This window comes from Bacillus sp. 5w2 (assembly GCF_054353775.1).
Window position 1 is genome coordinate 599,692 of sequence record NZ_JBTIWT010000001.1, and the last position, 115,343, is coordinate 715,034.

Consider the following 115,343-nt stretch of genomic DNA (forward strand, 5'->3'; position numbering starts at 1 on the left):
AATATGATGGCTTCTTTCTTATTATCTTGTTTAAAATCCATTGACCAAATCATCTGTTTATCTTTATTAGACATTGGAGTAAGCAATCGATAATTAACAGGCAAATCTTTATCAATTTGCTCTTTTAGTTCATTAATCCATTTTTCATTGGCAGGAGCTTCCATTAAATTTGTTGGAGCTTCAGACATTTTACATCCAGTCAACATAAAAATGATTCCCATAATGCCTATCCATTTCTGCATATGATATCTTTCCTTATTACAGATTTTAATTATTTCTTTTTACTTTTTGCTTCTCCAATATTCTCATACATATGAGTATAATTTTTCTAAAATAAAAAATCGTTACAGAAAAGTTACAAATCCATTCCGGTCAACTATCCCCACTGAGATGAAACGTTTCAGTGGGGGCTTGAGTTAGAACGCTAGGTCTTTTCGTCTATCGCTAGACAGTTGACGCTCTAGCATTCATGCCACCTTACGGTAACACCCCAAGTATGTTTTTGGTTGGTACTGGCAACAAACTATTGTTTTCCCATTTGCACCACCCTTTCGAAAAAGAGCAATTCTTCCTTATGGAAGAAGCCACCACTCAGATGAATCCGGCGTGTGCTACAAGCCCCGACAAGTGGAGTACACATGGATGGTTGACGCACCCACTAAGCTATGCGCGAAGCAACAGCCTTACGTTTTTGCACTTCTAATAGAATCGGCGTTTTTACTTTAAGATTTTCATCCAATTGTACCACTCTTGATTTTTGCAATGTATTCAACGCACCATTAATATCAGCGTGGATACATGTTCCTGCTTTACTTTGGTACAGACCACGAGTGATTCGTTTGCCACTAAAGCGATAATGCGCCCTATCTTCCTTAGACCAAACTGGAACCGGATCTTTGTCTAGGAAACTGGCTTTTGAAGTATAGCTTTCTTCTTGTTTCAAAAATCGGATGCCTTCTTTTACACATTTATTCTCAATTGCTGCAAGCAGTTTATGAAATGGGATTTGAACAAATGTTTGATTATTCTTTTTTCCCATATCAGATTTTTGTTTCCAACGAGCGTTATATCCTACGACAACCGTATCTATACCCAATGCTTTCACTTTTTTGAACAACAGACCTACAGTTTGTGAAATGTAACCGTTTATTTGCCTTTCCCGTTTATGCCAAAGTGCAGCCATTTTATTCGTTACAATACGTTTTGAAATTCCATTGTCCACATTTTTCTGTTGTAGATTACGTATCATTTTGTTGAAGTAATGGTTAATGGATTTTAATTTTTTTCCATCAATTAAGAATGTATCACCTGTATTTGTCACGCAACTTACTAATCTGTCTACACCTAAATCGCAACTCAAAGCGTTACTCGTAGTCGTGGATTGTTTCTTCATTTGAGAAACGTGCATTTCATATGTGTAATGCACCTCAAAGAACCGACCTTTTTGCTTCGGTACAATCTCAATGTAGGAGATTTTTTTATTTCTTACATTTTTAGGCATACGTATTTTAATGGAACCGAATTTTTTTCTGAATGCAACATTCATCGGAATTATCCAATACCCGTTATTATCCACTTTTGGAACTTGATAGATTTCAATAATTCGTTTGTCAGTTGAACGAGAATAATTCGGAAACTTAGGACGTCCTGTGAACTTCTCAGGATTTCCCTTCCACTTTTCCAACGCTTTAAAAAAGCTCTTTACTTCTGCATATAAGGCTCTACGAATTGCTTGAACAGAGTTTGATTGCATGCCCCAGTAATTCATATCGGCTTGCATAGCAGTGTCCACTTCTTTTACAGTAGCCGTTTTATTATTATTCAAATAACTTTGTTTAATCGTGTACAACCCAACATTTCGCAATGCTTTTGAACTATGTGACATGCGTTGCAGTAAGCGGAATTCTTTTGCAGTCAGGCAAGCTCGTCCGATATTTTGTTTCTGCGTGAAACGTTGCATAGTTTCTCTTTTCTTTTGTTTACGTAATACTTTCACTGCTTTCTTTCTAGCCATTGTTTTCACCACCTTTCTTAGAGAGTTCATTAAAATTATTTTTCACTCAAGTAACCAAATGATGATTATTATCCAATTTCGTTGTCTTACAATATATACCCTCCTTATATACGACAGATTATATCGTAAGACAAAAGAAACAAACATTCGCCCTGAAAAATTGTTATGAACGAAACAAAAGAGTTCAACCTACCTTTTGACGGCAATTCATCTCCACCTGAATTGTTGGGTTTCACCCGTAACACAAATCAGATGGAGTCTTCTTTCCAAAAGGGATAAAAAAAGATTGGCAAAGGCCAATCTTTTTTTTATTATTCATTTCGAACTGGTTTTGGTGTTACACCTAAATGCTCATTTAATTTTTTTGAAATATCTTTTACATTTTTTTCGTTTGGAATGTAATAATAAATACCTCCGATACGTTTATCCGTACCTTCTATTTGCATTTTTTCCATTTCTAAATTAGATCCTGCCATATTTTTTGTAATCGCAAGCATATCATCGAAAGTTAAGTTCGTTTTCATATTTTTATCAACCGCATCAAGTAAAGAACCCATTTTGCTAATTGATTGGACAGACATCGCTTTTTTTGCAATTGCTTCTATTACAAGTTGTTGTCTTTGTCCACGCATTGCGTCACTATCAATTTTACGCGTTCTTGCAAGTGCAAGTGCTTGTTCTCCATTTAAATGTTGGAAGCCTTTTTCTAAATGGATCATACCAGCTTGGTCTTTACTATCTTGTTCTGTGAAAGTAACTGGTACATCAATATCAATACCACCAAGTGAATCGACAATTTGTACGAATGATTCAAAGTTAAACTTCACATAATAATCAACAGGAACATTTAAGAACCTTTCCACCGTATCTCGTGTACTTTCAACACCACCAAATACGTGTGCATGTGTAATTTTATCTAATTTCTTTCTAGATGGAATATAAACACGTGAATCACGCGGAATACTTACTAATTTAACTGATTTATCATCTTTATTAATTGTTGCTAATAAAAGTGCATCTGTTCGAACTGCTTCACCATATTGACTTTTTCGCATTTCACTACCGTCTACACCCATAATTAAAATAGAGATGTTATCTTTTAAAGGTTCAACTTCTTTATCACGCTTCGATGACTTATCAATTTGTGCATATGCATCACTTACCACTGCTTTTGCTTTATTATATATTAACGACCCATATCCTACTCCTCCAAAAACAAGTAAGAAAAATGGAATTATAATGAACCATTTTATTGATTTTCTTTTAGAACGTTTTTTACTACTTCTCGTATTTTGTTCTAATTCAGAGCTCATATCCATTCGCCTCTCTTTCACTTTCCCTAGTATAATGTATGTCTAGTAATCTTCATATTGAATTTCCTTTCAATTACCTTACAATTTTGTAAGGTTACTTCATAAATCCAACATATATCCCATTTCACATTATACTCTCGTGCTTATTTTTGGCAAGTCACTATTTTCCAACTTCAAATATTTAACACTTCGCAATATCTGAAATTAAAGATTTATAAATTCATTCATTTCGAATCGTTCGATTTCCACCTAAAAAAATCAGCAAGAATAAAGAGCAAAATTAGTAATGCAATAATAAATTTCATATTATTATTTCTCAAGCGGTGTATACATTGTTTTCTTCCCATCATTATAAATGAAAGCGGATTTTGCTTTTAGTTTCGTCTTATCTATTTCTATCTCTTCATTTGAGAAATTCACAATAATTTTAATATCTTTTCCATATGAAGCAGATTGGACTAATTTATCTTCTGACAAATATGCAAAGTTCGTCATTTCTTCTTTTACTGCCTTTGCATGAACTTCATTCCAAACTTTCAGATGCTGTGTAATTTCTTGTTTATGCTTATTCCATTCTACTTCATCTAAATGGTACAACGGAGGAACGTTATACAACAATTCGTATAACATACGGTTTCCAACCTCATCTTTTACTTTCAAACTTCCCCATTCCCAGTGGTGCGTTGTAATTACAGCATCATTGTATACTAATTTATATAATGGTACTGAATATACAGGATTTAAATATACTTGTTTATACTCTTCTTTTAACGGTACTTGTTTCGCATATTTTTCTGGAACATTTTGATTCGGCGACCAATATCCACCCACATAATACGGACTGGTTTTGTTTTTCCTCATATCTTCATCGTCCCATTTAATAACTGGCGTTTCAATGCCGTGAGCAAATGCAATCGTGCTACTTGCAAAATCATTTCCTCCTTCAGAACCAACTACCATACCTTTTTCTTGCGCAATATAATCCATTCGTTGTAACCTTGCTTTTAAATCTTGTTCTTGTGTCGTTATATGTTTGGCCGAATAGTCATCATAAATTTCACCTGTTGCATCACAATCAATAAACCATGAATTGTATTTAGGTCCATTTTGTAATATATCGTTCATTCGTTCTTTTACACTAGGAAGAGATAAAATTGGATTTAATTTTCGCCCTCTACCTAAAAACCCTTGCACCTTTTCTCCATTTTTCTTCGTCACAGTTGCCTCTTCATATAACGATGGATCAGTAAAAGAAGCTGTATTCCAATTTTTATCAGCTTTTTCGTGAATAGAATGGTAAGAATCATACGGACCAACTAAATATCCCATTTTCTTAGCTTCTGTCACGAAATCAGGCTGCATATACCCTTGCTCCCAGTTCGGCAATCCAATCCATGCATTGTCTATTCCTGCCGCTTTCATTTCCTTTATAATATCCGTTCCATCTGCCTTACCCCATTTACTTACTTCTTCAACCGCATCACCGAGCACTGACTTTAATACATGCTTATTTAAGTTATATAACTCCATCTTTGATAAATGATCTACACCTTTGTTTAATAACTCACTAGCCTTCTGATCAACTTTCGGGAAAATATCTTCTTTATACAACTCCTTCATTGATAATACTTCATTTACATAACGCAAAATAACATTTTTTTGGTACTTATCAATGAAATCTTGTTTACTTACTTGATCAAATACAATCAGTTCTCCAGACTCCGAACTATTCTTTTGAATAAGCTCTTTTATATGACTAAACACAGGACTATTTATTTGCTCTCTTATCTTCGGCCAATTTACATTACTTTCTGATAAGCCATTTTGATTCCAAAAATAAAAATGAGCTGCGCCGTAAAGCTTTTCTATCTCTTTATTTTTTCTAGCCTTTTCTTGTAATGTTTTAAATTCACCTTTTCGAGCGATATTGTCTTTATATAGTTTAGCAATACTTACTACATCATTATTTGTCACATATACTTGAAATCCATATGTTTTATTTTTATTTATACGCGGGAATTCATGTATAAACTCAAATCCTATTTTCGGATCCGAATGAAATTTCAATTCATTATTAAATATATTGTTCGCAATATATACAATCGAATATTTCGAACCATTTAACGCGAAAAATTTCATAGAAAATGATTCAGCAAATGAATATGCATCATCCTTTAAAAACTTCTTCCAATTTTCATCATTACTCGGAATTTGCTTCCCTTCCCATAACGGAAGTGTATAATTTTCAGCTTGTACTTTCGGCCACGTAAAGCTTTCTGCACCAGTCGATTCCACTTCAATATTTAAGTGATCTTTTTTCTTCTCTAGATTCACTTTTACTTTTTGATCTGGATATTCCCAAGATGTACGATCCTTATCTTTTTTTACATTCGACACCTTCATTTTCGGCAAGGGCTGTGACGCCAGTTCCTTTACGCCATCATGTTCTACAGTTAACGTGAAAGTCTCTGGATTTACATCGTAAGTGAACTCTTTATACGTCGCTTTCTTTATTTTAGACTCTTGTACAGCATTGCTACCTTTTACATCACACCCGACTAAAGTCGAAAATGACATCGTTGTAAGAAGACATATTGCTATCATTTTTTTCATCTTCTGCACCTCCACCACTGAATATACAGGGGCTTTGTTACAGGAATGTGGCAAAAAAATAAAGCCAGCATAACGCTAGCTCTATTTTGAGTCTTAAAAATAAGTGTATATGGACTACTATAACCTGCTTAAAATATATGTAGTACAATATCGTGTTTTTTCATCCTCACTACTTATAAAAGCAAATAATTCAAAACTTTTACATGCATTTCTTAACTAAAAAAATAAGTGTATATAATATATCCTAAAACTAGCACTAAAATTACTAGCGCTGTACCTCTCCAATTCATACCACCCGCCATATCAACTGGACTACCTGTTTCAGCTCTGTTGAGTCCATCTTTTAAAGAACCGGTAGGATTATTTTTCAATTCACTTTGCCTTATGCGTTCTCTTTTTTCTTCTGGTGACTCTTTCTTCATACAATCACCTCCAAAATTAATACACGCTTTACTAAATTATACATTATTACTCTTCTTTTATATGCCAACTGAAAAGATATTTACAACGTAAAGAAAGCTAGCGATGCTAGCTTTCTTTATAATCCAATATGTTCTTTCTTATTTACAGTAATCCCTCTATGATCAATTTCTAGCTCACACACTTTCATAGACGTAAATACTCTCGCTAATTGCTTAGCAATTTCTTGACGTTTATCATATGGCGTTAGTATAAAAATAGATGGGCCTGCACCGCTAAGCGCTGTACCGTATGCTCCAAACTCTTTTGCACATTTACGAATAGATGGTAATAACGGTACAAGTTCTAAACGATACGGCTCGTGAAAATGATCTCTTTCCATCATTTCACCTACAACTTTCCACTTCTTTTGACAAAATGCAGCTACTAATACATTACTTATCGCACTAGCCTTAACTGCTTCATGAAACGGAAACATATCTGGTAATACAGATCGGCTTTCATCTGTATTTAGCTCTTCATTTGGGATAAGAGAAATTACCCCTAATTCCTTACTTTCAATTCTTACAACCGAAACATTCTTTCCATCAAGTGCCCCGATTACAGTTCCCCCTAGAATGGAAGCAGCAACATTGTCTGGATGTCCTTCAAAATTTGTAGCAATTTGAACCTTTTGATCAGCTGTTAAGTTCAAATTACCAAGTTGATTCGCAAGCTCTATCCCTGCTACAATTGCTGAAGCACTACTTCCTAGCCCTCTTGTTAGTGGGATATTACTAGTAACTTCTATTATATAAGGTGATAAAGAAGGACTTACTTTACATGCCGTGCTAACGATTAAATTTTTATCGTCTGTCGGAATCGACTCTTCAAAGGAATGGATTACTTGCCATTTATCAGCTTTCTCTTTTACTACTACATTTAAATACAATGACAAAGCTATTCCTACTGAATCAAATCCAGGTCCAACATTCGCTGTACTAGCAGGAACACGAATACTTAATGGTATCACGACATAATCACCCCTTTAATATGCTCTTTAATTTGTTCTATATTATTTGAAACACTTGCAATGTCTAATGTATTAGAAGAGATTGCGATATCAGGATCTTTCAAGCCGTTTCCAGTTAAAACTGCAACAACTGTTTCTCCTTTTTTGATTTTTCCAGATTGAACATGTTTAATTACGCCTGCTAATGAAGCATTTGATCCTGGCTCAGCGAAAACCCCTTCAGTTTTTGCTAATAATCTATACGCATGTAATATTTCTTCATCTGATACCATATCTATTTCACCGTGAGACTGTTCGGCAGCCTCTACCGCATACGACCAACTTGCTGGGTTACCGATGCGAATCGCTGTTGCAATTGTTTCAGGTTCTTCAATGATATGTCCTTTTACGATTGCTGCTGCTCCTTCCGCTTCAAATCCGTGAATTCTTGGCTTCTTATAGCCTTTTTCTTTCTCATATTCACAGAAACCTTTCCAGTATGCTGTAATATTTCCAGCATTCCCAACAGGAATCGCTAAAACATCTGGTGCACTTTGTAACTGGTCACAAATTTCAAACGCTGCTGTTTTTTGCCCTTCAATTCGGTAAGGATTTACTGAATTAACTAATGTAATTGGCTCTTCCGCAGCAATATTTCTTACAGCCTTAAGTGCATCATCAAAATTCCCTTCTATTGAAATGATTTCAGCACCATAGGCGACTGCTTGAGCTAATTTTCCATGTGCAATTTTCCCTTCTGGGATTACGATAATACATTTCATTCCGAGGCGTGCCGCATATGCTGCGGCCGATGCTGATGTATTACCTGTAGATGCACAAATAATTGCCTCCGAACCTTCTTCTTTCGCCTTTGCAACTGCCATTACCATACCACGGTCTTTAAAAGAACCTGTTGGATTCGCTCCTTCGTACTTACCGTATAACTGAATCCCTAATTGTTTTGATATATTTAATAACGGAATAAGAGGTGTGTTTCCTTCCATTAAGCTCACATCAGGTGTGTTTTCATTTACCGGTAAATAAGAAGCATATTGTTTTAATAGTCCTTTATACATATTGTTTTTCCTCCTCAATAATGTAATAACTGTTTATTTCACTCGCGACATCTTCTATCGCTCCTAATACTCGTTCAAATTGATATTTTGAAGTTTGATGTGTCACAACAACGACTTCTGCAAGTTCACGATTTAAAGGTAATTGAATAACTTCTTTTAAACTTACAGAATAATTAACGAAACATTCTGTTATTTTTTGCAACATCCCAGGTTCATCTCGTAATGAAATACGTAAGAAATACTTCGAAACGACTTCTTCATCCCCTTGTAACTCGTATGGCTCTGGTTCTTTTAACACACTTTTATTTTTCTGAACTTGATTCATATTTTTAACGATTGAAATAATATCACTTACTACAGCAGAACCAGTCGGCAATTTCCCAGCTCCAGGTCCGTAAAACATTACTTCTCCTACTGCTTGACCATGAACATATACTGCATTAAATTCATTATTGACATTCGATAATGGATGATGATTTGGTAAAAGAGTCGGTTCTACACTTAAATGAATGGCTGATCCTTGTTTCTCTGCTTTCCCAATTAATTTCATAGTAAACCCTAACTTTTCAGCCATTTGTAAATCTTCTTTTTCGACCTTTCGAATCCCTCTTACTTGCACATCATCTAAAGAAACATTCATTGAAAAACCTAAGTTTGCAAGAATAGCTACCTTTCTCGCTGCATCTAGTCCATCTACATCCGCTGTTGGATCCGATTCTGCAAAACCTAATTTTTGCGCTTCCTGTAAAGCCTCTTCATACGACCAGCCATTTTGACTCATCTTTGTTAACATATAATTTGTTGTACCATTTACAATTCCCATTATTTTTTCAATTTGATCTGAAGCTAATCCGTCTGTTAATCCTCTTAACACCGGAATACCGCCCGCTACACTTGCTTCATAACATAAATCACAATCATTATCGTTCGCCAGTTGAAGAAGCTCTGCACCGTATACAGCCATTAAATCTTTATTTGCTGTTACGACATGTTTCTTATTTCGTAAAGCCTTAACAATATGCTGTTTTGCCTCTTCAATTCCGCCCATTACCTCTACTACAATATCAATATTTGAATCATTTAGAACTTCATCGACATGACTTGTTACTACGATTCCATCAATGCAAACATCACGTTCTTTTTCTAAGTCACGTACAACGACTGTCTTTACCTTCACTTCATACCCTGTATCAAGTGCAATTTTTTTATAATGCTCTTTCAAAATATGGACAACACCACTTCCGACCGTACCTAAACCTAACACTCCAACATTAATAACATTATTCATTTTCTAATCTCCTCCTAAAAGTTTAATTGTTACACCTATAAATCACCTTACTCTGCTTTTGGGTCATGCAGGTGGTGGTTATTTCCGTACGTACGAATCGTTTCATGTTACAGCACCTCCTTTCAAAGTAATAAAAAAACACACTCATCCCTAGGAAAGGGACGAATGTGTTTTCGTGGTTCCACCCTTGTTCCAATCTAGACGTATTCCCTCCTAGATTGCTCAAGTTCAGATAACGGCTGATACCGTCAATAATTACTAGATTACTCGTTCACTATTGAAGTTCAAAGGTGGTAAAATCATTTCTCGTGTTAGGAAGCTCACACCCTTGGCTTCCCTCTCTGTAAACCGTAAAAATGATTTCTTGTCCTTATCGTTACTTTTTCGTTCATGTTTATTTGTTAACTCATTATACTCGCATAAAAAACAAAATCAATACTATTTTTAAATTATTTTAAATTTTCAATCCTTAATTCCATAAAAAAACACACTCATCCCTAGGAAAGGGACGAATGTGTTTTCGTGGTTCCACCCTTGTTCCAATCTAGACTGATTTCCCACTAGATTGCTCAAGTTCAGATAACGGCTGATACCGTCAATAATTACTAGATTGCTCGTTCACTATTGAAGTTCAAAGGTGGTAAAATCATTTCTCGTGTTAGGAAGCTCACACCCTTGGCTTCCCTCTCTGTAAACCGTAAAAATGATTCCGTGTCCTTATCGTTACTTTTTCGTTCATGTCTATTTGTTAACTTATTATAGTTACCAACTTTTTAAAAAGCAAGCCTATTTTTACTAACTATTTTCAAAATCATTTTTTATTATATTTCACAATAACATTTTGCAATTGCCACTCGATTTACCTATTTTGTTATTTTTCTAGTTTATAAATCAACGGTTCATATATAAATATACCATTCTAAAACGCGTAGATATTCATCTCCCAAAACTATATTAACAAAGTTTTTTAATACAATCTTTTCGTATAACTTTCTTCTAAAGAACGTGCAACATCTTCTTCTGAAGCATTCACTTTTGCATGCTCCAGCAACATTTTTGCTGCTGAAGGTAACTCCTTTTTATTTAGCCATGACTCTGAATCCCACATTTTTGAACGAATAAAAGCTTTCGCGCAATGAATATAGCATTCCTCTATTTCAACAACAATTCCAAGTAACGGATTGCGTCCATTTGCCTGCATTTCTTGCAAAATTTCTTCCTCGTTTGTAATGAATGCTCGGCCGTTTATTCGGAGTGTCTCCCCAAGACCAGGGATCAAAAAGAGTAACCCTACGTGCGGATTTGAAATAATATTCAAAATGGAATCTATACGACGGTTGCCTGGTCTTTCTGGAATGATAATTTTATTATTATTTAATACGTATACAAATCCAGGTGCGTCTCCTCTCGGCGAAGCATCACACTCTCCTAATTTATTTGCAGTAGATAATACTAGAAAAGGAGATTTAGACAAAAAATCTACGCAATGGTGGTCTAGTGATGAAATAACTTTCTTTAACGCTCGCTCACTTGGTTGCCCCAATATTTCCCGTAATTCTTCCTCTGTTGAAATAATCGACTTTATTTCCTTACTCTCTATCCCCACGTATAATCACTCCTTTTTCTTTATTTTCCCAAAATTCAATACAAATATTGTATAATAAAATTTGCAGAAAGGGGAATTAAAATGACAGAGTGGTTAACAATATTTGATACTGAAAAAAATATACTTGGGAAGAAATTACGTGATGAAGTACATCGTGACGGTGATTGGCACGAAACATTTCATTGCTGGTTTGTAGAAAAAGATGCTGAAGATATGTTTTTATATTTCCAATTACGCTCTAAAAATAAAAAAGAAGCTCCGAATATATGGGATATTACCTCAGCTGGACATATTATGCATGATGAAGAAGTAGACATGGGCGGTCTTCGTGAAATTGAAGAAGAATTAGGGCTTTCCTTTCAAACTACTGATTTAGCATACAAAGGAATATTTAAAATAGATTATGAAATTTCAAACCTTACTGATCGTGAATTTTGTCATATGTATTTTCATAAAGTAATACAACCACTACCATTTGCACCAGGTGAAGAAGTAGACGATGTGATGAAAATACATGCAACTTCTTTTTTACAACTATTAAAAAGAGAGATTTCATCTTTAACGGCTATTTCTGTTTTAAACAATAAACCGATAATGATAACTTTTGAAGATATTTACCCTTATGACCTTCAATATTACGAATTTGTTGTTGAACAAGGAAAAGAATTGCTAAAAGATAATAGTTTATAAAAAACGGACACCCGGCTTAAATAAGATGGGTGTCCTATTCTTTATCCTGCTATTTGCTTGGCGATGGCTAATAATCAGTGGATGATTGACAAAACCCGACTGATTTACATTTCACTTTATTTTCTCTCTTTCGATGTTTGGAACATACTTGGTAGCGTTACAAAGCGTGCCCCTTTCGTTTTTAACTGCGGAATAATTTTGTCTAGCGCCTCTACAGATCCTTGCAAATGCCCGCCTGGAGTGGAATGCTGCAGTATGACACTACCTGGAAATGAATTCCCTAACACATTATTTGTAATCGTTTCAGCGCTTACTCCTTTCCAATCAACAGTATCAACACTCCACTGTACAATCATAAAATTTTGCTCTGTCGCCCACTTCAATTGATTTTCAAGTATTTCACCGTACGGCGGACGTATAAACTTCGGTGCATAACCAGCTAAACGATTTAATATTTCTTCTGTTTTTATAATTTGATTACGATACTCAGCATCATTTACTTTCGCTAAATTTGGATGGCTGTACGTATGATTACCAATTACATGCCCTTCATTCGCAATACGCTTTACTACATTCGGAAACTTTTCTGCATTTTCACCAAGCAAGAAGAATGTAGCTTTCACATTATGTTGTTTTAACTTATCTAAAATTTTTGGAGTAAATACTAAATCTGGTCCATCATCAAATGTAAGAGCTACTTCTGCTTTATTGTATGGTCCTGAAAATGCATACGCATATTTTTCGACCCATGAAAATGGTGTCCATGACCCTCGATCCTCTTCTTTCATTTGGGCTTCATAATTTTGAGGAACATGTAATGCGTATGGCATCGCATTTACATAGTCTCCATAATAAAATGAATGATATGGCATATAAGCATACGAAACATCTCGTTCTAGTCCCCATTGATATGGAGCAAACATTTCTGGCGAATAAAAATAATACATGATAAAAACCTCCCTAAAATTTCATATGTGATTCATCTGCACTTTGTTAGAGAAATTCTTATTCATAAACAAAAATAAGACTGTCCTTAATTAGGACAGTCTTATTACTCATTAAAACTAATAAATTACTTTACTATCTCTCAGTAATGTTCTCACATGTTTTAAATAACTTGTCACTCTGTCATCATCAACTTGCGGATATTGATATCCATAAGCGTTAGCAAATTCGTTCGCAACTTTCCTAAACATATCTCCCATTACAAAAAATGACTCCCATATGTTTTCATATTCAGCATTCGAATAGGTCCTTTTAAATTGCTCCCACATATCTTTTTCAATATATTGCTCAAAATGCTTTCCAAACTTCCCTGCATTAACTGTAAATTCTGTTTTCATACCAATATGCCATTCTAGCATTACGATAAACATATCTCGCACCGGACCATCAAGCATTCCTTTCGCATAAGAAAGTTCCTCTCTCCATAACCCTTTTGCTATATTCGTACTACACCACCAAAATTCATTACAGCAATCCAAAAACTCTTTTTCAGTAGGCTTTTTTATTAAGTAATCCCTATCGCTTGCTGGTGGAAATTCATCCATACAATCATCTTTATCAAGAAGACGTTTACTTAAACTATCTTGCCCAACGAATGTATCTATCAAATCAACTGGAACTAACGTTAAATCGATTCGGTTCCCATCCATAAACTGCATTAAATACGGAAATTTCCCGTCTTCGTCTGCTGGAAGTAACGACATTTCCTCCGGCATTTGTACAATCATTAATTCTCCAAATCTATGAATCCAATTATGATTAGACGTAAAAGATTGTATATCTCTTACCACATAAATAATATCATAATCTTGAAAACAATCTCTTTTCACATTTGGATTTACACGTGATCCATTCATGATAACTGCTCGGATTCTTTCATCCTCTTTTGCTGTATTTATAATTAAGTCTAGCATTTCTTTTTCAGTTCTCATCTATTCCTAACCTCCAATTTTTATACAAACTTATATTGTTATGTACGTTGGAGGTCCTCGAGCTAACTGCGTTGCACACAATACATGTTATAATTTTTGAAACTTCTTTTTCATCCCTTTTACCTCCTTACATCACTCTTTTACGACTGCCATTACAAATCCATCATACCCTTTACTTCCGACAGTTTGAAGCGCTGTAGCACTTACACGAGGCTCCGCAGCTATTAGCTCATAGAAACGGCGTATCCCTTGTACACGAGGGTCATTACTAGTATTGTCAATAACTTCTCCTTCACGTACTACGTTATCCCCAATAATTACAGTACCAGGGCGTGATAGTTTCAGTGCCCACTCAAAATAAGCAGGGTTATTTTGTTTATCAGCATCTATGAAAATAAAATCAAATGGTTCATACTTCTCATTTTCTATTTGTTTTAAAGAATCTAACGCTAATCCTACTCGTATTTCAATTCTATCATTCAAATTGGCATGCTCAATATTGCTACGTGCAATTTCTGCATGTTTTTCATTTGCTTCCAATGTAACAACTCGGCCCCCAGATAGCAACCCCCTCGCAAGCCATATCGTACTATATCCGCCTAGCGTACCAATTTCTAAAATGTTACGCGCTCCTTGAATTTGTACTAATAGTTTTAAAAACTTACCTTGCGTTGGCGATACATCATGTGCCGGCAAATTAGCTGCAGCATTTGCTTGAAGAGCTTCTTCTAATGTAGAATCTCTCGGTATTAATACATCACTCACATACTGATCAACAGCCGTCCATTTCTCAATCGTACTCATGTAAATACCATCCCCTTCAATTTCTCAATACTTTTTTACCATTCACTTTCGATTATACCGAAAATTTCGTCTCATATACAAAAATAAAGAAAGGACATCTCCTCCATTACAGAATAGATGTCCCTTCTTTTGTTTATACATTTATCCCTTACGGATTAGTAGACCAAAGTCCAGCTGATTTAATAAATGTACGTTTATTTAATTTCAGCTGCGCTACGATAAACTCTGCAATATCTTCTGCTTGCATTACTTTATCTGGATTTCCATCAGTTAATCCTAAATCTACAGCCATATCAGTTGCTACTGTACTTGGTGTTAAAGCTGTTACACGAATATTATGTTTACGAACTTCCATCGCTAACGATTCTGTTAAGCCAAGAACACCAAATTTAGAAGCACTATATGCACTTGTTACAGGTGCACCTTTTTGTCCTGCTGTAGATGAAATGTTAATGATATCACCAGATTGTTGTTCAATCATGCTTGGTAAAGCTGCACGAGTTGCATAGTATACACCCATTAAGTTTACTTGAATGATTTTTTCCCAATCAGCAACGTCTAATTCTAAAAACTTACCAAATTTAGAAATACCAGCGTTATTAATTAAAATATCGATAGAGCCTAAACCGTTTTTTAATGTCTCAATCGCAGTAGTCACTTCTTCATATGAAGAAACATCAGCAGTCGCAATAACAGCTTTTACGCCTTCTGCTTCTACTTCTTTCGCTACAGCTTTTAAGTTTTCTTCTGAACGAGCTAAAAGACCTACGTTTACGCCTTCTTTGGCTAATGCAATTGCTACAGCACGACCAATACCTCTACCTGCGCCTGTAATTAAAGCATTTTTACCTTGTAATAATTCTGCCAAGTATAACACTCCTTAATCGTCTCAGTTGTTTATTATTATATTAAAAGTGTAACTATATTTATGTAAAAAGGCAATGATGCACTTTCATGTGCGTAGGTTACTTGTAGGTAACTATGAACACTCCCCCACTTAGCAAAGCTTGAAGTGGGGGTTTCTAACGTTTTGACCTAACGGACGATTAACGTCAGGGGAGTTAACACATTAGCGAGCTGTTTCACGCCTAACCCCTCTATCCCATTTGTCCATGCATTTGGGATTACTTTTCGTAAAATGTTAGCCGCAGCATTTACATCTGCATGAATTAAAGTTTTATTTGCTGAACGATATATGCCGCGCTTTATTCGTTTTCCTGAAAAAGTTGTATTTTGGTCATTTTCTCCATACGTTGGAATGAAGTCGTTATCCAGAAAACTTGCTTTCGATGTATATGATTCTTCAGTTACAACAACTTGAATGCCTACAGCATTTGCTTTGTATGTAATCATTTGAATCAATAAACTATGTGGGATATGACAAAACGATTGGTTATTTCTTTTTCCCATATTCGTTTCTTGTTTCCAACTTTTGTTTTGACCAATAACGATTTTACAAACTTCTTCTTGAGCTAGTTTTACGATATGGTGACTAACTTTATGGAAGACGTCTTTTATTTTCAAGTAACGTTTTTGATGAAGTTTTTCTATCCTTTTAGAAGTAAAAGGTCCTTCATTAGTTTGTTTCCCATTTCTAAGAATGCTTGTAAAATGACTCTTCATTTTGTTGTAATATTGATTTATGCTTTTGACATGTTTGCCCTTAACAAGGACAGGTTTCATACCTGTGTTTGTTACGATGGTTGCAAGGTTATCAATCCCTAAATCAATACTCATATAACGTGCATTCTCTTCAATCATTTGTTGTTCAGAAGGAACATCAATTACCAATTCCACTACATATTCATTGTATTTTGGAATCACACGAACTTGTTTCAGTTTACCTTCAGTGAAACCTAGTTTCCCAATATTTAATTGCAATTTCGTCTTTGGAAACTTTAAAAATCTACCGTTTTTAATGATGCAATCTTGGTTTGTATACAGAATCTCTTTTTCAGAAGAACGAATATACTTTGGAATCCTAGGCGTTCCAGCATATTTGTTTGGATTCTTTTTATAGTCTTTTAAACTAGCAAAAAAAGATTTCCAATTTTGGAACAAACCTTTCATGATTGACTGGCTACATTGCGTAGGCAAAGTTCGATAATCATTTTGAATCATAGCCTTAAATAGTGCATCTAGAAAGTTGTAATCTACATAAGGTTTTTCAAAATTAGGTTCTGAAAACAAATTACATGTAATCTCTTTCTGTTCTTCTTTAGGCTTTAATTTCTCTTTTTCCAATTTCTTCTGATAGGCAAGAAGTTGTGTGTCATTCATCTTACCAATATTTTTATGAATATTAGCCAGAACTTCTTTTTGCAAAGGCTGCAACTCTTTTTCTTGTGTTAATCCAGTGTACACCTGGCGTATATAAAAGTTTGTGGTGTTGTACATGTTCTTAGCGTTATGACAACATTCTTGAAAATAAGAATACATACGATGCCCTTTTTTAATCCAGATTTGAAGAGTTTTATAGTTTGATGGATTTTCTTTTGCCATTTTATTCACCTCCTTGTTAAGGATATTATAGCAAAAATAGAACGTATGTTTCTGTTTTTCTTGAAAATAAAATATTTCTTTCGATTCACCTCACCACCTTCACTTACGTTTAGAGGTGGGAGTCCTCTCGAAAGGCATGATAGAAACTTTTTTATTTATAAGTCTCATATTTTTATCATTATTCATGTAAAATAAAAATAAATCCAGCATAGGGGAGTGTATGTGTATGAAGAGAAAAAAATGGTTCTTGTCACTAACTGCAGTCGGACTATGTATCATATTTTTTGCGATGTACTTTATATTTGGTAATCCACTAAATTATAAAGTAATAGAAAAAGATACTAGCAATTATCTCCATACTATAAAAAACTATAAGCAAGAAGAAATACAAAGCATAACTGGAAAATATACTCCCATTTATAATATCGGCTATTATGCAGAGGTAGTATATAAAGACGAACCCTATTTTACATACTCTTATACATACGATAATAATAATAAAATAATACAAGACAATGGCATTTTAGGAAGACATACTGAATCATTTGAGCATCTTAATTTAAATTGGTCACTGTTCGACCAATTAATAAAAGGTATTCATACAAACTTACAAGAAAGAGGTTTAAGTGAAAAAAAGGATTATTCTATACGAAGCGTTCAATTCATTGATATAGATGATGATAAAAACGGTGCAGAAGCATACGTTGACTTTAAGAAAGATAAAGAATCTGATTACTCATATCGTATGAATAGCGAAGGAAAAGCTTATCAATATAGCTGCAGCAATGGTAAATGTATGTATAAAGAGAAATAGTGTTAGAAGATATCCTCCTAACACTATTTCTCTTTATATTTAGGAATACACACAATAAATTCCGTCCCATTCCCTTCCTCACTCTCGACTTTTATTTCTCCTTGATGAAGATCGAGTACTTTTTTTACGATGGCCAACCCTAAGCCACTCCCTCCATACGTACGATTTCGTGAAGTGTCCGCTTTATAAAAACGTTCAAAAATATGCTGCTTCTGTTCTTTGGATATACCAATTCCCGAATCGCGAATAAACACTTCCACTACTTTCTCATATTCTTTTAACTGGATTGTAATTGTGCCACCACTTGGAGTAAATTTAATACTATTATGAATTAAATTAATCCAAACTTGACTCATACTTTCTTGATCAGCAGTAATGTGTACTTTCTCTAAATTAAGTTCTAACTCAATTTCTTTTTCAGCCCAGAGCGGTTCACTATTTAACACAATTTGCTTTAACTGTTGATCTAATCGATAAGTCATTCTTTCTGGCGTATACTCTTCCGACTCTAATAGGGTGAGTTTCAGTAAATTTTGACTTAGTTTAGATAATCTCGTTGTTTCCGTTTCAATAATAGTAAGGTAATGCTTTCTTTTTTCCTCGGAAAGATTGTTATCTTGTAATGCTCTAGCAAATCCTTTTATAGAAGTTAATGGTGACTGTATTTCATGAGAAACATTCGATACAAATTCCTGGCGCATTTTCTCCATCGCATTCAGTTCATCTGTCATATCATTTATACTTTTTACGAGCACACCAATTTCTCCATCATATTTCTCTTCATTCCTTATTTTTACGGAGAAGTCCCCTTTTGCAATTTTTTGTATCGGTTCAATAATAGTCCAAATCATTGCCTCTCGCTTTGGTCTCATTAATACCCCGATTAATACCCAAATAAGAACAATAAATATAAAGCCGACCATATCACTAATTAGAAAAGTAACAAAAGGCGATACTTGTATTTCAAGAGCATTCATTACACTTGATGATACATAAAAGGCTATAGACCAAATTATAGTGAGAAAAGAAAAAAGTGCTATTACCGCTCCCATTACTTTCAGCATCTTCAACTTACTCATTCGTTTTCTTTTTCTCATCTACTTACCTCTAAACGATACCCTAATCCTCTTATTGTTTTAATACTAAATTTCGACTTCTCTTCTTGGAACTTCTCTCGTAACCGATTAATATGAACATCTAATGTACGTTCATTCCCTTCAAAATCATATCCCCATACATCTTCAATTAATTGCTCTCTTGAACAAGTTCTCCCTGCTTTAGAACCTAAAGTAAAGAGCAATTCGAATTCTTTTAACGGTAACGTAACCGTTTGTTCTCCAGCTGTAACTTCAAATGTTTTACGATTTAACAGTACATTCCCAATTTGAATCGATTGCGAAACTGTAATTTGGTAACGTTTCAATAACGCCTTAACTCTCACTACTAGTTCTATAGGATCAAATGGTTTTACAAGATAATCATCCGTTCCAAGGTGAAATCCTTTTACTTTTTGAGACGTTTCCCCTTTAGCAGTTAGCATCAAAATCGGGATATCATAGTATTTTCTTAATTCAAAACATACATCAAATCCATCCATATTCGGCATCATGATATCAAGAATAACCATATCGACTTTCACTTCGTCTATTTTTCGAAGTGCATCTAGTCCATCAATCGCCTCTAATGTTTGAAAACCTTCCCGCTCTAAAAAAACAGAAACAAGTTCTCTAATATGCGGGTCGTCGTCTACGATTAAAATTTTAGGTATCAAAGGAACCATTTCCTTTCTACTTAGCATCCTTTATACAGTTTTTACAAATAAATAATCAGCGGAGTACACTCCCCACTGATTATTCATTTTATAATGCTCCCTCTTTAATTTTCAATTGTTGCGTTGCAAATTCACGATACATATCATGCGTCTGTAATAATTCATCATGTGTACCGCTTCCTGTAAGATTCCCTTTTTCAATAAAAATGATTTTATCTGCATCTACAACAGTAGAAAGTCTATGTGCAATAACTAACGTTGTTCTGCCTTTCATTAAGTTATTTAAAGCCTTTTGAACAACAGACTCTGATTTACTATCTAGACTGGAAGTTGCTTCATCTAACATAAGAATTTGTGGATTTCGAAGTAACGCCCGAGCAATCGCAATTCGCTGTCTTTGTCCTCCAGAAAGCTTCACACCACGTTCTCCAACTTCTGTTGCATATCCATTTGGTAAGTCATGAATAAATGCATCAACATATGCCATCGCTGCTACTTTTTCAATTTCTTCATCTGTCACTTCACCCTCTACACCGTAACAAATATTATCACGAATCGTTCCATCAATTAACGGACTATCTTGTGAAACGTAACCAATTTGACGTCGCCATGATTGCAATGAATAACTCGTAATTGAGTCTTTCCCTAATTTAATAGCACCGCTAGTTGGCTCGTAAAAACGTTCTAATAGTGAGAATAACGTCGTTTTCCCGCTACCACTTGGTCCTACGATTGCTGTTACTTTTCCTGATTCAATTGTGAAATCAATATTCTTTAAAACTTGCTCTTCTTCGTTATACTCGAAATGTATATTTTCAAGTACGATTGGCTGCTTAGCATTTGTAACCTTCACACCAGTTTCATGATCTTCTACTTCATATTCTAAAATTGTATTAATTCTTTCCGTTGCACCAATTGCCTTTTGGAATTGTGTAAAGAACATAGATAATTGACTCATTGGCATTATAATTTGAACTAAATATAAAATAAACGCTACTAGTTCCCCTGTTGTTAATGCACCGCTAGAAACACGCATTCCACCATACCCTACGATAATAACAAGCAATGCCATTAAAACAAACGACATAACTGGTGAAATTAACGCTTGCACTTTTCCTTCTTTCAAACCAAATTGTAATAACTTTTCGATACCTTTATTTCCAGTTTCATATTCTCTTTTTTCTGTATTTGAAGATTTCACCAAACGAATTTCTGATAACACTTGTGTTAATACACTAGTAAAAGAAGCCGTTTCATCTTGAAGTGCTTTTGAAATCTTATACATTTTTCGTCCAAGTGGAACTAAAATGAGTACTGATAATGGAATAACCGTTAAAAGTAAAAGTGTCATTTTCCAATCTAAAACAAATAATACAATTAATGAACCGACAATTGAAATACCGCCTGTTAATAAGTTTGACAAATGCTCAGAAATTAATGTTTTCACAACTCCTGTATCATTTGTCATACGGCTAATTGTATCCCCTGTTCTATTTTGATCATAATAAGTTACCGGTAAAATAAGCACCTTTTTCCACAAACGTTCTCTCAATCCAGCTACAATCTTCTGTCCTATATAATTTAATAAATATATAGACAATCCTGCCGCTATAGTTTGCATAATAAAGAAGGCAACTAGCCCAACAATTTGTCCTGTACTAATTGACGAAAGTGAAAAATTATCTACTAGCCCTTTCGTTAACATTGGAATAAATAAACTCGCTCCCGTAGAAAGCAAACTCATTAATAACGCAAAAGCAAGAATCCCTTTTGGAGGATTTGTATCTTGAATAAGGCGTAAAAACTGCCTCCAGCTCCCTTTTTTCTTCATCTCATCTCTAACTTCCATTTATGTTCATCTCCTCGTGTTAAACCAAACTGTTCTTTCTAAAAATAGAATACAATACAAATGTAAACTGAATGTAAACACACTTTTTCTGTTTTTACAAAATATACATGTCAACGCATCTTTACAACAGATATAAACATCTGATATTATTACCTGGTACTTAATATTATTCTATGTGGATTATAGATAACCAATTTACAATACTGTATAAATCTCCCGTTATTGAAAGGAGTATCCTTTTTGCAAACAAATATACATTCCGAAAAGGAAACAATCATTTTTATTCACGGCTTAGTTGGCAATCGTCGTGCCTTCAAAAAAGAGCATAAACGATTTTCCGCCGCTTACAACATTATTACTTATGACTTATTAGGTCACGGCGATGATAAAGGAGAAGCTATCGAATTTTCATTACAGCGCCTCGTAGATCAACTATTGAACTTATATGAAAAAGAAGGTATTCAAAAAGCTCATATTTGCGCTCTAAGTTATGGCTGTTATATTTCTACAATCTTTGCACAAATGCACCCAGAAAAAGTAGTAAGCATTTGTCATATTGGTGGACATTATAATAATCCATCCCTTTTATATAACGTATTTCAAAAATTTTGGGAGAAGCGCGGAGACGAATACTCTAAATGGCTCTCTCAATACGCAAATACCATTTTCCCAAGTGGCATACTGAAGGCTAATCCATTCGCTGTCATTTCTAGAAATATTTATTACCGTTTCGGATTACAATTACATTCATCAATTATTGCGCAATCATTACGACATCGTTTAGAATTCGATTTAAAATCGAAATTAAAATCACTTCCCCACCCTATATTATGGGTAATGGGTGAACATGATCATCTCTATAAATCTTGTCTTTTTGATTTAAAGTCCATTCTTCCTAACGTTTTATATAAAGAAATACCGTTAGCAGGACATGCAGCAAACCTATTTCGTCCCAACTACTTTCATGACCTATACGCCCGATTTTTGAATGGGAAATTACAGTAAAAACTACGACATTCCCAATCTATTCAACTATAAAAAGGCTTCCCAAGTTTCCCTGGAAAGCCTTTTCTCTATACGAAAAGTATATAAAACTACTTTTTCTTAGTATGCTTTTGTGTAACCTAACATGTGCTTGCTCCAGTAAGAGTTGTTTACAGAACTAATACGTACACCAGTTGCATCAGTTTCTGCACTAATGAACTGACCGTTTCCTAAGTAAACACCCATGTGAGAAGGACCTGATTTATAAGTATTTTGGAAGTATACTAAATCACCTGGTTGTGGATTGCTAGTTTTTGTTTTAGAGCTCCAGTATCCAGCAACTGTTTGACGAGCGCCTTTATGACCAGTTTGATTTAATACGTAGTGAATGAATCCACTGCAGTCAAAACCAGCAGGTGTTGTACCAGCAGTTCTGTATGGTGAACCATTTAAAGATCTAGCGAATCCAGCGATTGAAGATGTATCTCCACCTGTTGATGGTTTTTGTACGTCTTTACCTGGTTGTTGAACGTTATTTGTAACGTTATTGTTATTCGTAACGTTGTTTACTCCGCCTTTTACAAACTTAACGAAGTCTGCACTTACGTAACCTGTGCGGCCATTATGGTTAATTTTGTACCAACCATTTTCAGCGCCAGTAACGTTTAATACTTTACCTTGTGTTACGCCACCGATTACAGCGTTGTATGTAGCTGGGCCTGTACGTACTTTTAAAGCACCAGTGTTAACAACATAAGAACCACCAGTTTGAACTGTAGTAGTATTGTTGTTTGTAGTTGGTTGTTGTGTTTGGTTAGATACAGCAGAACCACCTTTTGTTACGAAGTCTTTGCTTACGTATCCAGTTCCACCATTGAAGTTGATTTTAAACCAATCTTGTACTTCACCTACAACTTGTACTGTTTTACCTTTATTTACAGAACCTAATACTGTATGAGATGTACTTGGGCCTGTACGTACGTTAAGTGAAGAAACGTTTACTGTGTAAGTACCTGTTCCTTGTTGAACAGTAGTTCCTGTTTTACCACCAGTCGTTACGAAGTCACCACTTACATAACCAGTTTGGCCGTTTACAGTTACTTTGAACCAACCGTTTTCTTGTCCAATTACTTGTAGTACTTGACCTGATTTCACTTTAGAAATCACGTTATGTCCTGTACCAGCACCTGAACGAACATTTAATACATCAGCGGTTACTGTGTATTTTAAGTCGGATTTTGTTTCTACAGTTTTTGTTTCAGTTACAGTCGTTTGAGTTTGAGTTTGTCCATTAATTTCTTTTAGCGCTTCGTTTGAAACTTGTGCATGAGCAGAATCCATACCTGGAACTGCAACACCTACTACAGAAGCTGCTGCTAAACCTGCAATTACTTTTTTCATAAGTTGTCTTTACTTCCTTTCCCTACTATCCTCTTAAAAAAAAATTATAAACTTAATACTTTACAATATTATCAAAGTAAAATATTCATCAAGTTCCATTTTTTAACAAGAGTTTTATTTTTCACACAGAGTTCATTTTAAACGAATGAAGTGAATTCCGTGTGAACTTCATGTGAACTTTACCATTAAACTTATTGTTTTTGCAATGCTTTTTTCAATTCTTTTATGTATTTCATTGAAAATTCGACATTTCATTCATTATCTTAATATATATTTTCTATCCACTTTTAAAAACTCTATTCATCTAATACAATGCAAAGAATGTATTTCCTAGTAAAGTTCCTGCCATGAAGCATACTCTTATCATGACAAAAAATACTTTTTTTATCAATAGTATAATATTTTTAAAAAACTATTTTTGATACTATCTATCACTTTTAAAAGATTTGACATTTTGTAAGATTTAACTTCAAAAATCGTGTTCTAATTTGACGAAAATACACATTCCACTACCTATTTTTCACTAACTATGGAATTTCTAGGATATTTATATTATCATATATTTAGTGGTATTTTAACCAATACATATTTTATTTACCCTACACTGAAACCTATCGAACTTTTACAGGTCGGTATTCTCCACGTAGCATTAAATTTTGAAATGGAAGTCTTATTGCCTACAAATATTGGGATTAAAGAAGGAGGTATATGTATGAAAAACATAATAGATGATCCTATAAATAAAAATATAGAACTGTACTATGCTTTTTTTCAATTCGTTTCAATTATTACCTTACAAAAAATATCAACTATTGAAACACGTAAAATCGAATTAAAAAATCAGATGAAAAATTCCTATCAAAAAAATCCTTATTACTTATAAAAGGTGAACAGGTTGTACCCCTGTTCACCTTTTATCATTCCTACATTATTTATAAATTTTCACACGATTTTCTAAAGGTTGGTATTCTTTTTCGCCTGCAGGTACCGCCGGTTTACCAAACGGCATTTGTGCAGTAAGTTTCCAAGTTTCTGGAACTTCCCATTCTTTTCTTACTTCTTCATCAATTAACGGATTGTAATGCTGCAATGTAGCACCAAATCCTTCGATTTCTAAAGCTGTCCAAATTGCAAATTGTAACATTCCTGAGGATTGCTGTGACCACGTTGGGAAATTCTCTTTGTATAATGCAAAGTTTTCTTGTAGTTTTTCCACTACTTGACTGTCTTCAAAGTATAAAACTGTTCCATAGCCACTTTTAAATGCATTCATTTTTTCTTCAGTAGATGCAAAGTTATTTTCAGGTACAATTTTTCGTAACGCTTCTTTCGTAATATCCCATAACTTATCATGCTGTTCTCCTAACAAGACGACAACGCGAGCGCTCTGAGAGTTAAAAGCTGAAGGTGTATGTTTTACAGCATGATAGATCACTTCTTGAATTCTTTCATCAGAAACTACTTGCTCTTTACTAATTGCATAAATAGATCTTCTGTCTTCAATTGCTGAGTAAAAATCTTTTGCCATCATAATTCCCTCCAATTTTCATTTGAGGCTTTTTCATATGTATACATCATGTTCCGCCTCTTAAAACTTATCATTAATAAGCTTCTAACTTTAGACTATCAACAAACAATAATAAACTCAAATAATAACACTCACATTTTTTACCTTTTTATTTCCTAATGCTAAAAATAAAAAGGCAATTTATTGTTACCGATAATAGGTAACAACAAACTGCCTTTCTGATATGATGATCTAACTCAGTATTTCACTTAATTAACTAAGCCAAATGCATAAGACATTAGCTTATTCGTCTCTGTAAAACGCTTCGTTTTACCTTTCGTTCCCATTACAACTGTAATAATACGAGTATCACCTTGTTTTGCTGTACCCGTAAAACAATACCCTGCGCTATCTGTAAATCCTGTTTTTAATCCGTCTATTCCTTCTATATATAAAGCTTTATTATTTTTATTTAACATATCATTTGTACTTATAACATTAATATTATTAAATGCTAACTGACTTTGACGTAAGTGAGTCACTTCTAATATTTCTGGATAATCTTTTATAAGATGATACGCCAAGTTTGCTACATCAGCAGCTGTCATCTTCGTCTCACTTCCATCAGGTTCCTGTAGTCCTGATGCATTTGCGAATTTAGCATAATCCGACATTTTTAACTGCTTCGCTTTTGCATTCATAATTTGAACGAAATCTTTCTCCGTTTTTGCCATATGTTCCGCTAGCGCCACAGCCGAATTATTTGCTGATTCAATCATTAATGCATGGAACAGATCTTTAACAGTCAATGTGTCATTCACTTGAACTGGGATTCTCGCACCTTCTGTTTGTGCCGCTTTCGCACTCATTTTCACTGGATCTTCCCAACGAACTTTCCCATTATGTACATTTTCTAATAAAAGGTACGCTGTCATCATCTTGGACATACTAGCTGGCGCAAAAGCTTCATTTTCATTATGTTGATAAATAATATCTCCATTACTCGCATCGATAATCATAGCTGCTTTTGCATCAATTTCGGGTGGGATGTACTTTGGTGGCACTACTTTTTCAGTTAATCCTGTTTCAGGTAATTCTGCCACTTGTAAAGGTGGTCCCTCTGCACTTGCTGTACTCTTTTGAGTTCCTTGGAATAAGAACCAACATACCCCTAAAATAAAAACTAATAGGATCGTTATCCTTCCCCATTTTAACCGCTTCATTTCAAAACTCCTTTAGCAAACCTTTTATACACTCACACTCAACCATAACAACTTTCCCTTTATATCGTCAAGGTAAAAAGCATATTTATTCATCTATAGCAATTATTATTTCAATGCATTTATGTTACAATGAAAACACTGAAATATAAGAATATTCACCGATAAATCCTCATAAATAAAATTTTTTAAATAGAAGGGATTCATGCAAATGATACTTCCAAAATCATTAAAATACGGAGACACAATTGGGATCTACTCACCTTCTTCACCAGTAACCTACACTTCTCCCAAAAGATTCGAACGTGCAAAATCTTACTTACTTCAAAAAGGATTTCATATATTAGAAGGTTCACTAACAGGTCGATATGATTATTATCGTTCTGGAAGCATACAAGAACGTGCAGAGGAACTAAATGACTTGATAAGAAACCCTGATGTTTCTTGTATCATGTCAACTATTGGCGGTATGAATTCTAATTCCTTATTACCTTATATTGATTATGACACTTTTCAAAATAACCCTAAAATAATGATTGGCTATTCAGACGCCACAGCTTTATTACTAGGGATCTATGCAAAAACAGGAATTCCTACCTTTTACGGTCCGGCGCTCGTTCCCTCCTTTGGAGAATTTGAGCCTTTTGTAGATTATACATACAAATATTTTGCAGAAACATTACTGCATGATCAAGTGCTTCCTTACAACATAGAACAACCTTTATTTTGGTCAGATGAATTTATTAATTGGGAAGAGAAAACAAAAGAAAAAGAACTTAGACAAAATAATTGGATTTCTGTAACAAACGGACAAGCTACTGGACGTGTTATTGGCGGCAACTTAAATACAATACAAGGAATTTTGGGCAGCCCTTATATGCCATGTATTCAAGAAGGCGATATTCTATTTATTGAGGATAGCTCAAAAGATGCAGCTACTATTGAAAGAAGCTTTTCATCACTTAAGGTTAGCGGTGTATTTGATAAAGTTTCAGGTATTATTCTTGGAAAACATGAGCAATTTGATGATTGTGGTACAAATCGCAAACCTTACGAAATATTATTAGAAGTACTGCAAAACCAAAGAATCCCTTTACTAGCTGACTTTGATTGTTGTCATACCCATCCAATGATTACTATGCCTATAGGTGTTCAAGTGAACATGAATGCAACTAATAAAACAATACATATTTTAGAAAAATGGAAGATATAAATTGAAACTTTAATCAGCCCTCACCAATTGGGCTGCCTGGCAAATTGGCGGATAAAAAAGCTTATATTATAGGAAGAAAACATAAAAAAGCTCCGTTATTACAACCGGAGCTTTTTATTATTGCCCTAAATTTTGAACCTTCTCTTTCAAATCACGAACTTGATCTATCGTCTGCATAAGCTCAGAGTTTTTAAATTGCTCTACATCCACTTTTCCTTCTTCTATCTTCGTCATTGCCGTATCAATTAATGTATTTAACTTTTCGTTATATCCGACGATTTGCTGATGAAGATCCTTTGCTACATCAGGTGGTGTTAATTCATTGAAAGCGGGTATATCTTGTTTAATTTCACTAAGCTTCGTTTCTAACTCTTTTCGAGCCTCACTATCATTAACAGCCTTTTCAGCTAATGCTGGTGCATCATTTGCAAATGCACTTATTTCATTTACATAGTCTGTAGCTTTTTGAGCATAATCTATGGAGTTCCTTCCTTGCTCTACTAGTGAACATCCCATTAAACCAATTGAAACTATACAAGCTAATAAAATTGATTTGATTTTCATTTTAGACTCCCTTCGTCTTTATAATTGTCTACAATTTTCTCTATCATAACTTCTAGCCAAATTGCCTATACCCTTTTTCAAATGACTATCTAGACTCTTACATGTCCTATAATCGTTACAACATCTACTTCTATGTGTACGCTAATAATATCTTCAATTATATCCATATATCCTTGTCCTATAGCTGCTCCATAGTGTAATGTAAGCCCCTTCTTTTCATACACTGACTTTGGCACTGAAAAAATAAATCTCCTCAAGTTTCTTTCATCAGCAGGCTCCATAATTAAAACAATTCCATCCTCTTCAAACATATACACTCGCCCTCCAACTTTACATTCACTATGGCTCAGTATTGCCTTTGTCAGCTAAATTTAAAACCTAAAAATAAGATGCACATCGCTCTATAATTAAAATTAAGAAGCATTAATTCTGTTTTTAAAGTTTAATGCTTCTTCAAAACTTTGATTTAACTGTCCATAATCCGTATTATGCGAATTATTTCAATTCCCCTCAATTCTTCATTTCCGGACAATATAGAGTACATCAGTTTCAGATAAACCAAATTTCCTCGCACTTCTCATTCCTTGTTTTTCAGCTATGTTATACAATTCAACCTTAAATCCTACATTCATTAATCGTTGTATAAATCCCGATTGATTATAAATCCTTACATGTTCTTCATGACCAAAAGCTAATTTTCTCAATTTTGGCGTTAAAATTAATTCATTCTCTATAATAATATCTACATTCATTACGATTGGAGCTTGAATAATTCCCCATCCATTTGTTTTTAAAACTCTATATAACTCTCTCATCGCTTTTTCATCATCTTGAACGTACTGTAATACATGACCACATAAAATCACATCAAATGTATCATTTTCATATGGAATTCTAGTAACATCAATTTCCTGCATTAATGGATCCTTTGGTTCAATATCTCCACACACATATATAATATTTTTATACTGAGCAAACCAACTTCTTAACTTCGCTTCTGGTGCAATATGAAGCATAGTATCATTTCCACTTAATAAATCCGTTTCCATTTCAATATATATACGATATAACCTTTCACGGTCCATCGAATCACATACCGGACAAATCCCCGTATCTTTATTCCACATCTCGAATTTGTATTTTGGAAAAGCGTAATGTTCTGGCCAAGGAGAAAATTTTTCAAATTGTTGATTGCAAAATTGACAATAGCAGACGTCTTTCTCAAATATACGATTAACTAACTTATTTAGTTCCTTCTCTATCTTTTCATTATCAATTTGATTTAATTGACTATTTTTTACCACATCCTTAATTATTAAAACGGCATTTTCCAAACAATGAGTTAAACACTCTTTATAATCTTGCTCACAATTTAAAAACCCACTATTATATGCATCTATTATTAATTCAATCCATTCTTCAATTGTCTTTAATGTAAATTGCATTTGTTTTTGATTTTCCCCACTATGTTGTCTAAAATAACTAAGAGGTTCCTCTATATAAACTACTTTCCCTTTCCTCATCATATCTAGCCATGTTGCAATGTCATTAATAGCAGAGTAACCCTTCCCCTTAAAACACCCAAAATCCCCTCCCAAAAATTTTCGATTAAACAGAACTGTTGTAGGCTCACCAACTACATTTTTTAAGTTTTTTAACATATAATCCCCTAATTCTTTCCCTTCAAAAAGTGTAGTTTCTTTGGCGATTTTCACATTCAATGTTGATGGTGATAATACTTTTCCATTCTCATCAATTAATTCACGATATGACGTCACAAACGAAATGTTTTCTAGACTAAAAAAACAGTACATCATTCTTTTAATCTTTTCAGGATGAAATAAGTCATCATCTAATAAAAAGTTTATATAATCTCCATTTGCAAGTTCTATACACTTATTAAAGTTCTCTGCTTCTAATCGAGGTTTATTTTTAACATATGTAATACATTCATATTCACTTAAATATGGTTGGATCATCGATTGAACTTCACCGTTTGTACTATCGTCAGAAATTATTATTTCGATATTTTCATATGTTTGATTCAAAGCACTTTTGAGAGCTAATTCCAAGTAATGTGGTTTATTATAGGCAGGAATTAGTATACTGACTTTCGGTAAATGAGAGTTGTTATTCCGATACTGTTTTTTCTTTTCTATATTTATTTCCTTTCGCTTAATTTTTCGGTAATAGTCTAATGTATATAATGTTGATGGTGGAACAAATTTTCTTGCATAATCTAGAAAATTAGTTATCGCTTTATATAACTCTTTTTCAGTAGATAAAAAACCATACTTTTCTCCAACTATAATACTATGTGAAAAATCCTCTACTCCATCCATAAGTTTATTAGATTCATTCAACTGTTGACCTGAATGTAATCGGAAGTAACTAAGTGTCTCCGCTATATATACTGCTTTTCCTTTACTTAATAAAGATAACCATGAGGCTATATCTACATTACATAGATACCTTCTCTTATCAAAAATCCCATACGGTTCTTGTAAATCATTTTTACGAAATAAAACTGTTGTCGGTTCTCCAATATAATTTTTTTGATCCACAATTACCCTATTTCCTAATTCTGTTCCCTCTATAATCGTATCCTCTTCAAATAAACGGACAGTTGAATAAATATGTCGTAGTTCTTTCCCTTTATCATCAATTACTTGACGATGAGATGTTACAAGCTTGATTTCATTATCTAAATCATTGAAAAAATACTTCATCATTTTTTCAATTTTATTCATATGAAATATATCATCATCCATTAAAAAATTTATATACTCACCGTTCGCTTCATTAAATAACATTAGCGCATTTTCAAATTGTCCGAGAGTTGACCTGTTTTTTATATAAATAATATTTGAATGATCACATAAGTATTTTTGTAACACATTTTCCGTTTCGTCATTCGTGCTATCATCTCCAACAATAATTTCTATATTAGAATATGTTTGTTGTAATACACTACACAATGCTTTTTCAAAGTAGCCAGGACGATTATAAGTAGGAATTAATACACTTACCAATGGAATTCGCTCTATCGACTCTTCACTTTTTTCAAAACGATTCCCCATCTTTTCCCTCCACCTTTTCGCATATTAGTTATATACGCGACATAATATCACATTACTTAAACCGTATGAAACCTTTATACTTTTATGCAAGCCCATAACAAAATATCCTACTTTTCACTCCTAAATATACATATTCAATAACATAAGCATTTGATTAGCTGCTTTTTATTCATTTGATTTCTATCGTAAAGTAATGTCAGGCAAATAAAACGAAACTTTAATTAGAGGGGGCTTCTCCATCCTTTCTAATTAGCCCCCTCACCAATCGTTTTTTTACGTACAGTTAATCTCCCACCTAACTTCCTCACATCAGCCGGATCTTAAGATAGGAGTCTTACTCCCTGCAAATAGCGGGATAAATCTATACCTTAAAAAGAATATATATTTCTTAACAAAAAAATAGCTGCACCATTAGGCGTAGCTATTTTACAACTATTACTTATTCAAACTATATTCCTTTATCTAACTCATACAGCTTACGATACTTCTCGTTTTCTTTCAGAAGTTGTTCATGACTACCTTGCATCACAATTTGACCACGATCAAGGAATATAACTTCATCTACATGTTCAATTCCTACAAGGTGGTGTGTAATCCAAATAACAGTCTTTTCTTCTGTTGCAGAAAACATTGTTTCTATTAAAGATAGTTCTGTCTTTGGATCTAAGCCGATCGTAGGTTCATCAAGTACAATAATTGGAGCCTCTTGCATTAGCGTTCTAGCAAAAGCAACCCGTTGTCTTTCTCCACCAGAAAACCTTTTTCCCATTTCATACATTTTTGTTTGCAATCCATCTGGAAGAGAAGCTATATGCGAAGCTAATTGTGCTTTCTCTAAAGCTGTCCATATCTCTTCATCCGCAGCCTCTGGTTTACCGATTCGCACATTATTTCCAATTGTCGTATCAAATAAATGCGGCTTTTGATTCAATACAGAAATATATTTTGATAAAAGATTCGTATGAGCCTGTTCACTATTCAATAAAACTTCACCATGTAACGGGCTTAGCGCACCTGCTAACAATTTTAACAAAGTAGATTTTCCTGTTCCACTTCTTCCTAAAATGGCGATTTTCTTTCCTGCCTTTATTTGCAGTGATACTTCTTTCAATACAAATTCATTACTATCTGGGTAACGATACGATACATTATTTAATTCAATGTCTATATGTTTTGATGCAACATAATCTTTATCTCCATGTAATTCCTTTTCATCCTGTAAAACATCATTAGCTTCTACTCTATTTAGACGATGAGCAGATTCTACATATGATGGAATTCGATCGATAGCATCTGAAAGAGGAATAAGCGCGTTTGTGACTGATAACGTCATTAAGACGAAAGCCGCAATAACGGTAGGTGCAATCTGTTCACTTGCCGCCTCATTTCCAGTCCATATGATCATTGAAATAACTACAATCCCCACTACTAATTGAATGATACTGTCCCTAATATGATTCCAGCGCTTCATTCTTTTTTCCGTTTTTAACAACTGAGCATTTTGCTCTACATACTTATCGATGAATTCATCTTTTCTACCACTTGCTTGCCAATCTGATAATCCAAAAACAGCGTCTGTTAATTGTTGATACAAACGGCTTCTTCCTTGTTTTAAAGTAACATGATGTTGCTTCATTAAAAGTAATGATACAAACGGAAGCAGAAAGACGATAATAGCCAACATACATGCTGCAATAAGTGCAAATACTACGTCAAATGCACCGATAACAAGTACGAATATGCTATATACAACTAATGCTAATAGACTAGGAAATATTGTACGTAAATATAGGTTTTGCAAATGCTCTATATCTTCGGATAATATACCTAACATATCGCCCGTTTGAAATCGTGAACGGAAAAATAACGCCTGCGGTTCTACTATTCTGTATAGTTTCGTTCTCATCTTTTCTAATATGCGTAGTACGACATCGTGTCCAACTAAACGCTCCAAATAATGAAATACCGCTTGTCCTATACTAAACGCACGTGTTGCAACGATAGGAACATATACAGCCATTACATTTTCTGGTCTAAGAGCAGATTTAGAGATTAAATAACCTGAAATGAAAAGTAACATCGCACCTGAACTAACTCCAAGAAGACCAAGGAAAATAGTTAAAGTCATTCTACCTTTATTTTGCTGTATATAAGGTTTAATCCAGTTACTCATCTCTATTCCCTCTCTTTCCTGTGAAAATGTAGTGCCGCATTCTTTAAAAGTTCTTCATATGTTCCACTTTCTATCATTTCCCCTTTATTTAAAATAAGAATATGATCCATCTGTTTCATCCAGTGAAGACGATGTGTTGCAAGAAATACTAACTTACCTTCAAACAGACGTAACATCGCTTGTTTTATTTCAAATTCAGTTTCAATATCAAGATGTGCCGTAGGCTCGTCTAATAAAATAATTGGCTTTTTACTTAGAAGTGCGCGTGCCATAGCGACACGTTGTTCTTGTCCACCACTAAGCATACGTCCACCTTCTCCAATTCTTTCGTACATTCCATTCGGAAGCGATGCAACAAGTGAACGAAGACCAACTTCATTAATAACTCTTTCCACTTCTTCATCAGTTGTATTTGTTTCATAGAAACAAATGTTATCTTTTAATGAAAGCGGGAAAATATAAGGTTGCTGCGGAATATAAGCAATATTCTTTTGCCAATCTTCACGAGTAGACCCGTCAATTTCAACACCATTTACAATCAACTTTCCACCAGAAGGAGTTAAAAATCCTGCTAATACGTCGATTAGTGTTGATTTCCCCGCTCCACTCTCACCAATAACACCAATAGCACCGTTACCTTTCCAAGTAAAATCAATTCTCTCTAATATCTCTTTTTCAGATTCATCATTCTTTACTTTTACATCTTGTAATTTCAAGTTACTAGATGAATTCCATATGATATCTACATTAGATTCTTTCTTTCCTATTTCTTTTTGTTGCTGTAAAATCTTTTCTATTTGCTCCATTGCAAGTTGTCCATCTAACGTAGCATGGTAATTTGCTCCAACTTGTTTAATCGGCAAGAAATATTCCGGAGCTAAAATTAAAATCGTAAGGGCTGGCAATAGTACAATTGTCCCGTCTATTAAACGTATCCCTAATCCGACCGCCACAAATGCGATTGATAAACTCGTAAAGAAATCTAATGCAAAAGAAGAAAGAAAAGCAACTCGCAAAGTACGCATCGTTGCTTTTCTATATCTTTTACTTACCTTTTCAATCTTTCCTTCGTGCTGTTTACTTTTACCTAAATACTTTAATGTTTCTAATCCTTTTAACGTATCTACAAAATGATTAGAAAGTACACGATATGTTTCATATTGGCTATCCGCCATTTTCTGTGCTGCTAATCCTAGTAGGATCATAAATATAATTACGATAGGAATCGTTACAACTAAAATGATTCCAGACTCAATATCTAACGTAAAAACATATAGTACAATTAGTCCCGGTATGATACTACTTCTAATCATTTTAGGAATTGTTAATTCAATATATGTTTTAAATTTCTCAATACCTTCTATCGATAAGGTAACCAGATGACCTGTTCCAGCAGTTTGAACATACCGTGGACCTAACGTGAAATACGCCTCTATTAATTGTTTTCTCAGTAGCGATCCTGTTTTTTCAGCAAAACGTTCCACTAATATTTGCGATATTCGAACCAACATGTGACGTACTGCAAACGTGATTCCAAAATAAACAGTTTCATTTAACACAGATTGTACTGTTTCTCCCTGAAATAAGAACGTAATAGCCCGTGCTAAAAACACTGTTTGTGCAATAATACTAAAAGCTTCTAAAATGCTAATGATTGTTAACACTACATATAAAACTCGGCTACCAGGATACGACGGAAGTCCTCTTTTTCTTTTCATTAGTACTCCAAATCTTTATCTGACTTAACAGGTTGTCTAAACACATAGAAACTCCATATTTGACTTCCCAAAACAAATGGCAATATAGCAATTGAAAAATACGTCATCAGTTTTAGTGCATAATCTCCTGATGCTGCATTATAAATTGTTAAATCGTATATTGACCCTAACGAGCTAATTAAGACACGTGGGAACATGCCGGCAAACACACTCGCACTTAGTAAAATGATTGTTAAACTCGTCATAACGAAAGCCCAACCATCTCTTCTTCGTTTATTTAATAATGTTGACGCACATAATGCTACAAAAGCTCCGATCGGAACCATAATCCACTCTGTACCATGACCAGTGAATATATCTGTTTTCCATAACCCTACACCGGCAAAAATAAGAAGTGCTATAATTGCAAGCGGTGCAATTTTCAACGCAGCAATACGTGCACGTTCTCTTAACTTACCAGTTGTACGTATAGTAAGGAATTGCAAGCCGTGAACAATACATAGCAGAAGGAACATAACTCCTCCAAGTAATGCAAATGGATGAAGTAATTGTAAGAATCCACCTACAGCATTTTTCGTCTCATCAATTGGAATACCTACCATAAAATTAGCAATGGCAACTCCCCAAAGGATAGGCGGTAGCAAACTTCCTAAAAACATACCCCAATCCCAAAAACCTTTCCATTTATGATTATCTATTTTCGCACGGAATTTAAAGGAAACACCTCTAATAATTAAAGCAAGAAGCATAAATACAAACGGAATGTAAAACCCGCTAAATAAAGTTGCATACCAGTGCGGGAATGCCGCGAACATAGCTCCACCAGCACAAACAAGCCATACTTCATTCGCGTGCCAAAATGGACCAATTGTATTTAAGTATATTCTTTTCTCTAAATCGTTTTCCCCTAAAAACCTTGAAACTATACCTACACCGAAATCGAAACCTTCAAGTACAAAGAAGCCTACGAATAAAACTGCAATAATGATAAACCACAACACATTAAGAGATAACATACTCTTCCTCCTTATCAAATGGATCATGGCTTTGAGAATCCTGTTTCGTTTTCTTATTCTCATGTCCTTTAATGATACGAACGAATAAGTAAATAGTAGTTCCACCTATAATTAAATATAGTGATGTGAATGAAACTAAAGAGAATAACACTTCTCCGAACGTAACATTTGGAGATACAGCATCTTCCGTTTTCATAACACCGAAAACTACCCAAGGCTGACGTCCCATTTCAGTCATAATCCATCCTACTGTATTACCGATAAACGGTAGTGAAATTGCATACACCATTAATTTTAAATACCAAGTTTTTTCAGCTAAACGATCTTTTCTTGATAAGAACCATCCGTATACTCCTAGAAGAAGCATAAATGTGCCACTCATTACCATCGCTCTAAAACTCCAGAACATTGTGTGTACTGGTGGAATATAATCTCCAGGCCCATATTTTTCTTCATATTGCTTTTGAATTTGATTCATCCCTTCTACTTGACCGCTAAATTTATCATATGATAATAGACTTAGCATATAAGGGATTTGAATTTCAAACGAATTTTCTTTCTTCTCTGCATCAATTTTCGCAAATACTGTAAATGGCGCTGGATCTTCACTCGTATTCCATAACGCTTCAGCTGCTGCCATTTTCATTGGATGTGTTTTAATTAATTGTTGTGCTTGCGCATGACCGAAGAATAATACAAGCGCTGTCGTAAGTGTTCCAACAATGATAGAAATGCGGAACGATTTTTTAAACACTTCAGTTTCTTGAGCTTTCGTTATTTTCCATGCACTCACACCTGCAATAAAGAAGGCACCAGTTGCAATTGCCGCTGTAATTGTATGCGGGAATTGTACCCATAATTGTGGGTTTTGGATAATTGCTAAGAAATCATTCATTTGTGCACGTCCATCTGCTGCCATTTCATATCCTACTGGCGATTGCATAAATGCACTTGCAGTTAAAATCCAAAATGCTGATAACATTGTTCCAATTGAAAGGAGCCAAATACATAAAAGGTGAATTCGCTTCGGTAATTTATCCTCACCGAATACCCATAAACCTAAGAATGTAGACTCAATGAAAAATGCTAATAAACCTTCAATCGCAAGTGATGGACCAAACACATCACCTACGAAACGTGAATAGGTTGACCAGTTCATACCAAACTGGAATTCTTGTAGAATACCAGTTACTACACCTACCGCAAAGTTTACAAGGAATATTTGCGTCCAAAACTTCGTCATCTTCTTATAAATTTCTTGTCCCTTTACCACATATAACGTTTGCATTAACGCAATGATAAAAGCTAAACCAATAGACAGCGGAACAAAAAAGTAATGGAAAATCGTTGTTGATGCGAATTGTATTCGTGCCAATTCGAGCGTTTCCATACTACAATCACTTCCTTCATAATTTTTTATATCGTATTTTCGATTGAGTTGTATGAATAAAACAACTCAAATCTTAGAAATATAGAAAGATAAATTTGTTTATGTACTTTTAGAAAATATAAATTTTCAGTTTTTAAGATAATTACAAAAGAACTTTCTCATAAAATTTACCTTTTCACTATTTCAGTAGTGTTTTATCCGTTAATCGAATTGTATAATATACCTGCATAGTAAATTCAGCTGATTTTTGACGTATTATTGACATCATTTTGTCTGAAATATGTCTTTTGTCATTTTTTTGAATTAGATTTTTCTCATTAATAAAATGTATTTTTTTAATATAAGACTTACTTTCATATCAATAAAATAATCGTTTTTCTCTTCATACACTTGACTTTTACGCAAAAAAATGTCCTCTGAACCAACAAGGAAATTAGTTAGTTTTTTGTCAAGAGAAAAATGTATTTTTAAAATTCAAACACAAAATAATGTTATTCAAAAATAGAAAACACCCGCGCTCTCTCTATACTAAAAATTCATTTTTTGTCATTTTTTCAAACTAAATTAATATATAAAAAATACCGAGAATCGATTAGACTCTCGGTATTTTTTAAATTATTTTGCTGTATGTTTTCTAATAGCCGGTAAAATTTCAGTAGCAATTAATTCGATGTTTTTCTCAATTTTATCAAATGGTACACCACCAAAATCAATTTGTGCCATAAAGCGTTGTTGCCCAAACAATTCATATTGGTAAAGCATTTTTTCAATAATTTGTTGCGGACTACCAACCATTAACGCGTCACGGTAATCTATTGCATTTGTAAATTGGTGTTTCGGATACCCACCACCGCGTAGTGTAAGCATACCAGCATTAATGTAAGGATAGTATTCACTAAGTGCATCTTGTGAATTTTTTGCTGTATAAAATAAACTCGTTGTTGCAACTGGCAAACTTGCTGGATCAAACCCACTTTTCTCAGCAGCCTCATGGTAAGCATCTACTGATCCTTTAAAGTTAATAGCTGGACCACCTAGTGTTGTTATCATCATTGGTACACCTGCACGTCCTGCTTTAATCGCACTAGCTGGTGGGCCACCAACTGCACGCCAAATTGGTAAGTTATTATTTTTAGCTCTTGGAATAACCGATGCATGTGCAAGTGGTGCTCTGAACTGTCCATTCCATGTTACATGTTCCTCATTATTAATTTTTAATAAAAGATCCATCTTCTCTTCAAATAACTCTTCATAATCATTCACGTCATAACCAAGTAAACTATATCCTCCAATACGCGATCCACGGCCAGCCACAATTTCTGCACGTCCATTAGAAATCAAATCAATTGTAGCAAAGTCCTCATATACTCGTACCGGATCAGATGTACTTACTATCGTTGCTGAACTTGCAATTTTTATATTTTTCGTAGCTTGTGCAATAGCTCCTAAAATAACTGTATGAGCTTGCGTCGTAAAATGCGTTTGATGACTTTCACCGACAGCAAATACATCCAGTCCAGCTTCATCCGCTAACTTAGCTGTTTCAATTAATTCATGAATTCTTTGTTCTGCACTAATTTTCTCTCCATTATGCGGATTTAAAACATGATCCCCAATCGAATATAATCCAAACTCCATTCCTTTACTTATATCCATACGGTATTTTTCCATCATTACTCTCTCCTTTAATGAAGTGGTATTAGTTTCTCTTCTAAAAACGTCGGTAATTCAAATGTATCTCTCTATTCCTTACAACATCACTTGATTAGTCAATTGATTTCGTAAAAAAAATTACTCTTGTGGTAATTCTTTTTTTTCACTATGCTTATGAACTTTCGTCATCAGCTCGTATAATATTTTTTGCTCTTCTTCATTTAATACATCATCAAAAAACGAAGATTGAAATGCAAGTTGCTCTGGCAATGCTCTCTCTAAAGCTGCTTCCCCTTGCTCTGTAAGACTAATTGTTTTCGTTTTCCAATCCTGTTTTCGTACAATATATCCTTCTTTTTCAAGACGAGTTAACATTCGAGAAATACCGCCTTGTGTAACAGTTACCTTTTCAGCTAACTCCATTTGTGTTAATGGCTGATACGTACGTATTTGCAAAAGAACATCAAATTGAGCTGTCGTTAAATCAAAACGTTTTAAAAACTCATTTGACATCTGATTACTTTGGTTCGTGAATCGTATTAAACGTAACCATATTAATGACCCTATCGTATTATCACGCATGTTTGATCACTTCCTATCGTGAATCTTACTATCACTTTACCACTCAAGTGATAGTAATGCAAGAGATAATTATATTTTTCATACACCTAACTTAAAACAATATGTTATACCCAAATGCATCACTTGTGTAATATCTGGTCTACCTTTCTATGTAAAAAGATTTAAGCTCAAATACCTAATCCTTATTATGCATTTTTTTGCTTTCTGACACAATTTGTTCGGGAATTCACATCATTAAATAGTTACATTTTATTATCTCCAAAATGAAATATACAACCTTATTAACGTACTCTTTCCCCCTCATAAGTATGAGTGTTTTTAATTTGCGAACAAAAAACTAAATATAATGATACAATTAAATAAAACAATCATAAAAAGGTGGGGATAACATGCAAATTTCTAAACGATTTATAAAACCATTTCCTGAATATGAGGACATATTTTATGATGATTTGGAACAGCATAAAAAACACTTTTTACCCATTTGCTCTATTAATTTACAATGTGTTGAACCAGAATCAGAAGAATGGTTACATATTGTGTCAGCAAAAGAAATCCATGATGGTTGCGTTGGTGATTTTACCAAACCATTTCACACAAATTTTACGAAAGCAGATACATTAGGGTTCGATGTCATTAATGGAAAATATAAATTTGAAGCGGATTGGAATTATTTCAAAATCGAACAAAATAATTCTGACATAATAGAACAAGCCTACGAGAGTAATGAAAGAAATTATCAAATCCGTAAAGAATATTTTCAACGTAATCAAAAAATTTATCCTTATTCTAGCTTTGGAAAAGAATTTACATCTGTAGAAGTATTAGAAGAAGAGTTTGCCGAAAAACAAACAAATGGCTGGGGATTAAATTATCCCGTGGTAAATGGTATCCTAAATGATGTTCGTTTTATGACAGAAGAAGGTAAAGAATTATTAGAAGACTGCGATAACGAAGACGAAATTTTTGACTTTACGAATCTTCTATATGTACCAAAAGATGAATATGGACGTCCATTTACATATGTTGGATTTGTTACAGGATATTATTTTCAAGCTTATGGTGCCGATCGTATTTACTTATTCTTTAATAAAGAATTAAGAAAAGCAGTAATTTGTTTTGAATATACATAAGATACTTAAGAAAAATCCATTTTGAACATTATTACATGAATCAACATGGATTTTTTATAAATAATTTATTTATATTTCAATTCCGCATCTACTGTGAAATGTGTAAAACCTCATATATTGTAATATCCTCCATCTCTTCAATTTCAGGCTTTACTTCATAAAATTCAAACTGACTATATCCCCACTTATCTGGGTTATACACTATTACATTCCCTTTACAATTTTCTGTATTCTGGGCATTCTTATTCAAAATGTTAAATTGAGTCCCAATCAATGAATTCTTTTGAGGGATACTCCCCGTATATTCGACAACATATCTGCATTTTTTAAAATCATCACTTAGATTAACAACTAATGGAACACCTATATTTATTTGTTGCCACCCAAACGATTGTAAAATATTATCGTAATACCCTTCAAAAATAAATTTATTCATCCCTTCATGACCATTCCAAATATATAAAGGTGCATAACAGTTATAGAAATTCCCATGCTTACCTGCCTCAGTCATTAAATATGCTTTGAAATTCAATTCTTGAAAACCATCCGTTTTATACCCATTATCCTCTACCCTTTTCCTAATAATCTCCATATCATAATCTTTTGGCAAAATGACCTTATATTGCATTCCAATCATGTTTATCACTCACTTTCCATCTTATATACACAATGATAAGGCGATGATTGACTAACGTAAAATAGGTATAAATTATGATTGGTATCATTTATAATGATATCGTATAAGGGGCTGTGATAAATGGAAATAAATGATCTTATTATATTCAAAACTGTAGCTAGCGAAGGTTCTATTAGTAAAGCTGCGAAAGAGTTAGGGTATGTTCAACCAAACGTAACTGAGCGAATCAAAAAATTAGAACAAGAGTTAGAAACACCTTTACTACATAGAGATAACAAAGGCGTTTCCTTACTACCTTCTGGAGACATTTTATTAGACTACACGAATCAAATATTAACTCTAGTAGAAGAAGCGAAAGATCAAATTAAAATGAGTGGTTCTTCTTATATAATCGCGACGTCACAATCTATTTTGACTAATTATTTAAGTAAGCGCATTAAAGAAAATTTCAGGAATTATCAAATATATGTAGAAAATAGTAGTCATTTGCAAAAATTACTGCAGCAACAAAAAGTTGATATGGTCATTACTTATGAGGATTACCCGGACACAGCGTTTAAAAAAGTATTTTCCACTTCAATTTCTATAGGCTTATTAAAAGCGAAAGAAAAGTGTACCATTGACTTTTCAAAGGAACTCTTCTTCGTTAGCAATGACAAAAAGTGCCCTTTTAGAAATAGGACGATACAATTTCTAAAAGAAAATAATCTATCTCAGCATCAACTTCAACAATTAGATTCTTATTCACTCATTGAAGATTTTATAAACGATGGCAACGGAATAGCCTTTTTACCGATCAGAAAGGATAAATTGGAACCAATTGAAGATATTCCAGTTGAGAAATTAGCTGTTCATTTTTTTACAAATCATAACTCTTTAAAACAAATCCCTGATGAACTATTTGATTAATAGAAGAGCTATCAAATTAACTAATTACATACGCCAATAAAAATCCCTCCTTTACGAATCTAAAAGAGGGATTTTCATATTCTATACAATTGATTTTTCACACATTTTGCTCCACTTCTGCACTTTTCTCCTTCTTATTCCGTTTCATACTCTTCAGTCCCTTAACCGTGCCAACTAATCCTTTCGGGAAAACTAGCAATACGATAATGTACAATAAACCGAGAATAATCGTCCATCGTTCAAAAATTGGAAACTCTGTGGCTAGTTCTGATAAATAATATTTCAGTGATTCAATAATTCCTGCTCCAGCAATCGCTCCAATTAACGTTCCAACTCCGCCAATCATCGTCATCAACAATGCATTTAATGTCATTTCAATTGAAAATACTGTCGTATTAACAAAACGCAATGTGATAACAAATAAACCACCGCTAATCGCAGCTACTACTCCTGCAACAATGCTAGCAATAATTTTATAATGAAGCACTTTATATCCTAGTGCTTCAACACGTTGTTCATTTTGTGAAATTGCCTTTAATACTTTTCCAATAGAAGATTTGGTGAAAAGACGTAACAGAATAAAAATGACAATTAAACATATAAGGGTTACATAATAAAAGTTAAAACGATCACGGAATAAGTCTGGTACACCAAATGTAAAACCATCCCCTCCATGAGTAAGCCCGCGCCACTTTTCAGCAAGTACGAAAAATAACTGTGAAATAGCAAGTGTTAACATTGCATAAAAATGACTTTTCAGCCGTAAAGAAAGCAAACCGATTATATAACTAACAATGGCTGAAATGATAATTGCAGCTACTATCCCTATAAAAAAATTCGTTATGGATACTCCTTGCCGATCAAATAAAAGCGCTACGCCATATGCTCCTATTCCAAAGAACATACAGTGACCGAACGATACAATTCCTGTATATCCAAGCAATACATCAAAACTCATTGCAAAAATAGCAAAGATGAAGATTTGAGTGAACAAAATTAACAAGCTCCGTGAATCATTTACGAATGGAAATACACTTAAACAAATGAGCATAAATACTCCGAAGTATACTTTAATTCGATTTGATGTGCTGTTCACCATTTCACCCCTTTTCACCAACAAGACCAGTTGGCTTCACTATTAAGAAAAATAGTAACATTAACATATTGATTGCAAGTGATAAATCCGGTATAAAATACGCTGTAAAAGCACCCGCTAATCCGACAATTAAAGAAGCGATTGCTGAACCTTGTACGCTTCCTAGCCCTCCAATGATTACTACTATGAAAGCTAAAATCGCATACTGCATACCCATCTCGGCGAAAATAACGCCTGAATACGGTGCTAATAAGAAGCCTCCCAACGCTGCCATCCCTGCTCCTAATAAAAAGACGAAAGAAAATATCGCTTTTATGTTAATACCGAGCGCTTGAACCATCTCTTTATCTATTACACCTGCGCGTATCATAAGACCTATCTTTGTTTTTTTGAGCAATAATAGTAAGGCAATGTAAATGATGATCCCAATTAAAATAACGAATAGACGATATTTAATCAATATAACGCCGTCAAATGTAAAACTTCCTTGTAACCATAACGGTAATTTTGCTCCAATTGGATTTGGTCCCCAAAATACTTTAATACATTCACTAAGTACAAGCATTCCCCCAAGCGTAACTAGAAGCTGGCGAACATGATTTCCATATACCGGTCTAATTAGAAATCTTTCTAAAATGAACCCAAGGAACATGCCCATAGCTATTGCTCCAATTAATGCTAATACATAACTACCTGTCATATTAAATAGCCAAACACCTGTAAACGCTCCCCACGCAAATAAACCACCATGTGCGAAGTTTAGAACGCTCATTAGACCGAAAATAAGTGAAAGACCTGATGCTAATAAAAAAATGAGCATCCCTGTTGAAATCCCATTTACAAATAAATTGATTAACACATCCATCCTTCTCACCCCGGATTCATGTTAAGAGATTCCTAAATATTTGTGACACATTTCCTTATCCTCTTTTAATTCATGCATAAAACCGTTATGAACAATTCTTCCGTTATCCATAATATAAAAGTAATCGCCAATTTGACTAGCCATCATAAAGTTTTGTTCAACGAGTAAAACTGTTGTTTTCTCCTTCATTTTTAAAATGGCTATCATTAATTTTTCTATCATAATAGGGGACAAGCCTTTACTCGGCTCATCAATAAGTAATAAACCATCACTATTAATAAATGCTCTTGAAATTGCTAGCATTTGTTTTTGTCCTCCGCTTAAGAGTCCGCTTTTTTTGTGCCAAAACTGCTTTAAATCCGGAAATAATTCAAGCATCCACTCTATTTTTTCTTCCGCTTCTTCGCCCTTCCCCCTAGCAAGAGCGAATGTTTCTTCTACTGTCAGATCGTGAAAAATACCTTGATTTTCTGGTACATACCCTATTCCTTTCCTTGAAATTAAATGTGTAGATAATCCATTTACTTGTGTACGATCATAATAAATTTCACCATGTGCGATATGGTGAAACCCCATAACCGAACGTAATGTCGTAGTCTTCCCTGCCCCATTTCTTCCAAACAGTACAGTAATCGTTCCTTTCTCAACAGCAAGAGAAACCCCTTGTAAAATATGAAACTGATCTAAATACGTCTCTATATTATTCACTTGTAATAGTGCCACTATATAATCCCCCTAAATAAGCACTTTGTACACGCTCATCTTTCATCATTTCTTCGGGCAAACCTTCAGCCAATAACTCTCCATGGAATAAAACGATAAGGTGGTCTGATAAACCTAGTACCATATCCATTTTGTGTTCAATTAGTACAATTGTACTCTCTGGATGTTTCTTAATATTTTCAATTACTTGTAAGATTGCCGGTACCTCCTCAACTGATATACCTGCCGTCGGCTCATCAAGTAGTAACACATCTGTTTTTAAAGCTAATAACATCGCAAGCTCTAACTTTCGTTTTTCTCCATGCGCTAAATCTTTCGCTAATACATGTTCTTTCTCCTGAAGTAATACTGTTTTTAAGAAACGTCTTGCCTCTCCAACTTGTTGCTTAAATTTTGCCGAACTCGGAAAAAAACTATAGTAATCTTGCACGAATGATTGAACACTTAAACGAACATTTTCAAGTACCGTTAACTCTGGGAATATATTTGTAAGTTGAAAAGAACGACCAATTCCTAATCGAGTTCGATCCGAAATTGATAACTTTGTAATCTCTTGTCCTTTAAAATATACTTCACCCTTTGTTGGAGAAATTTGTCCACTAAGTAAATTAAATAACGTTGTTTTTCCTGCACCATTTGGTCCAATAATGGAAATGAGCTTTCCTTTTTGTACTGTTAAATTCACATCCTTAATAACATGATGTTCACCAAAAGATACGCTAAGATTTTTCGTTTCCAGCAAATGTGTCACGAAATCCCTCCCTTTAAAGCTTTGAGTATGAAAGAAATACGTATAAAGAGGGTATCCCCTCTTTATACGAAAACAACAGAAAATTCAGTCTATTTATTTTGAACTGGTGGTTCTGTCTCTTTCATCGTTAATTCTCGCTCTAATACTGGCACCGGATAATCAACACCATCTTGCTTTTTCAATGTGATAGAATACAGTGTCTGCATCGCTTGGTGATCCTTTTCTCTAAACTTCATCTTTCCTTTCGGTGTATCAAATTCCATTCCTTCCATTTTCTTAATTAATGTATCTACATCTGTATCACCTTTTGTCTTCTTTAAAGCTTCTACAATTGAAATTGCCGCAGACATTCCTCCTGCTGTAAATAAATCTGGCACCGCACCATTAAATCGTTTTTTATGTTCTTCCACTAACCAATCATTCACCTTATTTTTCGGAAGTGTATGGTAATAAACAGAAAAACCTTGCATTCCTACTAACGCATCCATCGTTTTTAATGCCGGTATATCTGGTGCACCTGTAGAAATTTTAATGCCTTGCGCTTCCACATTCATATCTTTTAACTGTTTCCAAGGTGAGTTTGCCCCTGCCCAAACGATAAATAAATAATCTGGTTTTGAGCTAATGATATTTTGAATATTTGCAGTGAAGTCAGTCGAATTTGTATCTGCGTATTGCTCGTTTACAATATTTGCCCCTAATTTCTTCGCTCCAGCTTTAAATGCCGCAATTCCCTCACGGCCGTAAGCATTATCTTGTGCTAACGTTGCTATTTTCACATCTTTTTTAGCAATTGCCGCAGCACCAGCGACTGCATCTTGAGATGAATTTCTACCTGTTCTAAAAATATATTTATTCCAGTTCTTCCCGGTAATACTATCAGCTACTGCCGGTTCTACAACCATTATTTTTTCATATTCTTCAGCTAGTGGTAGAACAGCTAATGTATCACTTGAACTAGACGATCCGACTAAAAAATCGACCTTCTCTTCTTCTAATAACTTCGTAGCTTTTTTAACTGCTACATCTGCTTTCGTTTCCGTGTCTTCTACAACAAACTTAATCTTCTTCCCTTCCACTTTCCCTGTTCCACCCGTTGCATAGTCTAAGCCTAATTCAAATCCGTTCATGGTTTGTTTTCCATACGATTCTAATGGACCTGTTAATGATGCAAGAACCCCTACCTTAATCGTCTTTTCATCCTCTGTACTTGTTTTCTTTCCTGAACAAGCTGCCGTTATTAATAACGAACCTAACACACAACCAGTAGCCATCATTCTTAGCCATTTACGTTTTTTCATCGACATTGTGATCCTCCCCATACTTTACTTTCTGATAGAGTCAAACACGCCAAAGTTACCCATCCGTAATTATGACTTTTCCTTTGAATCATACAAACAAATCTGTTAAAAAAATTTAATGAAGTACCTTTACATTCGCCGCCTCTTTCCAAATACCTCCATTTAGCATATACTCATCTAGTTTTTTTCACCACCTAATCACAGTAGCTGCCCACGTATACCCAGTCCCTGCACTAACTACTACTGCAATATCTCCGGCCTGTAATTTTCCTTGTTCATTTGCAAAGTGAAGACCAATGCAAGGATCAAGCGCTGACATATGTCCATAATGATCTAAATATACAACTTGTTCTTCTGCTAGCCCTAGCCCCTGTATCAATTCTATTAACATAGAACGTTTTGTATGCAGTGGTAACAATACTTTAATATCTTTAGGAGTATATCCACTTTTTCTTAACGCCTCCCGAATAACCTTATCAAAATTAGAGATTGAAACCCGGTCTAGACGTTCTTTCATACTAATAGGATCTATTACATCAATATAATGTTGTCGATTCTCAACTGTATCATAGCTCGCAACCTGCTTCGATCCACCAGCGGGGATACGAACATCTTCATGAAATGAACCATCTGTTATAATCGCACTTCCTAATATTTCACCGTTTCTAGCGTCTTTTTTCACTAAAGCTGCACTTCCGCCATCAGCGAAATTAAACATAAAACGTGAGCGTGGATTATCATAATCTACAATTTGAGATTCTTTACACCCACCTACTAATAATATATTTTCAATTGAGTTATCGGAGTAGAGCATATCTTTTGCGACTTTGAGAGCAATAGGAAAGCAAGAACTAACATTCATAATTTCAAAAGCATAAGCATTTTTTAATCCAAGTTCATGCTGAATTTTTGGGGCACTTGACCATACGTGGTAATCTTTATGTGGACTGCCAAAATAAATGACTACATCAATAGATTGAGGATCTACTTGTAATAATATTGGCTTTGCAGCAGCAATAGCTAAATCTGATGCATGCATCGTTTCGTCTGCGACATGTTTTTCATATAATCCAAACTTTTCTATAATAATATTCTCAGGGATACCTGTTTTTTGAGATAGGTCTGCGGCCGTCTCTACGTCTTTTGGGAAGAAAACACCAGTCGCTTCAATCCCAATATTCATTAGACTACTCCTCCTTCTTTTGGCACCATCATAGTCGCTACACCAGTTAATACTAAATCTCCTTTTTGGTTATGACACTCCGTTAACAATTTCAAAACTCTCTTTTCTATCATAAATTCTTGTACTGTTGCCGTAGCTGTAATCGTATCTCCTATAAAAACTGGTGCTGTAAATTTAATAGTTTGTTCCATATAAACAGAACCCTTTCCTGGTAAATGAACACCTAACAATTGTGATAATAGACTTGAAGTTAGTAAACCATGTGCTATTCTTTGATTAAATCTAGTTTGTTTCGCATACTCATGATCAATATGAATTGGATTAAAATCCCCACTCAAACCTGCAAATAATACAAAATCCGTTTCTGTTATTGTTTTACTACATGATGCCTGTTGACCTGTGCTATACATCGTCATCTCTTCACCAACTTTTCAATTGATTTGCTAACTGTACTTTTTGAATTTTACCAGTTGCATTTTTAGGCAATTCCTCTAGAAACACAATTTCTTTTGGAAGTTTATATTTTGCTAGAAATAAACGACAATGTTCAATGACTTCCTTTTCAGTTAATTCACTGCTACTCTTTTTCACAATAAAGGCAATTGGAATCTCTCCCCACTTTACATGTTGCCTACCAACGACCGCTACCTCATATACCCCCGAAATCTTATTAATGGCCTGCTCTACTTCAAGTGGATAAATATTTTCACCACCGGAAATTATCATTTCTTTTTTTCTGCCGACAATATATACAAAACCATCTTCATCAACTTTAGCTAAATCTCCCGTATATAACCAACCATCTTGAATCGTTTCTTCTGTTGCATCTGGCCGATTCCAATACCCTTTCATTACATTTGGTCCTCTTATAAGTAACTCTCCAACCTCACCAATCTCAACTTTATTTTTGTTTTCATCAATAAGTACATAATCACAAAACAGAACCGGTTTCCCAATTGAACCTACTTTACGTCTTGCATCTTCTTCTGAAAGCATAAATACGGTTGGTGATGTTTCAGTCATGCCAAAGCCTTGCCCAAATAAAAATCCTCTATCTATAAACTCTCTCATCAACTCTTCTGGACATGGTGCACCACCGTTATAAAACCAGCGAACTGATTGTAAATTTGTAGTTTCAAACTTTGCGCAATTCATTAATGCTTGATGAATTGTAGGTACTCCCATCACTATAGTCACTTTATGTGTTTCTATCATGGAAAGAGCTGCAGTTGGTTCGAATTTTCTTGGAATAATGATTACGCCACCTGCAAATAAAGTTGGAAATGCGAATAAACCAATCCCACCAATATGAAATAAAGGTAATAATACAATGGAGCGGTCGTGAATAGTTAAGTCAATCGCAAATGTATTATTAAGCGCATTCCAAAACATATTTTCTTGTGTAAGTACAGCTCCTTTCGGTTTTCCTGTTGTACCTGATGTATAACATATAATAAAGGATGCGCTTTCATTTATCTCTTCAAAGTTGTAACTTTTTCTATCTTCTATTTCTTTTAAACTTTCAATCGAAATAACTCTTTGTACGCACGATACCTTATGCATTGACAGTGCCATATTTTGAAATGTTTCCTCTACAAATAAAACTGTAGTTCCACTATCTTTTAACTGGAATATAAGTTCATTTTCTGTTAACCGTATATTAAGTGGAACAGCAATACATTCTACCTTTGCTACAGCAAACAAAAGTACAATATATTCCAAGCTATTTTGTGATAAAATAGCTATCCTTTCTCCTTTTTGCACATGTAAGTCGTAAATTAAATATGCTGCTACTTTACTTACATACTCATGTAACTGTTTATATGTTATTTCCTCCTCTTCTGTAATAATGGCAATGCGATCTGGATGTAAATAGGACCGTTTTTCAATCCAATAAGCAATGCCTTGCATATTTTCCCACTCCCTTATCTCTTTCTCAATCCTTCAAATATTAATGACATCGCTGCTTCAAATACATCTTCCGGAACATCTTTCTCTTCCCAATAACCCCATCGCATCCCTAGAAATTGCCCAATTGACATAAGACAATACGCAATTGTTTCTTTCTCAAGTTGTTTAAACTCTCCCGCTTCCATACCAGCCGATAAACTTTTTAAAAATCCATTTGCGAGCTTTGCATAGTACCATCTATATAAGTTATCATCAACAACTACTGCCTGTTGTACAATGTTATATAGATTAGGTCGATCTTTCACCCACCGAAAAAAAGCCTGAAAACCTCTTCTTTGTGCCTCTTCATAACTTGATATTCCCTTCATTTCTTCTTTAATAATTAAGCGTAACTCACGGTTCAATCTGCGGATCAATTCATCAAATATATCTTTTTTAGATGGAAAGTAATTATAGAAAGTTCCGTGCGCTACCTTTGCTTCTTGTGTAATATTCACGATAGAAGCCTCGTAATACCCTTTACTACCAAACACCTCTTCTGCAGCACACAATAATTTCTCTCTCGTTTCTAACCCTTTTGTTGTTAGGTTTTTTACATCCATTATTATTTTTTCTGACACCTGAATCACCTCTTAGATTTGATTATAAATATATTTCTGAATTTTTCAATTATTTTCATTAGACAAAATCCGCAAGCGTTTTTCTACATACAAAAAAGGACTAACTTATTTTGAAGTTAGTCCTTTAATCTTAATTAGAATTGAGTTCTACTTTCTCCAACCCTTCAGCCAATTGTTTCTTATCTAGCCCTTCTCCTATTACTACCAAGTTCGTCGGGAAACCGAAATCTTGTTCCAGTAAAGTTGGTACCCCAAATGAATATTGGAATAGATGCGGGTATTTATCTCCATGGAATTTCACAAATCCTTTTACACGATAAATACTATCTGGTAAATTCGAAAGCCATTCGTATAATTTATCTTGATCAATCGATTTCGTAAATTGATATGTCATCGTTTGTATATGTAAATGCTGTTTTACATGTAGTGTCTCATGCTCCCCAACATTCGTAAATTCAGCTTCTTCTATGTCTTCTAAAGATATATTACAATATTTTGTTTCAAACAATTTCGCATGATTATTTATTGCTTTCACTTCTTCAATTACTTTGTTCTTATCCGCATCTGTTAGTAAGTCTGATTTGTTAATTAAAATGTGGCTACCAAACTTCAGTTGCTCATGCAATAATTGCTGAACGTTTGCACTTAATACTCTTCGATTTAACCACCTTACTGCATCTAAAACGACGACAATTGATTTCACTTCTAGGAAAGGTGCTAAAATTGGTGATACACACGCATCTAATACTTCAATTGGATGCGCAACACCTGTCGTTTCTATATAAATGACATCTGGTCTTTCTTGCTGATATAACGAATGCAACTGTATTTCAAGCTCTTCTTTCAACGTACAACAAATACATCCTTTTAGAAGTTCCCTTAAAACATTCTCTTTTCCAATAATATCTGTATCTACCGAGTATTCACCAATTTCATTCATTAATACTGCAACTTTTCTATTTTTCTTTTTCTCCGCTAACAATAAATTTTGTAATAATGTTGATTTTCCACTGCCTAAAAAGCCACCTAATATATGAATTTCTACTTTATTCATTTGATCGACCATCCATTTCTTTATTTCAAACATATTCAAAGCGTAATAATTACGATTTATATTTATTATTTTATTAAAAGAGTAGTGATTTGTAAATATATCTTCATTGTTCGTTTACTTCATAAGCAACTCTAATTCCAGACTCTATTGCTCCTTGCATCCATCCGTGGGTTAATGTTGTATGCTCTCCTGCAAAGTGTACTTTGCCAGCTGGCGGCGTAATATACGGAAATAACTCTAGCTCTTGGTCTGGTTCGAAGGCCGTAAATGCTCCGCAAGAATACGGATTTTGACCCCAGCTAAAAGATGTTCCAGTAACAAACTCACTATAGACGATGTCGCCGTATATTTTCGCTAAATTTTTTAATGCGTAACGAATACGCTCTCTTTGCGGAAGACTATCCCATGTTAACGCCTCATCTGCCCACGTATAACTCGCTAAAACGATAGCTTTCCCTGGTGTATGAATGCCATAACTCGGATAATATGTAAACCGTATAGGTAAATCTGTAATAGATTTCCCACCACACTGTCCCGCTTTCTCCCAAAATCTACTTTTAAACTCTATCGCAATTTTAGTTGCATCAATATAATTTAATTCACGAATTGCTCGTCTTTTAAAATAAGAGAATACACAATATGGCTGAACTTCTACAAATCGTAACGCTGAAAATGGAATTGTGATAATAGCAATGTCGCCTGTTACCATAAATGGATTTAACGTTTGTTCATTTGTTACTTGCATCATCACTTTATTATCTTCCTGTATAATTTTTTCTACTTTATACGACATAAAAATATTATCCTTTAGCTGTGGCAAAAATGAATTGGGTAATGCATCCATTCCGCCCGTTATCTCATAATATTTTGTCGTTGAAGTAAAAAAGAGCATTTCACGTAATACTTCAATTAAAGACATTCCCATATATGCTTCCATATCTAGAAGTACCCCAATCATATCTATTGCTCCATCTGAATAATACTCACTTAAAAATGATCCGAGTGCATATGTTTTATACTTTTTTTCAACGATGATCCAGTTTTTATTAGGATCTTTTTTTATAAAATTAAGTATTGGTTCTAATACTACTAACATTAGCTCTTCTGCCGTTTTTCCTTTTTCGTTCTCTAAAATGGGATACCCAAGTATACTTGGATTTTTTTCAAACACGCTCAATCTCGTTTTAATATTATTCGTATATATAATATCGGAAGCGGTTTTATTTATAAAAAGATTTAACGGTAATTTAAATTTACGAATGTAAGCTAAAGTTAACTCGTGTGTTTCAGGAATTCTCATTGGTCCTGCATTAAAATATAAACCAGAGCTAAATGGTTCACGAATCGTATATATCCTTCCGCCTATTCGATTATTCGCTTCTAAAATTGTTATGTTATGCCCTGCTTCTTTCAATAACGATGCTGCAACTAATCCTGAAATTCCTGCACCAGCAATAATAATCTGCTTTGGATTATTCGTTTTAACGAGCCCCACATTAATAATATGGAGCATTCTTTCCATCGTTAATGGCTGCATCATGCCCTTTTCCCCTTCGATAAAGGATTTTATTGCATTATATTCGGTTAACTTACTTCCTATGTTTCGTGCAAGAAATTGCACGGATAGATTTTCAAATACTTGAATATCTTTTATAAAATGTAATAAACTAGATATGAATCTATAGAAGTAAGACGTATTATCTTACATAATAAAATCAATGAAATTGCGAGGAATTTTGAAATGAAAAAAGGTATTAACCGTGTTGTATTAGTAGGAACAGGAGCAGTTGGATGTAGTTATGCTTACTGCATGATTAACCAAGCTGTAGCTGAAGAATTTGTTTTAGTTGATGTAAACGAGGCAAAAGCTGAAGGAGAAGCAATGGATTTAAGTCATGCTGTTCCTTTTGCACCAGCTCCAACTAGAGTATGGAAAGGCAGCTACGAAGATTGTAAAGATGCTGATCTTGTAGTCATTACAGCTGGATTACCACAGAAACCAGGCGAAACACGTTTAGATTTAGTTGAGAAAAACGCGAAAATCTTTAAACAAATCGTTCGTAGTATTATGGATAGCGGATTTGATGGTATCTTCTTAATCGCAACTAACCCTGTTGATATTTTAACTTACGTAACTTGGAAAGAATCTGGTTTACCAAAAGAACGCGTAATTGGTTCTGGTACAACACTTGATTCTGCTCGTTTCCGCTATATGTTAGGTGAGTACTTCAATATTGGTCCACACAACATTCATGCTTATATTATCGGAGAACATGGTGATACGGAACTTCCTGTTTGGAGTCACGTATCAGTTGGTATTCAAAAACTACAAACGCTTCTTGATAAAGACAACACATACACGCAAGAAGATTTAGACAAAATCTTCATAAACGTTCGTGATGCGGCTTACCATATTATTGAGCGAAAAGGTGCAACTTACTATGGTATTGGTATGTCACTTCTACGTGTTACAAAGGCAATTTTAAACGACGAAAATAGCGTATTAACAGTATCAGCTTACTTAGAAGGTCAATACGGTCAAAAAGATGTTTATATCGGTGTACCTGCTGTTTTAAATCGCGGCGGTGTTCGTGAAATTTTAGAAGTGGAATTAAGTGAAGAAGAAGAATTAAAATTCGATCACTCTGTTCAAGTGTTGAAAGAAACAATGGCTCCAGTTCTTTAATATGTATAGTAAAAAGCAATCCAATTTATTTTGGATTGCTTTTTTATTTTGACTATCCCTCTCCCTATGATATAGGTTAATATTATTCATAATATTAAGGAGTGATTTCATGAATGACTCTTGGACAATTGTAGTCCTCTTATTGGCTATTTCATCCCTAATACTTTTCCTCTTTTTAATCATCAGGACTCTATTTCCAACTCAAAAATATGAAAAAAATCTCGGATTCATTCTACTTATTATATGCTTATTAACAATACCGATTAGTATCTTCCTTATCGGAGGATGGGCAGGTATGGGAATTGGCATAATCGCATTATTTCTTTTTACTGCTGTTATTATAGCTTTAATTGCAAATAGATTTATTAAACTTCCACCTGCTAAGAAAGAATAAAGTGAAGCTTTAATCAGTGGCGTCCCACCCTTACTATTTATTAACCACTGTCAATTAACATTTTTTAGAATAAAAACAACCGATGTATTCGTTCCTTGAAAACATCGGTTGTTTTCCATTATTTTTTAATCGCTTTCTCATTATTTACATCAAGTACATCTAAGAAAAAGATAAAAATCGGTATCCCGATAATAAGCCCCCATATTCCAAGGAAATGTTCTGAAAAGATGAGAATCATAAATGTATAAAAGATTGGTAAATTCGTTTTCGCAGACATAAACTTCGGATTTAAAAAATAACTTTCAAGAGCATGGATGACTGTAATGAACACAAGTATGTATACTACATACATAACTCCGCCTACGTTATAAGCAATGATACAAAGTGGAAATAAAGAAATAATCACACCTGCAACTGGAATCAATCCGAGTAGGAAAATCATAACAGCTAATACGAGTAGCTGCGGAAATCCTAAAACAATTAATACAATGACAGTAAGAATACAATTTACAACTGCAATTAAAAACTGTGCTTCTATTACTTTACCGAACGATCTTGCAAACCTTTCGCCAAAATATGCAATCTCCTCATAAAAAATCTTTAGCTTACTCTCTTTAAATTTAGAAGTAAAGGTAATAATACGCTCTTTTTCTAACAAGAAAAATAAGCTTAATATGAGAGACAATAATATTTGTAAACTTACCTTCCCTATGTTTGCTATCGATTGATAGATAACATCTACACCTTGTTCTATATACTTTGATACTTCCATTCCGTTAATTGTCGAAAGTGCATATTTAATGATTTCATTATCAGGTGGATTTTGAAAAAACAATTTAAATTGATAAATCAATTGTGAAATTTGTATCGTTAACACAGGTAAATATTTATACAATGTCGTGCCAATAAAGGAAACTAATATGATATACAAACAGGCGATAACAATTTTCCGGTTCACTTTCAATTTCTTTGAAATAAAACGTTGAAATCGATCCATTAAAAATGTCAGTATAAACGTAATTAATATTAAATTGATCATACTTTTTAAACCATATAATACTAACGCTACTATTATTAAAACGAGAAACCGTTGAAACCCTCTACTTCGAAAGAAATTTTTCACTTCATTCATTAAGATTTAACCTCCCCCTTCAGTGGATGGAAATTGAATATATTACATTTTATGAACTTCTATAGACAATCTTTCTTACTAATTGAGAAGAATCCTTTTTTTCTTTTATATTGTTAGATTCTATTTATATTAGCCCCCCTACTTACTTCAGTGGAGCTCTTTTTTTCGTTTAACCTTTTACAATTTAGGTGATTTTCTATTTTTAGACTGCTGTTCATACGCATAACCAATATTGAATAGTTCCTTCTCACTGAATTGCTTCCCAACAAACACCGCACCTACCGGCTCTCCATTGTTATCATATCCTGCTGGCACCGCTAATTCTGGATAGCCAGCTACAGCTGATAGCAAAACTTCATCATTGTTAATCATGACTAAAGCATCCAAACCTTTTTCTACTAAATACCTATCTAGCTCTTTTCTTGCATTTTCTTGACTCGTTTGCACTACTTTTTCAAAATCATCTTTCGTTATAGCAGATTTTTCAGAGCCCTCAATTAATGTTTGTCCATATTTCATTCGTCTTTTACTATCCTTTTTATTAAACGCTATAATTTCTTCTAACGATTTTACTGGTACATTTTTGTGCTGTGAAAGATAATCGTTCACATTATGTTTGAACTCATATTCTAATGTTTGCAGATTATCTACACCCTCATCGTTTAACTGAATGTCATCAGTCAATATCGCACCGGCGTCTTGAAGGTCTTTTCTAATCTTTTCTGCTACTTCCTTTCTATTCTCATCTTGTTGATCTATTGAAAAAAGAACCCCTATTTTTTTCCCTTTCAATCCATCTATTGATAAATCCTTCGTATAATCAATTCTTTCTTTATCTTTCATTTTTTCTGTCATAGCATCTTTTTCATCATAACTTACCATTGCGTTAAATAATGTTGCCCCATCCCTTACCGTTCTTGCCATCGGTCCTGCAGTATCAAGTGTTTCAGCTAACGGAATTATGCCTGATCTACTCACCATACCTAGTGATGGGCGTAACCCAACTACTGATTGCTGCGTCGCTGGTGCGACAATTGATCCAGTCGTTTCCGTCCCGATTGCAAGTGGTGAAAAATCTGCCGCAACTACTGTAGCAGATCCTGAACTTGATCCCGATGTATCAAACGTAATCGGACCGTATGGATTCAAATTTTGTCCTTTTTTCCCGCTATATCCGCTAGGCATTGTAAAGGATAAATAATTTGCCCACTCAGACATATTCGCTTTTCCTAAAACAAAAGCACCTTCTTCTTTCAACTTCTTCACAATCGTCGCATCTTCATCTGCAATCCAATCTTTTAACACATAAGTTCCCGCGCTTGTCGGCATCACCTTTTCCGTTTGTACATTATCTTTTACGATGACTGGCATGCCATATAAGTTAGACTTCTTATTGAAAGACCTTTCTTTATCTAACTTTCGCGCTTCCTCCATTGCATTTGGATTAACCTCTGTAACAGCATTTAATGATATTCCATTTTGGTCATGCGCTTGTATTCTAAAAAGATATACACTCGTTAATTCTTCATATGATAATTTCCCATCATCAATCATTTTTTGAAGCTCATCTACAGTCGCATTTACAACCTCTTTTTCTTTTATCTTTACATTATCTATGTTGATCCCTTTCAGCTGATTATGTATCGGTTTTAACACTCTATCTTTATCATATACGATTCGCTCAGGTTCCTTTGGAAAATAATTTTTATACACGTAATATCCACCGACACATGCTAATAGGACAATACCTCCAGTGATAGAAAGCGTTATCTTTACCCATTTCTTCATGTTGCTTCCTCCATTCTAAAAGTTGCTCAGTTGTAGCTTCTTTCTATATAAAAAAGAGAGTTATATTCTACGTAACTCTCTAGACAAAATGCTAAATGAAAAACTTAATTATTTCAATCTAATCGTTTCTTTTTTGCATTCGCTTCGCTAATAATTCCTTTACTTGATTATAAGTTAATCCTGAATTTTTATTTAAACGCTTTACTTCCTCAACATCAGTACCTACCACTGTATATTTTTTCTCGTCATTCATTTTTCCACGGCCCTTCCTACTGCATTATTTCTTATATTTCTTCCCTAAACTCCTATAAATTAACACAAATACAAATAAGGAAACTGTACGAAATTCAATAGCTAAAAGGGAATTCAGTTGTGTAAGAGAAGGAAAACATCAAAAAATGTCGAATTTATATACTTGTTGAATTTAAGGACTTGGAGGATACATTTTGAAAACATATGAGTTTAAACATAACATTCCCACATTGGAAGAGTACAAATATTTGTGTGATTCTGTTGGATGGTCTAATTATATGAATTTTGAAGTGGCGGAAACTTCACTGAAGCATTCTATTCACTGCATCACAGTCAAAGATAATGAACAAATTATCGGCATGGGGAGAATTGTTGGCGATGGATCTATCTATTTCTATATTCAAGATATAGTAGTTCATCCAGATTATCAGAAACATGGTATTGGGAAAGAAATCATGCATCGTTTAGTTGCATACTTACATGAGAATGCCCCTGATAAGGCGTTTGTCGGTTTATTTGCATCAGAAGGTAAAGAATCGTTCTATGAAAAGTTTGATTTTAAAGATTACTCACCAAACATGACAGGGATGTTTACTGTCATTTCAAAATAATAAACATAATAGATTTTTACTTGTAAGGAAAGACTTCGATTCATATGAAGGAAATTGTTCTTGCAGTAAGAGTTTAACATTACATATGAAAAGACAGTACATATATGCTAATATGTACTGTCTTTTCATTTATCTAAATTTTTATATATTAAATTTATTAATAAAATTTCACTACATCTTCAGTAGGTAAGAATGTTCTTTCTCCCGGTTGTTCATTTGACTCACCAAATGGCATTTGTCCTACTAAGCTCCACTCTGCTGGAATATTCCAAGTTTCTTTCACTTCAGCATCTACAATTGGATTGTAATGTTGTAATGATGCGCCAATTCCTTCAGCTGATAATAACATCCATACAGTATGTTGTAACATTGCATTTCCTTGATGAGACCAGAATGGGAACTGATCTTTATATAATGGTGCATTTTCTTGCATTTTTTCTACTGTTGCTTGATCTTCAAAGAATAACACAGTCCCAACACCTGCATGGAAACCTTTTAGTCTTTCTACAGTCGCTTCAAAGTTTTCTGCTGGTACGCGAGCTCTTAGTGTTTCTTTAACAATATCCCAAAACTTTTCATGCTCTCCGTCCATTAATACGACCATACGGCCACTTTGCATATTGAAAGATGTTGGTGCGTGTAGAGCTGTTTTTAAAACCTCTTCAATTCTTTCTTTCGTAATTGCATCGTTTTTTGTTACTTTACGAATGGAACGACGGTTCACGATTGCTTCTTTTAAGTTTGTTGTAGTTGCTGACATATTAATTCCTCCAAATATTTGTTTTATAATTTATTTTGTTATTTCATAACAAGCGAATTAGCAATATCCATCTGTATTACATTGCATACCTTCAAATGAATTTTTATCTTTTTCAATTTCTTTATCAATGACTCTTTGTAGCGTTTCTTTACTAGCGAGCCCTTGAATGACTTCATCTCCAATCATGACAGTTGGAACAGCCATAATATTCGCTTCATCATATGCGTGTTGAATTGCTTCTTGATGCTTTTCTTTATATTTACGAGTTACTAAAGCTTCTTTAAATTCAGCTTCAGGAAGACCTACTTCTACCGCTAATTTTGTTAACACATCAATATCTTCAATGTTTTGCTCTTCTTGGAAAAATGCTGTGAATACGCGGTGATGATACTCATTTCCTAGTCCACGTTCTTTCGCAAATTGACACCCTTCGAAAGCTAAATGTGTATATGGATGCGGTGAAACACGCGGCAAGCGCATATCGATTCCTAATTTCTTCGCTGTCGGTAGAATGAAAGCATCCCATGAACCTAATTTTTCTGGCTCATTCCATGGATCTATTTTTGAATATGGACTTGGACGTAATTCAAATGGCATCCATTCAATTTCTACACCTTTTTCTTTCGCTACTTCATCTAACGGACCTTTTGCTAAAAAACAAAATGGACATATAAAATCTGAGTATACTTTCATTTTTACAGTCATAACTTTTACACCTTACCTTTTAGTTGTAATCAAATAAGTTACATTAATGATAAAAAAATATAAATATTATTTAAGCATTCATTTTTTCTTGCAGAGTTTCAAACAGCTGGCCCATCGTAATATTTCTCAAAACCTCTTCCATTGCGGATTGTGCTTGAATTAAAATAATTTCTAATACCGATTGAATATTTGCTCCAATTGGACAATCTGGATTTGGTTGCTCGTGAATATGAAATAGTTTGTCTTCTTCTACTACATTTACTGCATGATACACATCTAACAATGTGATTTCATGTAAATCCTTTAATAACCCTGCGCCACCTGGACCTCGGTTTACGTAAACAAAACCAGCTTGTTTCAAGTACGACATAATTTTACGAATCACTACTGGATTTGTATTGACACTTTCAGCCATATAGTCTGAAGTACAAAGTGAAGATGGATTGTTTTTCAAAATAGATAAAATATGAACAGCTATAGAAAAGCGGCTACTAATTTTCATCGTGATTACCACCTCGATGTAATCATTATAGTTACAACAAAAAGATAAGTCAATCCTTTTCATAGATTTTTTATAAGTAAATTAAAAAAGTGTCCCATTATGATATATGAGACACTTTTTTTCATTCTGCAAATAGCGCTTGAAATTCTTCAATAAATAGTTGCACAGCGATTGAAGAATCCTTTAATGAAGGAACAGCTAAAGCAATTTCTCTCCATACTTGCGGTTCCAATTCTCTCGTTTGCACATTCTTTGGTAAATTCGTTAAAGATAATTCAGCTAATATTGCAATACCTAACCCTTCTTGAATCATATTTAAAGCAGTAGTAACTGTCGAAATTATATATTCAGCCCGAAGTGGTACGTTGGCTTGTTTAAACATATCAATAATGGGTGGTTCGTATCCGCCCTTACATAATATGATTGGTTCATTCTCTAAATCATTAATTGTAATAGATCCCTTCTTACAAAGAGGATGATCCTCTCTTAAGATAACAACCATTTTCCCCTTCGTTAATGGGACAATCTCCATATCTTTATTAGGCAAAATAACAATTCCTATATCAACAACCCTCGATACTAACCAATCTTCAACTTCTTTAATCGTCCCTTCACAAAGAACTACTTCTAGGTTCGGATACTTCTCCTTAAAAAGATTTATCATTTTGGGTAAGAAATGTGCAGATGCACTCGGAAAACTACCAATTCGAATCGTCCCAACTTCGTGTCCTTTCTCCATCGCAACTTCTTGTTCAATCTTCTCTACGCCGTTCAAAATCTCTCTAATATGTACAAGAATTCTGTTTCCTACATCCGTAACAAGTAATCCTTTTCGTTTATCACGTATAAGAATAGTAACTCCTAACTCTGACTCAATACTTGAAATGGCATGACTTACAGCTGGCTGCGTCATATTTAACACCCGAGCAGCCTTCGTAAAACTACCTAACTCAACAGTTTTTATTAATACTTGCAGTTGTGTAATGGTCATAACTAATCACTTATACTCCTTATAAAAAAGATTCATTTTATTTATCACAGTCGATATCATATCATAGTGAGATGAATAACACCAAGGAGGTTTTACAGTGACACAGCTTTCTCGAACTAAGACAGCCATAATCCTTACGTTTCTCGTTTTCATGTGGGGAATCAATTGGCCTTTATCTAAGTTTGCCCTGCATTATACACCACCCGTTTTATTTGCAGGCGTTCGAACTTTAATTGGAGGATTCATTTTACTTCTTTTCGCTTTACCGAAATACAAAGAGTTACATTTAAAAGAAACTTGGCATTTATACGTTATTTCTTCTTTACTTAACATCATTATATTTTACGGGTTACAAACTGTTGGCCTTCAATATATGCCTGCTGGGTTATTTTCTGCCATTGTCTTTCTACAACCTGTTTTACTCGGAATTTTCTCATGGATTTGGCTTGAAGAATCTATGTACGGCTTAAAAATTTTCGGCCTTGTTCTTGGGTTTATTGGTGTAGGTGTTATTAGCTCTAGTAGTTTAACTGGACATATTTCTATTATTGGAATCCTTCTCGCATTAGGATGCGCTATTGGCTGGGCGCTTGGCACAGTATTTATTAAGAAGACTGGTCACCGCGTTAATGCCATTTGGATGGTAACACTGCAACTTATTATTGGCGGCCTTTGCTTAATTGGATTTGGATCAGAGTTTGAAAGCTGGTCTAGTATCGCTTGGAGTATACCGTTTGTTAGTGTACTGCTCTTCATTTCATTCTTTGTTATTGCAATGGGATGGCTTGCATACTTCACTCTTGTTGGAGCTGGTGAAGCAAGTAAAGTTGGGGCTTATACATTCCTCATTCCACTAATCGCTATTATTGTAAGTTCAATTTTCTTACATGAGGCCATTACTATTAGCTTATTCATCGGACTATTATTTATTGTTGTGAGTATTTGCTTCGTAAATATAAAGCCGAAAACACTTACTGTAAGGCAGCAGGTTGAGGTGAAATAAACATAAGAAAGAGCCTACTGTTTGTAGGCTCTTTCTTATATCTTACTTTTTACGACGTACTACAAAAACACACGCACCTACCGACGATACAATCGCCAAAATAGATAAAACAATCGCTATTACTTGCATATTACTAGTACCTTCATTCTTTTCTACATTAGACACTTCACCATGTTCTCCTGTTAATGACGTACCTTTTGCAATTGTAGTAAGTGAATGTGGTTTTTCAGCTTTTTCATCGCCTGTCCATTCAACAATTTCTCCGTCTTTATATTGTTGGTATGCATCCCAAGCTATTTTTTGCTCTTTATCCGGATTTTTAGCGACGAAAGTAAATCGCTGGAACTGATTGGGTAAAATCCCTTCTCCTGTCGCTTCCCATACTACAGTTTTAACTTTTCCGGCATTATCTTTTTGCTCCTCCACTTTCCATCCTGGCACTGGTTCATACTGTTGGAACTCTACTCCAGACGGTATTTTCAGTGTAACTTTTGTCGTTGCTACATTTTTTTCAACTGGTACTTTTATCGTGTAAGTCTCCCAAGAGCCAATGTCAGAAGTTGCTGGCTTCACAGTTACGTGCGCACTAACAGGTAACGAAAAAATTCCCATTGCAATTACTGTTGCTATCATTGTTGTTCCTAATTTTTTTATACGTTTCATTTTCTATTTACTCCTTTTCATCTATAACGTCTCTTTCCCCCGCTTTAACGGGCAGTATGACTACCTCAAAATTCAGCGAAAGCAAAGAAGTTAGGCGGGGGGCTGCCCGTAAAAGCCCAATTGGTGCGGGCTAATAAACAGTGGGGGATACCCCTACTGATTAAAGTTTCACTTTATCTGCCACCTACAATAAATTTATAATCAGTATCGAAGCTATCAAGTGATTTTGTTAATCCATGTACCTGTATATTCCAGTTGCCTGTCATGTTAATATACATACCTTCCGCTTCATATTCTCCCGGTGAAACTGCCGAAACTTTAAATGATCCTTTTCCCATATTCATATCTAACGATTGAGTCGTTAATATAATTTGCTCCATATCAGTAACAGGTTGTCCGTTCTCATCCTTTAAAGTAATATGGAATATATTTTGCCCTACTTTATTAGGACTTACATTTAGCGTAAGTTCATATCCATTATCTAATTGTTTACTCTCTGTAAAAGGTCCAGTAGGAGGCATCGGTGGTGTTTGTACGTTTGTCATAAAAGCTACGATTACGAAAATGATAATTCCAATGATAAACTCTACTTTCACCGTAGCGCCTAATCCTTGCTCCGCTCTCATTTTTCCTTTCACATAATGAATAATTCCCAATATCCCCATGAAAATGAATAAAATTATCTTTGCTAATAAAGCTAATCCATACTTCGTATCAAATAACGAGTGGATTGTTGGAATAAAAAATGTACTGTTAAAAAGACCTGTTATTAAAATCACGATGACAGCACCTGTTGCCCAAGGTGAAAAACGCTTAATCATATCCCAATACATATTCCACTTGTCTTCCTCTTTATGTAAAAGAAGAATAATGGATGATAGACCGCCAATCCATAATGAAGCTGCAAATAAATGTAGAAAATCCATAACGACAGCAATTTCTTTAAACTTTAAACCATATGCATGACTATTAAAGGCTTTCATAACAAGTATCCCGATAAACAATACTATTGGAATGCTCCATACCTTAAACGACGACAACTTCTCACGCTTCATCGCAAAATACGTAACGATTATAAGCAAACTAATAAGAGTCATTTGAGTGAGCCATACGTAACTAAAAACAGAAAGCTGTAATGTTTCTTTTAATAGTAAAGGATCGAATGCTTCTAGCCATGAAACATCAGCATTTATTTTCGCTTGCAATGGTAAATTGAATAACAAGCTAATAAATATCCCAAATAAGGAGATCCATATTATGTTCTTACTCCTTGATCGAACCGAGGTTGCATTTTCTTTATATATAATAAGGTTAAAGAATAGCACTCCTATAAATAGTGAGAAACTTGTATATAGAATTCCACGTTCCATAATCATATCAATTTGCGGGACATAACCCATCTCTTCTACTTGTATATCTTCTGTTCCAGCTTCTACTGCCCCAATGCGGAACGGAATAACTCCTTGAATGGGATGCCCATCAGCAGAAATCACTTTCCACTGAATAGAGTAGAGACCGTTTTTGAGATTATCTTTTAATCCAGCTTCTAATAGTTTTTTATTTCTTTTATCAATATGAGCATCTTTTAAATCTACTCTTGTACCTGAGGTATCTCTTACAAACAATGTATTAAAATGTGAAACTTGTATATCCTCATCGAATTCAATTTTTACAACAGCTGGTGCTTTCTTCAACGTTTCATTTTCAGCAGGATTTGATTTCACAATGTACGCATGAGCAGATGCACTTTTCGGCATCAATATAATAAGCACGCATGCAATTAATAACCATGCCCCTAACCTTCTCATTACTTTCACACTCATTTCACTTCTTTCTTCCTCATTGCTCTATTTTCATTACATCTACTTCTCAAGTCGATTACTTGAAGAAATATTAACCTGATTAAATATAAACTTCTATACAGTATAACTCTTTATTTCTCTCTCACCTCTAAACTTCTAATATAATAGTAACTACCTTCACGGATACAACTTACATTTTTAAAGTCGATTGTTATTATATCATAAAATATATTTATGTAAGTTCTTGAAGAAGAAAAGTTATCGTGAATCATTTGTGAAGAAAGTGTGAAATACATAAATAAAAAAGGTATTACGTTATTACGTAATACCCTTCTTCAATAATAAAGTCTCTTTACTTCTCTTCCGGATAATCACAATATTCAATGATTGTTCCCTCTGTATCCGCTGGGTTAAGATATATTAATCTTCTGCCGTGTTTATTAATTCGAAGTGTATGCTCTAACGTTCGAATACCTTGTTCTTTTAACTCTTCTAAAGCTACATCTAAATCATCGACACGATACGCAACGTGATGAACACCCTTACCTTTTTGTTTTATAAATCGGGCAATTGGTGAAGTGGTGTTATTTGTCGGTGCAAGTAATTCGATTCTATCTCCATCCACTTCAAGAATGGCTACTTCGCTTTCAACACCAGGTGCTTCACTTACGTAACGATCTATTAAAGTGCCTAACAACACCTTTTCATAAAAACGTATCGTACTATCTATATCTCGAACTGCGATGCCGATATGATCAATTGTTTTTTTCATTTTATTTCCCCTACTACTTTATTTTTTCTCATTATTAATAGTAACAAAAAAAGTTATAGAATCAAAAATTCTATAACTTTTTTATTTAACCAATTTTCTTATTTGTATTTGCTGCTGGTTGAACTTGATTTTTTGCTTTTAAAACGCTAATGCCATATCCGATAAAACTACCGATAATCGCTGGGAAGATCCAGCCCAATCCTACTTCCTGCATCGGTAGGAATTTAGTGAATACTTGGCCCACTACTTCAATGTTAACTCCAGCTGCACTTAGTCCATCAAATAAGCTGATGATAAATGTTACGATTAAACTCACTTGATAAACTTCAGCTCTTCCTTTGAATAATGAATGGAAGAATGTTAAGAAAATCAATACGATTGCTAGTGGATAAATTGCTGTTAATACTGGAACAGAAACTGCAATTAATTGTGTTAATCCTACGTTTGCAACAATTGCACTAAATACACATAGCGTGATTGCAATTGCTTTGTAAGGAACATTTGGGAATAACTTATGGAAGAATGAAGAACATGCTGATACAAGTCCCACACTAGTTGTTAAACACGCTACTGTAATCATTAATCCTAATAATACTCCGCCATATGATCCAAAATAGTAGTTAGAAACTTTCGCTAATACTTCTCCACCGTTCTCTAAATGTCCAAGCTTCGCAACACTTGAAGCACCCATATAAGAAAGAGCTGTATAGATAATTGCTAAAATAGATGCTGCAATGATTGTCGCTTTTGCACAAACGACCATAATTTGTGTTTTCGTTTTCGCACCTTTTTCTTTAATTGCATTAATGATGATGATTCCGAATACGAATGATGCGAGCGTGTCCATTGTTAAGTATCCTTCTTGGAATCCTTTAAAGAATGCATGTGATGTATAAGCTTCTACCGGTGCTTGCATATCTCCAATCGGATGTATAAAAGCAACGATTACTAAAATACCGATGAAAGTTAACTTAATTGGCGTTAAGATTTTTCCAACAATATCGACAATTTTCGCAGGATTTAGCGAAAAAAAACAAGTGATGCTAAAGAATATAATTGTGAAAAGAATTAAAGGTGTAGAACCTACTCCCTCTGGCATAAACGGCTTAAGACCAATTTCATAAGATACATTTCCTGTTCTCGGTATTGCAAATAACGGACCGATCGCTAAGTATAAAACTGTTGTAAACACAATCCCGAACACTGGGTGAGCACGACTTGCTAATGACTGTAAATCATCTTTACCTGAAAAACCAAATGCTAGTACACCTAGTAATGGTAATCCAACACCCGTTACTAAAAATCCAGCGTTAGCAATCCATACATTTTCTCCTGCCGATTGACCAAGCATTGCCGGGAAAATTAAATTTCCTGCTCCAAAAAATAGTGCAAATAACATTAAACCAATAACTACTATGAACGAAAACGGTACTTTATTCGTCATAATATAACCTCCATTCAAATTTCCTTATCTCATTTTCCAATTTTAACTAATTGAATTTTCTGAATATTTAATTTAAGTATCAACTATTCTTGAACTCATTATAGTTTGCTATATAATATTTTGCAATACTATTTTCAAACTTTTCTTTTATTTTATAAATATACATTTTTTAACATGAAAAATAGACTAAAAAACCAACATGGTCATCCATGTTGGTTTTTCCATTTTACTATCAATTAATTAAAATTTTGCCGCTACTTTCTTAACGTTCTCTAGACCTTCTTCAACAATTTGTTGTGAGCGATCTGGATATTGGTTGTGCCCTTCAATTACAACAGTCTCTGGATTTGTAATTCCCCAGAATCCAAGTACAGTTGTTACGTAATTAACTGCCATTTCCATAGGAGCCATTTGTTCTGAAGAGTAATCTGAACCACGAGCACCTAACACAACTACTTTCTTACCACCAACTAAACCTTCTGGACCATTAGCTGTATATTTAAACGTTTTTCCAGCTTGAGATAAGTATGAAATATATGTGATTAATGGTGCTGGTACTGTAAAGTTCCATAATGGGAACGCAAATACAACTTTATCCGCTTCTAAAAACTGATTTAAATATTGATCTACTGTAGCAACTGCCTTCTCTTCTTCAGCTGTTAACTCCATACCTTGGCTACGTTTGTATCCACCTGAAATAGCAATATTTCCGTAATAAGGAAGATCTAATGCAAATAAATCTAACTCTGTAATTTCTGTATTCGGATTTGCTTCTTTATAAGTACTTACAAATGTTTCATACATTTTTGAACTAACTGCTTGCTCCGCTGGACGATCGTTTGCTTTTACAAATAATACTTTTGACATTTTTTTATTCCCCTCTACTTTTGTATTTTCTTCTTTTTTACCAAATAACGAGCTAAATAATCCCACTTTCTTCACCTAAACTTTCTTATCATATTCATTATTCATCATCATAAAAATTCTTATTCTAATAAAAAGTTCCAATTGATACCTTAAATAAAGCTAATCAAAACTTTTTGTTATTTAATTACCTTATGTAAGTGATTGTAATATAGCCACTTACTTTAGTCAAGTAACTTTTAATATTAATTTAAATCTCGAATTAAAAATATTAACTAAAATACAATTGAACACCAAATACGACTTTATTACTTGTATAATAAACTTAGAGAGGAAAATTCATATTTAGAAAGGATTTATTCATGAGCACTATAGAAAAGATTCAAACTTTTATTATTCTTTTTGCTGTTACATGCGGCATCATACTTGGACAATTTAATGTCATACATATGTATTCAGACAAATTTATTGTTCCCTTCTTATTTTTCATGCTATATGGATTATTCCTCAGCATCCCTTTAAAAGAAATAAAAAATGGATTTCGTAATTTAAAATTTGCTGGAACGAGCCTTACTATTAATTTTGTATGGACACCTCTCCTCGCTTGGGGATTAGGAGCACTATTTCTTTCCGATCATCCAGCACTTTGGGTTGGATTTATTATGTTAATGGTTACTCCATGTACAGATTGGTACTTAATCTTTACTGAAATAGCGAAAGGTAATGTAGCACTTTCTACAGCGATTTTACCGGTAAATTTAATTTTGCAAGTACTACTCCTTCCCATTTATTTATTTTTATTTGCTGGTGTTATGAAGACTGTAGCAGTTTCTGTTTTAGTAGAAAGTATTGTTATCGTAATCGTCTTACCATTTTTACTTGCACACACTACAAAATTCATTATGAATAAACTGAAAAAAGCTGAAACACTCGAGAATAAACTCATTCCGTTTTTCAGCTCTGCCCAAATTGTATTTTTAAGTTTAGCAATAGTAGCGATGTTTGCATCACAAGGAAAATATTTACTACAAAATATGAAAGTCGTTTTATTATTACTCATTCCTGTTCTATTGTTCTTCATCATTAATTTGGTACTAGGACAATTTATCGGACGCATTATGCATTTATCTTATAAAGATACAGTAAGTTTAAACTTAACAACATTAGCAAGAAACTCACCTGTTGCTCTCGCTATTGCTGTGACCGCTTTTCCAGACGAACCTCTTATCGCTCTCGCGTTAGTTATTGGACCGTTGATTGAACTGCCAGTACTTGCTTGTGTTTCACAAGTGTTGTTGCTTATTAAGAGAAAACAACAATATACATAATAAAAAACGTCCTACTTTAGGACGTTTTTTATTTTCGAGAAATTATAGAAGATTACCTTGCAATTACATTAACAAAGCCTTTCTATTTAAAAATTATAGGAAAAGTAAATATTACGAAAGCTGCCCAAAGTCCGTAGATTGGCAAATACTTCGTAACGGCATCTTGGATAGCTGTCGGTCCTGATTTGTTTTGCAAGAAACGCATATAGGAAAACATAATCCAAATGAGATTTGCCCAAATCAGTATGTTTACGCCTAAAACAGCAAGTCTATTAGGTGTAATCCCGTAAGAAGAGAGTCTGAATACGATGGCTGACAAAGCGACAGTGTCAATAATAAGCGACAGAACAATTAAGGCAAAATTTATATAATCTGAAATGCTCTTTTTCTCGTCCGAGTCACTCTCAACGATAGAAAATATGGTAACGGCCAATACACCAAGAAGTATTCCATTGAAGGCCATTAGGAAATTGCGATCCAAGAATGGATTTTTCCCGACCAAAATTACAGTTATAAGATAGATAAACAATGTGATCAGGACGAGAGGACTAAAAATTTTAGATATGTATGGTGTAATATTTTTAGCAAGTTTAAGATTCAATGATACTAAGTATGCAGCCACTACAGCGAGAGCCGCAGCTCCAAATAAAACAACATTACTAAAATAGAATTCTCCTATATCCAAATCAACGAAGCTAAATAACTTCATGGTGAATACTGCTAGTATCATTCCGCTCACTGCCATGCTCGCGTAGAGAATACCATATTCTAAATTAAATTTAATATAAGCTAACCTTGTACTGCCTTTTGAATATTCATTTCCTGTAAACGCAAGTCCCAATAAGACCCATAACAATATAGGAAGATGTAAATACGCAAGGATACTGCTGTCTTTATAATTTAATGGCAACGTATTAAGATACAACCCGGCCATTAGGAACAACGCTGCAAGAAAATAAATAATACTTTTTTTCGGAGTATTATTGTAAATAAAATAAGCAGCAATAAAGGGAATTACACCAAAAGCCAAATTTATTGGAGCAATTGCTTCCTGCTCAACAAAGTGGAAAATGATTCTAGTGCTTAGCCCAGCTAGAATAGCTAACATGCCCATGAATAAGAAACCTTTTTGAAACAGTGATATTTTTTCTTTATTTGCCGTCTCCTTGAAATGCAACCTTTCATACCAAGCAGCTAGCACCTGAGAATCAGGATTTTTATCCCATGCTTGTGAGAATGACTTTTTAAAAGCTTTTGGGTCTTTTCTATACATTCTCTCCAACTCATGAGGATTATCCATATTTTCAATAATCAAATTGTGATTGTTCATAGTTTTACCTCCTCTAATAAAAAACAGCGTTGTTACCTTTCTATAAAAAGCAACTCACTGATTTATCACGATATTGATTTTAATACAAAATTTATTGTTTTACAATAAATAATTATCAATTATTAAGATTTTTTTATTGTATATTTTATTTTAAATAAAAATAAATAGTACTACTTATTCAAAAAAATATCCTATAGAATAGACTTTTTTAAGTGTCTATTCTATAGGATACAGTTTAATTATCATGTTTTTTTATTTGTTGAAAACACTTAATTCTCAAACACAAAATTAATCTTATTATCTTTCCACTCTAACTTCGCATCAAATGTTTTCTCGCCCTTTTTAAAGCCTTTAATTAAATCGGTCTTCTCACCTTTTAAAAGCTTTGCCATATTCTTTTGCGAAATTGTTTTGCTTAATATTTTCTTCGAGATGGTAAAGTCACATTGTGTCGTGTTGTAATTAGAGCAACCGTAAAACGTTGACTTATCAATCACATCGCCATCACATTTTTTACAGCTTCCAACTTTTTTACCCGTTGTAAATTTCGATCCTTTTCGTTCAATCGATTCAACATGTAATCCAGTGAAATCCCACTTCTCAGACATTTCAACCGCATCTTCAATAATTTTAGCTGATAACTTTTTCGTCTGTTCCATAAATGTAGCTGGTGATGCTGTACCTTCACCAATTTCTGCAAGGCGCTGCTCCCATTTCGCTGTCATTTCTGGTGAAGCTAGTATTTTATCACCGATTGCGGTAATTAATACTTTCCCTTTATCGGTTGCATATACTTGGTTCTTCTGCACATCTATATATTTACGGTCTTTCAGCATCGTAATAATACCTGCACGAGTCGCTTCCGTACCTAAACCTTCTGTTTTCTTTAATACTTTCTCGAGCTCTTCATTCTCTAAATACTTACCTGCCGTTTTCATTAACGTAATAAGTTGTCCTTCTGTATAACGTTTCGGTGGTTGTGTTTTTCCTTCTTTTACTTTTACCTTCACAACTTTTCCTTCTTCACCTTCAGCTACAATTGGAAGAATTGTTTCGTCATCTTTATCGTCTTGGAAAATAACTTTACGCCATCCTTCTTGAATTTGCTGTTTTCCTTTTGAAATAAATTCAGCACGTTCATCTACAAGCGTTACAATCGTTGTATAGTCAAAGATTGCTACTTCATAATGCGCCGCAATCAGTCTTCTTACGATCATATCGTAAATTTTCTTTTCATCACCTGATAATCTACTTGGATTTGTAACTTGCTCTGTCGGTATAATTGCGTAGTGATCTGTTACTTTCTTTTCATTCACATAACGCTTATTATTCATAATTGATTCAACCGGAGCCGGTAATAAATTTTTATATTCATCAAACTGACTTAACTTCTGTAAAATATCAGGGAACGTCGCTGCTTCTCCTTGTGTAACATAGTTAGAATCTGAACGAGGATAAGAAACTATCCCTTTTTGATATAGTGCTTGTGTTATATCAAGCGTCTTTTTCGGTGAAAATTTAAAAGCTTTATTAGCTGTCGCTTGCAGTGCTGATAAATTAAATAAAAACGGCGGCTGAAACTCTTTACGCTCCGTTTTCATTTCTTTTACTACAGCTGGTTTCCCTTGGCAAAATGCCGCAATTTTATTTGCCATATCAGGGTCCTTTAAGCGGGATTCACTATCCTTCTCCCATTTCCCCTCATACTTCTTTCCTTCCATATTAAAGGTTGCGAACACTTCCCAAAATGGCTCTGACTTAAAGTTCTCTATTTCTTTTTCACGCTTTACAATTAATGCGAGTGTCGGTGTTTGTACACGACCAGCTGAAAATACATCATTCATTCCTTTTTTCTTTAGCAAAATACTAAAGACACGCGATGCATTCATACCAACGACCCAATCCGCACATGACCTTGTATACGCCTCATAGTACGTATTGATTGTATCTGATTCATCAAGCAAGTTTTTAAACCCTTGGTAAATAGCTTGCTTCGTTAAAGATGAAATCCAAAGACGCTTCATCGGCTTTTGTACGTTGCAAAGATTAATAATGTTTCGTACGATTAATTCCCCTTCACGCCCGGCATCGCCCGCGTGAATAATTTCTGTTACCTGCGGATTATGTAACAGCTGTTTCACAACGTTAAACTGTTTATACTTCGACTTTGTTACTTCAAATTGAAAACGCTCTGGAATCATCGGTAACGTATTAAGTGACCATTTTTTCCACTCTGCGTGATAGTGCTCTGGATTACATAACTGCGTCAAATGACCAATTGCCCATGTACAGTACGCTCCATTTGGAAATAACTCATTCGCTTCTACTTCTAAATATCCATCTTTCCGGCGATATTTAAATTGTGAAACAAGAGCCAAACCTTGATCTGGTTTCTCGGCAATAATTAATTTCATTTTATAACTCCCTATCTGTATTCCAGTGTTACTTTCATTGTCTATCTGTTTAGAGGCGATGATAAAAGAACAATCTTATTTATCATTCACGGGTTACTCCCAGTAATGGGATAACTATAATATTATACGCTTATTCTTGATGGCTTCACAATAGAAACTCGTTATATAACAATTTCTTTCTCATGCTCACAAATAAAAAAGATGCTCAAAAAATTAAGCACCTACTTACTTACATTTATTAAATTGTGCAGATAATATGCAGATATAAATAAGCATAAGTACTCTCCATATGAACATATGATGAAGTGAACGATAGGACAGGGAGGTATCATGATGTTTGCTTATACATTAACTGCCTTAACACTTTGTTGTATCTCGATTATTATTACATCATATATTTCTAAACGTGAGGGTACCCTAATGGAGTATATGGTATTTATTATGTCTTTTAGTATGAGTATCGGTTTAAGTATAGGTTTTTATTTAGGTATTCTATTTAAAGGGGAATTACTATATTCTACTTTGCTTGCTATTTTGATTAGTGGATTTATCGGCTTTTTAGTCGGTCTACGTTTTCACCTGTATACTGCTTTAGAAGGAATGTTCTCTGGGGTAATGGCAAGTATGATGGGAGCAATGATTACAGAAATGTTAAACGCTCAACAAGCTCATAGTATACTATTCATTAGCCTTTTACTTACTATAACAATAACTATGTCATGTATAATTCAACTTTTATCAGAAACCTTTTCTACTTTTATTCAGCGGCGTTTTTTGTTATTGCTTTCAATTAGCGTGGTAATCATTGTTTCGGTATTCATAACATTCCCCGATCATACTCCTTCACCTTCACCCGGGCATGATCAACATATACATTGACTCTTGCACCGAAAATGAATAAGCAGCTATCCAAAGGGTAACTGCTTCATATTATTCTGGCTTATTAGGAATGTTTGGGTTGGGAACATAGTCAGATTTATAATCTGTATATTTCACTTCTGTTACCATCCCCGCGGAAGCATGGTGTAAATCATGACAGTGGAACATCCAATCACCCGGATTGTCTGCTGCAAAGGCTACTTCATATTCTTCACCTGGTTTTAGATTCAAAGTATCCTTCACAATTGGAGAACCTTCTATCAATTTTCCATCTTTACTCAACACCTGGAAGAAGTGACCATGTAAATGCATTGGATGATTGTCCATTTTAGAACGATTTACCAATTTTACTTTTACTAAATCACCCTTTTTTACTGGAATTGGGTCAATATTCGGAAATACCTTTCCGTTAATTGTATATACCATTTCATTTCCATTCATTTGCGTATTTAAATCCATATTATATGTGGCAGTATACCGCTGATTTAACGTGAAACTACCTAATTTTTTAGCACCGTATTTCGTCATATCTAATTTCGGTAATTTTTCTTTTTCGTTTGCTTTATCTTTCATCTCTTTGCTGCCATCATATTTAATAACAGCTTTCATTCCTTTTACACCTTTATTTGCTGAATGGTCTTCCACATACCATTTCCCAAGATTGTTAGCAGTAAATTCAACATCATAACGTTCACCTGGTGCAATTGAAATTACTTGATCCTTTATAACTATTGGATCGTTAATTGGTTGACCATCTGTCGCAATTACTTTTATATCATGACCATGAACATGTATATCATGTGATAGATAACCAGCATTAACGAGTCGAAGACGAACTTTATCTCCCTTATTCACTTTTAATGGCTCTACTAAATCCTCACTTTTACCATTGATTGTGAATAAGTCATACATACTCATATCATGACCTTCCATCTTCATATTTCCATGGTCCATTCCTCCCATATTACTAGAGTCTTTTTTATCACTCTTTATGTCCATACCAGAATGATCCATGCCGTTCATATCATCATTCTTTTTCGTATTTTCATTATCCTTAGATTTATTACCTTTTTGCCCTTTTGTCATTTCTTTTAACTGTTTATTAATCTCTTCTTTATCTGTTATCCATTCATCTAACATTAATGTGTAATCTTTATCATACTTTTCATTTGTATCTTCTACAACGAGAGAACCATATAATCCTCTATCTAATTGATTTACAGAATCTTGATGTGAGTGATACCAATACGTTCCTGGTACGTTCGCTTCAAATTCGTAGGTGAAACTTTTCTCTGGTTCAACCGCATCTTGCGTCACGCCTGGAATTCCATCCATGTGATTTGGGACAGGATATCCATGCCAATGAATAGATACTGGTGCAGATAATTCATTTTTCAATGTTACTTTCACCTTTTCGCCTTTTTTTACCCGAATTTCTGGACCTGGAGATGAGCCATTAAATGTCCAGACTGGAACAATAACACCGTTACTTAATTTTTGCTTTTCTTCTTTCGCTATTAAAGTAACTTCTGGTCCTTTTTCAACCTTCAATGGTTTTGTAGCTGTTTCAGTCTGTGGTGTTTTTTTATCGCTCATATTTTTATGTTCATTTGTTGTATTTGTGGTCGCAGAACATGCAGCAATTAAAGATATGATAGAGACTGTAACTGCTGTTAATACAAATCGCTTCATAGAAAACCCCTCCTTTTTCTTTTTCAAAATCATTATAAAAAATGATTTTCAAGAAAATATGGAGATGTGCAATGAGCTAAATAAAAAGACGCCCAAAATTGAGCGCCTCTACTAATGATTATTTCGTAACAACTTCATCTTCTTTTACATTTACATTATGTTTACTCATAAACGCTTCAATCTCTTCAACTTCTCTAATGATATCTTTTGACAAGTTTTCATGTCCGTCTTTCGTTACAAGAATATCATCTTCAATACGAATGCCGATTGATTCTTCTTCAATATAAAGACCAGGTTCAATTGTAATAACCATGCCTTCTTCTAATACTCTCTCTTTATATGTTCCTACATCATGCGTATCTAAACCAAGGAAATGGCTAACACCATGATAATAGTATTTAGATAGTTCCTCGTCTTCTTGAATTAAACCAATTTCTTTACACTCTTCTGCTAGTACCTTTTTTGTATGCTCATTTAATGCAGCAAATTTTACTCCTGGCTTAATGAGTTTCGTTGTTTCTTTCAATGCTTTTAATACAATATTATACATTTGTTTTTGGCGACTAGAGAATGTTCCATTTGCCGGGAATGTATAACTAATATCAGCGTTATAGTAGTCTTTTTGAGCGCCTAAATCTAGTAATACTAAATCACCATTTTGAATTTGTGCATCATTATCTTCATAATGAAGAACTGTAGCATTTTTCCCACTTGCCAAAATTGTATTGAACGCATGATGCTTAATGCCAGATGATTTCAGTGTGAAATCAAACTGAGCCTCTAATTCATACTCCATCATGTCTGCTTTTGCATGCTTAAGTACGTTGTAAATACCCTCTTTCGTTACAGCAATTGCCTCTTTAATGATTTCAATTTCTTCTTCTGTTTTAAACACTCGTAATTCACAAATATTCGGATATACATTACCAATTAAAACGTGTGGATACTGTTCTCTTACATGTTTAGCAAACGCTAGCGTTTTTGTCTCCATCCCATTCCACTCACGACGCTCTAAATCTAAATATAGATGCTTCACATTTTCTGTAAAAAGTATATTTGACATTGTCTTTTCAAAGCTATCTAAATATACAACTTTCTTTATACCTGAAATTTTCTCTGCTTCCTCGTTAGAAACTGTTTTACCGACCCATTTTTCCATTACTGGATCTGACTTTTCAATGAAAAGTGTTTCTTCAACACTATTTCCAAACTTCTTCAACATGAAAATAACATTCGGTTCATCGATTCCTGTTACATAGTAAAAATTTCGATTTGGCACAAATTTATAATGTGCATCCGCTGACATGTGAGGTGCTTGTCCAGCAAATAAAATAGTAATAGATTCATCTGGTAATGTGTTTACTAATCGTTCTCTATTTTGAGCAAAAAATGTTGATTTCATAATAATCCCCCTAGCGTTCTATGTATGCTTGTAAATCTAATTATCCAATACAATTCATTCTATTATTGTTATAATTTTTCGTCAATTAATAGTACTCATAGAGAAAGGAAAATTTTCATTATTAGGGCCCCTTTCAAGCTTAATTATGCATAACACTCCACAATTTCTTGACATTTATTCCATATACTTAAAATCTCATATATAGGAAAGGAGCCTACAAATTTGAAGCATTATGTGGCAAAAGGATTAGCAATTACTTCTTTATTCATAATTTCAGGATGTTCTAGCAACGCCGAAACAGCACCAGTGAAAAAAGAAACGGTTCAATCTCAACCGAAAAATAAAGAAACTGCAACTGCAGTACCATCCAACTTCTATAAAGAAATTACATCCGGAAAAATCGCGCACATTCACGGAATTGGCTATGCAGGAAATATGCCGGGTATTTCTATCGCAACTCATAGTGGTATAAAAGCTTATCAAAATGGAAAATGGTTTGAGACTACTACACAGCTACACGATTATATGGGCTTTCAGGCAACGAAAAATGGATTTTTTGCCAGCGGACATCCTGAACCAGGTGCAAATTTAAAAAATCCTTTAGGGTTAATGAAAAGCTCTGATGGCGGTAATACCCTTGAAAAGCTAGCATTTTATGGAGAATCTGATTTTCATAACCTTGCTGTCGGATACAATACGGAAGCAATTTATTTATACAATGAGCGTCCAAATTCTAAATTACAACAAGGTTTTTATTTCAGTACAAACAACGGACAAGATTGGAAAAATAGTAAGTTAAAAGGTCTTTCGAGTACGATTCATTCCTTTTCCGTACATCCGGATCAAGCTAGTGTAGTCGCGGTAAGTGCTAAAGACGGTGTTTACTTATCTACAGATTACGGAAATACATTTGAACTATTATCTACATCACTTGAATCGACAGCAGTTACATTAAGTAATGAAGATGTTATTTACGCCCCTATCAATAAACAAATCATAACGAAGAAATCAATTGCTACAAATGAAGAGACAAATATACAAACTCCATCTTTAGATGCTAAAGATGCAATTATGTACATATCACAAAACCCTCAAAATTCAGCTGAAATAGTATTTGCTACACTGAAAGCAAATGTGTTCCTTTCTACAGATGAGGGTAAAACGTGGAAGCAGATTACTAAAGAGGGAGCATTCCAATTTAATTAGAAAGGTGAATATAACGTGTTTTCAACAATTAGTGAATGGAGCTATCAACTCATGTCTCCTTTAATGGATGTCGCGAATGCTACGAAATCAGTACCTCTTTTATTTGCGTTTTTATTAGGCGTAGTAGGTACCCTTGCTCCTTGCCAATTAACAGGAAACATTAGTGCTATTACACTTTATGGCAATCAATCTTTACAAAAGGGACATGCATGGAAACATATATTGTTATTCATTTCAGGAAAAATAATAGCTTTTACAACGCTTGGACTATTAGTATGGGTCTTAGGAAAAGAGATTCAGCAAATATTAACTTTGTATTTCCCGTGGTTAAGGAAAATGATCGGACCTTTTATTAATTTTAATGGGGCTAATGTTGGCAGGTATTATAAAGAGCAGAAATTTCTTCTCGATCAAATTTATAAGAAAACAAAGTGAAGTCAACTCATTTTTACTTGGATTTTTCTTTTCGTTAGCTTTCTGTCCGACTATGTTCGTTCTATTTTTCGGAACATTAATCCCTTTATCTTTATCATCTAATTATGGGTACTTGTTTCCGACATTCTTTTCAATAGGAACTGCTCTACCAATCGTTGTCCTTATGTTCATCATCTTCTACCTGGGATTAAACGGAGCATTACTGAAAAAGAGCCGAAAAATAGGGGGAATTATTCAGCTTATAGCCGGTGTTCTTCTGATATTAATCGGACTTTATGATACTACTCTTTATTGGTAATACATACAAAAGGTAAGCTTCAGTGAAATGAGCTTACCTTTTGTATCATTTTTTCTTTTGTTGTAGTTGATTTAGTAAATTCTTAACAAACGCTAAGAACAGCGGATCATTCTCTTTTTTAGGTGACCATTGCATAATAAGTTGTCGTGGAATTTTTATTTCTATCGGTTGCACGATAAAGTCATGAATGATTTGTTTATGCAGCCCTGATAACGGAACGATTGTTATACCGTTAACTTGTACAGTAAGTGCTAATGCCGAGCTAATTGACTCTGACTCCATCACTTTATTAACTGTTATTTCATTTTTCATCAAATATGGTTCAAGTACTTCTTTACAACCAGAAAGCGGCATAATGAAAGGATAATTTTTCAACTCTTTAATAGTAAGGTTAGGTGGAATTGTCTTTGAAGAAACCATAACATAAGGATCTTCACCAATAACTTCATAATGAAATCCTGGTATTAAATTTTCTTTTATAGAAATAGAAAAATCAGCACTTCCAGAAGACAGCCAATCTAATACTTCTTGATAGCTTCCTTCTCGAACTGCAAGCACGTACTGACTTTGATCAATATTACCTAGCTGGATACACTCCGCCAAACAATATACAGTAACGGAAGGATACGTAGCTAGTACAATCTTATACAAGCTTCTATTTTTTAATTGTAAAGCTGTTTCTTCAAGGTTTTCATACTCCATTAGAAGTCGATCTACACAAACTAAAAATTCCTTTCCATTTTCAGTTAACATCGTTCCTTGTCTAGAGCGATCAAATAAAGTTAAAGCATATCGTTTCTCTAATTTGTTTATGATATGAGTTATAGCCGGCTGTGTCATATGTAATTCTTTCGCTGCTAAACTAATGCTGTTCAACCGAGCCACATTTTTAAAAACTTTAAAATCAAAAACGTTCATTCTGTTCTCCTTATATAAAAGATATTTATATCATCTATAAATAACCTTCATTGTATTTATCAAACCACTTCCTATACACTAAGTATACACCATCAATATTACGAAAAAATAAGGCATATAAACATTAGAGGAGTGTTGATTAAATGAGTACTTACATTTTAATACATGGAGCCTGGCAAGGTGAATGGGCATGGGAATTAGTAAAACCTCAGCTTGAGGCTTTAGGTCACACAGTTGTTACACTAGATTTACCTGGAAGCGGAAAAGATATGACTCCCTCCCAAAATGTAACGTTAGATTCCTATGTTGATGCAGTAACAGCTACTATAGATCAACAAAATGAAAAAGTTATTCTTGTTGGACATAGTATGGGTGGAATTGTAATCACGCAAACAGCTGAACTTATACCAAATAAAATCGATAAATTAGTATATCTTTGTGCATTCTTACCACAAAACGGAGAAAGTCTTGGTAGTAAATTAGATGGTGAAGCTGGTCCACAATTCTCAATTAATGAGAATGACATGACTGCAGAACTTATACCAGAGTTGACTGAACAAACATTTTTAAATGCTACAGAAAATGCAGCTATTAAAGAATCTTCTTTCAAACAAATGCGTCCTCAACCACTAGGTCCATTCCAGCAAGAGATAAAAATATCTGCAGAGAACTTCGAAACTATAGATCGTATTTATATCGAAACGACTCTAGATAGAGCGATTCCCATTGATTTTCAGCGCCGAATGAATACAGAAACTCCTTGCACGAAAATAATTACTTTGGAAGCTGATCATTCTCCATTCTTCTCTAAAACATCAGAACTTGTTAGTCACTTACATGGATTAAGCTAAGGTTTATATTTTCCTTGTAGACACCTACTTACTGTAATACGGGTGTCTACTTTTCTTTTACCCTTCTTGACATATTCATATAAAAAAGTTAAAATAACTATAAATTAGTAAGTAACTAATTTAATTTAAAGTAAGAGGTGAACAAAATGAAAAACATTTTATTCCGTATTAACGAATTATCAAAAAAAGAAAAAGCATCTGGATTAACAGTTGATGAAAAACAAGAACAACAAATGTTGCGTCAAAACTATACAAAAACATTTCGTGGAAGTTTAGATTCCATTTTATTAAACACAAAAATTGTTGATCAACATGGTCTTAACGTTACACCAGCCGCATTACAAGATGCTCAAATACGTTTAAAATTAAGCAAATGAAATCAAAGCTAAAAAAACAATCGTATAAAACATAAAAAGAGCCGGAATTCCTATTTAGAAATTCCAGCTCTTTTTATTATCTTTTCCAATTTCGTAAATGAGCGATACATCGCAATTCGCCACGACACAATCATCGCAAATGCGAGTAAGAAAAACATTCCACTTAACTCTGCTAAATCAATTGATTGACTTAAATATGATTTTAACGCTACTCGTACAGCCAATAACCCGACTAAAATAAATATGAATGCTTTTGACGGTTTCATATATATATGTTCACTTCTTATTTCAAACTTAGTTGTTTTAATAAGCAATATAGAGAAAATAAGTCCTATGCTAATCGCCTCTACTATTTCTAACGATGTTAATCGAAACTCCGGTAAGAAGTACATCATTGCGCCAGTACTCATAAAGATTGGTGGTAATATAATTTTCTTTTTCGTTACCGGTTTTTTCGCTGCTTTAAAGCGAAGAAACATGACACCAACAGCCATACAAACTGCTACAATACTTGATAAAAGTGCTATCATACTATCCACTCCTATCTATTTAAAAGACTTTTTAAGTAAAATCATAAACCAAACGAGCCCGATACTTATAATGACATGACCTAATCCAGCCATATGGCTTAGACCGTTAAAGTCAGTTCCGTTTACTTGTAGAAGACCTCTCCATAACATTGTAGCAATAGTAAACATTAATCCTATATTATAAACAACAAACCATGCATGAAAACTCTTTGTTTCATGGACATGAAATACTTTAAATAGAGCCAAAGCGATTAAAAAGAAGACGAAGCCGAGCACCAATACGTGTGTATGCACTAATTGCAACATTGTGGATCCTTTAATCCCTTGTGCTTTCGAATACTCTCTTGCAAATACTCCTGATAATAAACCGATAATTAAGTAAATGAATGCTGCATTATATAATTTCTTCATTCTATTCCTCCTGCTGTAAACTTTCTATATTCGCTGCAATCATTTTACGCAAAGTTTATGAACGGAATATGAACAAAATATTACATTCAACTTTTGAAAATAAAAAAGCCATTCCACAACTATTAATTGTGGAATGACCTTTTAATTTATTTTAAGTCTTCAATTGAAAAGGCACCAGGCAGTAACTGCTCTACAGTCACTTCTTTTTCATCGCCTTTTACATTCGTTAGTAAAACTGGCATTTTCGGTTCACAGAATTCAGCAATCACTTGTCTACAAGCACCACATGGTGAAATCGGTCCGTCTGTTTCGCCTGTAATAACTAAGTAACTAAAATCGCGCTCACCTTCTGATACTGCTTTAAAGATTGCTGTTCTTTCTGCACAGTTACATAAACCATAAGAAGCATTTTCTATATTACAACCAGTATAGATTTTACCTTCTTTCGTAACTAACGCTGCACCAACAGGAAATTTCGAATACGGAATATATGCTTTTGATAACATCTTATTTGCTTCTTCGATATATTTTTTCTTATCCATATTATTTCCTCCTTAAAGTAAGTGTAATTATGATTAGTCAGTAATAACTGTATGAACTAATTTAGGAGCCACTGCTGTTTCAGCGATAGAAATGTTTTCATAAATTTTAGCTTTTACATCTTCTACATTTTCGCGATTTGCATAAATCGTTACGAACGGCTCGCCTTCTTTTACTGCATCGCCCACTTTTTTACGTAACATTAATCCTACCGCTAAATCGATTTCATCTTCTTTCGTTGCACGACCAGCACCAAGAAGCATAGCTGCGATACCAATTTCATCTGCAACAATGTTAGAAATAACACCTGAAGTTTTAGCAGGTACATCAATTACATACTTCGCCTGTGGCATTTTTTCTGGATTGTCTACAATTGAGCTATCTCCGCCTTGATTGCTTAAGAACTCTTTAAACTTCTCAGTTGCTTTTCCGTTTTTCATAACTTCAATTAGCATTTCACGAGCTTCTTCTAACGTATTTGCTTTTTTCGCAAGTACGACCATTTGACTTCCTAATACGAGTACTAATTCTGTTAAATCTTCTGGACCTTCGCCTTTTAACGTATCAATCGCTTCTTTCACTTCTAGAGCGTTACCAATCGCAAATCCAAGAGGTTGTGACATGTCTGAAATAACAGCCATTGTTTGACGTCCTACATTATTTCCGATACGTACCATTGCATGTGCTAATTCTTTTGCATCTTCTTCTGTTTTCATAAATGCGCCAGCACCTGTTTTTACATCAAGTACGATTGCGTCAGCACCAGCTGCAATTTTTTTACTCATAATTGAACTTGCGATTAAAGGAATTGAGTTTACTGTCCCTGTTACATCGCGTAATGCATAAATCTTTTTATCTGCAGGTGTTAAGTTTCCTGTTTGTCCAATAACAGCTACTTTGTCACGGTTTACAATATCAATAAACTGCTCTTTCGTAATTTCAACGTGGAATCCTTCTACCGCTTCTAATTTATCAATTGTTCCACCCGTATGTCCTAAACCACGACCAGACATTTTTGCTACTGGTACATCTAAAGCAGCCACTAATGGTCCTAATACTAATGTTGTTGTATCACCAACACCACCAGTTGAATGTTTGTCTACTTTAATTCCTTCAATTGCTGATAAGTCGATCGTTTCTCCAGACTCCACCATCGCCATCGTTAAATCTGCACGTTCGCGATCTGTCATATCTTTAAAGAAGATTGCCATTGCAAGTGCACTCACTTGATAATCAGGAATACTTCCGTCTGTATATCCATTAATAAAGAATTTGATTTCTTCAGTCGTTAATTCTTTGCCGTCACGTTTTTTCGCAATAATATCTACCATTCTCATTACAATCACCATTCCTTTTTATATGATATGAATCTATTAAAATAATAAGCCTACGATTGTTGCTGATAAGAAACTTACTAATGTTGCACCGAAAAGTAATTTCAAACCAAATCTTGCGACTACATTCCCTTGTTTTTCATTTAAGCTCTTAACTGCCCCTGCAATAATTCCAATTGAAGAGAAGTTTGCAAATGAAACTAAGAATACAGATATAATCGCTGTCGTTCTATCTGAGAAATTAAAGTTTCCTTGTGCTAAATCTGTCATAGCGACAAATTCATTTGATACTAATTTTGTTGCCATAATATTTCCAGCATTAACTGCTTCATGCCAAGGTACACCCATAATAAATGCAAATGGTGCAAATACATAACCAAGAATTTCTTGGAATGAAATACCGATTACACCTTTAAATACTGCATTAATGAATGCGATAAGAGCAACGAAACCGACTAACATAGCTGCTACTGTAATCGCAACTTTAAATCCGTCTATAATGTATTCCCCTAATACTTCAAAGAAAGTCTTTTTCTCTTCTTCTTGTACTTCTAACATATCTTCTTCTTCAGTAACTTCATAAGGGTTAATGATAGAAGCGATAATAAAACCACCGAATAAGTTAAGCACTAAAGCGGTTACAACATATTGTGGTTTTAATAACACCATATACGATCCAACGATAGACATTGAAACGGTAGACATTGCAGATGCACATAATGTATACATTCTTTTCTCTGGCAATAATCCTAGTTGTTTCTTAACTGAAATAAACACTTCAGATTGTCCTAAAATCGCAGAAGCAACAGCGTTATATGATTCTAGTTTCCCCATTCCATTTACTTTACTTAATGCTAGACCGATAGATTTCACAATAATAGGTAATACTTTAATGTGTTGCAAAATACCGATTAATGCTGATATAAATACTATTGGCATTAATACACTTAAAAAGAATGAAAACTCTTTTTGATTTACTAATCCACCAAATACGAAATTCACACCGTCAGCGGCATATTTTAATAGCTCTCCAAAACCATCTGCTATTCCGCTAATTAATATATTCCCTACACTTGTATTTAATAATAAAAACCCCAAAATGAATTGTAATATAACCATCGTTATGATTGGGCGATATTTGACTTTCTTTCTATCATTACTAGCAAGCCAAGCGATACCTAAAATCAATACGAGGCCAAAAATACCGATTAAGTATTTCATAAGCCGTTTCCTCCCATTCGTATCCGCTTACATTCTTTTCAATTGTTAAAGCAATAGATACACTTTACTTTGTGTATCTATTGCTCTTAACTTTATTAATGATTAGTAGTTATCTGTAGCACCTTTTGCATCATTTAATACGATTGCAACACTAGCACTTGCTCCAACGCGAGAAGCTCCAGCAGCTACCATTTTGTCTGCATCTTCACGTGTACGAACGCCACCAGATGCTTTTACACCAACGTTTGGTCCAACTGTTTTGCGCATTAATGCGATATCTTCAGCAGTTGCTCCGCCAGTTGAGAATCCAGTTGAAGTTTTTACGAAATCAGCACCAGCTTTTACTGATAATTCACAAGCGAGTACTTTCTCTTCATCTGTTAATAGGCAAGTTTCAATGATTACTTTTACAAGAGCTTTTCCTTTTGCTGCTTGTACTACTTCATAAATATCTTTTTCAACGAACTCATTGTCACCGTCTTTTAAAGCGCCTACGTTGATTACCATGTCAACTTCAGTTGCACCTTTTGCGATAGCATCTTTTGTTTCAAATGCTTTTGTTTCAGTAGTGCTTGCTCCTAATGGGAAACCGATTACAGTACAAACATCTACATCATGTCCAGCTAATTCGTCAGCAGCTAGCTTTACCCATGTAGGATTAATACAAACTGAAGCGAATTTATATTCCTTTGCTTCTTCGATTACTTTCATAACATCTTCTTTTGTAGAATTAGCTTTTAAAATTGTATGGTCAATTAACTTTGCAATATTCATTATCTTCACTCCTCATATCTTTTAACAACTTCATTCTAACCCTTAGTTGAACAAATGTAAATACACTTTTGAAATTTTGTTCATTCTTTTCAAAAAGGAATTTTCTTGTAGTAAATAAAGCGCATTCTAACTAAGAAACAATTCATATTTAAAATCAAAACTTTTATATTAACAATGGTAGTATGTATCTCAATATCCATAATTATTTTTAAAAAGGCAATTTGTATTCAAAAAACACTCCCATAATTCATACATAGTAAAATAAAAGGCTTTCTCAAAATTAACATCTTGAGAAAGCCTTTTATTTTTAATCTTTTTGATAATGTAACAATTCCTTCGCCGTATGCTGATCAATAATTAATACATTTGCATACCCGCCACGTAACGCACCATCAATTGATTTTATTTTTCTATTACCACCGGCAACTAAAATAGAGCGTTTCTTTAATTTCAGTTCTTCTAACTCAATTCCAATAGTCCGCTTATTAATTTCTTCACTACTAATATTTCCGTTCCCATCAAAGAATCTTGAACAAATGTCACCGACCGATTGTTTTTTGAGTAAACTCGTTTCATCCTTATCAAAATAACCTAATCGGAATAATAGTGCTTCGTCTCGCACTGTTCCTACAGTGAAAATTGCAATATTCGCTTGTTTCCCCATTTCGATAATGTGATGGATATGTCGATCCTGCTCTACTAATTCTTTTGTCACTGCATTATCAAATATAACTGGAAGGGGTAGATTTCTTGGCGTCGTTTGAAAAGCATCTGCAAATAAAGCAATCGTTTCATTCGCATATGTATTTACACTCGAATGACTAATACCACCTTTTAACTGAACAACTTCTACACCTTTTACATGTTGCGGTACGATTTTTCTAGCGATTTCATACATCGTCATTCCCCAACTTACACCAACGATATCACCGTTTTTAACCGTCTTTTCCATATACTCAGCTGCATATTTACTAATATACTCTGTAATCGTTGCATATTCTGGCACTGGTGAAAAAACGACATGCGCCTCTAACAAGTTGTACTTTTCTTTCAGTAAATTTCCAACGTTATCTAAATCAGCAAATGGATCGGCTATGCTAATTTGAACAAATCCTTTTTCTTTCGCGTACTTTAATAATCTAGAGATAGTCGGTCTTGAAATATTTAATTTATTAGCAATTTCTTGCTGACTATAATCTGATTGATAATATAACCTTGCAACTTCAACGCTTAATTGTTGTTTATCTTTATCCATAGTAACTCATTACATATCCTTTCCTGTATTTCCTTTTCGTTACAAGCATTATACAGCTTTATGCAAAAAAATTCGACTACCGAATTTTATCTAACTGAACTTCTACTACACTTATTATATACAAGGTAACTTATTGTGTAGATTTACAAACTCAATATAGATACGCTTGAAACATGTACATCGATTAATATTTAATTCATGCTTTTTCTGCAGTAACGATAACAAATCCGTTCAAAATGTACGAATCAAGTGATTTAACATAGAAAAGTTGTATATGAGGCCTAGGATATTAAAAACTGTTTTTTCTCATACCTATGGAATTTCCATCCGTTTTTCTGTAAGAGATTGAACTGATGAAGCAATAATTTTATTATCTAAAATACAAAAGCTCTACAGAACAAAGAACAAAGAATATAGATTATGTATCCATGGAGATGCAATCCCAATCTTCATTTTTATAATTGATTAACCAAAACAAGCCCCTTCGTCTTTCAATAACAATACTTTCCTGCATACCTGCAGTTGCTTCTTTCTCATTAATTCTATCATGTACACAAGCCCAATGAAGCCGATAAATGAGGTCGGCCTCATCCAAAATCTCTTCTGCACTTCGCAATCTTGTTTGTTGATAAAATTCATTAAAAGAACTACAACCAGAAACAAGTTTAATTGCATAATGACAGTCACAGATTTCTTTTGGAAATTTCAGTGTATTCACGAGACCAATTGACCAAAGTAAAACCCATTGGGCTTCATACTGCCATGCAATCTGTATCGCTTCTTTCGCGTCAGGTTGCTCTGAAGTTAGGAAATTTCTTTCCTGCCTCGTTAATGATTCAACCACATCAAATTTGTTCAGCAGCCCCATGACAAACTCTTTGGAATTTTCCAAATCTCCTTCTTGGGCAACATCACAAGCATATTGTATGACAATCAACAAAGCTACCGCTCTCTTCGTAATCTCTTCTCGATTTCTTAACTGAATACTTGTCAAAGGAGGCAATTGAGGCAATCCTTCGATATATGGAATCCCTTTATCTTGCAGGTAGCTTATCGATTTCTGTTTTCTTTTCTCCCCATCGGTAGAAGTACTATTCTGTCCCATTATTTTGTTCGTACATGCTTGAGGAGTAAATTCTGAAGGACCAGAGGATCCATCCGGAAATACAATTACTTTTCCATCATTCCCGATGAGAGTTCGATCAGGGATAAAACCAATACCGTTTACCTGATTAAGTAATTTAAGAAACAGCTCCACGTATTCATCACTATAATCCTTCTTCGTCTCTATAGCGATTATGGTATTAATTACAGAAATCTGTGCCAAAACCTTCCTCTTAAGATGTTCTTCTTGAAATTCAATTTGATCGTACATGTGCATCATTCCAGGAATATTATTGGAAAAATAATCAGGAGATGATTCTTCAGAATCCACCCGAATAATAATTTTATTTTTGCCAAATAGTCTTTTCGATTGAATGGTATATTCATTTTTATTGCGGTCAACCTTGAACCCATTTTTGAAAACTTGAGTAATGAAACCTTCTACATCACTTGTATCATTCCTTGATGCAAATATCGTAAAAAATCTCAATGTTCCCCCTCCTCTAATTCCTATTTTCTTCTTAGCTATTAAATTTAGAAAACAAAAGAACATAAACTATTAAATATATTAAACAGCCTTTTATTATGACTTGTTCTTCAACTAAAATCTGTTTGATTGTCTTAGTTGTTATTATAAATAATTATACTATCCAGTTTGGAGTATTGCTAATTCCAATCAACTTAAAGGGGCTATTTGCTTTTCTTAGCTTGATAGCGATGTGGTGCTACCTCTGTTTTAGTAGGTTGGTAATAGTTATTTTTTAGAATATATGTGAAATCAAAAAGCTTTGAACTGGATTTTTATCATGCATTAAACTTTAGAATTCATAAAATTTTTCTGTAGATAATTTACTTTATAACTCTATACTTAAATCTAGTATAAAACTTTTATATTCTACAGCTACTTAAATTGAGTTCCCTTACTATTACCTCTTTAACTGTATTTTTTGTTGCACTAATTATAGGATAGTCTGTAGATATATCACACTTCCCTACAGTTAGGTTACTTAGATTTTTTTGCTTCTTTGTTTGCTGCATCTATTAACTTAGAAGCTGTCTCTTACCTTTCACTACCTATACCAACTTCCATTTTTTCACCTTTATCTAAACCGCCTTGTATGATTTCCACCCCATCTTTTACATAAATCATCACTTTACCTACATTATATTGTACTGGGAAATCTTTTTGTCCACACTATAACCTACTTATTTTTCCATCAACTCTAAATAAAGTTTAGATAATTCTTTTAACTCTTCTGACTTTTGCTTCATTGACTTGCTGAAAATATGATAACATGTATAAAGTTTATAGAAAATGTTTTCACTCCAGATTCCCCCTTATTTACTCTGTAATATTTAGCGTTTAAGCGATGTTTACTCCCATAAACGCTCCAATAAAGTAGACCTTGCCGTATTACAAATAAAAAAGGATCTAATATTTATTTCATTTAAAAAATGTTTTAGACTATAGAATAAAGTATTAGACTGTTAAAAAATAGTTGTAGACTGAAAAGTTGTATTTGTGTTTTTAAAATAAATTTACGATATTTTGTCTCTTTCAATTAAGGAATTACTTACACTTCATTTTTTCTTAGTGGACCAACAACACGGATTAATTAAATATCAATAATTAAGATACCAGAACTCTAAAAAAGGGGTGAGGATTATGATGAATAAAGAAATTCAAAAATTGTTTGATGATCTCAATTTATTTGCCAGACAGATCGCAAAAGTAAGATTATCAAATTTATCATTCGATGTATACGAATTCAAAGATAGACATGTGAAGCAAGTAGACTTAATATTTGCCAGAAAAAATCAATTTGATACTATTCAAGAGGCATTTTCTGCACTATTTAAAAAAGAATTGTTCGATGGAGAGGAATGGGATATTATTGATGAACCAGACCCTTCAGATAAACAATGGCTAACCGCACTAAAAGATTTCTGGATTAACGCATACTATTCAAGAGTATGTAATAGCTTAGAGTTATTAAACAAAAATGATTTTATAAGTAGATTTAAAAGGGATTTAGCTGATGTGAATGTACCAGAACAAGTTATTAAAGAACTCTTAATTAGATTGAATCATATTGAAACAATACAAGTACAAAAGGGATATGTTTATGATTATATATTCGGACAATCTGATAGCCATTATTTTTTGTTTGAATGGGGAATATATGATTAAAATGATTACAACTATTATGATTATGAAGAAGCGCACTTAAAGTTATGGGGGCGTCAATGAAATAACAGATAACAAAACAATCAAACTTTTTTATAAAATCTTTACACCACTTTTCAAGAAAGAACTCCATTTTAATCATCCCTTTTTCAAAATGGAGTCTTTGTGTTTGTCATAAAATCAAGATACATGCAATATTTCGAATCAAAATTAAAATCAAACAGTTAACTTTTTTTCCTCCATAACAGTATCTCTATTCACTATTTTCAAGTAGAAATGCGATACTGTTGTAATGTAGTATGGATAGATCCAAAGAAACGGGATACCAAATGTGAAAAATCCGATGATAATCCCTAAAATAAACCATCCGATAAAACTTAACGATAGCAGGAATAAATCTAATTTATGTCCTTTCATCAGTTCTTGACTCTTTTTAATTGCTTCACTCGCCGTATATTCTGGATGATCTAACAAAATATAGTAAGCCATAGAATAAGAGATAAATTTTATAATACCTGGTACAATTAATAATACACTCCATAAAAGTGTGTATACAGTCATTAAAGTAGTCACCTTTATAGATCTAAACACATTACTTTTTCGAAATCCTTCAAATAACTCACCAATTGTAGTAGATTCTTTTTTCGCTAAACGCAATGTAACTTTAAGATACCCATAATTCATAATGCCTTGTGCACCTATTAAACAAATAAATAGAACAACGAAAACAAGTAAATAAGAAAAAGCACCTGCTGCATTTAACTTTTCGTCTCCTGAAATGGAAAAACTAGAATTCATTATTTCACTTAATAAGATACCAAGAAACAACAGTGGAAATCCTATAATTAGCATACAAACCCTAGAAATAATATGATAAAGAAACGATGACAATACCGCCAATCCCCATTTGTCTTTTAATGAAGATACGGCCGCTTTTTTTAAGCCACTAATCATTTTGATCCTACCTTTCAATTTTTTCCTTTTATATGAATTACTTTTACACAAGGAATAATAACGTATTTTAACAAAATTTTTATTATATATAATTCCGTTAATATCTAAATGAATGGTGAAACTGTTCCAAAAGTGTTATTTTTAAGTAAGTATCAAATTTAGTACTTCTAATGTTTTTTAACACTACTTGACTAATTTTAGTATGTTTATTTTCAATCTATTAATCATGTAATTTATTTAAAAACACCGTGATGAATATACTTGCTACATAAAATCCATTACCAAACTGAAATCATTCTATAATAGCTTTAATTAAGTTCGAAATGATCAAAAACACTCGGAATTAGCCATTTCAGTTTTTCTTCATGCATCTTTCTCTTACCATATTTTTCAATAAGTACGTGAACCATACCACAATCTTCTATGTGCAAAATTAGCTTTAAGTCTGCAAAAAGTTTTTTACGATATTCCATATTTTACAATGAGTTAAAATCGTGAATAATTTTATCCAGTTCATCATAATCCTCACTTACGTTAATAATGTGCTAAACTAGCTAACATATATATAATTTTATATAGAAAACCCCAACAAAAATGTATCCATTCTTACATAAACAGTTTTTTAGTTTTTATTCTTGTTCAATATGGTATAGAAAAAGATTAATTATTTACAAGACAAGAAGCTAGGAGATGTTACATATGAAATATTTTGTAATAGAAGATGATGAATTATCAAGCTGTGGTGAAGAGACAATATATGTTTTTGAACATAGCAAAGGAAAAAACAGTTACGACACGATTAAAACCTTGGAAGATTTTGCAGCAACATGCCAATTCATTGAACGAAGAAATACGCATTGGTTTTGGTATAAAGGAAAACACGTTAAAGATATGCCTATTTGGGAATTCGAACAAAAATTTAGAGCTGAACAAGAAGAACTGAAAACAATATCCCAAGAAGAATTCACAGAATTGAGAAACAGATATGCCCCACTTATTAAACCTATCGAGTTCCCTATTAAAGGAATCCGAATTGCTTATGCTTATGAACCAGAATGGAATGATGAATTTTTTGTTATGGAAACGGAAGAAAGTTATTTTTCCGTATATTGGTTTACAACGGCTTAATAATCATTTTAATAACAAATCAACAGGTTTCTTATCCGAAAGGACTTTCGATAAATACTGATTAGGTGTTTAGAAAGTTTCTTCAAAGTCAGGGTGTCTAGGCTTGGGTATTCCGATTACTTGTTCTCCACTGCTAATATGATGAATAAAGCGAAACTGTAATGAGTGGGGGATTCTTTATTCCCCACTCATTATTAGTTGAAGCATTCGAGCTTTTACGGACAGTTCCTATCTTCCTTGCGCTTCTCTAAATCTTGAGGTAGGAATTTTATTGCCCGTTAATACGCGATAAATTAAATTCCTATTCAATCACATCTTTATAAATGTAGCATTTCAGCCTTTACAACTTGAATATATTCCTGCAGCTTGCAAAACGCTTCCGTCAATTTCCCTTTTTCTTCTTTATGAAGAAAGCGTGCCGTGTTTCGTTCTTCCTCTATGACAAGTAGTTGCGCGGCTGCATAAGAAAGACCATACTTTTCGCATTTTCGTTTTATATCTTGAAAAAAAGAAGGAGGTACCGTCCCTGCTCCTGAGACAAGCATCTCATCTAGAGCTTGTTCCAATTCATCGATTATGCGCACTAACTCTATCATAAAATGTTTCCCCTTCATTAAGTGTAATATTTATAATTTCTCCTACTTCTGTATATAAAATAACAGGTGTAACTACGAGCTTTGTTCCTTCCTGATAAGGATGAACTAACATTCTCTTTACATGTAATGAGTCCAAATATATTTTTACAAGTCGAATCGTCCGCTCATTGTCTGGTTGTTTCATCATTTGCATTTGTAATACTTCCCCCTTTTTATCAATAAGAGGTATAATCCATTTTCGCTCTTGCTTCTGAAACTCCCATTCTTCCATCTCAGCAAATTCGATACAAAAGACTCCTTGTTTACTTGCCTCTAACCTGTTCGCTTTTACTTTTTTTAGTAGTTCTTCCAATGAGGTTATAAAGAGCGATTGCCACTCTGTTACATTTGTTTTTCCGTCTACTTCCCCTACTGTCTGTGAGCTAGATGACAATTGGAAATCGGCGTTAAGCTTTGCATATTTCAACCCTAGAGATGAACGAGACAGTTCGTATCCCTTCCCTGCAATCCCCCATGGAACTTGCTTTTCATGGAGGTCTTCAGAAGTTGTGTTGCTCCCTTCATAAAACATGGGACGTGACTGTGTGTATGTGATCCACTTTTCCTGTTCTCGATTATAGAAATAATATGTCACACCAACATAACCGGACTTCGTTTTCCAGCCGAATGCGCCAAAGGCATGCAAAGTTAGCGGTGGAACTTCATAATATTCCGAACGATACGGACTCTCTTGCAGACGGTGATTTTCTAACAACACAATGTATTCATAAATCGCGGACAGCGTTTGCCGATAGGATGCCATTTGAAAAGATGCATGTTTCATTCGGTATAGCCTAATATCAGTCCCTAGCTTACGAAATAAATTTTCTAACTTTGCTAGTTTCAAAGAACGCGCTTTTACAGAAAGTTGTTCTATTTCATAGATTGTTTTTTCTGTAAGACGTGTTAATCCAAAGTGAACAATTTGCTCAATCATCTCTTTGAAAATAGATAGCTTATCCGACTCAATAATAAGAAATTGCACCTGTTTCGTTTCATGTGAAATTCCTCTCTCTTTTTGATACCAATATATTGCTTCCGCCTTATGCCGGCATATTCCCTCTGCTTTACATGTACAAATCGCATCAGCTATCGATTCAGCTGTCAGAAAGCGAACCGTTATATCCTCTTCTGGAAAGGAGGCAATTAAAGCACCCTCCTCTTCCAAAACAAACTTTTGCTGAAATGTTTCGCGGAACATCATTTCAGCCCACATTTTTTCGGAGACAATATTGCTAACGTTCACATTCAAAAGGGCAGAGAAATCAACTTTTATGTTTTCTTTACCTTCGTACATCTTCTTTGCTTCTAATAAAGCCATAATGACATGCTTACAAATCGAGCGCGCTTCACAAGTGCAGGAGTAACTGCGTATATCTCCCGTAAACGTTACAGTAGTTTCATCATCAAGATGCACTTGCGCTGCATCCTCTTCTAAATCTATTTTGATATTTGTTGCAGCAGCCAAATCCTTCATTGCTCTCTTATATGTTCCTTTGTTGGACATGGCGATTAAATATGTTTCATCAATAGCCGAAAGAACATTTAAGAAATGATTGTTGCGATCCATTGCGCCAACCTCCCTGGTGTTAATGCTGCTACATGAGCACCGAGTGCTGTCATTTTTTTTGCTGCCTGTTTATCATAAAAAGGCTGTGCAGTCGGATCAAGAGAAGTAAGCACAATCAGTTTTGCTCCTGATTCTACAATCTTCATCGCTTCTCGGTACATTTCAGCGTAACTGCCACCTTCATATAAATCCGTTACAAGCACGACAATTGTTTTATGAGGCATCTCAATTTTATTCGTTGCGTAGCGCAGCGCCTGAGCAATATATGTTCCTCCACCAAGCTGTACACTCATAAGCGTTTCCACCGGATCATCAATACGATCCGTTAAATCAACAACAGCTGTATCAAAGATGAACAAATCTGTCTTAATCGTCGGTAAGCTTGCGAAAATACCTGCCATAACTGCGCTATGGATAACAGAATCAATCATACTTCCACTCTCGTCTACTGCGAGGATTACACGCCATGTGCTAACATGTTTAGTGGCAGCGTAAAAGTACGGTTTTTCAATATGAATGGCGTTTGTTTCCTTGTCAAAATGCTTTAAGTTCTTTCGAATCGTTTTCTTAAAATCAAAGTTGCGCATCGTGCGCACGCGGCTAGAACGATTTCGATCCGGTCTACCGCTTAATGCATGCTTCACTTCTTGCTCTAAATTACGACGCAACTCCTCAGTGACTTTCGCTACAATGCGTTTAGCTGTGTCTAATACATCCGGTTTTACATAATCTTTAAATTGTAAAATGCATTTTAATAAATTCATATTCGGTTCCATTTTTTCAAGCGTTTGCTTATCCTGTAATAGAGCTGTTAATTCATATTTCTCTAACGCATGATTTTCCATAATTTCAATGGTTTCTTTCGGAAATAACTCCCGCACTTTCGAAATCCAAGTCGGCACTGTTAGCTGAGAGGGATCTAAGGATCCACCGCGCTCTTCTCCGCGTTCTCTCTCGTACAAAAAGTCCAGCATCTCGTCCATTTCTCTGTATACAGGTTCTTCTTCCTGAAATGTAATTTGATCATCCGCATGTTTCCCAAGAACAAGACGCCAGCGATTTAAAGAAATGTTATTCTCCATCTTCTAGCCCCCGTCTTATTAAAATCCCCTTCGCTTTCCGATCTAACTGCATTACATACATCAGCATCTCTTCGGAAATTGGTTCTTCTTTTATCGCTTCTTCTGTAGCGCCATATAACTTGGAAATCTGTCTAGCAATCGTATCCACTTCAAGCGGCGTGAATTGACTGAATAAGAGGCGTAAATGTGGCAACACTTGTAGAAATATCTCTTCATCAAGTTCTTCTAGAACATGAGACATTCCGCTAAGCAACGATTCGTTATATAAAAAGATATCTTTGGCGCCAGCAAACAAACCCTTCAAAAATATCGGAGCTTGCTTTTGCATATCACCGCTTCCATAAAAATACCCTTCTGCCACTTGCATTACCTCATCAATTTCCCGCTTTCCTAAAGAAGTTAACAGCCCAAATACTGCTCCCTCTACTTGGCTTTCTCTTTTTTCCTTTTGCAAATAAAGCTCCAATGCGTCAATAAATTGCTGATCTGTAGGCTTCATTGTATACAAATCGATAAGCTTTTCTGCAATAATTGCTGGTTCGCCCCCATCTAGAACAGAAAATAACGAAAGTGCTTTATTCCTAGCGTAATCCGCCTGCTGATTTGCTTTTTCTATTTGTGATAAATAATAAGCACAATTTGCCATAGAAGCAAAATCTCCATCCTTTTGCACAGCTTCATCTATAAATTGGGTGTACATGGAAAAGTCAGAAAACAAACCACTTAAATAGGCTTCTAGCAATAAAAGGGACACCTCTCCAGCCCGTCCCTTTGCCTTGTGCAGCTTTGCTCTTAGCATTTCCTGCGCCGCTTCTTTCACCGTTCCGCCATACACAGATATATCAATCAGAGCACTTTCTACTTGTGCTGAAAAACGATATTTCCAAGTTTCACGCATAAGATTAATATTCTGTTTTCTAGCTAAGTTAGGACCGCGTAGCTTCTCACAAAATGGAACTCCTAAAAAAGCGAGGCAATGAAAAAATTGACTTAAGCCCAAGTGCCTTTCTTTCTTGTATATGTCAAGAATCGTCTCCTGCGGTACAGTTGAACGGGCCGGTAGACGAAACGACCGAACAGAAGCACGAAAATCATGCACGAGAGGCGGCACATCTGCTTCTTTTGACAATTCCCCACGCTTTGTCCCTTGCAAACTCTTCTGAAGCAATGCTAAAGGCTTATTGGCCGAGAATATCTCACCTTTCACAAATGTACTGCGCACTGCGTCCATTAATTCATACAATCCGGGTTGCATCTTTCCACGAAGCAGTGCAAGTTCACGTATCATTCGTGCAGCCTCAATCTCATCTGCCATTGATATTCCTTCTACCTTTAGCTGTCTAGCAATTCGTATCATAAATTGCTCAGCTACCGATTCATCGCTGTTCTCCCAAATATGTTGGTAAAAAGCAGGTGCAGGCATTCCGCTCTCATAGCCACGCATCTGATCACTTTCCAAAAAGGAATACGGCATAAGATAGTTTTTAGCATACAATTTAGGAAACGGGCTTTTCGGCAATTTTTTCTTTTTCCCTTCCAATTCAAGAAGCCCTTTCACATGAAAGCCTCCAGTAATAACGAGCACCTTGTCATACACTTTACGCGCTTTTTCAATTTCTCTTGCCATATGTATCTCCCTGGCTTCACAACCGTCTTCTGTCAACATCCCCTGCGTATAGTCCGCGCGTGTATAATAACAATAATGAAATAACTGACGGACAAACTCCTCGCTCGTCATATGAAAGCCTTGCAACTCAAAGTATTTCTCCCAAAACTCATGGAAATTTCGGCACCCGGTTTTTTCTGAAAGCATACGGACATATTGGCTATGCCAGAAATATTGCTCATCATGTTTCCCATTCTCTTCCTTATTTTTCGTTAAAAACAAATATTCTTTATAAGGAAGATCAATAAATGAAACAGGAATGTTCTGTGCAGCGCCTTTTCGTAGCGCGACAAGTTCTGGCGAATAATCGAGAAAGGGATAGTACGCACGGTACTTTCCACTTTCTCCTCTTTCAAGCACATTCGTTTTATCATCATAACTGCAATATATACAAATCGGAGCTTTACTATCTGCACTCACAATATGCGGAATAAGTGTGTTACAGTCTATCGGGCCTTCTATAAGAATTGCATCTGGTTTATAGCATTTAACAATCTTTTGTATATGAAAAGAGCACGCGGGACTATGATGGCGAATTGGCACGTATACGACGTTCCGATCTAAATTGTAAGCTCTTTGAAACAATGCATTTACTTCAGCTGATTGCGAGCTTCGAAAAACGACTTCCATACCTCTCCTCCTATTTGACCTCGCGCCTTAACGATGCTTGTAAAATAACTGCGCAACTTTTCTAAATCATCCTTGTTTTCTTTCGCAATCGTCCCTGACAAATATCGGACAAGCGCATCCATTTTCACTTCTCCACTTCCATAATAGTACGCATCCATTGCACTTTGATAATATACAGATACCGCTTCTGCAGTACTCATAACAGAAGATGGCTGATCAATTCGTTTTCCTTCAGCAGTTACCCCTTCCCGAAGTTCATGAAAAACAGTCGCTAACAGCTGAACAACCGTTTGATCCACTTTTGGTTTGATGCCTGATGCCCTTAATAACCGCGTTACTTGTGACTCTATTATTTTTGCTTCAAGTTTTACATCTTGAATTGGATGTACCGTTTCAAAATTAAAACGACGTTTCAATGCACTACTCATCTCATTCACACCCCGATCGCGTGTGTTAGCCGTCGCAATAATATTGAAGCCAGGCTTTGCTGTAAGAATTCCTTGTTCTCCAAATTCCGGAATATTGAGCACCTTATCGCTCAGAACACTGATCAATGAATCTTGCACTTCCTGTGGACAACGCGTTAACTCTTCAAATCTAGTTAATATCCCTTTTTCCATCCCAACGAAGAGAGGCCCTGGCACAAGCGCCTCCCTTACAGGTCCTTTCGCAAGAAGAAGTGCATAGTTCCACGAATACTTAATTGTATCTTCCATCGTAGCGGCGGTTCCTTGCACAGTGTTACGGCTATTTCTGCATATTGCGGCAGTAAGTAGCTCACTCAGCATCGTCTTTGCAGTCCCAGGCTCTCCAATTAACATAAGTCCACGATTCCCTGCTAATGTAACAATCGCTCGTTCCACAAGCGCATCATTCCCATAAAACTTACGGCTAATTTCCACTTCTTCTCCTTCCAAAAGAAGCGGTTCTTCTTGTCCGATAATAAATGTACGAACAGCACGCGGTGACAATCGCCAATTAGGTGGTTTTGGAAACGAATCATTCGCTTCTAACGCATTCAATTCTATTTCATACAATTCTTCCATTAATGGTTTAATAGACTGCATATGTCATTTCCTTTCTTATCGCTTACTGCGCCAGTTTTCATCATGGCCAAGATTCGATTCTGTCGTCCGTTTTATATCATATAAAATTTCGCTAAAAAATCGTTTAGGTACTTGATTTGGCACAATGCGTCTTGCATCATCAACTTCGTCATAGGAGTATGAACCACGGCTCACTGTGCCTGCTTTATAAAATTGAATTTCAAATAAGCATACATCGTCCTCTTCTTCATATCCAACAGGTGCGCCTTCAAATGCAAGCTCCGCCCCTAACCCTGTGCGAGCGTCTTCTTTATAGAAAGAATAATACACACCAGCATCTTCAACTGATCCGCGATTCCAACCGTACTTCGTTAACTTACCAAACAGCGACCGACCATTGATTTGAATGCCCCCAAACCTTTCCACAGTTACTTTCTCATCTTCCGCCGCCAGAAATACTTCGCGAACAATCTGCGGGAATGGTTGGATAACCTCATAATCTTCTAGTTGTTCCTTCCATAATTCCCTTTCCTCTTTGGACAATTCTAGCGGATGGATCAGACCGATAACAGTGTCTGGCGTAAGTTCATGCTCTTCTTCGTCAACCGTATTGAATGTACCGTCTTCCATATAACGAAACGTCACAAGCAACTTTCCTTCCTTATACTCGCCCCAAATAAGTGAGATAGCAAATTGCTGCATAATTGGATTTTCCACAAACAAAGACTTCCATGTATGTTGCGACCAATAACGATTAAGAGAAAGTGCCATTTCAAGACGTTGCGTTTGCATACTAATGATACTTCGAAGCTGTTTCTTTATAGATGATAACTCCACCTTAGCCTCTTCTGCTTTTTCCACATGATCTTTTGCATTTGGTTTCGGAAGCGACTTTATTCGTTTTCCTTCTTCTGTTTTTAACTCGATTTTCAGGTTGGGCGTTAAATAGGCAGTAAACATCCTACTTCCGTAATCAATTGTCTTTTCACCGCGTTTATTAAAGCCAAGGTCCGGAACAAGCTGATCCTCTAGTTCTTCTTCTGTTATACCCCGTGTTTTAGCAGCGAGACTCAACGCTTCTTTCGCAGCATTACGCACCTGTTTATGTTTATATTTGAATGCTATAGTATTAATCGTCATAAGTGCAAGATGTGACGAAGACAACGCCAACGCCTGAACAGCTGCTGCAGCGATAGCTCCGCGCATGCCAACAGCCCACTCATCAATCTGCTTTTTGAGCAGCAGCGCCATTTCATCATCACTATGAATGCTATACATCGAAAGAATACCGCGCTTTTTCGCCTCCGCTCCTTGAGAAATCCACAACTGATAGATCGCTTGTATATTTTCTTTCAAATCTTGTTCATTTAAAGCTGCACCTATCACTTCCACCGCTTCCTTTTTCTCAATTACAGCCTCCGATACATACTGCTGAAAATAAGCAAGCGGAAGCGTTGCATCTGCAATTACATCGGAATCACGAAGACGAATTTGCGGTTCAAATCCGAGCCACTGCACGAGTGCGTTTCTTTTTTGTGGTGTTAAAATACGTGTACAAAAAGCTTCGATACTTCCTGATACTCCTTCTAGGTCTTCATCGCCAAGCAGCGGAGCAAACTTCTCCATCAAGGAAGCATTTTTCTTTTCTTGCAAAGCTTCTTGCACAAGTTGTGTATATTTTTCAGATTTAAAGTATAAAAGTGTTTGCATTACATTTTCGCGTACGACTTTCTTTCTACTATTCAATTCCTTCGCTACATCCTCTGCAGCTTCCACATCTTTTGTAAGAAACTCGACTGCGGCAGCACGTACTTTTTTAGAGGAATCTCCAAGACTTTGAATAAGAATAGCACGCGTTTTAACTGTATCATTCTTTGCCAACTCATCCAAAATGAAAATTCGTTCATCTGCAGAATACTCAGTAAATGTCTCTGTCACATATGCCTGTTCTTTTACAAATAAACGAACGAGTGCTTCTTTCGCCTTATTTTCCTCCTCACTGTGCCGAGCAGCTTGTTTAACTGAATAATAAACAAGTTTCTCCTTCGATAAACCGTAGGATAGAAGATCTTCCAACATTTGTTCCAGCGAACCTTCCTTATGAGAACACCGGTGCAGAAGTTCATATAATTTATAATTATAGTCATTTCCAAATTGAAGTTTGAGCGCTGCTTCCCTCTTTACTGCTTCCTCTATATCCCAAAGGAGTGCAATTGCTAAAACAGACATTCCCCGGTAATTATTTTGCTGCTTCGAACTCTCGAGCACTTGCTTCATATCTTCAAATGATAATTCCCCAACTAAATAGTCACGATATGTATCACGTATGTCAGATGATTCCGACTCAAGGGCAATCGCTAAAAATTCTTCACGTACTCTGTTTCGATTGAATTCGTATCCTTTTTCCGCCAAAAGCATCGCCACGAAAAGATAATGAATTTGACTTAAATATTGCAGCGTACGCTGAACAAATTCTGGCTGCTCTTCCACCATCCGAAGCAATAATTGATATTCATATACTTTGTCGGAGTTAACGACACCTAAATGACGTCGTGTAAGACGATATGCGAAAAATCTTTCCTCTGAAACACTGAATTGTTCGCACAAGTTTCGAATAGTTGCATAAGCTTGTTTATCAAAATCCCTTGTTCTTACATGATTTCCAAACTGATCAAGAACACGACACACATGATTCGTTGCATAATCCATAAAGTTTTTAACAGAACGTTTCGCTAACAAGTCAATATATCGTCTTGCCACATTTGAATGCTGATAAACACGAAATACTAGCTGCCAGGTCACATCAGGTAAAGATGAGCCAACAGAAACTTCACTAACAGATTCACCTTGAACGTATCTTTTCGCCAATTCTATCTTTTCTTGTGCCCCGTCCAGCTTCAATATAAACTCCGCATGCTCTTGCAGTTCTTCCTCCAATAAAGAACTGTACGTAAGAAATCTCTCATAATCTGCATCTAGCATATGCAGAAGCAAAACCATCTTTGGTCGACCTGTTATAACTTGTAACTGCTCTTCTATGTACTTTGGATTCTCCCTTATTAATTCTCTAAGAAAAACATCCGCTTCATTTACAGAACGGGAAAGATTCGTTAAATACTTACACGCCAATTCTACAAGAATATCAAATGAAAGACCGCTTTTTTCAAAATAAACTTTTATATCTGGAAAACTCATATATGAAAAGCGCACGAGAAGAACATTCAACAGTTGATCTTCAAGCAAGTAATAAAATAACCGAAAAAAACCTGCGTCTTGCTTATACGCTTTCCTAAAATCACTCATAAACTGCCAAGCAAAATCACTACGCTTATTGTCACGAATCGTCGTTTGTTCTATATGTTTTAAAACTTCTTCATCTCTCGTCTGCAAGTAACGTAACGCTAATTCTTCTTGTTCCCCTGTTATATTAAGATGTTGAAACAACTGATATGTACTGACTGCCATCTTCTCTGCCTCCCTAGTTCTTTTATAAATTCATCGTTATATCATTTATATATGATAATAACCACTCTCTCGTATGTCTGAAATTTCAGATACAGAAATACGGAATATATTTACATTATTAGTATATCATATCAACCTAAATAAGAACGTACGTTTCTTTTTAAAACTTCATATTTATTTAAAACAATCATTGAAAATTTGGTTTAGAGATAAACAAAGTAAGGACTGAATGTTTTTATGATATGTATTAGACTTAGGATTTTGGCAAAAAATTCGAGCACTGGATTCAAACGTAATTTAATGAATAAAAAAGACGCCAATTATAGCGTCTTGAACTGTACCCCGGGGATATGCAAAGCTATCTTAAATAGATTTTCTGGTTATAATACAGGCTCATAAAGGAGCTGTTTTATCCCACTTTTGTTTTTATTTGTAATTCCATGTTATTTCTACTACTTCTTCGGGAGTCAATTCTTCATCATTCCAAAAAATCAAATCACTTGGAGCAGGGTGAGGTACACCAGAGTTATTAAATTGATGAACATAGTTACTGTGTTCATCCTCAGGTAAATCAAGATCATAAATTTTTTTTACAAGCTCAAGCAGTTCTGTTTTCGTCAATTTACATATCAAATTTTTCATCCTTTCATTTAATTTATAACCCTTTGTTCCCGAAATAGTATGCGGGATCTAAAACATTTTGATGCATTTTAGGAGATACAATCATTAGATTATAGACATCTCCACCTTTATCAATAGACTGTTTATGATGCAATATATATTTATTATAGTTACCATAATGTTCCGTTCTTGGTGAGTAAGGAGCCTTACCTTTTTACATAAGTTTTATATCCATAGGACTAAATTCTCCAGCATAACTTGAATCAGCAAGTGTTTTCCAAAATTCCTCTCTAAAATCATCAAATGATTTAAATTCTTTTCCGACTAATTTGTCTCTAACTTCTTGCAGAATAATACCAATATCACCATCATTATACATTAACTTCTATGATGTATAACATTCTAATGAATTAAGCTAATTCTCCTGTTTCGGGGGTTTGGGTAAAAAATATCCTCCTTGAACATAGGCGTTTTTTTATTCATGCAGAAATATTACCGCAAAGCTACATTGATAAAACACATGACAAACTTATATATAATTACAAGCTCAGCTCTCACAAAAAACGCAATAAAAAATAAACAGCGGAACTAGTCCACTGTTTACTTCGCCACGCCTTCATGTAATTTTTCTGTATAATCTTTTACGTCTTTCCAGCTATCTTTTGCTGTATTTAAATCTTCTTTTATGAAGGTAAATTCTTCAGGACTGATTCCTTTTACGTTTTGTAGTAAATTATTGTATTTTGCCCCTACCGTATACCATTGATTTGATATATTTTGCAGTGCTGTAATTGCTGCATCAATTGTCTCAGTCATATTTGTTGTTTTATTTTTCACATCAGTCAAAATTGCAACTTCTGCTTGTGCGCCAGAAATTCTATCTTTTAAATTGGCTATTTCTCTTTCTGCATTTGCGATATCTTTTTTCGCAATGGCAATCATCGGTCCGCCAGCAAGACATGTTATTAACGCTACGCAAAGTACACCACCAGCAATGACCATATCATTACTCTTTTTTATTGAATCGTTATATGTATTTATTTGTTGCTCTAGAGCTGGAATGCCAGCATTCGTACTTGCCAATATCGCTGTTAATTGATTTGTATCTTCTTTAAAACTATTTGTGTCTTTCGCCATTCTATCGCGAAAAGCTTTCAAATTACTTAGTAATACATCTACCTCATTTTGATTCTTTACAATATCTGCATACAACTTTTCTAAATCCGCTTTTAATTTTCCGCTATCCTTTTGATCGATCGCTATTAGCATGCTATTATAATACGCTTGAAAAGTATTATTGTAATTAATAATATTTTGATCTGTTTTCATAATTTGAGGCTTCATATAATTTAACCAATACGTTGCATTAGTTTTTGCATCTCTTTGGTGCTGAATCATATTTCCTTTAAACTCACTATTAATGGAACTTATTTTACTTAAATCAGTTTCTTGCTGATTTTGAATTAATTTTGCATATGAATCCATTGCGAATATGCTCGATGTCGTTTGGGCCATAACATCTTGGAATCCAGCTGGCCCTAGAGAATAATTTTTCGCATTTTCTTGCAATGTTTTTACGTTTTGTTCTGCAGCCAAAGGATGTAAAGGAAATGCGTTACTTGTTGCCACTCCAGCAATCATTAACGTTAATAGACATTTTTTATAAAATCGTTTTTGCATACTTTTCACCTATTTTCTTTATAAGGATATAAAAAGCTCCTGCTCACAACTGAACAGGAGCTTCAAATCATTCATCAATACTTAACGCTCTAACGATTCGTATACGATTATGCTTTTTTCGTATCTACTACTTTAATATCTTCAGCATAAATCTTTTCTGCATAGTCTTTAATGTTTTTCCAGCTATCTTTCGCAATGTTTAAATCTTCTTTAATGAAAACAAGGTCGTTTGGACTAATTGAATCTACATTTTGAAGTAGAGAATTGTATTTTGATCCCATTGTGTACCATTGATTTGAAATGTTTTGCAACGCTGTAATTGCAGTATCAATTGTATTTGTTAAATACTCAGTTTGTGTTTTAATGTTCGTTAATCCCGCTACTTCTAATTGAGCAGTTGTAACTTGTCCTGTTATTTTTTGAATTTCTGCCTGTGCATTATCTAGTTCTTTCTTCGCTAATACGATACCAGCTGTACCACCGCCTACAGCCGCTGTGCCTCCTGCAATTAATGCGATTCCTAGCGGTGTTCCTGCTCCCGTAGCGATAACTACTGCACCACCGATAATTGCAATTGGCCCTAAAGCTGTCGCAACAGATGAACCGATAATAATTGCATTATATTTGCTAATTGCTTCATTGTACGTTGTAATTTGATTTTGCAATAGCGGAATCCCTGCATCTTGACTAGCTAAAATAGATGTGATTTGATTTGCATCACCCTTGAAGTTTTGCGTATCCGAAGTCATTTTATTTCGGAATTTCTTCAAATCTTCTACTAATTGGTCTACTTGTGCTTTATTTTCATTAATACTACTTGATAATCTAGTTAAACCTTTCGTAAGAGTTGCTTTATCTTTTGCATCTACCGCAGCAACTAAAGTATCATAATAGTTTTGGAATTTCGTATTGTAGTTAATGATATTTTGATTCGTTGAAATAAGCTGTGGTTTCAATACATCTAACCATTGCTTCGCATTTCCTCTAGCTGTATCTTGGTGCTGAATCACTTTCCCTTTTAAAGCTGCATCAACAGACGATACATTACCAAAGTTAACATTCCCTTGTTTAATAATTGTTAAAGCGTACAGATCCATTACTAAGGCGTTTGAACCTGTTCTTTCCATTGCATCTTTTAGGCCTTCTGGTCCTAATGAGTATTCTTCATAGTCATTATAAGCTTTTGCTACAGCATGAACTGGAGCTTGTTTCACTGTACTTTCAGCTGCATACGTATGAGCCGGCATAATGTTCCCTGCTGCAAATACTGCCATAAGTGCTGATAGAGCCATTACTTTATAAGGTTTTTTTGTCATTTTTCTTCTCTCCCTATATCGTTACTTATTTTTAATGTACTTCAACGTTTGTAACGTAATCTTCAAATTGATTCGTTTGTTTATTCATTTCATCACTTACTTTTTTAATTTGATTGAAATGTTTTTGAAGTAAACTACTATCTGTATACGTGCCTTCTTCAACACTCTTTTGAATTTGGATCATATTATTGTTTAGAACTTTCCAATCCGTTAATAACGTTTCTAAAGTTGAGATTTGACGATCAATTAATTCTGTAAAGCTACTTACTTGATCTTCAACGAATGTAATTTGTGTCGCCTCTGCTTCAGTTTGTGATAACTTTTGAATAAGTGGTAGTAGCTCTTTTTGCTTTTGCTGAATGCGAAGAGCTGCTTCTCTCGTTTGACTATCTGCAGCATTTACAATTTCATTACTTAAAGTACCGATAGAAACGAAATCAATTGTTTTCGTCTGCGCAGTTTGATTCGTAATTGTAAATACTTGTTTACCAATATTAATAGAACCTTTAATAATTTCTTGAGGCCTATTCAAAATAGTCGTTAATTCAGCTTGAATTTCCCCTTGAATTCTTTTAATATCTTCTCTTAATTTCACAATATCTCCACTTGATCCTTGCAGTGTTTTTATTGCTTCATCAGCTTTAATTGATAAGTTGCTACTATCTTTGTCTAATACCGTTTTAAATCGATTTAACTCTAATAAATCTTGCTCCATACTCTCTTGGATGCTTTGTACTTGCAATTGTAATTTTCCATATGCACTTGTAAAATCTGCTTTTGCCTTTTCATCTTCATTTATGTTTCCTGCTAGTTCATAGAGCTTACTATAATAACTATTAAATCTAGTACTATATCTCATCATCTCTTGATTTAAGTCGATTAGCTTCGGATTATATTCATCAATCCACTCTCGTACATTTGCCTTTGCAAACTTTTGATGATTCGTCAAACTACTCATCGCATTCACCTTAATATCTGGCTGTTGTAAAATAACTAGTCCATATGCTTGTATAAGTGGTGACTGTGATCCTAACATTCTAATTGAATTGGATAATGTATTTGGAGCAATTACATTTTGTGCATATACTGTTTTCACTTCTGTTTGCCCCTCCTTAGCGTAAGCGCTTACAGGAATAAAACAACTCGTAGATACTGCTGTAACCAATAACCCTGTAATTAAAGTCTTTTTCACTTTAACTCCTCCTATGTATTAGCAACTATTACTATCGCATTTTATTATTCTATTTTCTTGCACGTAATTTGAGATGGTTAAAATAGAGAACGTTCTTACCGTGATTCATGTACGAACCATCTCTTCCAACTTTTATTGCTACAGTACTCACTTATTGTTCTAAAACATTTCATATGTGATTAGTATGAATAACATTGTATAAAATTTCTATTTCATATCCATTTCCACATTCACACAGTGAATATATTACATAAAAATATTATTCATTTTAAACTAAATAACGTAAGCAAATATGAAATTCCGTTTTGTTTTCATGTAAGTTTTGTACTGTAAGGTCATTTAAACACAGCTATTTATCTATCGTAAAGAAGTATTTTCATTCCCTTTATTTTCAAGCTTTCCCGTCCTTATTTCAAAATATAATCCGCTTCACTTTTTCAATTGAAATATCCATATATCACAACAAAAACTCCTACTTACTTATAGATTTAAAAATTATATCAGTATATCTTTTAGGTTCATATGCAATTATGCATAGCGTATACACAAAAAGGATAGCTTCACTTTCGTAAAGCTATCCTTAAAAAATCTTCTTACTTTTTCAAATGATATGGAACTGTTGTAATAACAACATTTCTTTTATAGAGTAAATACGCACGAATGAGTAAACTAGACTGATTATGAAGAATGTTATGCCAACCTTTTTTCGGAATGAACTGTGGTATAACGACAGTAACTCGGTAATTTGATTCACTCGCTTTATATTGCACTGTATCAATAAACTTTGTTAGCGGTTGAATAATACTTCTATAGTGAGAATGTAAGGTAACAAGTCTTACTTCAGGTTGCCACTTCTTCCATTTCTCTTCAAATTTCTTTTCCTCTTCTCTGTCAAAAGCAACATATACAGCGATAACTTGATCTGCAGAAAGAGCCTTCGCATAGTTCAATGAATTTTCCACTACATGAGTCATACCTGCTACAGGAACGACAATTACATTTCCCTCAATTGGAACAAGTGGTTCACAAGTTTTTAAACTTAATTGATCGCCCACTGCATCGTAATGCTTCTTAACTCTATGGAACAAGAAGATGATGGCAGGTAAGAAAATAAGGATTGACCAAACTTGTGCAAATTTAGTTAAAAAGAACATGCTCATTACGATAAAACTAATAATTGCACCAATTAAATTAACCGTTAATCTCAAAGCCCATCCTTCAGGTTTTTCACGAAGCCATTTTAATACCATACCCGTTTGAGAAAGTGTAAATGGAATAAATACACCTACTGCATATAACGGGATTAAATGTTCTGTTTGCCCTTGGAAAGCTACAATTAAAATAATCGAAGCTATCCCAAGTATAATAATACCGTTTGAGTAACCTAGGCGGTCTCCTCTAATCGTAAACATTCTCGGTATAAATTTGTCTTTTGCAAGGTTAACTGCTAATAGTGGAAATGCAGAATAACCTGTATTAGCAGCAAGAATTAATATTAAAGCAGTTGTACCTTGTATGAAATAGTACATGAAATTACGTCCAAAAGTTTGTTCAGCAATTTGTGAAACAACTGTTACTTCCTTACTTGGATTAATTCCGTAATAATAAGCTAAAAAGACAATTCCTGAAAATAAAACGGCAAGTAATGCACCCATTGCAAGCAATGTTTTCGCTGCATTGTTAGGTGCAGGATCCTTAAAGTTTGGAATTGCGTTAGAGATTGCCTCAACACCTGTTAAAGCCGAACTACCCGATGCAAATGCTCGTAGCAGTAAGAACAAACTAATTCCCGCAACCGGCGTTCCAATCGGCGTGTGTAAAGTCGGTGAAACGTGACCAGTTAAAATATTGTATATCCCTACCCCAATTAATATAAATAGTGCTAGAACGAATAAATAAACCGGATATGCTAAAACGGAAGCTGATTCCGTTACCCCTCTTAAATTTAAAATAGTAATAAATATAACAAATATAATCGCAATGATTACATTATGTGCATGTAAACTAGGAAAAGCTGATGTGAGCGCATCTGTACCTGCAGACACACTTACTGCAACAGTTAAAATATAATCGACTAATAAAGATCCTCCAGCTATTAACCCTGGATTCATCCCTAAATTTTCTTTTGATACAACATACGCGCCCCCGCCATGCGGATAAGCAAAAATAATTTGACGATAAGATAAAATAAGGGCTGTCAATAATACTAATACCCCGATAGCGATCGGAATTGAATACCAATAAGCAATCGCTCCAAGACCTGCTAAAGCAATTAAAATTTGCTCTGGTCCATATGCAACCGATGACAATGCGTCAGAAGATAAAATGGCTAACGCCTTCGTTTTATTAAGCTTCTGCTCTCCTAACTCAGTTGATTTTAACGGTCTTCCAATTAAAAATCTTTTAATAGATGAAACCAATACTGTCCACTCTCCAATAATTTTGTACGAACGATGCTGCTTGTTACAGCCAGCAAACTATTTCTTCAGAAAACAAAAAATGTCTACAAGCCATAGCGAAATAGACTTGTAGACATTATATTTTTTGTCGCACAAGCTCCACCTTCCTTCTCAATATAACGCTTACGAGGTTAGCTGTCGGATTCGGGCCTATGAGTAGCCCTACCTTTTTCAAGGATTCACCCCATTGGATTAAGTATTAATCCATAAGAACGGGTCCCCCGTACCATGCGGTTTCAGCGATTTAGAAAATTGAAACTGTGGATTATAATACTCCTTTATTTTCAAAATGTAAACAAAAATTTTGAAAAAGAAAAAATTTAAAATGATTGCGCATAATCCGCCGGTAAATATACATAATGAATACTAAAAAATCGATAAAGGAGACCCATATGTCTAAAGAAAAGAAGCCTATTTTTTCCGATTCCTATTTAGATGCGTTAGCAAATGAAATTAATCAATTATACGGTAAACGTGAACAGGAAATAAATTTGACAGATAGAACGAAAAGAAATAAATAATTTGTCATAAAAAAAGAAAGCAATACACTTATATATTGCTTTCTTTTTTATTTTTTCATACATCCAATTCTATTTCTGACCTGTTAAAGGTCATTTCTTCATACACTTTCAAATTTTGATATACTGCCCCTAATAATGGTGCTTCTATAGAAAATTGTTCTGCTACATCTAGTAAGTATCCTTGTAAGTGCTTCCCTTCAATGGACGAACCTTTTTCCATATCACGCTGCATTGATGACTTCATATCATACGAAATTTTATCAATTGTTTTCATATGTTCCTGGGCAATACCATCCTTAACTGGAGCTTTCATAGACCTCATGATTTGCACACATTCTTCAAATAAGTTTCGGATAAATTCGTGTCCACCTTCACTTTCACGAATCGGTCCTATTGGTGCACGCATTAATGTCGTCACACCCGACATTACAGTAATAAATAAATATTTATGCCACATATCTTGCGTAATATTTTCACTTAAAACAAAACTAGATTTCGTACCTGCAAATGCTTTAGAAATATGCTTTATTCTCTCTGAACCTTGAAGCTTGATTTCTCCAAACAGAAGTCTGTTGGCAGCACTCGTTTGTACAATTTCTCCTTGATCGTTTAACGTCGTCTCGATAAAGCATAAACCGCCAATTACTTTTTCCACGCCAAATTCCTTTTGTAATTGTGATAAATGAGCGATACCATTTAACAATGGAATGATGACAGTTTTTTCGCTAACATAGGGCTTCAAATCTTGAATTGCCTCGTTTAAGTGATACGCTTTTGTTGAAAATAAAATGACATCAAATGGAGCAGTTCGATCTTCTTTCGTTATTAATTTCGGTTGGAAGGAAAAATCCCCGTTAACACTTCGGATTACAAGTCCTCTTTCCTCCAATTGTTTTTTCCGTTTACTACGAACAAGGAACGTAACATCTTCTCCCTTTTCTACTAATCGACCTCCAAAAAAACCTCCGACGCCACCAGCCCCTAATACTAAAATACGCATACAACATCCCCCTTTTCAAAATACAGTTTTATAACTTTTAGTATACATAACATTATACATGTCCCCTACTAAATAAGCTGAATTTTCATTCTTAATCGATTATAAAACAGTGGTTATTTTCAAATGAATTTGGGCATGTTGTTTTTATAGCATATATGGAAAGGAAACAATGTAAATGGAGGCAATACAAACAATCGAGGAAAAAGATGTAGCAACAGCTATATTTCAATTTATATTCCCGTTTTCTTTTAAAACTGGATATGAACAAAATATGTTCCCTTTCTTACAGAAAAATGATTTTCGCCCTTTTCGACTCGATCATCTTGAAAATGAAAATACATACTACGGAAAATTTCAAGTTTCACATCAAAATATGGAAGCATACTATCTTTCATTTACAAATAAAATTCTATTTCCTCACTCAGAGCATCAAAAAGGATTACAACGCTATTCTAAAGACCTTAACTTAACTGGACACTTAACAACAAATCTTATTTCCATCCCCTTCAAGATACACTCTATTGACGTAACACTCTGTCCTTATGAACTTGGCTTCTTAACAATTCGGACAGAAGTAGAAACCGATCCAAACATGACATTATCAGAAGCAATCGAATTCGCCGCCCGCTTCCGTGTACTTGAAACTAAAAATGATACAAACGAGACTATTTGTATTGAATGTAATGGAAAACAATATTCACAAGTAGAGAAGCTTATATTCGGCGATTTATTTCATGGCTTAACAGACTTCTTTGAGAAAAAGAGATTGCGGAGCTCTTACTTTCAAACATTCCCATTCTTTGAAGATCAACGAATGTATGTACAAACTTTATTATCCATAAACAAAGAGTCTGACCTTCATGTAGTTGATGTATACCGAGCTTCCAGTCTTTCCGGATTAACAGACGATGGTAAGCCCTATATTAGCGCAAATAATGTTCCTTATATTCAAGATTATTTAACAAAACATTCTTATCAAAGATGGGCTCCTAATCGCTACTTTATTATGGAAGAACATATTTTCACATGTATAACAAACGAAGGTGAACACGAATTCGCTAAACTTGCTAGTCAAATGTACGGGGAGTTTTATTACGCTTTGTTATTAAATCTATTTCATAAAGTTGTTTTATTAAAAATGGCAAACGCTTATGCCGAGTTAAATATTGAACAAGATACAAATGAAATAGAGAAATTAATTTATTCAATTAATTCATTTACAGCGAATTACTTCTCTTTAGAGTTAGTATCCCAATCACAGAGTGAAGATATTTTCTTCCGCTTAAGAAAGTTATTTAACATTGAGGTACTATATTTGAATGCAAAACAAAATCTTGATAGTTTGTTTAAATATCAAGAAAATGTCGCTTCTAAAAAAGATAGCCTTTTACTATTAATTTTAACGCTCTACTCTGTAGTAGGCCAAATGTTAGGGTTTACTATGATTGACCTTTTAAGAAACACCGATTCAAACAAAATATCATCGCCACTTGAATTTTTCGCACTTTTAATAGCAATAAGCGGCATAGTCATTTCACTTATTTTAGGCGCACAAAGTTTATACCAATGGAGTCTACAACATAAACGAAGAAAATCATGGGTAAAACAAACTGTACTTTCTGCTGTGAAAGAGAAAGATAATAAACATTAAAAAAGATTATTTTCATTTACTGAAATTTTTATCGGTGATTTTTCGAATATATCGACTTACCGACAAAAAAACGACAAAAGACAGAACCGGATAATATCAAAAGGGTACTCCAAAATGACGTTTGGAGTACCCTTTTTTATTACACAAGTTCAGCTTACTTCCCTGCTTCGATTTGTTCTAATGCAGCAGCTACTTGTTCTTCAGTTAATTCATGTTGTACTACGTAGCGGTTACGTGGGCTTACACGACATTCATGAGAACATGCACGTAAATATTTCGCTTCGTTTTCTTCCGAACATAAAATTTTCTTGTTACATTCTGGATTTGAACAGTTTACATAGCGCTCACAAGGTTCACCTGTAAAGTGATCTTTACCAACAATAACATGTTCTTTTTGGTTTACTGGTACAGCAATACGCTCATCAAACACGTAACATTGTCCATCCCAAAGCTCGCCTTGTACTTCTGGATCTTTTCCGTACGTTACAATTCCGCCGTGAAGCTGACTTACATCTTCATACCCTTCACGAACTAACCAACCAGAGAATTTCTCACAACGAATTCCGCCTGTACAGTACGTTAAAATCTTTTTACCTTCAAGTGTTTCTTTGTTTTCTCTAATCCAATCTGGTAATTCACGGAATGATTCGATATCTGGTTTAATTGCACCTTTGAAGTGTCCTAAATCAAACTCATAATCATTTCGTGCATCAATAATAACTGTATCTTCTTGTTTCATTGCTTCATAAAAATCTTTTGGCTCTAAATACTTTCCAGTTATTTCGTGTGGGTTAATGTCATCTTCTAGACGAAGTGTAACTAATTCTGGACGAGGACGCACGTGCATTTTCTTGAATGCGTGCCCTTCTTCTTCATCTATTTTAAATACGATACCGTCAAAGCGTGGATCGTTGTTCATTGCTTCCATGTATTTCTCTGTTTGTTCTACAGTTCCAGAACAAGTTCCGTTAATTCCTTCTTTAGCTACAAGGATTCTTCCTTTTAATTCAAGTGAATTACAAAATGCTAAATGCTCTGCAGCGAATTCTTCAGGGTTTTCAATTGTTGTGTACATGTAATATAGTAATACTCTGTATGGTTTTGTAGTTGCCAATGTATTTCTACCACCTATCTAATTTTTAAAATCATGTATAAGTTAACGTTCATATCAAAACATATATAATAAGAAAATGTATCCAAAGTTTTATGCATCCCATTTTCTTCTCTTTATACTATTTTCTATAAGTTAACAAAAATAAAAAACAAGATTACACATCAAAACACTATGGTTATGTTGTAATCCCAATATATTATATATCATACAAATCCATTTCCATCAATTAATATACTGTATTATAGGCTTTATGTTCACATAAATTTCAAAAATAGCCCTTTAATTCATTATGTTTCCCCACGTCATCACACCATAAACTCCCAATTTTTCATAACACCACACCATTTATTGTGTAAAGGCATATAATTTGCACTAAGGAAACATT

At 34.5% G+C, this 115,343-nt stretch carries 100 protein-coding genes, 3 pseudogenes, 1 riboswitch and 2 other annotated features (1 of these 106 running past the window's edge); of the genes and pseudogenes, 21 read left to right on the top strand and 82 right to left on the bottom strand.

Annotated features, from left to right (window positions below; translation table 11 throughout):
- From ACXY7N_RS03125 to ACXY7N_RS03165, 9 genes are all read right to left on the bottom strand, one after another.
- Positions 1 to 242, bottom strand: the start of a protein-coding gene (locus ACXY7N_RS03125; protein WP_016088286.1) for a hypothetical protein. It extends 1,006 nt beyond the left edge of the window; 242 of the gene's 1,248 nt are visible here — the first part of the coding sequence; its start codon is at positions 240 to 242; its stop codon lies off the left edge, out of view.
- Between the two features lie 416 nt (positions 243 to 658).
- A complete protein-coding gene (locus ACXY7N_RS03130; RefSeq protein WP_016088287.1) occupies positions 659 to 2,014 on the bottom strand; it encodes an RNA-guided endonuclease TnpB family protein in 1,356 nt (451 codons plus the stop codon).
- Positions 2,015 to 2,325: 311 nt separating this feature from the next.
- Positions 2,326 to 3,327, bottom strand: coding sequence for an LCP family protein (locus tag ACXY7N_RS03135; RefSeq protein WP_016088288.1), 1,002 nt, complete (start codon positions 3,325 to 3,327; stop codon positions 2,326 to 2,328).
- Positions 3,328 to 3,636: 309 nt separating this feature from the next.
- Positions 3,637 to 5,940, bottom strand: coding sequence for a glycoside hydrolase (locus ACXY7N_RS03140; protein WP_016088289.1), 2,304 nt, complete (start codon positions 5,938 to 5,940; stop codon positions 3,637 to 3,639).
- Positions 5,941 to 6,152: 212 nt separating this feature from the next.
- Positions 6,153 to 6,362: a DUF6366 family protein gene (locus ACXY7N_RS03145; RefSeq protein WP_016088290.1), complete on the bottom strand. Its 210-nt coding sequence runs from the start codon at positions 6,360 to 6,362 to the stop codon at positions 6,153 to 6,155.
- Positions 6,363 to 6,478: 116 nt separating this feature from the next.
- On the bottom strand, positions 6,479 to 7,372 hold the full coding sequence (gene thrB, locus ACXY7N_RS03150; protein WP_016088291.1) for a homoserine kinase: 894 nt from the start codon (positions 7,370 to 7,372) through the stop codon (positions 6,479 to 6,481).
- The gene (gene thrC / locus ACXY7N_RS03155) at positions 7,369 to 8,427 is read right to left on the bottom strand and encodes a threonine synthase (RefSeq protein ID WP_016088292.1); all 1,059 of its coding nucleotides are present in this window, start codon (positions 8,425 to 8,427) and stop codon (positions 7,369 to 7,371) included. The genes thrB and thrC overlap by 4 nt, the downstream gene beginning before the upstream one ends.
- A complete protein-coding gene (locus tag ACXY7N_RS03160; RefSeq protein WP_016088293.1) occupies positions 8,420 to 9,715 on the bottom strand; it encodes a homoserine dehydrogenase in 1,296 nt (431 codons plus the stop codon). Before ACXY7N_RS03160 ends, thrC begins: the two co-directional genes overlap by 8 nt.
- 154 nt (positions 9,716 to 9,869) lie before the next feature.
- Positions 9,870 to 10,101 (bottom strand) — a binding site (T-box leader).
- Positions 10,102 to 10,216: 115 nt separating this feature from the next.
- Positions 10,217 to 10,448, bottom strand: a binding site (T-box leader).
- A gap of 234 nt (positions 10,449 to 10,682) precedes the next feature.
- Positions 10,683 to 11,321 (bottom strand): pyridoxamine 5'-phosphate oxidase family protein, encoded by a 639-nt coding sequence (locus ACXY7N_RS03165; protein ID WP_016088294.1) that lies wholly within the window; start codon positions 11,319 to 11,321, stop codon positions 10,683 to 10,685.
- 81 nt (positions 11,322 to 11,402) lie between these two features.
- Between ACXY7N_RS03165 and ACXY7N_RS03170 the strand changes: the two genes are divergently transcribed.
- Positions 11,403 to 12,011 carry an NUDIX hydrolase gene (locus tag ACXY7N_RS03170; protein ID WP_016088295.1) on the top strand — a complete coding sequence of 203 codons (609 nt, stop codon included), beginning with the start codon at positions 11,403 to 11,405 and terminating at the stop codon, positions 12,009 to 12,011.
- Between the two features lie 116 nt (positions 12,012 to 12,127).
- Here the strand turns inward: ACXY7N_RS03170 and ACXY7N_RS03175 are convergent, their stop codons facing one another.
- The 5 genes from ACXY7N_RS03175 to ACXY7N_RS03195 form a co-directional block, all read right to left on the bottom strand.
- Entirely contained in the window at positions 12,128 to 12,958 is an 831-nt protein-coding gene (locus ACXY7N_RS03175; protein ID WP_016088296.1) for a peptidoglycan-N-acetylglucosamine deacetylase, read from the bottom strand.
- Between the two features lie 117 nt (positions 12,959 to 13,075).
- The gene (locus tag ACXY7N_RS03180) at positions 13,076 to 13,948 is read right to left on the bottom strand and encodes an aminoglycoside 6-adenylyltransferase (RefSeq protein WP_016088297.1); all 873 of its coding nucleotides are present in this window, start codon (positions 13,946 to 13,948) and stop codon (positions 13,076 to 13,078) included.
- Positions 13,949 to 14,080: 132 nt separating this feature from the next.
- Positions 14,081 to 14,752: an O-methyltransferase gene (locus ACXY7N_RS03185; RefSeq protein WP_016088298.1), complete on the bottom strand. Its 672-nt coding sequence runs from the start codon at positions 14,750 to 14,752 to the stop codon at positions 14,081 to 14,083.
- 148 nt (positions 14,753 to 14,900) lie between these two features.
- Positions 14,901 to 15,620 (bottom strand): 3-ketoacyl-ACP reductase, encoded by a 720-nt coding sequence (locus tag ACXY7N_RS03190; RefSeq protein ID WP_000818985.1) that lies wholly within the window; start codon positions 15,618 to 15,620, stop codon positions 14,901 to 14,903.
- A 167-nt stretch (positions 15,621 to 15,787) separates the two neighbouring features.
- Positions 15,788 to 17,254, bottom strand: coding sequence for an RNA-guided endonuclease InsQ/TnpB family protein (locus tag ACXY7N_RS03195; RefSeq protein WP_488592268.1), 1,467 nt, complete (start codon positions 17,252 to 17,254; stop codon positions 15,788 to 15,790).
- A gap of 220 nt (positions 17,255 to 17,474) precedes the next feature.
- On the opposite strand from ACXY7N_RS03195, the gene ACXY7N_RS03200 reads away from it, so the two are divergent.
- Positions 17,475 to 18,068 (top strand): DUF3139 domain-containing protein, encoded by a 594-nt coding sequence (locus ACXY7N_RS03200; protein WP_080120050.1) that lies wholly within the window; start codon positions 17,475 to 17,477, stop codon positions 18,066 to 18,068.
- Between the two features lie 23 nt (positions 18,069 to 18,091).
- Here the strand turns inward: ACXY7N_RS03200 and hitS are convergent, their stop codons facing one another.
- The 3 genes from hitS to ACXY7N_RS03215 form a co-directional block, all read right to left on the bottom strand.
- Positions 18,092 to 19,165, bottom strand: coding sequence for an envelope stress sensor histidine kinase HitS (gene hitS / locus ACXY7N_RS03205; protein WP_016088301.1), 1,074 nt, complete (start codon positions 19,163 to 19,165; stop codon positions 18,092 to 18,094).
- On the bottom strand, positions 19,162 to 19,839 hold the full coding sequence (gene hitR / locus ACXY7N_RS03210; protein ID WP_016088302.1) for an envelope stress response regulator transcription factor HitR: 678 nt from the start codon (positions 19,837 to 19,839) through the stop codon (positions 19,162 to 19,164). Before hitR ends, hitS begins: the two co-directional genes overlap by 4 nt.
- 88 nt (positions 19,840 to 19,927) lie before the next feature.
- Positions 19,928 to 21,688: an ABC transporter ATP-binding protein gene (locus ACXY7N_RS03215; RefSeq protein ID WP_016088303.1), complete on the bottom strand. Its 1,761-nt coding sequence runs from the start codon at positions 21,686 to 21,688 to the stop codon at positions 19,928 to 19,930.
- A gap of 240 nt (positions 21,689 to 21,928) precedes the next feature.
- On the opposite strand from ACXY7N_RS03215, the gene ACXY7N_RS03220 reads away from it, so the two are divergent.
- Entirely contained in the window at positions 21,929 to 22,693 is a 765-nt protein-coding gene (locus ACXY7N_RS03220) for an alpha/beta fold hydrolase (protein ID WP_016088304.1), read from the top strand.
- 99 nt (positions 22,694 to 22,792) lie between these two features.
- Here ACXY7N_RS03220 and entFM read toward each other — a convergent pair whose 3' ends face one another.
- Positions 22,793 to 24,073: an enterotoxin EntFM gene (entFM, locus tag ACXY7N_RS03225; RefSeq protein ID WP_016088305.1), complete on the bottom strand. Its 1,281-nt coding sequence runs from the start codon at positions 24,071 to 24,073 to the stop codon at positions 22,793 to 22,795.
- 712 nt (positions 24,074 to 24,785) lie between these two features.
- On the opposite strand from entFM, the gene ACXY7N_RS03230 reads away from it, so the two are divergent.
- On the top strand, positions 24,786 to 24,956 hold the full coding sequence (locus ACXY7N_RS03230) for a hypothetical protein (RefSeq protein ID WP_033659667.1): 171 nt from the start codon (positions 24,786 to 24,788) through the stop codon (positions 24,954 to 24,956).
- A 45-nt stretch (positions 24,957 to 25,001) separates the two neighbouring features.
- Here ACXY7N_RS03230 and ACXY7N_RS03235 read toward each other — a convergent pair whose 3' ends face one another.
- Entirely contained in the window at positions 25,002 to 25,604 is a 603-nt protein-coding gene (locus ACXY7N_RS03235; protein WP_016088307.1) for a nitroreductase family protein, read from the bottom strand.
- Positions 25,605 to 25,849: 245 nt separating this feature from the next.
- Positions 25,850 to 26,803, bottom strand: a complete 954-nt coding sequence (locus tag ACXY7N_RS03240) for a D-alanyl-D-alanine carboxypeptidase family protein (protein WP_016088308.1) — start codon at positions 26,801 to 26,803, stop codon at positions 25,850 to 25,852.
- Positions 26,804 to 27,011: 208 nt separating this feature from the next.
- On the opposite strand from ACXY7N_RS03240, the gene ACXY7N_RS03245 reads away from it, so the two are divergent.
- Positions 27,012 to 28,013: a S66 family peptidase gene (locus ACXY7N_RS03245; protein WP_033659824.1), complete on the top strand. Its 1,002-nt coding sequence runs from the start codon at positions 27,012 to 27,014 to the stop codon at positions 28,011 to 28,013.
- 117 nt (positions 28,014 to 28,130) lie between these two features.
- Here ACXY7N_RS03245 and ACXY7N_RS03250 read toward each other — a convergent pair whose 3' ends face one another.
- The 9 genes from ACXY7N_RS03250 to ACXY7N_RS03290 form a co-directional block, all read right to left on the bottom strand.
- Positions 28,131 to 28,577 carry a DUF6376 family protein gene (locus tag ACXY7N_RS03250; RefSeq protein WP_016088310.1) on the bottom strand — a complete coding sequence of 149 codons (447 nt, stop codon included), beginning with the start codon at positions 28,575 to 28,577 and terminating at the stop codon, positions 28,131 to 28,133.
- An 89-nt stretch (positions 28,578 to 28,666) separates the two neighbouring features.
- Positions 28,667 to 28,888 carry a hypothetical protein gene (locus ACXY7N_RS03255; protein ID WP_016088311.1) on the bottom strand — a complete coding sequence of 74 codons (222 nt, stop codon included), beginning with the start codon at positions 28,886 to 28,888 and terminating at the stop codon, positions 28,667 to 28,669.
- A 207-nt stretch (positions 28,889 to 29,095) separates the two neighbouring features.
- Positions 29,096 to 31,657 carry a glycosyltransferase gene (locus ACXY7N_RS03260; RefSeq protein WP_016088312.1) on the bottom strand — a complete coding sequence of 854 codons (2,562 nt, stop codon included), beginning with the start codon at positions 31,655 to 31,657 and terminating at the stop codon, positions 29,096 to 29,098.
- A gap of 448 nt (positions 31,658 to 32,105) precedes the next feature.
- The gene (gene cydC, locus ACXY7N_RS03265; RefSeq protein ID WP_016088313.1) at positions 32,106 to 33,830 is read right to left on the bottom strand and encodes a thiol reductant ABC exporter subunit CydC; all 1,725 of its coding nucleotides are present in this window, start codon (positions 33,828 to 33,830) and stop codon (positions 32,106 to 32,108) included.
- A gap of 2 nt (positions 33,831 to 33,832) precedes the next feature.
- The gene (cydD, locus tag ACXY7N_RS03270) at positions 33,833 to 35,548 is read right to left on the bottom strand and encodes a thiol reductant ABC exporter subunit CydD (protein ID WP_016088314.1); all 1,716 of its coding nucleotides are present in this window, start codon (positions 35,546 to 35,548) and stop codon (positions 33,833 to 33,835) included.
- Entirely contained in the window at positions 35,548 to 36,564 is a 1,017-nt protein-coding gene (gene cydB / locus ACXY7N_RS03275; protein WP_016134184.1) for a cytochrome d ubiquinol oxidase subunit II, read from the bottom strand. The genes cydD and cydB overlap by 1 nt, the downstream gene beginning before the upstream one ends.
- Positions 36,551 to 37,954 carry a cytochrome ubiquinol oxidase subunit I gene (gene cydA, locus ACXY7N_RS03280; protein WP_488592269.1) on the bottom strand — a complete coding sequence of 468 codons (1,404 nt, stop codon included), beginning with the start codon at positions 37,952 to 37,954 and terminating at the stop codon, positions 36,551 to 36,553. The genes cydB and cydA overlap by 14 nt, the downstream gene beginning before the upstream one ends.
- A gap of 615 nt (positions 37,955 to 38,569) precedes the next feature.
- Positions 38,570 to 39,625 (bottom strand): LLM class flavin-dependent oxidoreductase, encoded by a 1,056-nt coding sequence (locus ACXY7N_RS03285; RefSeq protein WP_488592270.1) that lies wholly within the window; start codon positions 39,623 to 39,625, stop codon positions 38,570 to 38,572.
- Between the two features lie 120 nt (positions 39,626 to 39,745).
- Positions 39,746 to 40,189, bottom strand: coding sequence for a MarR family winged helix-turn-helix transcriptional regulator (locus ACXY7N_RS03290; protein WP_001205523.1), 444 nt, complete (start codon positions 40,187 to 40,189; stop codon positions 39,746 to 39,748).
- Positions 40,190 to 40,578: 389 nt separating this feature from the next.
- Between ACXY7N_RS03290 and ACXY7N_RS03295 the strand changes: the two genes are divergently transcribed.
- A complete protein-coding gene (locus ACXY7N_RS03295) occupies positions 40,579 to 41,322 on the top strand; it encodes a siderophore biosynthesis protein (protein WP_488592271.1) in 744 nt (247 codons plus the stop codon).
- An 88-nt stretch (positions 41,323 to 41,410) separates the two neighbouring features.
- Here ACXY7N_RS03295 and ACXY7N_RS03300 read toward each other — a convergent pair whose 3' ends face one another.
- Positions 41,411 to 41,959: a DUF4865 family protein gene (locus ACXY7N_RS03300; RefSeq protein ID WP_064449347.1), complete on the bottom strand. Its 549-nt coding sequence runs from the start codon at positions 41,957 to 41,959 to the stop codon at positions 41,411 to 41,413.
- Positions 41,960 to 42,079: 120 nt separating this feature from the next.
- On the opposite strand from ACXY7N_RS03300, the gene ACXY7N_RS03305 reads away from it, so the two are divergent.
- Positions 42,080 to 42,868 (top strand): LysR family transcriptional regulator, encoded by a 789-nt coding sequence (locus tag ACXY7N_RS03305; protein ID WP_016088320.1) that lies wholly within the window; start codon positions 42,080 to 42,082, stop codon positions 42,866 to 42,868.
- Between the two features lie 97 nt (positions 42,869 to 42,965).
- On the opposite strand, the gene ACXY7N_RS03310 is transcribed toward ACXY7N_RS03305, so the two are convergent.
- The 11 genes from ACXY7N_RS03310 to ACXY7N_RS03360 form a co-directional block, all read right to left on the bottom strand.
- Positions 42,966 to 43,919, bottom strand: coding sequence for a branched-chain amino acid ABC transporter permease (locus ACXY7N_RS03310; protein WP_016088321.1), 954 nt, complete (start codon positions 43,917 to 43,919; stop codon positions 42,966 to 42,968).
- A 49-nt stretch (positions 43,920 to 43,968) separates the two neighbouring features.
- Positions 43,969 to 44,829: a branched-chain amino acid ABC transporter permease gene (locus ACXY7N_RS03315; protein WP_033659665.1), complete on the bottom strand. Its 861-nt coding sequence runs from the start codon at positions 44,827 to 44,829 to the stop codon at positions 43,969 to 43,971.
- 21 nt (positions 44,830 to 44,850) lie between these two features.
- The gene (locus tag ACXY7N_RS03320) at positions 44,851 to 45,552 is read right to left on the bottom strand and encodes a branched-chain amino acid ABC transporter ATP-binding protein (RefSeq protein ID WP_029439348.1); all 702 of its coding nucleotides are present in this window, start codon (positions 45,550 to 45,552) and stop codon (positions 44,851 to 44,853) included.
- Positions 45,530 to 46,303, bottom strand: coding sequence for an ABC transporter ATP-binding protein (locus tag ACXY7N_RS03325; RefSeq protein ID WP_488592272.1), 774 nt, complete (start codon positions 46,301 to 46,303; stop codon positions 45,530 to 45,532). Before ACXY7N_RS03325 ends, ACXY7N_RS03320 begins: the two co-directional genes overlap by 23 nt.
- A gap of 89 nt (positions 46,304 to 46,392) precedes the next feature.
- Positions 46,393 to 47,610: a substrate-binding domain-containing protein gene (locus ACXY7N_RS03330; protein WP_000062015.1), complete on the bottom strand. Its 1,218-nt coding sequence runs from the start codon at positions 47,608 to 47,610 to the stop codon at positions 46,393 to 46,395.
- A gap of 181 nt (positions 47,611 to 47,791) precedes the next feature.
- Positions 47,792 to 48,787: a 3-oxoacyl-ACP synthase gene (locus ACXY7N_RS03335; RefSeq protein ID WP_016134177.1), complete on the bottom strand. Its 996-nt coding sequence runs from the start codon at positions 48,785 to 48,787 to the stop codon at positions 47,792 to 47,794.
- Complete coding sequence (locus ACXY7N_RS03340) at positions 48,787 to 49,203, bottom strand: MaoC family dehydratase (protein ID WP_098591662.1); 417 nt, start codon at positions 49,201 to 49,203, stop codon at positions 48,787 to 48,789. Before ACXY7N_RS03340 ends, ACXY7N_RS03335 begins: the two co-directional genes overlap by 1 nt.
- A 4-nt stretch (positions 49,204 to 49,207) precedes the next feature.
- Positions 49,208 to 50,698 carry an o-succinylbenzoate--CoA ligase gene (locus ACXY7N_RS03345; protein WP_488592273.1) on the bottom strand — a complete coding sequence of 497 codons (1,491 nt, stop codon included), beginning with the start codon at positions 50,696 to 50,698 and terminating at the stop codon, positions 49,208 to 49,210.
- A 14-nt stretch (positions 50,699 to 50,712) separates the two neighbouring features.
- A complete protein-coding gene (locus ACXY7N_RS03350) occupies positions 50,713 to 51,318 on the bottom strand; it encodes a TetR/AcrR family transcriptional regulator (protein WP_016088329.1) in 606 nt (201 codons plus the stop codon).
- A gap of 130 nt (positions 51,319 to 51,448) precedes the next feature.
- The gene (locus tag ACXY7N_RS03355) at positions 51,449 to 52,372 is read right to left on the bottom strand and encodes a CobW family GTP-binding protein (RefSeq protein ID WP_488592274.1); all 924 of its coding nucleotides are present in this window, start codon (positions 52,370 to 52,372) and stop codon (positions 51,449 to 51,451) included.
- Positions 52,373 to 52,475: 103 nt separating this feature from the next.
- Complete coding sequence (locus tag ACXY7N_RS03360) at positions 52,476 to 53,912, bottom strand: flavin monoamine oxidase family protein (RefSeq protein WP_488592275.1); 1,437 nt, start codon at positions 53,910 to 53,912, stop codon at positions 52,476 to 52,478.
- Between the two features lie 201 nt (positions 53,913 to 54,113).
- Here ACXY7N_RS03360 and ACXY7N_RS03365 point away from each other — a divergent pair, with 201 nt between their 5' ends.
- Both ACXY7N_RS03365 and ACXY7N_RS03370 read left to right on the top strand, forming a co-directional pair.
- Positions 54,114 to 55,058 carry an L-lactate dehydrogenase gene (locus ACXY7N_RS03365; protein WP_016088332.1) on the top strand — a complete coding sequence of 315 codons (945 nt, stop codon included), beginning with the start codon at positions 54,114 to 54,116 and terminating at the stop codon, positions 55,056 to 55,058.
- 109 nt (positions 55,059 to 55,167) lie between these two features.
- Positions 55,168 to 55,452 (top strand): YesK family protein, encoded by a 285-nt coding sequence (locus tag ACXY7N_RS03370; protein WP_016088333.1) that lies wholly within the window; start codon positions 55,168 to 55,170, stop codon positions 55,450 to 55,452.
- Positions 55,453 to 55,570: 118 nt separating this feature from the next.
- Here the strand turns inward: ACXY7N_RS03370 and ACXY7N_RS03375 are convergent, their stop codons facing one another.
- The 3 genes from ACXY7N_RS03375 to ACXY7N_RS03385 all read right to left on the bottom strand — a co-directional run bounded on the left by ACXY7N_RS03375 (position 55,571) and on the right by ACXY7N_RS03385 (position 58,625).
- Positions 55,571 to 56,584 (bottom strand): AI-2E family transporter, encoded by a 1,014-nt coding sequence (locus ACXY7N_RS03375; RefSeq protein WP_016088334.1) that lies wholly within the window; start codon positions 56,582 to 56,584, stop codon positions 55,571 to 55,573.
- A gap of 177 nt (positions 56,585 to 56,761) precedes the next feature.
- Positions 56,762 to 58,372 (bottom strand): amidase family protein, encoded by a 1,611-nt coding sequence (locus tag ACXY7N_RS03380; RefSeq protein WP_488592276.1) that lies wholly within the window; start codon positions 58,370 to 58,372, stop codon positions 56,762 to 56,764.
- A 118-nt stretch (positions 58,373 to 58,490) separates the two neighbouring features.
- On the bottom strand, positions 58,491 to 58,625 hold the full coding sequence (locus tag ACXY7N_RS03385; protein ID WP_016088336.1) for a hypothetical protein: 135 nt from the start codon (positions 58,623 to 58,625) through the stop codon (positions 58,491 to 58,493).
- 193 nt (positions 58,626 to 58,818) lie between these two features.
- On the opposite strand from ACXY7N_RS03385, the gene ACXY7N_RS03390 reads away from it, so the two are divergent.
- Complete coding sequence (locus tag ACXY7N_RS03390) at positions 58,819 to 59,235, top strand: GNAT family N-acetyltransferase (protein ID WP_016134176.1); 417 nt, start codon at positions 58,819 to 58,821, stop codon at positions 59,233 to 59,235.
- 157 nt (positions 59,236 to 59,392) lie between these two features.
- Here the strand turns inward: ACXY7N_RS03390 and ACXY7N_RS03395 are convergent, their stop codons facing one another.
- The 4 genes from ACXY7N_RS03395 to ACXY7N_RS03410 form a co-directional block, all read right to left on the bottom strand.
- Positions 59,393 to 59,995 (bottom strand): nitroreductase family protein, encoded by a 603-nt coding sequence (locus tag ACXY7N_RS03395; protein ID WP_488592277.1) that lies wholly within the window; start codon positions 59,993 to 59,995, stop codon positions 59,393 to 59,395.
- A gap of 57 nt (positions 59,996 to 60,052) precedes the next feature.
- Positions 60,053 to 60,700 carry a DsbA family oxidoreductase gene (locus ACXY7N_RS03400; RefSeq protein ID WP_016088340.1) on the bottom strand — a complete coding sequence of 216 codons (648 nt, stop codon included), beginning with the start codon at positions 60,698 to 60,700 and terminating at the stop codon, positions 60,053 to 60,055.
- Between the two features lie 70 nt (positions 60,701 to 60,770).
- Positions 60,771 to 61,202, bottom strand: coding sequence for an Rrf2 family transcriptional regulator (locus ACXY7N_RS03405; RefSeq protein WP_098561123.1), 432 nt, complete (start codon positions 61,200 to 61,202; stop codon positions 60,771 to 60,773).
- Between the two features lie 121 nt (positions 61,203 to 61,323).
- On the bottom strand, positions 61,324 to 62,193 hold the full coding sequence (locus tag ACXY7N_RS03410) for a LysR family transcriptional regulator (RefSeq protein ID WP_016088342.1): 870 nt from the start codon (positions 62,191 to 62,193) through the stop codon (positions 61,324 to 61,326).
- Positions 62,194 to 62,290: 97 nt separating this feature from the next.
- On the opposite strand from ACXY7N_RS03410, the gene ACXY7N_RS03415 reads away from it, so the two are divergent.
- Positions 62,291 to 63,196 (top strand): DMT family transporter, encoded by a 906-nt coding sequence (locus ACXY7N_RS03415; protein WP_488592278.1) that lies wholly within the window; start codon positions 62,291 to 62,293, stop codon positions 63,194 to 63,196.
- A 42-nt stretch (positions 63,197 to 63,238) separates the two neighbouring features.
- Here the strand turns inward: ACXY7N_RS03415 and ACXY7N_RS03420 are convergent, their stop codons facing one another.
- From ACXY7N_RS03420 to ACXY7N_RS03440, 5 genes are all read right to left on the bottom strand, one after another.
- On the bottom strand, positions 63,239 to 63,859 hold the full coding sequence (locus ACXY7N_RS03420) for a YcnI family copper-binding membrane protein (RefSeq protein WP_488592279.1): 621 nt from the start codon (positions 63,857 to 63,859) through the stop codon (positions 63,239 to 63,241).
- 173 nt (positions 63,860 to 64,032) lie between these two features.
- Positions 64,033 to 65,682: a copper resistance CopC/CopD family protein gene (locus ACXY7N_RS03425; protein ID WP_488592280.1), complete on the bottom strand. Its 1,650-nt coding sequence runs from the start codon at positions 65,680 to 65,682 to the stop codon at positions 64,033 to 64,035.
- A gap of 331 nt (positions 65,683 to 66,013) precedes the next feature.
- Positions 66,014 to 66,433: a VOC family protein gene (locus tag ACXY7N_RS03430; protein ID WP_000750833.1), complete on the bottom strand. Its 420-nt coding sequence runs from the start codon at positions 66,431 to 66,433 to the stop codon at positions 66,014 to 66,016.
- 85 nt (positions 66,434 to 66,518) lie between these two features.
- Positions 66,519 to 67,877: a branched-chain amino acid transport system II carrier protein gene (brnQ, locus tag ACXY7N_RS03435; protein ID WP_116349065.1), complete on the bottom strand. Its 1,359-nt coding sequence runs from the start codon at positions 67,875 to 67,877 to the stop codon at positions 66,519 to 66,521.
- Positions 67,878 to 68,117: 240 nt separating this feature from the next.
- The gene (locus tag ACXY7N_RS03440) at positions 68,118 to 68,810 is read right to left on the bottom strand and encodes an FMN-dependent NADH-azoreductase (protein ID WP_016088347.1); all 693 of its coding nucleotides are present in this window, start codon (positions 68,808 to 68,810) and stop codon (positions 68,118 to 68,120) included.
- Between the two features lie 293 nt (positions 68,811 to 69,103).
- Between ACXY7N_RS03440 and ACXY7N_RS03445 the strand changes: the two genes are divergently transcribed.
- Positions 69,104 to 70,069 (top strand): arsenic resistance protein, encoded by a 966-nt coding sequence (locus ACXY7N_RS03445; RefSeq protein WP_116363137.1) that lies wholly within the window; start codon positions 69,104 to 69,106, stop codon positions 70,067 to 70,069.
- 82 nt (positions 70,070 to 70,151) lie between these two features.
- Here the strand turns inward: ACXY7N_RS03445 and ACXY7N_RS03450 are convergent, their stop codons facing one another.
- Both ACXY7N_RS03450 and topB read right to left on the bottom strand, forming a co-directional pair.
- Complete coding sequence (locus tag ACXY7N_RS03450) at positions 70,152 to 71,399, bottom strand: DUF4153 domain-containing protein (RefSeq protein ID WP_098985822.1); 1,248 nt, start codon at positions 71,397 to 71,399, stop codon at positions 70,152 to 70,154.
- 269 nt (positions 71,400 to 71,668) lie between these two features.
- Positions 71,669 to 73,813 carry a DNA topoisomerase III gene (gene topB, locus ACXY7N_RS03455; RefSeq protein WP_116363138.1) on the bottom strand — a complete coding sequence of 715 codons (2,145 nt, stop codon included), beginning with the start codon at positions 73,811 to 73,813 and terminating at the stop codon, positions 71,669 to 71,671.
- A 333-nt stretch (positions 73,814 to 74,146) separates the two neighbouring features.
- Between topB and ACXY7N_RS03460 the strand changes: the two genes are divergently transcribed.
- Positions 74,147 to 74,692 (top strand): hypothetical protein, encoded by a 546-nt coding sequence (locus tag ACXY7N_RS03460; RefSeq protein WP_016134172.1) that lies wholly within the window; start codon positions 74,147 to 74,149, stop codon positions 74,690 to 74,692.
- Between the two features lie 51 nt (positions 74,693 to 74,743).
- On the opposite strand, the gene ACXY7N_RS03465 is transcribed toward ACXY7N_RS03460, so the two are convergent.
- Both ACXY7N_RS03465 and ACXY7N_RS03470 read right to left on the bottom strand, forming a co-directional pair.
- A complete protein-coding gene (locus ACXY7N_RS03465; protein WP_016134171.1) occupies positions 74,744 to 76,384 on the bottom strand; it encodes a multicopper oxidase family protein in 1,641 nt (546 codons plus the stop codon).
- Between the two features lie 118 nt (positions 76,385 to 76,502).
- Entirely contained in the window at positions 76,503 to 77,786 is a 1,284-nt protein-coding gene (locus ACXY7N_RS03470; protein ID WP_016088354.1) for an aminopeptidase P family protein, read from the bottom strand.
- A 222-nt stretch (positions 77,787 to 78,008) separates the two neighbouring features.
- Here ACXY7N_RS03470 and ACXY7N_RS03475 point away from each other — a divergent pair, with 222 nt between their 5' ends.
- Together ACXY7N_RS03475 and ACXY7N_RS03480 are read left to right on the top strand one after the other, a co-directional pair.
- Positions 78,009 to 78,992 carry a F510_1955 family glycosylhydrolase gene (locus ACXY7N_RS03475; RefSeq protein ID WP_016134170.1) on the top strand — a complete coding sequence of 328 codons (984 nt, stop codon included), beginning with the start codon at positions 78,009 to 78,011 and terminating at the stop codon, positions 78,990 to 78,992.
- A gap of 15 nt (positions 78,993 to 79,007) precedes the next feature.
- Positions 79,008 to 79,725, top strand: a pseudogene (locus tag ACXY7N_RS03480) (urease accessory protein UreH domain-containing protein).
- Positions 79,726 to 79,770: 45 nt separating this feature from the next.
- Here the strand turns inward: ACXY7N_RS03480 and ACXY7N_RS03485 are convergent.
- Positions 79,771 to 80,643, bottom strand: a complete 873-nt coding sequence (locus tag ACXY7N_RS03485) for a LysR family transcriptional regulator (protein ID WP_064460311.1) — start codon at positions 80,641 to 80,643, stop codon at positions 79,771 to 79,773.
- A 143-nt stretch (positions 80,644 to 80,786) separates the two neighbouring features.
- Here ACXY7N_RS03485 and ACXY7N_RS03490 point away from each other — a divergent pair, with 143 nt between their 5' ends.
- The gene (locus ACXY7N_RS03490) at positions 80,787 to 81,494 is read left to right on the top strand and encodes an alpha/beta fold hydrolase (protein ID WP_488592281.1); all 708 of its coding nucleotides are present in this window, start codon (positions 80,787 to 80,789) and stop codon (positions 81,492 to 81,494) included.
- 146 nt (positions 81,495 to 81,640) lie between these two features.
- On the top strand, positions 81,641 to 81,871 hold the full coding sequence (locus ACXY7N_RS03495) for a DUF896 domain-containing protein (RefSeq protein WP_000789775.1): 231 nt from the start codon (positions 81,641 to 81,643) through the stop codon (positions 81,869 to 81,871).
- Between the two features lie 50 nt (positions 81,872 to 81,921).
- On the opposite strand, the gene ACXY7N_RS03500 is transcribed toward ACXY7N_RS03495, so the two are convergent.
- The 9 genes and pseudogenes from ACXY7N_RS03500 to ACXY7N_RS03540 form a co-directional block, all read right to left on the bottom strand.
- Positions 81,922 to 82,401: a CcdC family protein gene (locus tag ACXY7N_RS03500; protein ID WP_000561059.1), complete on the bottom strand. Its 480-nt coding sequence runs from the start codon at positions 82,399 to 82,401 to the stop codon at positions 81,922 to 81,924.
- 15 nt (positions 82,402 to 82,416) lie between these two features.
- Complete coding sequence (locus ACXY7N_RS03505) at positions 82,417 to 82,812, bottom strand: DUF2871 domain-containing protein (protein ID WP_488592282.1); 396 nt, start codon at positions 82,810 to 82,812, stop codon at positions 82,417 to 82,419.
- A 146-nt stretch (positions 82,813 to 82,958) separates the two neighbouring features.
- Positions 82,959 to 83,354 (bottom strand): cytidine deaminase, encoded by a 396-nt coding sequence (locus ACXY7N_RS03510; protein ID WP_000358539.1) that lies wholly within the window; start codon positions 83,352 to 83,354, stop codon positions 82,959 to 82,961.
- Positions 83,355 to 83,387: 33 nt separating this feature from the next.
- Positions 83,388 to 84,689 (bottom strand): pyrimidine-nucleoside phosphorylase, encoded by a 1,302-nt coding sequence (locus ACXY7N_RS03515; protein WP_001983022.1) that lies wholly within the window; start codon positions 84,687 to 84,689, stop codon positions 83,388 to 83,390.
- Between the two features lie 36 nt (positions 84,690 to 84,725).
- Positions 84,726 to 85,907 (bottom strand): NupC/NupG family nucleoside CNT transporter, encoded by a 1,182-nt coding sequence (locus ACXY7N_RS03520; RefSeq protein WP_000876170.1) that lies wholly within the window; start codon positions 85,905 to 85,907, stop codon positions 84,726 to 84,728.
- A 102-nt stretch (positions 85,908 to 86,009) separates the two neighbouring features.
- Positions 86,010 to 86,681 (bottom strand): deoxyribose-phosphate aldolase, encoded by a 672-nt coding sequence (gene deoC / locus ACXY7N_RS03525; protein ID WP_116329281.1) that lies wholly within the window; start codon positions 86,679 to 86,681, stop codon positions 86,010 to 86,012.
- Positions 86,682 to 86,988: 307 nt separating this feature from the next.
- Positions 86,989 to 87,936: a DNA-binding transcriptional repressor DeoR gene (gene deoR, locus ACXY7N_RS03530; protein ID WP_000356569.1), complete on the bottom strand. Its 948-nt coding sequence runs from the start codon at positions 87,934 to 87,936 to the stop codon at positions 86,989 to 86,991.
- Positions 87,937 to 88,354: 418 nt separating this feature from the next.
- Positions 88,355 to 89,530 carry a DUF4272 domain-containing protein gene (locus tag ACXY7N_RS03535; RefSeq protein ID WP_098985825.1) on the bottom strand — a complete coding sequence of 392 codons (1,176 nt, stop codon included), beginning with the start codon at positions 89,528 to 89,530 and terminating at the stop codon, positions 88,355 to 88,357.
- A gap of 570 nt (positions 89,531 to 90,100) precedes the next feature.
- A pseudogene (locus ACXY7N_RS03540) lies at positions 90,101 to 90,321 on the bottom strand (hypothetical protein); the annotation flags it as partial.
- Between the two features lie 388 nt (positions 90,322 to 90,709).
- Here ACXY7N_RS03540 and ACXY7N_RS03545 point away from each other — a divergent pair.
- The gene (locus ACXY7N_RS03545; protein ID WP_016136637.1) at positions 90,710 to 91,231 is read left to right on the top strand and encodes a hypothetical protein; all 522 of its coding nucleotides are present in this window, start codon (positions 90,710 to 90,712) and stop codon (positions 91,229 to 91,231) included.
- A 213-nt stretch (positions 91,232 to 91,444) separates the two neighbouring features.
- Here ACXY7N_RS03545 and ACXY7N_RS03550 read toward each other — a convergent pair whose 3' ends face one another.
- Positions 91,445 to 92,182: a DUF975 family protein gene (locus ACXY7N_RS03550; protein ID WP_016134164.1), complete on the bottom strand. Its 738-nt coding sequence runs from the start codon at positions 92,180 to 92,182 to the stop codon at positions 91,445 to 91,447.
- A gap of 699 nt (positions 92,183 to 92,881) precedes the next feature.
- Here ACXY7N_RS03550 and ACXY7N_RS03555 point away from each other — a divergent pair.
- Positions 92,882 to 93,310, top strand: a complete 429-nt coding sequence (locus ACXY7N_RS03555) for a hypothetical protein (protein WP_000873462.1) — start codon at positions 92,882 to 92,884, stop codon at positions 93,308 to 93,310.
- A gap of 317 nt (positions 93,311 to 93,627) precedes the next feature.
- Here the strand turns inward: ACXY7N_RS03555 and ACXY7N_RS03560 are convergent, their stop codons facing one another.
- The 12 genes and pseudogenes from ACXY7N_RS03560 to ACXY7N_RS03615 all read right to left on the bottom strand — a co-directional run bounded on the left by ACXY7N_RS03560 (position 93,628) and on the right by ACXY7N_RS03615 (position 110,633).
- Entirely contained in the window at positions 93,628 to 93,906 is a 279-nt protein-coding gene (locus ACXY7N_RS03560) for a hypothetical protein (protein ID WP_016088370.1), read from the bottom strand.
- On the bottom strand, positions 93,878 to 95,515 hold the full coding sequence (locus ACXY7N_RS03565; protein WP_488592283.1) for an SWIM zinc finger family protein: 1,638 nt from the start codon (positions 95,513 to 95,515) through the stop codon (positions 93,878 to 93,880). Before ACXY7N_RS03565 ends, ACXY7N_RS03560 begins: the two co-directional genes overlap by 29 nt.
- Positions 95,491 to 96,597, bottom strand: coding sequence for a VWA domain-containing protein (locus tag ACXY7N_RS03570; RefSeq protein ID WP_016088372.1), 1,107 nt, complete (start codon positions 96,595 to 96,597; stop codon positions 95,491 to 95,493). The genes ACXY7N_RS03565 and ACXY7N_RS03570 overlap by 25 nt, the downstream gene beginning before the upstream one ends.
- Positions 96,587 to 98,893, bottom strand: coding sequence for a DUF5682 family protein (locus tag ACXY7N_RS03575; RefSeq protein WP_016134162.1), 2,307 nt, complete (start codon positions 98,891 to 98,893; stop codon positions 96,587 to 96,589). Before ACXY7N_RS03575 ends, ACXY7N_RS03570 begins: the two co-directional genes overlap by 11 nt.
- On the bottom strand, positions 98,854 to 99,960 hold the full coding sequence (locus tag ACXY7N_RS03580) for an ATP-binding protein (protein WP_016134161.1): 1,107 nt from the start codon (positions 99,958 to 99,960) through the stop codon (positions 98,854 to 98,856). Before ACXY7N_RS03580 ends, ACXY7N_RS03575 begins: the two co-directional genes overlap by 40 nt.
- Positions 99,961 to 99,975: 15 nt before the next feature.
- Positions 99,976 to 103,404: a DUF4132 domain-containing protein gene (locus ACXY7N_RS03585; protein ID WP_016134160.1), complete on the bottom strand. Its 3,429-nt coding sequence runs from the start codon at positions 103,402 to 103,404 to the stop codon at positions 99,976 to 99,978.
- 426 nt (positions 103,405 to 103,830) lie between these two features.
- Positions 103,831 to 104,037, bottom strand: a complete 207-nt coding sequence (locus tag ACXY7N_RS03590) for a bacteriocin immunity protein (RefSeq protein WP_016088376.1) — start codon at positions 104,035 to 104,037, stop codon at positions 103,831 to 103,833.
- Positions 104,038 to 104,059: 22 nt separating this feature from the next.
- Positions 104,060 to 104,410: pseudogene (locus tag ACXY7N_RS03595) on the bottom strand (WXG100 family type VII secretion target); the annotation flags it as partial.
- A 215-nt stretch (positions 104,411 to 104,625) separates the two neighbouring features.
- Positions 104,626 to 105,705: a non-hemolytic enterotoxin NHE subunit C gene (gene nheC, locus ACXY7N_RS03600; RefSeq protein ID WP_016134158.1), complete on the bottom strand. Its 1,080-nt coding sequence runs from the start codon at positions 105,703 to 105,705 to the stop codon at positions 104,626 to 104,628.
- Positions 105,706 to 105,812: 107 nt separating this feature from the next.
- Positions 105,813 to 107,021, bottom strand: a complete 1,209-nt coding sequence (nheB, locus tag ACXY7N_RS03605; RefSeq protein WP_016088378.1) for a non-hemolytic enterotoxin NHE subunit B — start codon at positions 107,019 to 107,021, stop codon at positions 105,813 to 105,815.
- A gap of 31 nt (positions 107,022 to 107,052) precedes the next feature.
- Entirely contained in the window at positions 107,053 to 108,213 is a 1,161-nt protein-coding gene (gene nheA, locus ACXY7N_RS03610) for a non-hemolytic enterotoxin NHE subunit A (RefSeq protein ID WP_016134157.1), read from the bottom strand.
- 593 nt (positions 108,214 to 108,806) lie between these two features.
- Positions 108,807 to 110,633, bottom strand: coding sequence for an APC family permease (locus tag ACXY7N_RS03615; RefSeq protein WP_016088380.1), 1,827 nt, complete (start codon positions 110,631 to 110,633; stop codon positions 108,807 to 108,809).
- A 144-nt stretch (positions 110,634 to 110,777) separates the two neighbouring features.
- A riboswitch (cyclic di-AMP (ydaO/yuaA leader) is annotated at positions 110,778 to 110,924 on the bottom strand.
- 140 nt (positions 110,925 to 111,064) lie between these two features.
- Here ACXY7N_RS03615 and ACXY7N_RS03620 point away from each other — a divergent pair.
- On the top strand, positions 111,065 to 111,193 hold the full coding sequence (locus tag ACXY7N_RS03620; RefSeq protein WP_000031869.1) for a hypothetical protein: 129 nt from the start codon (positions 111,065 to 111,067) through the stop codon (positions 111,191 to 111,193).
- Between the two features lie 55 nt (positions 111,194 to 111,248).
- On the opposite strand, the gene panE is transcribed toward ACXY7N_RS03620, so the two are convergent.
- Positions 111,249 to 112,193 carry a 2-dehydropantoate 2-reductase gene (panE, locus tag ACXY7N_RS03625; RefSeq protein ID WP_016088381.1) on the bottom strand — a complete coding sequence of 315 codons (945 nt, stop codon included), beginning with the start codon at positions 112,191 to 112,193 and terminating at the stop codon, positions 111,249 to 111,251.
- Positions 112,194 to 112,368: 175 nt separating this feature from the next.
- On the opposite strand from panE, the gene ACXY7N_RS03630 reads away from it, so the two are divergent.
- Positions 112,369 to 113,844 (top strand): hypothetical protein, encoded by a 1,476-nt coding sequence (locus tag ACXY7N_RS03630; RefSeq protein WP_488592284.1) that lies wholly within the window; start codon positions 112,369 to 112,371, stop codon positions 113,842 to 113,844.
- A gap of 154 nt (positions 113,845 to 113,998) precedes the next feature.
- On the opposite strand, the gene trhO is transcribed toward ACXY7N_RS03630, so the two are convergent.
- Positions 113,999 to 114,958 carry an oxygen-dependent tRNA uridine(34) hydroxylase TrhO gene (gene trhO, locus ACXY7N_RS03635; RefSeq protein ID WP_000246226.1) on the bottom strand — a complete coding sequence of 320 codons (960 nt, stop codon included), beginning with the start codon at positions 114,956 to 114,958 and terminating at the stop codon, positions 113,999 to 114,001.
- Positions 114,959 to 115,343: the final 385 nt, after the last annotated feature.

Excerpts from the sequence above, each read along its gene's own strand:
- brnQ (WP_116349065.1), bottom strand. The coding sequence starts at position 67,877 with ATGACGAATAAAGTACCGTTTTCGTTCATAGTAGTTATTGGTTTAATG.
- ACXY7N_RS03175 (WP_016088296.1), bottom strand. The coding sequence starts at position 12,958 with ATGTATTATTTTTATTCGCCAGAAATGTTTGCTCCATATCAATGGGGA.
- ACXY7N_RS03400 (WP_016088340.1), bottom strand. The coding sequence starts at position 60,700 with ATGACTGTAAAAATGAAAGTATACTCAGATTTTATATGTCCATTTTGT.
- ACXY7N_RS03290 (WP_001205523.1), bottom strand. The coding sequence starts at position 40,189 with ATGCGTGATAATACGATAGGGTCATTAATATGGTTACGTTTAATACGA.
- ACXY7N_RS03545 (WP_016136637.1), top strand. The coding sequence starts at position 90,710 with ATGAATAAAGAAATTCAAAAATTGTTTGATGATCTCAATTTATTTGCC.
- ACXY7N_RS03520 (WP_000876170.1), bottom strand. The coding sequence starts at position 85,907 with ATGAAATACTTAATCGGTATTTTTGGCCTCGTATTGATTTTAGGTATC.
- cydD (WP_016088314.1), bottom strand. The coding sequence starts at position 35,548 with ATGAAAAGAAAAAGAGGACTTCCGTCGTATCCTGGTAGCCGAGTTTTA.
- ACXY7N_RS03505 (WP_488592282.1), bottom strand. The coding sequence starts at position 82,812 with ATGAAGAAATTATATAATGCAGCATTCATTTACTTAATTATCGGTTTA.
- ACXY7N_RS03315 (WP_033659665.1), bottom strand. The coding sequence starts at position 44,829 with ATGGATGTGTTAATCAATTTATTTGTAAATGGGATTTCAACAGGGATG.
- ACXY7N_RS03135 (WP_016088288.1), bottom strand. The coding sequence starts at position 3,327 with ATGAGCTCTGAATTAGAACAAAATACGAGAAGTAGTAAAAAACGTTCT.
- ACXY7N_RS03405 (WP_098561123.1), bottom strand. The coding sequence starts at position 61,202 with ATGAAAATTAGTAGCCGCTTTTCTATAGCTGTTCATATTTTATCTATT.
- ACXY7N_RS03230 (WP_033659667.1), top strand. The coding sequence starts at position 24,786 with ATGAAAAACATAATAGATGATCCTATAAATAAAAATATAGAACTGTAC.
- ACXY7N_RS03565 (WP_488592283.1), bottom strand. The coding sequence starts at position 95,515 with ATGGATCGCAACAATCATTTCTTAAATGTTCTTTCGGCTATTGATGAA.
- deoR (WP_000356569.1), bottom strand. The coding sequence starts at position 87,936 with ATGGATAAAGATAAACAACAATTAAGCGTTGAAGTTGCAAGGTTATAT.
- ACXY7N_RS03355 (WP_488592274.1), bottom strand. The coding sequence starts at position 52,372 with ATGAATAAAGTAGAAATTCATATATTAGGTGGCTTTTTAGGCAGTGGA.
- cydC (WP_016088313.1), bottom strand. The coding sequence starts at position 33,830 with ATGAGTAACTGGATTAAACCTTATATACAGCAAAATAAAGGTAGAATG.
- thrC (WP_016088292.1), bottom strand. The coding sequence starts at position 8,427 with ATGTATAAAGGACTATTAAAACAATATGCTTCTTATTTACCGGTAAAT.
- ACXY7N_RS03240 (WP_016088308.1), bottom strand. The coding sequence starts at position 26,803 with ATGAAGCGGTTAAAATGGGGAAGGATAACGATCCTATTAGTTTTTATT.
- ACXY7N_RS03170 (WP_016088295.1), top strand. The coding sequence starts at position 11,403 with ATGACAGAGTGGTTAACAATATTTGATACTGAAAAAAATATACTTGGG.
- ACXY7N_RS03410 (WP_016088342.1), bottom strand. The coding sequence starts at position 62,193 with ATGACCATTACACAACTGCAAGTATTAATAAAAACTGTTGAGTTAGGT.
- ACXY7N_RS03340 (WP_098591662.1), bottom strand. The coding sequence starts at position 49,203 with ATGACGATGTATAGCACAGGTCAACAGGCATCATGTAGTAAAACAATA.
- ACXY7N_RS03245 (WP_033659824.1), top strand. The coding sequence starts at position 27,012 with ATGATACTTCCAAAATCATTAAAATACGGAGACACAATTGGGATCTAC.
- ACXY7N_RS03285 (WP_488592270.1), bottom strand. The coding sequence starts at position 39,625 with ATGGAAAAATACCGTATGGATATAAGTAAAGGAATGGAGTTTGGATTA.
- ACXY7N_RS03395 (WP_488592277.1), bottom strand. The coding sequence starts at position 59,995 with ATGTCAGCAACTACAACAAACTTAAAAGAAGCAATCGTGAACCGTCGT.
- entFM (WP_016088305.1), bottom strand. The coding sequence starts at position 24,073 with ATGAAAAAAGTAATTGCAGGTTTAGCAGCAGCTTCTGTAGTAGGTGTT.
- ACXY7N_RS03335 (WP_016134177.1), bottom strand. The coding sequence starts at position 48,787 with ATGAATATTGGGATTGAAGCGACTGGTGTTTTCTTCCCAAAAGACGTA.
- ACXY7N_RS03365 (WP_016088332.1), top strand. The coding sequence starts at position 54,114 with ATGAAAAAAGGTATTAACCGTGTTGTATTAGTAGGAACAGGAGCAGTT.
- ACXY7N_RS03420 (WP_488592279.1), bottom strand. The coding sequence starts at position 63,859 with ATGAAACGTATAAAAAAATTAGGAACAACAATGATAGCAACAGTAATT.
- ACXY7N_RS03180 (WP_016088297.1), bottom strand. The coding sequence starts at position 13,948 with ATGAGAACTGAAAAAGAAATGCTAGACTTAATTATAAATACAGCAAAA.
- ACXY7N_RS03145 (WP_016088290.1), bottom strand. The coding sequence starts at position 6,362 with ATGAAGAAAGAGTCACCAGAAGAAAAAAGAGAACGCATAAGGCAAAGT.
- ACXY7N_RS03250 (WP_016088310.1), bottom strand. The coding sequence starts at position 28,577 with ATGAAAATCAAATCAATTTTATTAGCTTGTATAGTTTCAATTGGTTTA.
- ACXY7N_RS03300 (WP_064449347.1), bottom strand. The coding sequence starts at position 41,959 with ATGATTGGAATGCAATATAAGGTCATTTTGCCAAAAGATTATGATATG.
- ACXY7N_RS03550 (WP_016134164.1), bottom strand. The coding sequence starts at position 92,182 with ATGATTAGTGGCTTAAAAAAAGCGGCCGTATCTTCATTAAAAGACAAA.
- ACXY7N_RS03465 (WP_016134171.1), bottom strand. The coding sequence starts at position 76,384 with ATGAAGCGATTTGTATTAACAGCAGTTACAGTCTCTATCATATCTTTA.
- ACXY7N_RS03330 (WP_000062015.1), bottom strand. The coding sequence starts at position 47,610 with ATGTCGATGAAAAAACGTAAATGGCTAAGAATGATGGCTACTGGTTGT.
- ACXY7N_RS03295 (WP_488592271.1), top strand. The coding sequence starts at position 40,579 with ATGCAAATTTCTAAACGATTTATAAAACCATTTCCTGAATATGAGGAC.
- ACXY7N_RS03495 (WP_000789775.1), top strand. The coding sequence starts at position 81,641 with ATGAAAAACATTTTATTCCGTATTAACGAATTATCAAAAAAAGAAAAA.
- ACXY7N_RS03445 (WP_116363137.1), top strand. The coding sequence starts at position 69,104 with ATGAGCACTATAGAAAAGATTCAAACTTTTATTATTCTTTTTGCTGTT.
- ACXY7N_RS03385 (WP_016088336.1), bottom strand. The coding sequence starts at position 58,625 with ATGAATGACGAGAAAAAATATACAGTGGTAGGTACTGATGTTGAGGAA.
- ACXY7N_RS03370 (WP_016088333.1), top strand. The coding sequence starts at position 55,168 with ATGAATGACTCTTGGACAATTGTAGTCCTCTTATTGGCTATTTCATCC.
- topB (WP_116363138.1), bottom strand. The coding sequence starts at position 73,813 with ATGAAATTAATTATTGCCGAGAAACCAGATCAAGGTTTGGCTCTTGTT.
- ACXY7N_RS03560 (WP_016088370.1), bottom strand. The coding sequence starts at position 93,906 with ATGATAGAGTTAGTGCGCATAATCGATGAATTGGAACAAGCTCTAGAT.
- ACXY7N_RS03585 (WP_016134160.1), bottom strand. The coding sequence starts at position 103,404 with ATGGCAGTCAGTACATATCAGTTGTTTCAACATCTTAATATAACAGGG.
- hitS (WP_016088301.1), bottom strand. The coding sequence starts at position 19,165 with ATGAGAAAAAGAAAACGAATGAGTAAGTTGAAGATGCTGAAAGTAATG.
- ACXY7N_RS03200 (WP_080120050.1), top strand. The coding sequence starts at position 17,475 with ATGTGTATGAAGAGAAAAAAATGGTTCTTGTCACTAACTGCAGTCGGA.
- ACXY7N_RS03620 (WP_000031869.1), top strand. The coding sequence starts at position 111,065 with ATGTCTAAAGAAAAGAAGCCTATTTTTTCCGATTCCTATTTAGATGCG.
- ACXY7N_RS03375 (WP_016088334.1), bottom strand. The coding sequence starts at position 56,584 with ATGAATGAAGTGAAAAATTTCTTTCGAAGTAGAGGGTTTCAACGGTTT.
- ACXY7N_RS03425 (WP_488592280.1), bottom strand. The coding sequence starts at position 65,682 with ATGAGTGTGAAAGTAATGAGAAGGTTAGGGGCATGGTTATTAATTGCA.
- ACXY7N_RS03555 (WP_000873462.1), top strand. The coding sequence starts at position 92,882 with ATGAAATATTTTGTAATAGAAGATGATGAATTATCAAGCTGTGGTGAA.
- ACXY7N_RS03130 (WP_016088287.1), bottom strand. The coding sequence starts at position 2,014 with ATGGCTAGAAAGAAAGCAGTGAAAGTATTACGTAAACAAAAGAAAAGA.
- ACXY7N_RS03430 (WP_000750833.1), bottom strand. The coding sequence starts at position 66,433 with ATGAAAAAAACAATTGATCATATCGGCATCGCAGTTCGAGATATAGAT.
- ACXY7N_RS03470 (WP_016088354.1), bottom strand. The coding sequence starts at position 77,786 with ATGAAATCAACATTTTTTGCTCAAAATAGAGAACGATTAGTAAACACA.
- ACXY7N_RS03235 (WP_016088307.1), bottom strand. The coding sequence starts at position 25,604 with ATGATGGCAAAAGATTTTTACTCAGCAATTGAAGACAGAAGATCTATT.
- ACXY7N_RS03160 (WP_016088293.1), bottom strand. The coding sequence starts at position 9,715 with ATGAATAATGTTATTAATGTTGGAGTGTTAGGTTTAGGTACGGTCGGA.
- ACXY7N_RS03485 (WP_064460311.1), bottom strand. The coding sequence starts at position 80,643 with ATGAACGTTTTTGATTTTAAAGTTTTTAAAAATGTGGCTCGGTTGAAC.
- ACXY7N_RS03575 (WP_016134162.1), bottom strand. The coding sequence starts at position 98,893 with ATGGAAGTCGTTTTTCGAAGCTCGCAATCAGCTGAAGTAAATGCATTG.
- ACXY7N_RS03360 (WP_488592275.1), bottom strand. The coding sequence starts at position 53,912 with ATGATGCAGCCATTAACGATGGAAAGAATGCTCCATATTATTAATGTG.
- cydA (WP_488592269.1), bottom strand. The coding sequence starts at position 37,954 with ATGGAAACGCTCGAATTGGCACGAATACAATTCGCATCAACAACGATT.
- ACXY7N_RS03460 (WP_016134172.1), top strand. The coding sequence starts at position 74,147 with ATGTTTGCTTATACATTAACTGCCTTAACACTTTGTTGTATCTCGATT.
- ACXY7N_RS03345 (WP_488592273.1), bottom strand. The coding sequence starts at position 50,698 with ATGCAAGGCATTGCTTATTGGATTGAAAAACGGTCCTATTTACATCCA.
- ACXY7N_RS03510 (WP_000358539.1), bottom strand. The coding sequence starts at position 83,354 with ATGGATAAGAAAAAATATATCGAAGAAGCAAATAAGATGTTATCAAAA.
- ACXY7N_RS03630 (WP_488592284.1), top strand. The coding sequence starts at position 112,369 with ATGGAGGCAATACAAACAATCGAGGAAAAAGATGTAGCAACAGCTATA.
- ACXY7N_RS03185 (WP_016088298.1), bottom strand. The coding sequence starts at position 14,752 with ATGAGTACGATTGAGAAATGGACGGCTGTTGATCAGTATGTGAGTGAT.
- ACXY7N_RS03255 (WP_016088311.1), bottom strand. The coding sequence starts at position 28,888 with ATGTTTGAAGAGGATGGAATTGTTTTAATTATGGAGCCTGCTGATGAA.
- ACXY7N_RS03515 (WP_001983022.1), bottom strand. The coding sequence starts at position 84,689 with ATGAGAATGGTAGATATTATTGCGAAAAAACGTGACGGCAAAGAATTA.
- nheB (WP_016088378.1), bottom strand. The coding sequence starts at position 107,021 with ATGACAAAAAAACCTTATAAAGTAATGGCTCTATCAGCACTTATGGCA.
- nheC (WP_016134158.1), bottom strand. The coding sequence starts at position 105,705 with ATGCAAAAACGATTTTATAAAAAATGTCTATTAACGTTAATGATTGCT.
- ACXY7N_RS03500 (WP_000561059.1), bottom strand. The coding sequence starts at position 82,401 with ATGATAGCACTTTTATCAAGTATTGTAGCAGTTTGTATGGCTGTTGGT.
- ACXY7N_RS03450 (WP_098985822.1), bottom strand. The coding sequence starts at position 71,399 with ATGAACAATCACAATTTGATTATTGAAAATATGGATAATCCTCATGAG.
- deoC (WP_116329281.1), bottom strand. The coding sequence starts at position 86,681 with ATGAATATTGCAAAGTTAATTGACCATACAATTTTAAAAGCTAATTCT.
- ACXY7N_RS03195 (WP_488592268.1), bottom strand. The coding sequence starts at position 17,254 with ATGGCAAAAGAAAATCCATCAAACTATAAAACTCTTCAAATCTGGATT.
- ACXY7N_RS03490 (WP_488592281.1), top strand. The coding sequence starts at position 80,787 with ATGAGTACTTACATTTTAATACATGGAGCCTGGCAAGGTGAATGGGCA.
- panE (WP_016088381.1), bottom strand. The coding sequence starts at position 112,193 with ATGCGTATTTTAGTATTAGGGGCTGGTGGCGTCGGAGGTTTTTTTGGA.
- ACXY7N_RS03215 (WP_016088303.1), bottom strand. The coding sequence starts at position 21,688 with ATGGAAGTTAGAGATGAGATGAAGAAAAAAGGGAGCTGGAGGCAGTTT.
- ACXY7N_RS03260 (WP_016088312.1), bottom strand. The coding sequence starts at position 31,657 with ATGGGGAATCGTTTTGAAAAAAGTGAAGAGTCGATAGAGCGAATTCCA.
- ACXY7N_RS03140 (WP_016088289.1), bottom strand. The coding sequence starts at position 5,940 with ATGAAAAAAATGATAGCAATATGTCTTCTTACAACGATGTCATTTTCG.
- ACXY7N_RS03580 (WP_016134161.1), bottom strand. The coding sequence starts at position 99,960 with ATGCAGTCTATTAAACCATTAATGGAAGAATTGTATGAAATAGAATTG.
- ACXY7N_RS03570 (WP_016088372.1), bottom strand. The coding sequence starts at position 96,597 with ATGGAGAATAACATTTCTTTAAATCGCTGGCGTCTTGTTCTTGGGAAA.
- ACXY7N_RS03380 (WP_488592276.1), bottom strand. The coding sequence starts at position 58,372 with ATGAAGAAATGGGTAAAGATAACGCTTTCTATCACTGGAGGTATTGTC.
- cydB (WP_016134184.1), bottom strand. The coding sequence starts at position 36,564 with ATGTTATCTCTTAATGTGTTGTGGTTTATCATTATTGCAGTTTTATTC.
- ACXY7N_RS03305 (WP_016088320.1), top strand. The coding sequence starts at position 42,080 with ATGGAAATAAATGATCTTATTATATTCAAAACTGTAGCTAGCGAAGGT.
- ACXY7N_RS03310 (WP_016088321.1), bottom strand. The coding sequence starts at position 43,919 with ATGCTCATTTGTTTAAGTGTATTTCCATTCGTAAATGATTCACGGAGC.